This is a genomic window from Ruminococcus sp. RTP21484sp1_RTP21277st1_D2_RTP21277_210401, from assembly GCF_040924225.1.
GTDB classification, from domain to species: domain Bacteria; phylum Bacillota; class Clostridia; order Lachnospirales; family Lachnospiraceae; genus Blautia_A; species Blautia_A faecis.
Window position 1 is genome coordinate 1 of sequence record NZ_JBCOMJ010000023.1, and the last position, 83,900, is coordinate 83,900.

The window sequence follows — 83,900 nt, forward strand, 5'->3', positions numbered from 1 at the left end:
ACTCAACTGACGGAACAGCAGGTCTTACACCTTACGGTAAGACAATAAATGTAGTGACTTTCAAGTCACACAAAACAATTAGCATCGCTGTGCAATATTGTTCTTTCCACATTTTCACCTTTCCTTTTTAGAACGTGTGTTCTTTTCTATATAGGCATTATATATCGCTTTTAAATCTTTGTAAAGTAGCAGATATGTCGTTTTTATGGATTTTAACGCTATTATTGTTGATTTTTTATCTGTTATGGGTTATAGTATATATAGGGAATAAATACCTGCATATGGAGGTGTATGATGATAAAGAAAGATTTTGGATCCATTATTGCTAATAAAAGAAAAGACCGAAAACTGTCTCAACCACAACTGGCAGCTCTTCTGTGTGAAAGAGGCTTAGATGTAAAAGCTCATTCTATCAGTAAATGGGAAAAAAATGTAAACCTGCCAAATGTTTTACAATTTTTTGCCCTCTGTGAGATTCTTGAGATTTCCGATATAAATAGAACATTCCAGATTGGAACGGATGAGAAACTTTTCTCCAAATTAAATGACGAAGGACAAGCCAAAGTTCTTGACTACATGAACCTATTAATGAAAAGTGGGGAATACATTCGAGAAGAACCAATCATTTATCAATTTCCACGAAGAACTCTCAGTCTCTATGATCTCCCGGTTTCAGCTGGAACAGGACAATTCCTTGATTCCGACCGTTTTTCCGAAATTGAAGTTGGTGATGAAGTATCTTCCAGTGCTGACTTCGGTGTCCGGGTATGTGGTGACAGCATGGAGCCTCTCTATCTGGATGGACAGATCATCTGGATTCATAAACAAGAAACACTTGAAGAAGAAGAAATCGGTGTCTTCTTCCTTGATGGTGATGCTTATGTAAAGAAATATCATCAATCCGATTCCGGTATTCAGCTTATTTCTCTAAATAAAAAATATGCCCCTATCCAAGTCACTTCCGGATCCATCTTAAAAACTTTTGGAAAAGTAGTTGGCTAATTTTAAAAGGCTGATGGTTCAGAACGAGGACCTGGATTATTTCGGACTCTGCAGTTCATTGAATGCGACTCCGGAACTAATGAGCTTTAAATTATACAGCCTGACAAAACGAGGCCAGGCTTATCATATGCCGATGGAGATTCAGAGCAATTTCCTGGCGAAATAAAGTAAATAAAGATCCTGTTCTATATATCATAGTATGAACAGGATCTTTTTATAATGATTTATTTTCTATCTAAAATTTTATTAAACCGGCTAAAGACTCCATAGTTTGTGTGTTTGACTTACTGTTTATATCTATCTTCTCCTAAATATTTTTCTAGTCATTGCAATATAAAATTGCTTATACAGTCTCTCCCTTAAGAGTCCTGGTATTTTGGATAATATACAGAGCGACCGATATGACCATCATTATAGCGCACAAACCAATCAACAGATCTGATACCATCGGTGTAATGTGGAACCATATAATATGCACCGCTGCAGTTCCATATAGTAAAAAAGTTACTATCTTTCCATGCCAGTCTGCACCATGTACTTTTCCTGTCTTTCGTATCACAAGACATCCACTGACTACCATATACAGCTCCTTACCTGCCATTATTACGATTAAAAGAAGCACATGCGGAAAACGAGTAAACAGACAGATTAACATCGCTGCCTGTGTCAGCTTATCAGCCACCGGATCAAGTATTTTTCCTAAATTACTAATCCTATGGAATCTTCTTGCGATATATCCATCAGCAAGATCCGTAAGACCAGACAGCAATAAGATTTCACCAGCTAACAGAGGATTTTTCTTTACACAATAACTCCATATAATTACCGGAATCAGACAAAGCCGAAAAAAAGAAAGAAGATTAGGAACCGTAATAATTCTATTCAAATTTTCTTCCTGATTCACTTCACTCTGCATGTACGGTCATCTCACTTTCCTTTTTTTTAGACATAAACCAATAAAATATAACACAAAATGCTAAAGCAAACACAACACCAAAAACATTTTGAATCACTCTAAGACTAACCGCTCCTTGTAGTCCATAAGTCTCTGCAGCAATGGCTAAAGCACCAAATGTGTTAAATACTGCCTGCCAGCCATATTGTGCTGATAATCCTACACCGATTCCACCAAGAATTCCTATATATGCATAGATTGATGAAGGAAGCAGAAAATATAATACTGTAAAACATATAACACCTGCAATATTTCCGACAATCCTTTTACGGACTCTGTAGTGCATATCTTCCATAAACGGCAAAATCGCGGACATGGCCGCAATACCAGCCCACATTGCACGTGGCATATTACAAAGTTCTGCAATGCAAAGGACAATCGGTACGCATAAAATCTGACATATCTGCCATTTTGTTCTGGAAGAAGTGATATCAAATTCTTGTATCAGATCTTTCAGATTTCTTTTATAAGTTCTGTTTTTATGATTTCGATAAAATACAAAGCAGGTAAGTGCTGCACCTAAAGCCATTCCGACTAATCGCATCTGATAGCTTTTTCCCGTAACATCATAACCATATAGCAGCAGATACCCAAGAACCAATGTAGATTGATTAAACATGAATGGATTATGGCATCCGAACAGAATCAACACAGCCAGTGCCGCAATATTTAACAGCATTCCCAATACCGGTGAAAACTGATTTGCTAAATGCGGACATACAGTCATAATTACAAAGAACAAAGCCAAAAGCATCGTAGATTGTCCGGTGTGGATCCCCAGATCCGCATTTCTAAACACCATGAGACATAATAAGACTACTACACCTACAATGCTGTTCTCATTTCCAAATAGGATGCTGAAAATACTAACAAAGAAAAAACAAAATGCCAATGTAACAGCTATCTTCACCAGATATACCCACATATGATATAATTTTTCTTTTAGTGTTTCACTCTTTTTCAACAGGTTTTTAGAACCTGCCTGATTTAACTGCAACTCCTGATAAAATGTCATATAAATCCTCCCATCTTCTAATTTATCTTAAAACTATATAATCTCATCTTTCTGCTTTGGCAGCTCTATAACAAATCTGCATCCACCATATTCACGGTTTTCTGCTTTGATTGTTCCTCCGGCACTATCTACAATCCGTTTTACAAGTGCAAGACCTAGGCCATTTCCTTCTGCTTTATGAGATCCATCTACCTGATAGAACTTGTCAAATATTCTGGATTTTACATCATCCTCTATTCCTGGTCCTTCATCTTCCAGAATGAACTTAACAGAATCCTGTTCTTGTTTCAGAAACATCGTAATTGTCCCCTTTGAAGGGCTGAACTTAATCGCATTATCCAAAAGATTTATCCAGATATGCATAAAAAGTCCTTCATTCCCAGTATATTTAACTTCCTCCAATTCTACCTGAAAACCAATTTCTTTTTCTGTCCATTTTGTTTCCAATGAAAGAAATGCCTGGCGGATCTGTTCATCCAGACGATATTCTGTTTTTTTCATTGGTATATTCTGATTCTCTAACTTGGATAACAGCAAAATATTACCAACCAATCCGGAAAGTCTTTGGGTGTTAAATAAGATTTTTTCTACATATTCCTCTTGATCCGGAGACAGTTCTTCTCCCTGAAGCAGCATTGTATACCCTTCAATGGCATTAATCGGGGTCTTAAACTCATGAGAAACATTAGATACAAAATCCATCTGCAGCACCTCTGTTGCACGAAGTTCTTTTGTCATAACGTTAAAACTTTGATAAGATTCTCCAACTTCTGCTATACGGCTGTTCGTTTCCAAATGCTGTTCAAAATCTCCCTGGGAAACTTCCTTCATTGCTTTACTAAGTCTGGTAATTGGTTCCAGTAACTTTGCATTGATAAAGGAAGTGATCAGCCCTGCAATCAATGTATTGAAAATCAAAAGCCAGCCAAGCACAGGTATGCTACCAGGCAGATTAAAAAAATGATTCAAAAAAGCAAATAATAACGCAGATATGACTGTTGAAAATACGAGTGCCAGCCAGATTGCACCAGTCAGACAGGATCGGATCCGCAATCCTTTTTCTTTCTTTTGTTCCATTATTTTTTCACCACCTTGTATCCAATTCCACGCATTGTTACGATTTCAAAATCAGGGTTATCTTTCAAACGCTCCCTGATTCTTCCTATATGTACCTCTATCGTATGTGGGTCTGCCTCCGTCTCGTATCCCCATACTTCATCCATCAACTGTTGTTTTGTAAATATTCTGCCTGGCGAAGCTGCAAGCTTATATAAAAGCAGGAATTCTTTTTTAGGCAAAACAAGACTTTCCTTATCAGTTGTAACCGTCATTGCATCATAATCAAACTCTGTTGAACCGATCACAATTTTGTGTTCATTCAGTATCTGTGCACGGCGAAGCAGTGCTCCGACTCTTAAAACCATTTCATTCACATTTACCGGTTTTACCATATAATCGTCACTTCCCGAAAGAAATCCCTGGCGCATATCATCAAAGGAACCTTTCGCAGTGATCATAAGTACCGGTATCTGATATCCTGCTGAACGGAGTTCCGACACCAGTTCATAACCATCCATAACCGGCATCATAATATCAGAAATGATCAGATCAATATATTCCTTATCCAATACTTCTAATGCCTGTGCTCCATCCGATGCACTTTTGACTTGATATCCATTCTTCTCAAGCACTTTTTGGAATAGCTGGCTTAATTCTTTATCATCTTCTACAATCAATATTTGAAACACGTTTTCCTTCCTCCTTATTAAAACAGATACCTTGCCCATCCAAGCAGATGCTGTACCAAAAATATTTTTCTCTGACGTTTCTTTGTTAATTCGATTGGCTCTACATGATATGGATCACGATAGGTTCCATCTTCCAATACCTGGCGGGACACTCTTTCATATTCCATCATGCCCTCTTCCAACTGTTTATTAATATCTTTACTGCGAATTACAAGCATCAGTTCCGTATCCAGATATGCACTTCTCATGTCCATATTAAAGGAACCGATTACAGACAGATCATCGTCAATCAGAATACTTTTTCCGTGGTATGAATAACCGCCTTCATATTCCCAGATATTAATTCCTGTACTTAAGATTCTATTTCTGTTTTTCGCATAATCGGCAGCCCCAAATGGATTCCCATTATTCGCAACTGAATTTGTCATGATAGAAAAATCTGAAACGTTCTCTGCAATCTCCTCCCATGTATTATACATCATATCATTACAGATAATATATGGCGTGTGGATCTTCACACGATTTTTTGCATTTTTCATCAATTCTCCCAACTGATACCACACTACTGGTTCTTTGGAACCTGTGTGAATAGGATTTGACACTAATGCAATCTTTTCTGTCTCAAAAGTTTCGTCCGTGTAATCGGTATCGCAGATTCTTTCCTTATTCTCTTCAAAATATTTCTGATAGCCATTCTGCAGCTCTAAAACTGCGTTCTTTACAGATTTTCTATTTGCCAGTTTTTTATTGTCATGAAAATAGCCACTGTCTTCTTGTTCCCATATCGTTTCAAAATACTCTAACAACTGGTTAACTGAATTTTCTTTCTCAGGTTCATCGCAAACCACTAACACGTCTCTGTCATAGTTCTTATGTCCCGGAAAATCACCCAGGAAATAATTGTATGTATTTCTTCCCCCAAGAATATATCTCTTTCCATCTGCAATCAAATATTTATCATGCATTCTACCCATCATCTTCCATGGTTTCAACGGATTGGCCTTATTATACAGTTTAATTTCAACATTCTCATGGGAAGATAATCCATAGAAATACGGATTTCCTTCCATATCAATCCAGCTCTCCATTCCATCTACTAACAGACGAATATGTACCCCTCTGTCTGCCGCATCATGCAGTGCTCCTAAAATCAATTTTCCACTTTCATCGGATTGAAATGCAAAAGTAGAAAGAATAATTTCCTTTTTTGCATTCTTGATCAAACGCACTCTTTGTAAAAGCGCTTCTGGATTCTTTTCTATGATTACTGCCCGTTCTGTATTTTCACTGCATTCGTTCCATGACCCATTTTTTGTTTCTTTTTTGGTTGTATTGGACACTTCCGGCTGCTTTTTATATGCAACGCAGATTCCGAGCAATTCATAAAAAGCCACACATAAAAAAAATGCCAGTATAACAAGAAGGATTTTACATATTTTATGCTTTTTCATTGTACATCACCTGATTCCTTTTTATTTCATACTTATATAATACAAAGTGAATCTCAATTTAACCTCAACAAGGTTTGTTTTTTTCATCCATGCAAAATCTTCTTTGTACAACAGACTGTTAGATATAGCAAAAACGGCCTTTCAAAAACAGTTAACTTCTAAATCAACTGTTTTTTGAAAGGTCGTTTCATCAGATTCTTATAGCAATCCAGCAAATAATCTCATAAATAATTGTCCCAGTCGCAAATATGCACTTCGTCCGGTTTGATATTGGTCTGTCACATCACGACATTCTCCCATCGTTCTTATCAGATCATTTTTTATTTCCACAACTGCCTGACAATCTGCCATAAAACAGCCGTTTTCAAAATGGTGATATAAACTTCGATAATCCAGATTAATTGTTCCACAAGTTGCCATACAGTCATCTGCCACACTCATTTTTGCATGACAGAAACCAGGAGTCCACTCATAAACACGAACACCATGTTTAACTAATCCATGATAAAAAGAACGAGTTATATTATAAATGAATTTTTTATCAGGGATACCAGGCGTGATAATTCTTACGTCTACCCCTCGCTTAGCAGCCAGACATAACGCATGCGTCATTTCATCTGTTATGATTAGATATGGAGTCATAAACCAACAATATTTTTCAGCTTTATTTATCATACTGATATAAACTTCTTCTCCTACTTGTTCATTATCCATAGGGCTGTCTGCATAAGGTTGAACAAACCCAGTTTGCTGTGCCGCATAATCATAGTGGAAAAGGTATTTACTAAAATCAGAATCATTAGCAGCCTTATCACTTACTGCATTCCACATTTCCAAAAATGTCACCGTAAGCGACTGAACAGCATCTCCTTCTAAACGAATACCTGTATCTTTCCACTGTCCATACGGGTGTGTGTAATTAAAATATTCGTTTGCTAGATTATATCCACCTGTAAATCCGACTTTTCCATCAATAACTGTTATTTTTCTATGATCACGATTGTTCAAAAACAGATTTAAACCTGGCACAAACGGATTGAATACACGGCAATGAATTCCTATTGCCTCCATCTTTTTCACAAAATCTGTGTTAATAAAGCCTATAGAACCCATATCATCGTAGAATACTCTAACTTCCACACCTGCTTTTACTCGCTCTTCCAGAACATCTTGAATCTTATGCCATGCTTCAGCGTCTTCTATCGCATGATATTCCATAAAGATAAACTTCTGTGCTTTCTCCAAATCCTTAAGCTGTGCCTCTAATCCTTTCACTGCTTCATCAAAATACACAATATCCGTATTCTGATAGATTGGATACTGCGAATTTCTTTGTATGTAACTTGCTATATTTCCTGCTTTCGGAATTGTTTCTTTTATTCTGCTCAAACACTCTTGACTGTCCGGAAGCATTGGTAACAATTTGCTATCAATTTCTGCATATCGCTCACGCATTTTATGTGTGCCACCATTCAAACCAATCAACAAATACAGGCCTACACCCATAATTGGGAAAATTAGAATTAAGATGACCCAAGGCATTTTCATAGAGGATGTCTTATTTGATGCGTACAATCCCAAAACCAAGATCCCACTCAAAATCCTTGTAAATAAATTTATGATTTCTGCATATTCATTCAAGCGTGTTACGATAGTAATAATAAAAATCACTTCCAAAAGAATGCAGATTATGGAAAAACACAGCCGTTTTATCCCATTTTTTGTTTTTGCTTTGCCCTCTAAAGTATCTTGTTTCATATATATTCTACCTTCCTACTTGCTCAGTTTTCTCCCTAAATTTCGTGGAACATACCAATTTTGTCTTTTATTCTCTGCATTTCATTATCTGCTTCAATGATAGCTCTTGCAGAATGAAGTAATTCTTCACTTATCTCATCATAGCCAGGCATTTCTTCAATTCCTTTTTTATAGCGAAGTTGATGTTCCAATGTTGCCCAGAAATCCATACCATTGGTTCGAATCTGTAATTCTACACGCATAGGTGTTTTACCCTTAGCAAAAAATACTGGTATTTCAACAATCATATGATAGCTTCGATAACCATTCGATTTTGGATTTTTTATATAATCTTTTATTTCAATAACTTTAATATCATCCTGTTGGGTAATCAAATCTGATATCATATAAATATCGTCAATAAACGCACAAACTATTCGAACGCCTGCTACATCATTGAGATATGTCTGTATATTTTCTGTTGTAAATTCATATCCCATCTTCTGCAGTTTATCGTAAATACTATTGGGCTTCTTAATTCTTGTTTTTATAAAAGAAATAGGATTTCGATTGTTCTCAACTGAAAATTCATCATCCAAAACCTCAAGTTTAGTTTGTATCTCCCGAATAGCACAACGATACATCATCATTAAATTATAAAATTTTGTAGCATTATTTAAAAACTGTAGTGATTCCGGACTGTTCATCCTGAGTTTTTTTACTTCATCTTTTGTCATGGAACTTTCCTTTCTACCTCATCCCTGATTTCAAAACATTATTTATTTTGATAGTTGATTCGTTCTCCTTGAATTACTGGATAACAAATCATTTTATCACTATCCAGATTTTCTACATGCATATCTACTGCACTGATCTGATGGTTTTCATAAGTATTGTAATAATAAATACCTTTTGTAACATTACAACACGACGTATACAATGTGATTTCATATTTTCCATCCGCTACTTCGCAACATCCTCGTTGCTGATCCACAGATCCGAGAATGTGGAAGAATTGGCTAACGCTTTCTTCCTCTGATTCACCTGAAATTGCATTTACCTTTGTAAAAGCTACACGTACAAAGCGTGAGGAAGATGAGAGATCTCCCGGAAGACCTAATCCTCCCATACCTCTACTATATGCATCAAGAGCCAAATTTTCGCAGAAAGTATTTCTGGGCTGTTTAGGAGATAAATGCATATAATTATTTAGTTGAAACATCTGCTGTGGAAATGGCGGATTATTCGTAAGCACTCCTACTGGATTATCATAAATATGCAAACCATCTGACATAGATTCTACCGTAATTGACTCATTCTCATCAGAAATGATCCAGTGTAATTGTGCTAATGGCAATTGCTCGCTGAAAGGAGTATTAACAATATTAATTCGTTCAAGAAGCTCGCGAACTTCAACTAAAGAAGAACACTGACTTAAAATCCACGGAATAAATTCAAACTGTGCAATATTTTCCACATCTGGCTTAATCGCGGCATAAACAGCATTTCCGACAAAATTCAGTCCTGCCATTGCCACTCCTTTTTCATTCATAGCATCATAATACAAAGGATAATCCTCTGCAACATGAGCCATTCCAATAATTGCATAATGATTTTTCATATCGCCAACATGGCGAAAATTAAACGCATAATTACGTGGTGTAATTACTATCTGATCACCATAAGAGAATTCATAATCGAGGGTTCGTCCAAAGTAAAAATCTTTTGTCTTATAAGTTGCTGCTGTACACATGATCGTTTATCCTCCTAAATAGATTGAAATATGTCAATGAGTTTTTTTCTTGAACAATAGTATAGCACAATCTTTTATTTTGTTCCAACTTCATACATGATCATAACATGTAAACTTTAAACTATTTTCCTGGATTATTTCTCCATCAGTTTTTCAAACCAAGTATCCATAGCTAGGATGAATTGACCTACGTCTGGCAATTCTTGCAGCATTTCGTTTAGGGTTTTGTGCTTCACATATTTCTGCACATACACCCAACAGGCAAGGCTACTGGCTTCTGATACAATGTCAGCTATGGTTTTGCGCATAAGCTCTTCAAATTCAGCAATTTCTTCTTTCGGAACAACATCATATGTGGTGACAGTATGGAGCCTCTCTATCTGGATGGACAGATCATCTGGATTCATAAACAAGAAACTCTTGAAGAAGGAGAAATCGGTGTCTTTTTCCTCGATGGTGATGCTTATGTAAAGAAATATCATCAATCTGATTCCGGTATCCAACTTATTTCTCTAAATAAAAAATATGCTCCTATCCAAGTCACTTCCGGCTCCACCTTAAAAACTTTTGGAAAAGTAGTTGGCTAATTTTAAAAGGCTGATGCATTAACAGTAAACTTGCAGGGCGTCTTTTTTCACCATTTTGCATGGCTTATAGCGTTCACAAAACACATTCACAAAATCTTCGCAAAAATTAGCACTCACCTCTTGACAGTGCTAATAATGCGTGTTATATTACAAATAGAACAAAGGAAGAGAGATAAAAGAAAAGGTATTCCAGATGTTCGAAGAACTAGAAATGATAATACAGCAGACTGGATCGTGAAGATCTAGGGAGCTTTTGAAAGGAGATATGACTTATGTTAATGCCTAGTATTTTTGGAGAAAACTTATTTGATGATTTCTTTACACCATTCTATTATGATGACAAAGATGAGAAGAAAGCGGAAAAGAAGCTGTACGGAAGAAGAGCACAGAATCTCCTGAAGACAGATATTAAGGAAAAACCGGAAGGTTATGAACTGATTGTTGATGTTCCTGGCTTCAAGAAAGATGAAGTCAAAGTTGCATTGAAAGATGGTTACTTAACTGTCAGTGCAGCAAAAGGTCTGGATGAAGACGATGAAGATAAGAAGGGACACTACATCAGACGTGAACGTTACGCAGGAGCCTGCGAGCGAAGCTTTTATGTAGGCGAAGAAGTGACTCAGGAAGACATTAAAGGTGAATACAAACATGGTATCCTGAAACTGTTTGTTCCGAAGAAAGAAGCAAAACCAGTTTCCAATGATCCGAAATATATAACCATTGAATGATAATGATAACATCTGATTGATAAAAAGCTCGTGGTGTTGCCCGAAGATTTCGGGCAGTACCCTTTAAATATAATTGTAAGTAACAGTCGAAAGACTTGAATATAGATTTGTTTGTCATGAAAAGGAGAGATGACTTATGTTAATGCCTAGTATTTTTGGAGAAAACTTATTTGATGATGATTGGATGAATTTCCCGTTTAACGATGAGTTTTGGGGCAAGAAGAATCCGCTTTATGGTAAACATGCGCAGAACATGATGAAAACGGATATCCGTGAAACAGACGGTAGCTATGAACTGGATGTCGATCTTCCGGGATTTAAGAAAGACGAGATTCAGGTACAGCTGAAAGATGGTTATCTGGTACTTTCTGCTGCAAAGGGACTGGATAAAGATGAAAAAGATAAAGAAAGTAATTATATCAGGCGTGAACGCTATGCGGGCAGCATGTGCCGAAGCTTTTATGTAGGCGATGCAGTAAGCGAAGAAGACATTCATGCAAAATATGAAGATGGTATTCTGAAACTGTCCGTGCCAAAGAAAGCACCTGAGAAAATAGAAAAAGATGGTTATATTGCCATTGAAGGTTAAGGAAATCTCCTTATAGTCGGGGCTGTCGCATCAATGATTAGGAAATCATAGGTGCGGCAGCATCTTTTTGCCTTTTTTAAGGCGAAATATTCTCCCTTTCATTCTGTTTCTACAAGAAGGCGAACTTTAATAAACCTTTTCTGGAAAAAGGTTCGTTTTCAGGATTTACTTTTGACCTGTCAAAATCAGGCGGTTTGTTTGAGTGGAAATAAATGCCGCCCTGTCCTTCCTGCCTGAATCTTATGATGAAGCTTGTTTATGTTATACCCGATCGCCAGCAAGATACTCTGGGCGGTTACATTTGTTTTCCTTCGATATAAATATCGCCTGAATTCCATATACAAAAGTTCTTTTAATTCTATTACTATCTGTTCGTTCTCCATTTTCACCTAATCTCTTTCTTCCCAGTAATCATAAGCATCGTCATACCCCTCATCGTAATCTCCATCCCCAAATTCTTCTGCGAAATCATCTGCATTATCATATTCTTCGGCATCATACGGATCATAATTTTTTTCTGAAGATAAACATTTCTTTGATTTTTTGTATTTAATATCTGAGAGCTAAGAATAGCAGGGACAGGCAGTGTATATACACTGCCGGGCATTCGCCTCAAAAGCGGGACCCTCCCCACTTTTGGAATCTTCGCTTCGCTCGATTTTATGAAAACATAAAGGAGATTTTTATATGGCAAACAGAAAAAGAGATGTACAGATACTGCTCTGGGTTACTCCGGAGGAAAAGAAGATGATCCGCAAGAGGATGATTCTATCCAAGACCTCTAACATGAGCGTGTATCTGCGTAAGATGGCGATTGATGGCATGATTGTCAATACAGATACCACTTATTTGAAAGCAATGTATCAGGAAATGCACAAGATTGGTGTGAACATCAACCAGCTTGGTGAATATGATGGGACGATCTATGATCTGTGGAACAGAAAAGGTCTTCCAACAGTCACGGTAAATTATAGGAAACGAATCCCCAGAGAAATTTTTGACAGATGGTATGAGAACCAGAACGAATACCATAAGGTGGACGGTCCGGCTACGATTGAAGAGATCGAAGAAAAATTCATTCTTTTCAGGGAAGCGGCGGCAATGCTTAAAATGAGCAACGAGGAACTGCTTACACTTATCCGAAAGGGGAAATATAAAGATCTGTTGGAAATGAGGATGTTTGATAATAAAAGATGGATTTCCAGAAGAGGGTTTCAGGATTTTCTGAATCTGCATGACCAGTATAAAATCAGACAGGCGAAAAATGAATCTGGCAGTGGAATCAGAAAATTCCTTAGTCAGAAGCAGTATATATCGAAGGAAGAAGCAGCAAGAATTGCAGGAGTATCGAAAAGTACGGTTGCAAAATGGGCTTTGCAGGGTATGTTCCCATGCAGGGCGGCAGGATATGTTATGCGGATTGAGAGAATACCATTTCTCGAATGGGTGGATGAAAATAGAAAGGTGGTGTGATTTATGGCATTTATCAGGGAACGGGATGGAAAATTCAGCGTAGTATATAAAGTTAAAGATGATAAAGGCAGGGTGCACCAGAAATCAGAAACTTTCAGAAAGAAGAAAGATGCAGAAAAGCGCAAACATGAAATAGAATACCAGATGGATACTGGTACATTTAAAGTTGAAAAATGTACCACCATCGAGGAACTGCTGGCGGAGTATGTGAAATTATATGGAAGGGAAAAGTGGGCAGTCTCTACATACAGTGCGAATGTGGGGCTGATAAACAATTATATTCTGCCAGTCATTGGGCAGGCAAAGGTAAGTGATGTAAATAATCATTTCGTAGAGAAATATTATCGAGACCTAGGAAAAATGAAGGCGGTTCAGGGCGCTAATAATAAGAAAAACGAGGGAAATGTTACTCCGAATACTGTATTTGAGATACATAAGATACTTCGGAGCTGTTTTCGGCAGGCGGTAAAATGGGGGATCATGGAAAAAAATCCAGCCGTAGATGCGACACTTCCGAAGCGGACAAAGAAAAAACGTGAGATCTGGGATGCCGAAACTTTAATGCAGGCAATCGAAGCGTGTGATGAAAAATGGCTGGAGGCAGCATTTCACCTGGCATTTACTGCAACTCTTCGACTGGGAGAAATTCTGGCATTGACCTGGGATTGCGTAGAAATATCAGAGGAAGCCATCAATGAGAATCGGTGCTTTATCGTCATCAATAAGATAATTGAGCGTGTCAGTGTTGAGGCGCTGGAAGCACTTGAGCATAAGGATGTTATTACCGTATTTCCATCTAAAAAGAAGAATAACAGAACGGTACTCATTATGAAGACACCGAAAACAGAGACCAGTAACCGAAAAGTATATATTCCAAGCCATGTAGGAAAATGTCTGGTGGAGCTCAAAAAAGAACAGGATCAGACCAGGGAATTATTAGGGGGTGAATACAAAGATTATAATCTGGTGCTGGCAACTTCTTTTGGAATGCCGATCGGTGGAAGCCATCTTCGCGACAAAATGCAGGAGATCATAGAAAAAGAAGGTTTGCCAGATGTTGTTTTTCATAGTTTGCGTCATACATCCGTAACCTATAAGCTCAAACTGAGCGGCGGAGATATCAAGGCTGTTCAGGGAGATTCTGGACATGCACAGGCTGATATGGTAACGGAAGTATATGGACATATTCTGGATGAGGATCGAAAGAAGAATGCACAGATGATGGAAAGAGCATTTTATAATAAGGAAAACCTCAATCCGGATATGCATGGGCAGGCAGGAGCAGTACCGAATAACAGCATCAGTGTACCAGGTGGTATAGATGCAGAACTGTTGGCGAAGGTATTGGAAAATCCAGAGATGGTAGCATTGTTTACGTCGCTTGCAAAGACAATGAAGATATCATAATATAGAACAATAGATTAAGAACGAAATTGTGGGCAGATGTGTTTAGTCTGCCCTTTTGTATGTGATCAGTTCACCGACTTCAATATCTAAGTAGTGGCATAATTTACAGATCAGGCCGGCATCCAGTCGATGGAAATTGTTGTTGCAGTATCTGTTAAAGTTGGTTCTTGGTATATCTAAATCTTTGCATATCTGATTTTTGGAGATGCCTCTCTCTTTCAGAATGCGGTCAATATTCAATTCTAATCTTCCGTAATCCACAGGCTCATCTCCTTTACTTTTATAGGGCTATTATATATAATGAGGCTGTAAATAGTAATTCACTGAATAGTACCTCACTATTCAGTTATCCCTGGCAAAAAGAATAAACAGGGGTGCAGTATGATCATTCAAAAATTCTTACCTATATTTATCAGCGGTCTGCTGTTATGTGGCTGTGCATCAGGGGCAGTTAATTCTAGTTCTGAGATGGAAACGTTGTATACAGAAGTTTCAAAGGCAGAGACGGAAGACTTTGTTTCAACGATAGATAAGGAAAATTGTTTTTTATGCGGTTCCAATCGTCCGGGAATTTTTGATTATTATAAAAAGAGTGGATGCATTGCGTTGGTGTGCCTGAATACATGGAACATTGCAGATACCAATGTATATGAATATGATGATAATGGAAAGATCGTGGAAGAACCGAACGGTTTTAGCACAAATATCAATACACATGGAGAGAATGAATGCAGCTGGATGGTGGCAGGCGATCCAGTACGCCATACTGCAACAGCCACATTGACGTATGGAGATAACTCTGTCTTAGATCCTGAAAGATTGTCTGCACAGCTCTGCCAGGACTGTCTCAAAAAAGTTGCGGATGCACTTTGGCCTACCGGTTATGAAAATGACTGGACGTATCATTGTGATGTTTTCATGAACATGGAGACGGAGGATATTTACCCGATATCATCACCAATAATAAAATGTGGAATAGGCTGCAAGTTTACGAATCACTCCGTTGTCCCGCACAGAATAGTGGATAGCATCAATGTAAAGAATCGGATACACGTCGTCTAGCGGTCGATTCTGCCAGTCTTCAATCTGCGGAAGTATCTTATCTGTTACATCAGAAATAAAACTCTCAGATGTTTCAAAGCCATAGATATCTTCAATCGTTTCCGAAATTTGGCGTGTAGTCATTCCTTTGGCATACATGGAGATAATCTTCTGGTCAATGTCAGAAATATCCTTCTGACGCTTTTTGACAACCTGTGGTTCAAAGGTGGACTTTCGATCTTGTGGTACTTCGATTTCCATAGAACCATACCGACTGTTTACCTGCTTGCGTTTATAGCCGTTTCGATAATCGTCGTTGTCAGAACGCTCGGATTTCTCATATCCGAGATGGTCATCCATTTCTGCCTCCATCATTTCCTTGATGGTGCCACCAAGGAGATCTTTAAGAGCATCCTGGATATCTTCAGCAGTCTCAATATCGTATTCTTCGAGAAGCTGACGAATGATATTTCTTTTTCCATCAGTCATTTGTACTCTGTGTACAGGTTTCTTTTGTCTTGCCATAATAAAAGGCCCTCCTAATGATATTTATTTTATCATAGAAGGACCTTGTGATGGTTATTTTACAGAAAAAGTTTCACAGGCTCCTTTTCTTTTTCATGATACATAAATTTATACTTAAACCAGCGTAATCATCTACACCGATAATATTTCAAATAAATGACCACATATTACTCCAATGGCATATTCGATGATATCCCACAATTTCAATATCATACAGCTTACAGCAAGAACAAACACTGCTATTCCAAAATTTTGCCACTGTTGCAATGACAAAGCAATCACTGCGCACATTATGAAAATTGCATTAACCAGAACCGCTGCCAGATAATGTATTTTCGATAAGATACTGACTGTAAAAGATAAAGCAATCAAAATCACCATCACTGGCAATACAATCAATTTTGCAAATATTTTTAACATTTTATGCGTCCTCCTCTTTTCTGACTTATTTCCCAGATGCTGATCGAACAGCCAATTATTATTTATCATTTGCGGCATACTGCGGCAGATCATGGTTTACTTCTGCCTGATAATAGCCGCTGATGGTACTCGGTGCATTAAACAATGCCGCCAGCAGATATTTTTTGATATTATGTATTTTTGAGGTATTCTTTCTCATGCAGTCCATCGCATATTCCACATGGAACATATTCAGTTTCAAAAATTTGCTTCTGACCAATTCCGCCGGATACTCACTGGATGCAACAACGATGGACTTATTCTTACAAAGAACCGTTTCCAGAATCAGATCAAAGATACCTGTCAGCAGTTCTCTGTCATAAGGGTACCGCTCTAAGAGAATGTCCAGTTCAATATTCTCTTTGATTATTTCCGTGTATCCTTCCACATCGAATCCTATCCCATCATTTCCCGATATGATATGATTAGATTCAGTATTACTTAACTCAGTATTATTTATATTATTCTTATTAGTGTGTAATTTTTTCACTTCTGGATGTGTAATTTCTTCACTTCTGGACATGACATTTTTACACTTCAAGACATGTAAATTCTTCACTTCTGAAATTGCTGATTTTTCTCCAGAAATGTAATTATTACACTTCTGAGCATCCTGGATCATAAACTGTTTCAGATAGATCATGGTTGGTTTTCCCTGTCCCTGGCGCTTCTTTTCAATGAGTCCAATTCCAGATTCTATATCCAGTTCTTTCATTATGGAAATGGCTTTTTTATTACTGCATCCCATAGCATCCATGATATCCTCCAGCGAATAATATATGTAGGCACGTCCTTCTGTGTCAAACCACTGATTTTTCATTGATAATGACATACGATCCAGCATAAGACCATAGAGCACTTTTGCCTCAACAGATACTTTTTTGAAATACTCTTCCGTAAACAACAACTTCGGTATTTTATAAAATGAATACTGATCCGCTTCCCGTCCATAGAAATAGGACAGCTTTATTCTGTCTTCCATTCGTCTCTCCTTCTCATTCCAGAAGTGCCTTTTATACACTTCTGGAATCCTGTTCTCTTTATTGAATTTCTCTCTGTGCTTCACTCCACTGTTCCAGTAATTGTATGATTACTGTCTCCCGATCCTTTGCTGAATAGTTAGATGGAAAATATTTATCCAGCTTCTTTTCTGAGAATGATACTTTAGCTGCCGTGTTCTTCTTTGGAAGTGCATCGTTCATTATTGAAATAACGCTATACTGAGATGCCTTGGATAAATCCTGCTGATTCCGTAATGCTTCCACCTGCACCGGCTTTAAAAATCCATTGTCACGGTAATATTCATAGACCCATTTCTGAATCTGCTCATCCAGATAAGAGATGTCAACTCCCATTGTTAATGTAATTTTCTTACTATCCACCAAATCAAGTATTGTGGAAATAAGTTCTGTAAGACGTATATATTTTGTCACTTGACGTCCTGATATTCCTGCTTCCATTCCTATTTGATTTCTTGTTCTCTTGGAATTTTCATCCAACTTCGGGAACTCAGTTCCCAAAGTTAAATCTGCTCTTGCTCCCTGTCTTCTTATTGCATCCAATTTCATTTTAAAGGAAAAGGCTCGCTCACTCGGAAGTATCTCCTCCCTCTGAATATTGGCATCCACCATATTTATAATGGCTTCATCATCAGACATTTCCTTTACAATAGCAGGTATCTTTTGAAGTCCAGCAATTCCTGCCGCATGTAATCTGCGGTGACCAGATACCATTTCATAATCACCATTCTGATCCGGTCTTACAATTACTGGATTCAGAATGCCATTCTCCCGGATACTGTCTACCAGCATATCCATTCTTTCATCATCCAGAACCTTAAATGGATGATTCGGAAACGCATGGATTCTCACAATTTCTATTTCCTGAGTACCGGAAATCTCCGGCACTCCCAATAATTGATCTACTGACTGCAATTTGATTTTTCCAGCAACTCTGTTTGTCATTATCTATGCCTCCTTCAAAACTTCTTTGGTTAACCCCTTATAAGCACATGCTACTTTTCCCTTTGGATCATAGGAATAGATACTTTTTCCTTCCACGCTGACTTCCGCAGCTCTGACTGACATCGGAATTTCCGAACCAAATACCTTGATGGATGCAGAATATGTATCGTACACCATCAATGAAATATCCCTTGCATAATTTGTCCTGTAATCTACCATAGTCAGTAAAATTCCCTCAATTTGTAGTTTTGGATTCAGCTGTTTCTTCACCCTACCAATAGTCTTGATCAGCTGCTGTAATCCTTTGACCGGAAGATACGCTGCCTGTACCGGAATCAGCACTGAATCTGCACATGCCAATGCGTTGATTGTCATCATTCCCAGAGACGGCATACAGTCTATAAGGATGAAATCATAAAACTCTCGCAGCTTATCAACCAGTGATCTGAGAATCAGTTCCCTGCTCATAGCATTTACCAAAGAAACCTCGATAGCTGATAATTCAATGTTGGCCGGGATCAGATCCACACCCTCTCCATGATGAAGAATCGTTTTTTCCATATTCAGTTTTTCATCATTCACAACGTTCAGCATCAATGTAGCCAGCGAATACTCCATCTCATCCGGTTTCTCATATCCTAAGCTGATTGTAAGGCTTCCCTGTGGATCAGCATCGATCAGCAACACCTTTTTTCCTTCCTGTGCCAGTCCTATTCCCAGATTCACACATGATACCGTTTTACCAACTCCACCTTTTTGATTAGATACTGCAATTACTCTACACATATGTTTTTCCTCCCATTATTCAAATGTCATATTGATTTTTAATAGTGTCAGTATTTCTCTTTTCATCTGTTCAGCAGTGTAATAGGATGGAAAATACCTGTATAACTGCTCATTTTTGAAAACCACTCGGTCAATATCTTTCTGCTTAATCTCGCTTAAAAGCTCCTCTATTTTCTCCTGACTAAAATCCCCATCCTCCTGTAATTTTTTAATTCTGATTGCCTGAGACAGATTTGGTGTTCCCAATGTACTCTCCATTGCATCCAGCACAGTCTTCTGATTTTTTTCAGTTAATGATGCCAGTTCCACAGCTATCGTAAATCCCATCGTCTCATCATCCACTTTTTCAAGCAGCTCTGGAATCAGTCTGGTAAGTTTTAAATATCTCTGTACCTGCTTGGGACTGTCCCCACATTCTTCGCTTATGACCTCCACACTCTTTTTCCCGGTCAGATAGTCAACCTGGCTACATTTTCGTCTGCCGGCCTTTCTCTTGAGCACATCATATTTCATCTTATAAGCAAATGCTTTTTCGCTCGGTGAGATCCGCTCCCTCTGTAAATTGGCATCTACCATTGAAATAATGGCATCCTCTTCAAGCATGTATCTGATAATGACCGGAACCTTCGTATACTTCAGTTGCTGTGCTGCATACTTTCTTCTGTGACCTGAAATGATTTCATAAAATCCTTCCGGCCTCGGTCTCACAATCAGAGGATTGAGAATCCCATATTTCTTGATGGATTCCTGCAACTCTTTCATCTGACTGTCTGCCTGTACCTTGAATGGATGATTTTTAAAGTCCCTGAGCCGTTCAATCTCTATCTCAACGACTTTCTCATCTGGATCTCTTTGATCTTCTTTTCGTACTTCCATGTAATCCTCCTTTTCTCCTGGACAAAAAATGCCCAGACTAGACTTGTTACATCTAATCTGAGCATCTATCTTTCTCAGGTCTGAATCGTACAGACAAGAAAACCAAATTTACATCCATTGACAACCCTTTTTCTTCCCTACTCCATATGCCACACATCCGGGTGGAAAATCATAATTTTCAAATGGGTGGCAAAATCTTATTTTGGGTGGATGAAATCCTTCTGTTTTTTCAATTTCGGGTGGAAATTTCCACCCAAGATACAAAAAAAGCAGCAATGACTTTTTCAATCATTACTGCTTAAAATGAGCGTCTCCTATAGGAATCGAACCTACAATAGAGTCTTAGGAGGACCCCGTTATATCCATTTAACTAAGGAGACAAATGCCGTATTTCCGGGCTTTTTCGACCCTTTGGCTCCGGCTGCCATCATCTATAATTCTATCACTTCTGTGATGAACTATCTCTTTCTTATCTCTTCTGATTTTTCAGATTTCGCTTCCTTAAGTGACCCTCAAACGCTACCCTTTTTCTTCAAAAGGGTTCCGCCATGGTTCTACCTTAGGAGGCACTTGTTCTATCCATTAAACTAACAGGACAAATCTGTAGCTTCAATTGTACTATAATTACACACAAATTACAAGACTTTTCTTCTGTTCCGCCCTTACAATGGTTACTGTTCGTTAGAGCATGTTTGAAAAAAGCTTTCTACAAGATGTGCATCACGAAGCAGTTACCACTTCTGAAATATAAATTGATGCACTATACGGTTGGCATCTGTATACTTGTAAGAGCTTTGGCACAGTGCTAGAATAGTAAAAGTTGTATTTTTCAAATAGATTTTTAATTACCAGAAGGAGACCTCAGCCATGCAGCAGGAATTCATTACAGTAACCTTCAATCGCACGAAGATCGCGATCCGATGTGCAGACATTCTCTATGTGATCATGTCAGATGATCATTGCAGGATTCATATGTTTGATGGAAACGTGTATCGTTGCCGAATGACACTGAAAGAATTAAAGAAACAATTGAATGAAGAATTTATTGAGGTAAAACGTGGCTGTATGGTAGCTGTATCTGCAATCAGTGATATTGGAGACAGGATTTTGCTGTCTAATGGTGAGAAAATTTGCTATACAAAACGTAAAAAAAGGGTGCTCAGAGAAGAACTGCAGAAAAATCAGGAGCTTATAATTGCAAAAATCAGTAAAAAAAAGCTGCCGCTGACAGCAGAAGAATATCGCAAATATTATAAAATATGTGATGCTCTCCCTTTTGCATTCACGGATATAGAAATGGTATTCAATGAAGAAAAAAAGGCAGTGGACTGGATCTTCCGCTATGGGAATGAAGCGTTAGCTGCCCTGGAAAAGCAGCCCTTAGACAAGATGATCGGAAGTTCCTTTTCCAGTCTTTTTTCCAATATGGACGCAAAATGGCTTCATGTTTATGAACGTGCCACCTTGTATGGTGAAACACTGGAAATCATGGATTATAGTCCTGAAATAGATACGAATCTGAAAATTATATGTTTTCCTACATTTCCGGGACACTGTGGATGCATTTTGTTTAATGCAGACAAAATGAAATCTATAAGTGAAGAAAATCATCTGGTCAGATTGGTTGAAGTTTCCATGAAAAGTAATTCCTCTAAATAACAAATGTCGTTTTACCGCTTATTAGGTTGATTTACCGCAATAGAAATGTTATTTCTCTATAATTCGATTGTTCCCCTGATACATTCATGCTATATTTTTATTAGATATTGTTTTTTGCAAGCAATTAAGATTTACAGCAGAAAATATCTGAATTTTTTGCAGGACAAGGGGGAAACATATCATGAAAAAGAAAAAAGTGGTTACTTTGATTACCGCCGCATTGACACTTACCATGACTGTCTGTGGCAGTTCCAGCGCAATTGCCGCATCAGAATTAACAGCGGAAAGCAAACTAGCCACCCAGTATACCATTGATGCAAATCAGGAAGTTTATGCATTGCTGGATTTCGAGGATACTGAGGAGTTTGAAAATGCTACAAAGGGTCTTATAGCGTCTCCAGATACTCTGGATATTTATGATGAGAACGGAAAGCTTGTATGGAGTCAGGCGGCATATGCTTTTCTGGATCAGGATGCTCCGGATACAGCGAATCCAAGTCTTTGGAGAGATACACAGCTGAATCATATTTATGGTCTTTTTGAAGTAACCGATGGAATCTATCAGGTGCGTGGCTATGATATGTCAAATGTCACTTTCATAAAAGGTGATACGGGATGGATTGTAGTAGATCCACTGATGAGCATGGAATGTGCGGCAGCGGCTTTTTCCCTGGTGGAAGAGAATCTGGGCACTTTTCCTGTAAAGGCAGTGATTTACAGCCATTCCCATGTTGATCATTTCGGTGGAGTCAGGGGAATTATTTCAGAAGAAGATGTACAATCCGGTGATGTGCAGGTAATTGCACCGGAGGGCTTTGAGAAGCATGCTGTCAGCGAGAATATTTATGCAGGTACTGCCATGGGGCGCAGAGCAAGCTATCAGTATGGAACCATGCTTGAGGCCAGTGAAACAGGAGCTCTTGCCATTGGTATTGGAATGGGGCAGTCCAGGGGCAGTACAAGTTATATTTCTCCTACACTTGAAATCACAGAAACCGGTGAGAAGCATACTATTGATGGAGTGGAAATTGAATTTCAGCTTACTCCGGGTACCGAAGCACCGGCGGAGATGAACTTCTGGATTGGATCGAAAAATGCTTTGTGGATGGCTGAAAACTGTACAGGAACACTCCACAACCTGTATACACTCCGCGGAGCCCAGGTACGTGACGGAAACGCATGGGCAGAGTACATTATGGAATCTCTGGCACTTTATGGTGATCAGGCAGATGTAGTATTCCAGTCTCATAACTGGCCACATTGGGGAAAGGATATTATTCAGGAATATATGACCAATACTGCAGCTGTGTATAAGTTTATTAACGACCAGACATTGCTTTACATTAATGAAGGTTATACGGAGACAGAGATTGCTAATATGATCCAGCTTCCCAAGGAGTTGGAGAAAGTCTGGTATACCCGTCAGTATTATGGCACAGTTTCTCATAATTCGAAGGCAGTATATGAGAAATACATGGGGTGGTATGACGGTAATCCTGTCCATCTTGCTGAACTTACACCATCAGATTATGCACAAAAGCTGGTAGAATATTTCGATGACACAGATGCGGTTCTTGAAAAAGCAAAAGAAGATTTTGCAAAGGGAGAATATCAGTGGGTTGCCCAGATCACCAATACGCTGGTTTTTGCTGATCCGGAAAATATGGATGCACGTTATCTTTGTGCAGATGCATTAGAGCAATTGGGGTATCAGGCAGAATCCGGTCCATGGCGCAGTGCTTACCTTTGTGCGGCACAGGAGCTGCGAAATGGTACAAATACCGATGATGCAACGCGAGGCAATGGTAACGGTGATGTTATTTTACATATGACACCTGAAATGATTTTGGATTATCTGGGAATTCTTGTAGATACAACGAAGGTTCCGGATCTGACGTTTACAGCAAATCTTATATTGCCGGAAGGTAATTATGTACTCCGCGTGAAAAATGGCGTACTTCTTTATCAGAAAGATACACAGGATGCGGATGCTGATGTGACATGGACTACCAAACGTGCCGGACTGCTGTCTATTATTCAGAAAAACGCGGAGAATGTTGTAGCTTTGATCCAGCAGGAGGGTGATGAGACCTGCCTGACACGATTAATGGATGCAGTTACGGTTACCTCAGAGTATAAATATTTTAATATTATCGAGCCATAAAATTTTTATGCAGAAAAACAAGGTTTCGTAAATAACTATACCAATCGCGTAGGATGTGGATGCACTGGACACCTGGACGGCACCAGCCATTACAGAGATTGATCCGGCAAACGTGAATTAATATTTCCACATGATACATTTATCAAGTAAAAAAGGATCCCTCGCAAGGTAGAAGGCTAACAAGCCTCGACCTTGCCGGGATCCTTTCATTTACATTCCTTTCATTTTAAAATCAGCTTTCCCATTCTGTTTCACCTTATACAAAGCCATATCTGCGCTTTTACAAAGAGACATAACGTCTTCTCCCTGTTCCGGAAATGCAGCTCCGCCTGCGCTGGCTGAAAGCTCTACAACCTCTCCTGTAGGCAGTGTAAGCTGCGAAATCATCCTCTGAAACGTTTCCATATAAGTCCGCGCCATTTCCCCTGTAAGATTCTTCAGGTAAACCACAAATTCATCACCGCCATACCGGCCGATTATGCTATCCTCCGGGAAACAGCTTTTCATAGTTTTCGCAAAATGCTTCAGGCAGAAGTCTCCATTGTTATGACCGTAAGTATCATTATAAATTTTAAAATTATCTACATCAATAAAGATGAAGATGCCTGGCGTTTTTTTACGCAATTCTTCTTCCACGGCAATCTGAAAAGCCCTGCGGTTCAGAATTCCGGTAAGAGGATCTGTAGTAGACAATCCCATGTACATTTTCTTATCTTTTTTCTCCAACAGCACAAGGGTCAGCATGTACAGCATCGTGAAGCCTACCAGAATACTTCCGTATACTCCGCCCCAGACGGAAAACTGCTGGGTGATATCAGAAATATTCTTATTTGTCAATTCAACGATCACATACCAGCCTGGCATAACAGAAATACTTCTATAGGAAATTGTAGATTCCTCTCCTCTGATAATAGCGGAAAATCTCCCATCCTTCTTTCCGGAACGCATGTCCTTTATCCACTGGTTGTAGGAATAACCTGCATCATACTGGAAATACTTCTGCTGAAGCAAAAGATTGTTCCAACTGCCAGACGTGCCGGAATTGTCACTAACACAGGTAATAAAATTTTCTGAATCGGCCTTTAACAGATGAATGTTGATCTTGCCCTGAAGAAGCTCATACTCACCCAGCTGTCTGAGATTTTCGATCATAATCGACACATAAAGTGTATGAACCAGTGAAGTATCCCCTACTGGCACAAAAACAGTCATGGTCATATTTCCAGTTCTGCTGGACTGGTAAGGATCCGAGTTAAAAGACGTATCTGAAGCCAACGCCGCCTCATCCAGCTTCTTCTTTTTGATATCGGAAACAGCACAGCTGCTGCCATAGATTTTGCCATCCTTCATAATAAAACCAATATCGTCGAAAACCGTCTTGTCAAGATTTTTCTCCAGCTGTTCCAGGATTTCCTCCGGCTGGGCATTTTCCATAGACCGGATCATCTTTATATCTTCCTGTACATAGTTCTGAAGATATTCCATAGAATCATTCATTTTTTCCGCGTACAGGCCTGTAATCAGCTCCAAATGCTCTGTATTGAAATTCCGCGCAATTCTGCTCAGGTGAAAGTATGCCGCCACGATAATGACAAGGCAGACTGCCAGATACAAAGTCAGCAGGACTTTTCTTTTTCTTTTATTTTTCCTTCGATCTTTCATGAGACAGCATTCTCCATAAGGTAATCAGAATCAACCATAATGACTCCGGTATCAAAATACTTCTGCTCTGATTTTTCTCCCTTTATAAGAGAATTCAGGGAAAGCATTCCCAGATATCCCATCTGATCCTGTTTCTGCAGCACAGTCACTGCATGATACTCCGGATTCTGAAGCATCTGCTTCGTTTCGTCCGCCAGGTCAAAACCAACCAGCACCACATCTGTTCTTTCTTCTTCGAAAAGAGTATTTACGATGCCGACAGTAGATGTGTTATTGCAACCGAAAAAGCCCTTTATATCTGCATTTTCTCTCAATAATGCTGAGGCATCCGATTGTGCCTTTTTCGTACTGCCACCATTAACTCTTATATCCTGAACGATTTCCCACTGCTCCGGTGCATTGCCCGCCCAGAAATTCAGGAATCCGGAAACACGGTTTACCATTGCCTGGGAGGTATCCGATGACAACTGGATTCCCACTTCCAGAGGATCTGTCGGTGAATTTCCTGCATCATACAGCAGCTCCAGCATTTCTTTCGCTGCCATTTCTCCGGCATCTATATTATCTGTCATGTAACAGGCGTCAAATTCGCTGCTGTTAATAGAAGAATCAATAAGTACTACCGGAATATCCTTTTCCCGTACCTTTTGACAGCTGTCTGTCAGTGAATTGGAATCTGCCGGAGCCAGCAGGATTCCGTCAGCGCCTTGCTCCATAGCCTGGTTCATCAGATCAATCTGCCCGGAAATGTCAGTTTCGTTATCAATTCCACCAAGATAAACCGCTTCATCCAGCTTTTTTGCAGCTTCTGTTATACCATCGATTACTTTCTCCCAATAGGCACCATGATAATTTTTCAGAATAACATAGATTTGCTTATCGCTTTCCGGATTGGAAATACAGGTATAGTCCACCACTGCGGGCTGCTCTGCTGCCTCCTCCATGTTTGCCTTCGAACTCCCCGAGCAGCCTCCCAGCAGAACAGATGCCACTCCCACAAAAATCAACCGATATGCTTTCGTTCGTCTCATTTTTTCCCCAGTACTTATACTCCAAATTGTAACGCTTGCAGCGCAGATATTGAATAGTTACCAGATATTTTACATTTTTGCATATATTTTTTGTGTATATCTGATATATTATATGCCTGATGTATAAGGGCTGTCAATGTCTATTCTTCACGATTCCCAGTCTGCATCCTCCGTTTCTGATTTCTGTTATCTATAATCATAAAAAAGCACTCCCTTCCAAGTAATAGTATACTCAAAAGAGAATGCTCTCTACATTATTTTCACTATATTGTGCCTTGCCAGTTACTGGTCACTTGTAACATTCCGCGAGGTGTTTTTGTGAACGGAATGAACAATAGACCTTTCCCAAGTACATGTAAAAAGGCTTCTGCACGATGTACATCATAGTTTGTGGCATATCTCATCCCAACAACGCCTTCATAACCCCCGCATAGCACACCGACACATTTGTCAGATCTTCCACCTCCGCATACTCATCAATGGTATGCGCCAGATTTTCCCTTGCAGGTCCCATTCCAATAGTACGTATGCCAGCCTCTCCTGCATAATGGCTTCCATTTGTACAGAAATTATAGGTAGTTACTTCTGGAGAAAATCCCTCTTTTTCCAGTTCGGATTTTATTTTTTCCACCCACTCCTCTTCTGCGCCAAACAGCCAGCCTGGGAAAAAGCGTTCTCCCTGGATTTTTTCTCCGGTGTAGCATTCCTCTTTTCCCACTGCATAAGAAACCTTATAGGAAAACTGCGGATCCTTTTTCTTCAGCTCTTCCATTTTTTCAATGATTGGCTGAAGCACGCTTTCCTTGGTTTCACCTACCAGAAGTCTGCGGTCATAGGTTGCACGGCAGTATTCCGGAACAACGGAGGCTCCTGGATATGGGGAAGATTTTACATCTGTCAGCTCCAGGATTCCTTTTCCCAGTTTATCCTGGACAGGCGGTTCGATCTCGCGGATAGTCTGAATGGCCTCACACATTTTATATACTGCATTTACGCCCTTTTCCGGGTTTGCTGAATGTGCCGGGACACCAAAGGTCTCAACCACAATTTCCGCACGGCCACGCTGGCCTACCTTCAAATTCATTTCAGAAGCTTCACCAATTACCACATAATCCGGTTTCACTTTCTCACTTATTTTTCGCGCAGCAACACCTTCGAAGCATTCTTCATGCACAACACCGGCCACATATACATCTCCGGCAAAATTTTTCCCATTTTCCACCGCATATCTATGCGCAGCAACTGTAAATGCGGCTACCGCACCTTTCATATCAGCAGCTCCTCTTCCATAAAGCTTTCCATCTTCAACAACTGCATGAAATGGATCATGTTTCCAATCCTTTAAATTTCCAACTGGAACCGTGTCTATATGTCCATCAAACAGGACTTTCGAACCATGATTTTTTCCTTTAATATGACCGATCACATTTCCGTAGCAGTCAGTTTCTATCTCATCGAAAACACCGGTCTCTTTCATATACGCCTTTAAAGCTTCCGCCGCTTTATCCTCGTGTCCTGAATAGCTCTGACAGTTTATCAGACTTTTGGCCAGCTCAATTACTTTTTCGTCCCATTTTTCACTTATCATCTACAAATACCTGTGTTGCACCAAGATTAGTTCTCAGTCCCATTAAAATTGTTTTCAATTTTTTCATAGTTAATTTCCGCCTCGTAAAAAAATTGTTTTTAAGTCTGAAAAAGGCGCAGACACATTGAAGTGTTCTACGCCTTTGTAGTTTCGTTTGCTTTTTGATGGTTCTGCATTATAGGAGCTTTTTTCGAAGTTGTCAAGAGCTTTTTTATTAACTTTGAGATTGTGTTTTATAACTTAAATTAAATTAGTCTATAAATATGAATCTAAAGATTCGTCTAAAAATGCAGCTGCCCCTGCAGCCAAATCAGCCCCTTAAATCTGCGTCCCACAGCCGGTTCTCCTAGCAGATCCGCACAGTTTATACACACATCGAACTGGATATCATTGCACTCGATGGTCATCTGGCACAATTTCTCACCAGTGAGAATGTTCTTAAAATTCACAAAATCCACGATCTCGCCCATCACACTATACTGGTCACATTCAATTCCATGAGGCATAAAACAGGTATCCACAATTGTCAGCACATCATCTGTAACAATACGCTCAGAAATCATGGAATACATATCCATATCTTCCATTGTAAGGTCTTCCATGGCTTCTTCATCACCATTTCTGGCAGCCGCGATCAGATTATTGCGGTTTTTTGTCAGCTCTCGCTCTACTTTTACAGCTTCTTTATCTTTCTGAACCGGAAAAAGGATCTTCCCTTCTCTTGCCAGTCCTGTAATCGTCAGTGGCTGTCCTTCACGCACATTCCCCTTATACTTCTCCAGCATATATTCTGCAGGATTCTGAAGATAAAAGATCAAAGTCACTCCAAGGCGCATGTCATCACACGCCCCTGCGTAAGACTCTTTTTCTGCGTGTCTCTCCACGACTACACTCTCCTGAGAGGTGATTCCTGTGCCGCGAAAAAATGGAAATGAATATTCTACGTGAAACTCATTGTCTTCATCATACTGTCCACAGACTGTTATTCCACAGTCACAGCCATAATTCTTGGAATATTGTACAAAAACTCCATCCGGATGATTCTCCACTGCAATTTTCTCATCGTAAGTATTTATCACATCCTGAATGATTTCCTGCATTTCTTTACGTAACTTTACCTTTGAAAAGCCAACAGTTCTTAAATAACTATGCACATTATCACCTCCCTGTTAAGCAGTCTTATTGCAAATCAAACAATTTTTCAGATATTCAGATATTCTCCGGATCATCTGATATTTTACTTTTGATCTATTACTATTTTCAGATCATTTACTTTTAATATTACTATTTTCAGCTCAAAGTCCCATTTTGGGTATTTTTGTGCTATTTCATTTTTTAAGTCCAATTATTTGGACTTTTTCTCGATTTTTGTCATTCCACCCATGTATGGCTGAAGGGCAACTGGAATATTTACGCTTCCATCTGCATTCAGGTTGTTCTCAAGGAACGCGATCAGCATTCTTGGCGGAGCAACAACTGTGTTATTAAGAGTATGAGCAAGATATTTCTTGCCATCTTTTCCGTTTACACGGATTTTCAGACGACGTGCCTGTGCATCACCAAGGTTGGAGCAGCTTCCTACCTCAAAGTATTTCTTCTGTCTTGGAGACCATGCTTCAACATCCAGGGATTTTACTTTCAGGTCTGCCAGGTCACCAGAGCAGCATTCCAGTGTACGAACCGGAATATCCAGGGAACGAAACAGATCAACAGTGTTCTGCCACAGTTTGTCAAACCACATCTTGCTGTCCTCTGGATTGCAAACTACGATCATCTCCTGCTTCTCGAACTGATGGATACGGTAAACGCCTCTCTCTTCAAGTCCATGAGCACCTTTCTCTTTACGGAAGCATGGAGAATAACTTGTAAGAGTTTTTGGAAGCTCTTCTTCCGGAATGATCTGGTCAATAAATTTACCAATCATAGAATGCTCACTGGTTCCGATCAGGTACAGATCCTCACCTTCGATCTTGTACATCATGGCATCCATCTCAGCGAAGCTCATAACACCTGTAACAACGTTACTTCTGATCATGAACGGCGGTACACAGTATGTGAATCCTCTGTTAATCATGAAATCACGTGCATATGCAATAACAGCAGAATGAAGTCTTGCGATATCACCCATCAGATAATAGAAACCATTACCAGCAACACGTCTTGCGCTATCAAGGTCGATTCCGTCAAAAGCTTCCATGATTTCTGTATGATACGGAACTTCGAAATCCGGAACAACAGGCTCACCAAATTTCTCAATCTCAACGTTCTCGCTGTCATCTTTACCAATCGGTACAGATGGGTCAATGATATTCGGGATTACCATCATATCCTTCAGAAGCTCTTCCTCAACTTCTTTCTCTCTCTTGGAAAGTTCCTCAATACGCTCACCGGAAGCTGCAACCTGTTTCTTAACTTCCTCTGCTTCATCCTTCTTTCCCTGGCCCATAAGAGCACCAATCTGTTTGGAAATTTTATTTCTCTCTGCACGAAGAGCTTCTACTTCCTGTTTGATCTCGCGGTTTTCCTTATCCAACTCCAGAACCTTGTCAACCAGCTCCAGTTTGCTGTCCTGGAATTTATTGCGGATGTTCTGCTTTACGATTTCCGGGTTCTCTCTCACAAATTTAATGTCTAACATGTCTTCCTCCTGTACTGATACTTTATTTTTATGGCAAATATCTGTTTTATTTTTCCATATCTCTTTTTGTAGCGAGTATCTGTTTTATTTTTCTCTTTTTGTGGCAAGTATCTGTTTTGTTTTCGTTTTATAACAATATTGTCATTACTATTTATTTTTTATAACATTTTTGTCATTTTTTGCTGTTTTTTTATGACTTATATTCATTTTTTACCAACTGTTCGCAGCAATCAATTTACTCATCTTTTTCAATATTTTCCAAGCCAAAATTTACAGCTTTTCTAAGGGCTTCAAGTTCTTCCTGGCTCAACATTACATAGGACTCTCCCTTTACAATTTCTTTCAGATAAAGGAAGCAATTATCTCTGCTGTGTACTGCATTCAAAATTACTCCGGAATTATCCTGATCCAACAAAGCCAGTGCAAAACTAAGTTTTCCGCCTACATCATCGAACGCATCATACTTTTCAACGCCATATTTGCTGAACATAGATTCCAAATGATGTTTGATAAAGCTGATGTCGTGCTCATGATCCTCTTTTGCTTCATAAAGGCGGTCAATCTGAGCGAATTTTCGTACAAAAACTTTCTCAAGAGATTGTGCGTCACTGCCTTTCATGAACATTTTGTATTTACGTTCCAAACGGCTAAGCCTCATTTTGCTGCTGAATACATTCACCGCCAGAACGATGGTCAGAATCAGCAGTAAAATAATAATGATACCCGGGTCGATTCCCAGGCTGTCAAAAATACTGCTCATGCACTCTCCTTATCTTATTGATTCAAACAACTCAATGATTCTTTCCAGTTCATCTCTGGAATAATATTCAATTTCAATTTTACCTTTATTATTTTTCTTTCTGTGGATAAAAACCCGGGTTCCCATAATGCCCTTCATTTTCTCCTCGAGACTCTCGTAAATCGCATCTTCAGCTGTATTTACCGTCTTCTGAGTTTTCTTCGGTGGCTCCACAATATGTTTTACCAGTTTTTCAGTCTCTCGAACGCTTAATTTCTCATCAAAAACCTTCATTGCCACACTTGTCTGCTTATCCTTGTCTGTAATTGCAAGAATTGCACGAGCATGCCCAGCTGAAATCATCTCATCAATCAGCATCTGCTGAACTCTTTCATCCAATTTCAAAAGGCGAAGGGAATTAGTCACTGCAGTTCTGCTCTTAGAAACGCGTTCTGCAATATTATCCTGTTTCAGCTTAAATTCATCGATCAGGCGCTTATAGGCCATCGCTTCCTCTATTGGATTTAAGTCTTCCCGCTGAATATTTTCAATCAGGGAAATCTCAACTACCTGCTGATCATTAAATTCCTTAATGATTACCGGAACTTCTTTCAATCCGGCAAGTTTGGCTGCTCTCCATCTTCTCTCGCCTGCAATAATCTCATAGTAATCGCCTTTATCCGAAACCAGAAGTGGCTGTAAGATGCCAAACTGCTTAATTGATTCAGATAATTCCAGTAAAGCATCCTCATCAAACTGCTTGCGTGGCTGAGTTCTGTTTGGCTCTACCTTTGAAATCTTCACAAGCATTTCAGATTTCTTCGGTTCTTCAACTACTGTAGCTTGTGCTGTATCTTTTGTTTCTGCAGCACTCTTCACTACTGAAGCATTCAAAGAACCTTCTTCCTGCTGATGTAAGCTTTCATTTGTGGCAACTGGCTTTTGCTCTGGTTTTTTTTCAGCTGGCTTCACTGACTTCTCCGGGAAAAGAGCATCCAGACCTCTTCCAAGACCTTTCTTCTTAACTGCCATTACTCAACCTCCCTGTTTATCACTTCTTCCGCAAGAAGGCGATAAGCTTCTGCTCCTGTGGATCTCGGATCATAAAGAGTAATCGGCTGTCCGTAACTTGGAGCTTCTGCCAGTCTGACATTTCTCGGAATAATGGTCTTGTAAATATTCTGCTGAAGATTTTCCTTAACATTCTCTACTACCTGTAGCGATAAATTTGTACGGGCATCATACATAGTAAACACAACGCCCTCAATCTCAAGATCATTATTCAGCCTGTCCTTTACCAGATCAATAGTATGTATCAGCTGTGATAATCCTTCCAATGCATAGTACTCACACTGAATCGGAACCAAAACAGATGTCGCAGCAGTAAGTGCATTAATAGTAAGCATATTCAGAGATGGGGGACAATCAATAATAATATAATCATAATTATTCTTTATTTTGTCAGTAATCTCTTTCAATATGTATTCTTTATTATCAATACCAACAAGCTCAATCTCTGCGCCAGACAGATTTACATTTGATGGTATCAAATCTACATTTTCTACTACATCTTTGACAATCGTCTTCTCAACATCGGACTGTCCTACCAGAAGTTCATACAAGGTATCTTCTACTTCATTTTTATCAACACCTAATCCACTGGTAGTGTTTCCCTGAGGATCCATGTCAATTGTCAGAACCTTTTTTCCCTGTTCTGCCAGGCATGCAGAAAGATTAATGGCTGTGGTAGATTTGCCAACGCCGCCTTTCTGATTAGCAACCGCAATCGTTCTGCCCAATATCAACCCTCCCTTTCATATTATTTAGGTTACTGTTCACACAACATTTTTGTAAAAAGCAACATGTTTAATTGTAAAAAAGAAGCCTGCTTGCAGGATTCTCCACCTACGGCGGGGCACCTCGAGCGCCATCTAACTTTCTGCCACAGTGTAATCCTACCTGGTAGGGCTTTTTATGCAATAGAAAATTTTAACAGAATTTCTTATTACATAAAAATGTTTCACGTGAAACATTTTGCAAATTTTAATTGCACACAATAACCAAAGTTTATAGATTACACCACCATCCTACAGGTTCTGCAATCTTATCATATAACTATTGCTATTATAACACTTTTAAATTTATCTCGCCACATAATGTTTCACGTGAAACATAGAAAATGGCATTTCTTTTCATAAAAATATTGTCTATTTTTATCTTCTTATTAATTATAACCCTGATTGTGGGATTTTAAACATTTTTTGGAATGTATTTGTTGGAAGTCAACATATTAAAAAAATTATCATTAATTTCTATTGCTATTTAATTGGTTGGTCGTTATTCCGGACGCGATTTCACAATGTATATTCACCGCCGCGCGTCGCAACGTTCCGGCAAGCTAATGACTAACTGCGACTAAGACGCTCAGGAGAACCTTCGCGCCTAAGTCTCCGTAAGTCATGGATCTCGCCTCCACTAAAACCGCTCCTGAAATGCGCGGCTTGCGAATATACATTGCAAAATCGCTGGTTACTGGAAAGGGAAGAAAGAAACAGTAACGACAACAACGGGGGTGGGGTGAAGTAGTTGGTATCCCGCAACTTTATTGTTTTTTCTAATCTATCGTTGTCAAGAAAGTATCGGGAAACCAATCACTCCCCCTCCCCCTTCGTTAAAAGTTCTTACCAACCAGCAAGTCCCAGCCAGTACACAGCATTTGGGCAATGTGTATTACTCCAGCGAGCCATTTTAGGCGCGCTCTTAGCGTAAGCGAAATCCAGCGCTTAGGTCGACTAATGCGTGAGGGTTCTCCCGAACGCATTAGTCGCAGTTAGCGATTAGTTCGCTGCAGCGTTGCGCCGGCGAGTGAGTAATACACATTGTCCAAATGCGTCCGCATTGAAGAACTTTTAATCAATTAAATAGGAATAGGTTTGGTAAAGCCAATAAAATCGCGAAGTATCAACCATATCTAAACAGGTTATCAAAAGCAAATAATATGTCTTTTTTCGTGAAGCATGTTACTGGTCACGAAATGAGCAGCAATCAGTAGCTGTTCACCGGTAATGCTCCGCGAGGTGTTTTTTGTGAAAAAGTTCACAGAAAGCCCGAGAATTGCGGCGCGAAATCATGCAAAGCATGATTTCTGTACATCGCGAAGCGCGTTACTGTTCACTCCGTTCACAGTAACTCAATATTCTGTCAATTCCTATTTATACGTCAAAAAACATTGTAAAATCAACCTCTTTGGCGTATAATATACATACAAACCCAAAGGAGGTCCTCTATAAAATGAAAGACACTAAACATAAAATTCTGACTCTGGCTGCGTTGACTACGATTGCCGCTGGTGTCATCCATCTCACCAATAGAGTAATTGTTGCCTCTTCCCAGTTAAAAGAAATGCTTGATTTTTCCAATCACAACTATTATAATTGGCGTTTTGGAAAAATATATTATACCAAGAAAGGAAAAGGCTCTCCTCTTCTTCTTATTCATGATACAATGCCTGGAGCCAGTGGATATGAATGGTCTCGTGTTGAAGATCAGCTTGCTCAAGAGCACACCGTATATACCCTTGATCTATTAGGTTGCGGACGTTCGGAAAAAGCTGGAATTACATATACAAATTTTCTTTTCGTACAAATTATCTGCGATTTTATAAAAAATGTAATTAAAGAGAAAACCGACATCATTGCAAGTGGTTTCTCATGTTCATTTGTTACTACTGCCGCTGCTTACGATAAAGAAAGCATTAATAAAATCATGTTTATCAATCCAGTAAGCATGATTTCTCTTGCCCAAACTACCACAAAAAAGGATAAATTATTCAAATTCTTTATCGAACTGCCTATATTTGGAACCTTTATCTACCACATAATTGTTTCACGTGAAACAATTAATGATTTCTTCCTCGATAAGCTTTATTATAATCCATTCCATGTAGACAAAGATGTCCTGGATGCATATTATGAAGCTGCACACAAAGGTGGTTATTATGCAAAATGCCTATACTCCAGCCAAAGTGCCAAATATATGAATATCAACATTCGTCATGCTGTAGAATCAATCGATAATAGTATTTATATCGTAGAGGGCGAAGATGAACCAAATGGTGCCGGAATTGTAGAAGCTTATCAGAAAGTAAATCCCGCAATTGAGTCAGCAACTATTCCATGTTCCAAGCATTTTCCACATATTGAGAATGTAGAAGCGTTTCTTGAGCAGGTTGGTGCATTCTTTTAATTAAAATAAAAATATAGATATGTCTTCAAAGCAGAATAAAAACTTCGAGATTGTATAATATAATCCCGAAGTTTTTTGTTATTGTAATAATAATTTATTATACTTTTCCTGCTCTTTCTATATTTCCAGAGCATATTAAAAAAAGTTTTCTACAAGATGTACGTCACAATTTGTGGGGCTTTGATCAGGATGAGGGCGCCGTAGCGGGCTGTGGCAAGTGAATTCAGGAAAAATATACTGCAAAGTGGAGACGTGCAGATTGCAGGAATAATTTCCAAGCACAATCCAAAGCTTTTTCGCATCGTTTTATTGTTTTTTCAATTATGTGCTGTTCTATTTTATCTTTATACAATCTTTTTGTTTTAATCAGAATTGTTTAAAATTACATTTCAACATGATAATATATTTTTTAGAGATCTTTTGCGGTTTTATTTGCTCGTTTCACTATTTAAAGTACGATAAATAGGTCTCTATTCTGCTTTTGCATCTATAAGTGTTATTTATTGGACTTTGTTGTATATTTTAGTAAGTTTTTGTTTTATAAAAACTATTATTTTGCTTTATATTCACCGTAATATTACAGAAAGTAATAGCAAAGTTTCTGTTTTCGAACTTTTTATATGCCTGCTAATGTAAAACCATATGAATAGAAGTCAAAGATTTTCAAAATTTATTTCAAAAAAACAATGCATATAAAAATTTGAACAGATAAAATAGCTAACGTTAATTACATATTTCATACCATTTGAAATGTCAGCAGACCAGAGCGTGTTTAAAAAAGGTATTCCGCAAGATATATGTCACAATTTATGGGAAATTTTATCCGGATGAAGGCATCGTAACGTGCTACGACAACCGAATTCAGACAAAATATACCGCAAAATCAGGCGTGCAGATTGCAGGAATGATTTTTAAATGTGTATCACAATTCACAGGAACTTTAGCTTAAATTCAGTTGCTGTAGTGAAGCACAGCGACTGAATCTAAATGAATATATAACAAAGAAAGGCGTACAGATTACAGGAATGATTTTTCAAGCACTCTCTCGCACATTGTTTTTGAAATAACTATACCCCCCATTTTCCGCGGATTCGTTTACATAAATAAACCTTAGAGCCTGTTTGAAAAAGGCTTTCTGCAAAATGTTCGTCACAATTTGTAGGAGTTTTCACCCGGATGAGGACGCCGTAGCGGGCTACGGTAACCGAATTCGGGTGAAATATACTGCAAAGTGGGGCGCGCAGATTGCGGGACCGCTATTTCAAACACGATCTGACGTAGCCCACCACGCTTTTTTTCACCCATACCTTCAATTTCTCGCATCCCGCTTGATCAATATCGTTATTTACAAAACGATGTACGAGCGTATTCATATTCGGTAAAATTTTTATGCAGCAGGCAATTCAACAGTTTTTTTCCAAATATCAAAAAAGATCCTTGTCCTGTTCTTTTCACAGGCAAAGATCTTTTATCATATTTTTTCAGCTACTACTCTTCAGCATCCTCTGGAGGCTCTGTCATTTCTGTTTCAGTACTATCTCCTGAAGCTGCAGAAGCATTTGTTTCAGGGTCTGCTGTCTCAGCACTTTCGTTTTCCACTTTCTCACCAGTTACAGCTTCAAATGCCTGAAACAGTTCTTTTACTGTCATTTTATTTACCAGATATACTTTTTTGTTTATAACAGCGGCATAGTAATTTGTATCATAGGAATAATACTTCACTTCCATTTCATTGCCATCTATATCTGTAAATTTCACAGTCATTTCTGGATCTGCATTGGACTTAAATTCATCAGTCAGACGTTTCTGTGCTGTCATGTTGATCAGCTTATTGTAGAACGTTGTAAATGTTGTGCTGTCCAGATCTTTTCCATTTAGTGTATAAGATAAGGTTACACTGGCTGAATTTATGGTACTTGCAGCAGAAGAGCTGTCATCTGTATTTTCAGTATCTTCGTCGGTCGAATCACCTGATGAAGTGTTATCATCAGCAGCATTTCCCTCTACATCGTTGCCGTCGGCAGCATCACTGCTGGTACTATCTGTTGTATCTTCATCTTCCGTCTCATCATCCGATGTTTCTACGTTTTCATCCTCAGATGTTTCACGTGAAACATTTACGATATAATCTTCTCCTCCGTAGTTCACATCCAGAGTATCCAGATTATTTGCAGACAAATAGCTTACTGTCAAATCCCAGAAATCAGCATTTGTTTTTCCAAGGAAAGTATCAAGAGAATCCTCGGATATTGTATAAATTTCGTTGCTGTCATTTACCCGAACATATCTTCCACCATCTGAAGATTGATCTCCAACCTGAATTACAAGTTCTCTGTCAACCATTTCAGTTTCCGGTTCTGAATCTTCTTCTGAATCTTCAGAACTTTCTGCGGACTCAGTATCTGCTGTTTCCACCCCAGCCTCGTCATCTGATTCAGTTACATCTGTATCTTCTGTTTCAACATTGTCATCTGCTGTTTCATCTGTATTCTCATTTTCTACAACTTCTGAATCTTCTGTGTCTGCCACATCCACATTTTCATCCGAGCTTTCGCTTCCATCTGTCTCAGAATCCACATCTTCATCTGAGCTTTCGTTTCCATCTGTCTCAGAATCCACATCTTCATCTAAGCTTTCACTTCCATCTGTCTCAGAATCCGCCGTTTCATCACCCTGATTCTCATTCTCAGATGCCTCTGAGACCTCCTCATCGCCATTTTCAGCCTCGTTTTCATCATCAGTGGACTCTTTCTCAACTTCTTCCTGATAATCCACTGTAATCTCTGCATACGGCTTATCTAATCCGTACTGAGAGAGCTCATCTTCTGCGCAGTTATAATTTACATAACTTGCATAAGCCACACTGGATAATGTACTGGCTAAGGAAGTTGCCTTCGCGGAATCTGCTTTCTCAGTCTCTCCATCACCAGTAATATTCCAGAAATTATTTTCATCTTTCTCTACAACATAGGAAGAATCTTTTCCATCTACAGAAATTTTGCTGACCGTAGAGGAATCCACAGTTGGGAAAACGCCGCTTTTTGCAAAGTCGTACAAAGTTCCCTCAAAAGAAGAAAACGTGGAATTGCTTACTACATAAACTGTAGAAGAATCCTTGTTCAAGTCAATGTATTCCTGACTTGTGGAATCATTCTCCATTCCAAGCTGGATTACTGTCGTTCCCCCATCTTCTGTGGTAACCGTGATCGTGTTATCCGGCTGATCCAGTTCATATTCTGATGCATCCTCCACATTTTCCAGTGTTCTTTCCGCTTTTATAGAATTCAGGGAGCTGACTAGTGTATCGATTTTATCCTGATCTACCGGGAAACCAGTTTCATCACTTTTCACCCAGGAATCTCCATCTTTTTCAAAGGTAACTTCTTTTTTATCAATTACAAATTTTATTGATTTCACATCAGCAGACGCTATGGAAATAATTTCCGGATTTTCTTCCTCCGCACTTTCAGTATCCGCGGCCTCCTGCTTGGCTACGTAGGTTTTTACGCCTACGTATGCGCCGCTGAGGACAACTAAAACGCCCACTGCTGTAATAAGATTTACTGATTTTTTCTTCATCAGGCTTTTCTCCTCTTTAACCAAATCATAAATCCAATCAACAGGAATGCTCCAGGAATCAGACCAATGGTACAGATTTTCCAGAAGCTTGCATCATATGCTGTCAAAGTCAGATAAGATACTTCCAGACTCTTTGATGGGATAGAAACTGTTGTACTGCCTTCTGTGTCTACCAGAGAACTTAAAGAAGCCATCACAAGTTTCTCATTTCCACCGGAAACCATCTGATTGATCTGGCTCTGCAGCAGGTTTGATGTGGAATAATAAATAATATGAGTCTCTTTATCATCATCTACAGTCTCTGTAATGCTGACACCCAGGTCAAATGGGCCATCCACATCACCGTCTTCCTTTTCAAGAGAACCGCTGTTCAAATCTGTCTTTGAATATGCGCTGTCGGAAGTTGTAAGAAGGCTTTCAATATTCACAGTGTCTCTCACATCATCAGATTTCTGGATTCCCTGCGCATACGGCATCAGAATGTAATATCCGGAAGAAGCCACATCAGATGTAATATCTGTGCTGTTTACAGTTGGAACCAGGTAGTACGGCATCTGAGCGGCATAATGCTGTGCATTTCCTTCAAATACCAGGCCATCTACTCTGCTTACGCCGTAGTTTTCCAGCACTGCATCAAAGTTTTCCATTTTTTCTCCTGTGTAATCGGAGAAAATCATTGCTTTTCCACCATTTTCCAGATAATCGATCAATGCAGTCTTCTCATCCTCTGAGATATCTGTTGTAGGAGAATCAATCAGCAGACAGCTGGCATCCTCTGGAACACTTCCCTCTGTAAGCAGATTCAGGGATTTGATTTCCATGTTTGCTTTCTCAATATCTTCCTTGATCGTAGAATCAAGCTCCTGCTCTCCATGTCCCTCTAATGTATACAATACCGGCAGGTTTTCACTGGTTACATATGCAATGGCACTTGTGATCTGACCTTCGCCGTCGAAGCCTGTTGTCTGATAACTGTATGTGTTGTAATCCATTGTAGATTCGTAAATATTGTTATAATTTACAACCTTATTTCTGTCTCCGCATACAACAATTAAGCTATTAGAGGAAAGGTTGTCACTGGTGTATTCACTGACAAATTTAGGATTGACCACTGGATCTTTCTGTTCCACCTTAATATGATCAGATTCATCTGCATATCTTTGAAGCAGATTACTGATAGTCTCATCCTCACTTCCGCTCTGGGCGATCTGGTATATGGTTACATCCTTGTCCAGATCTTTCAGCATCGCTTTTGTCTCATCACCGATGGTGTAAAGTTTCTCGGAGCTGATATCCAGCTGCGTATACTTTGAAGGAAGATTTCCTACAATCATATTTATAACAATAATGATAGCAACGAAAACAACAATCATAACAGAACTGTAGCTTCCATTTTTCAAGTACTTTTTATTAATACTGTCTTTAAATTTTCGTTTTTCTTTTTTGTTATTATTGTTATTATTTTCGACGCTTTCGATATTAATTACGTTTTTGTCGTTATTGTCAATATTGTTATCATTTTTCTTCTTAAAAAACATTTTCCCCACCTCCTTAATTCCAACGTCTCTTCAAAATTGTCTGCATGGTAAGGAATATACAAATGGCAATGACAGACAGGAAATAAAGAACTCCAGTCACATCAAAAATACTGTTTGTAAAGTTTTCAAAGTGTGAACTTAAGTTAAACACTTCAAGAACCTTCTGGATTCCTCCTTCAAACACGCTGGATTTTACAACGTAAACGATTACCAGTGCCACTTCTCCAATCACGCAGACAGCACCTGAGATCACTGCATTTTTAATCATACTGTAGATCATAAGGCTAAGCGCTATGATCAGAATGCCAAATGTCACACATGTAGACATTGCCGTCTCTGAGAAAAAGGAAGAAATTCCATTCATCATATAAAAAGCAAATAAAAATACAAAGGTAAGAACTGCTGCAATTACCTGGCTCTCAGTGATTGCTGAGAAAAATACGCCGATCGCAATGTTTGCACTTCCCAGAAGGAAAAATCCAAGGAGTGCTGTGTACGCAGAGCCAAATGCAACGGTTCCGAACTTTGACATGATCAGCGGATAGGTTGCCAGAACTGCAATAGGGATTGCATAAATAGTCACAAGTGCAAGATATTTTCCCATTACGATGCCGGATACAGATACTGGAGAAGTAAGCAGAAGCTGGTCTGTTTTCTGCTTTCTTTCCTCAGCAAGTACACGCATGGTCAGGATCGGCACTGCAATCAGAAACACAAAGGTCATGGCATTTAAAGTATATTCAAATTTCGGATAAGCAGCTGAAAGCTGGTACGCTGAAAAGTAAATACCTGCGATCAGCAACACAAAAAACATAAACAGGTAGCCGACCATGGAGGTCAGGTAGCTTTTCAGCTCTCTTTTATAAATAGCAAGCATGGTTTACTCTTCCCCCTTTTCTTCCTCAGATGCGGCAAAACTATCCTGTTTATCACCAGACAGTCCATTATCTGACACATCATTGGATACTTCGCCCGATTCATCAAACTCTTTTTCTTCAAGTCCATTATCAGGGACAGTATCTTCGTTTTTCTCATTCAAATACTTCTTAGCATCTGCTGCCGTCTTAAAGAAAGATTTTCCGGATTTTTTTCCTGACGCATCTTTATCTTTTTTCTCGCTCTCTGTAAGTTCAAGGAAGATCTCCTCCAGAGAAACTTTCTTAGACTGCATTTCAAGGATCGGACAGCTGGCATTTACCATACTGTAGAACACTTTTTCACGCACATCCATATTCTCTTCTGTTCCCACTGTAATGGCGTATACGCCTTCCTCCGGGCTTTTCTTTACCGTAACCTCTTTTACCCCTTCTACGGCCTCCAGAGCGGCTCTGATAGTGTCTTTCTGACCTTTTACAAGCAGATTCAGGTTGTTTGAGCCTGCTGCCAGTTTTCCCAGATTCTCAGGGGTATCGCTGGCTACCAGTTTTCCATGGGAAATGATCAGCACGTAGTCGCAAACGGCGCTGACTTCGGACAAAATATGGGAGCTAAGGATAACGGTGTGTTTCTGTTTCAGGCCTTTGATCAGATCGCGGATTTCGTTGATCTGTTTTGGGTCAAGACCGACAGTCGGCTCATCCAGAATAATAACCTCCGGGTAACCAAGCACAGCCTGCGCAATACCAACCCTCTGTCTGTAACCTTTAGAAAGGTTCTTGATCAGACGATTTTTCATGTCAGTAATCTTTACCATGTCCATGATTTCTTCGATCATAGTGGCTTTTTTATCTTTAGGAATTTTCTTCAGATCTGCTACGAATTTCAGATATTCCAGAACGGTCATATCAAAATAAAGGGGCGGCATTTCGGGTAGATATCCGATGCATTTTTTTGCCTCCTCAGGTTCTTCCAGAATATCATGACCGTCTATGACTACTGTTCCCTCGGTAGATGCAATATAGCCGGTTATCATATTCATGGTTGTGGATTTTCCGGCGCCGTTGGGGCCCAGGAAACCATAAATCTTGCCTTTCTCTATTTCAAAAGAAAGGTGGTCTACAGCGGTGTGATCGCCGTAGCGTTTTACCAGATTTTTTACTTCAATCAAGTTTCTTACCTCCTTCAAGTTGCAGATGCATGGCTTATCCCATGCATCTATCTATGATTATTTTATGTGCAACCTGTGAGGAAATTTAGATAATTATGTGAGAAATATGTGATTATTTTGTGTTGGAAATGTGTCCCAAAATAAAATACATTCCGCAAAGTGGGGCGTGCAGATTGCGGGAATGATTTTTCAGACACGCTCTAAGGCACGGGGATGTGGAATAGAAAAAAATCAAAGACAGTTGCGAGGAAGCTGGAAATCCTATGCCAGAATATACGATTAAGTGTGAGGATATTATGGTTATGTTTAAGAGCTTGGTTAGTAGCTTGGTTAATCACACTAACCAAGCTACTAACCAAACTATTCCCAATGAAGACAATTCCTTTGAAAGTGATTGAGACAGAACCTATGTTATCTCAGAAAAAAATCGCCGATATTATCGGAGGGAAATATAGTACGGATTTCTTCCTCTTTCAGGACTAAAGTTATCTTAATATTAACACATATTCTACGCCAACGGCTCCTTCGCCGGCAAGCCAGCCTTCCTGGGGTACTTCTTGGCGGTCGGTTTCATCTTCTTGATCACAACGAAAGAACGATCCATATCCGTGTCCATAAGTGGAAATTTCACTACATCCTGAACTTTTCCACCAAGGATTTTCACAGCATTTTCTGCCTGCGCAAGCTCTTCATCAATCTTGCCGGATTTATAAGAAATAAAGCTGCCTCCTTCTTTTACGAAGGGGATACAATACTCGGAAAGGGTGCTTAAATTGGCTACTGCGCGGGAGACACAGAAGTCGTATTTTTCTCTGTGTTCCTTCTGTTTCGCGTAGTCTTCGGCTCTTCCGTGAAGCGCTGTTACGTCTTTTAAACCAAGCATTTCGATTACTTCATTAAGGAAATTCACCCTTTTATTCAAAGAATCCAGAAGGGTAATTTTAAGTTCCGGAAAAGCGATTTTCAGCGGGATTCCAGGGAAACCAGCGCCGGTTCCGATGTCGATCACGGACTTTCCCGTCAGCTTTTTCTGGTCAAAGCTGCCTACTTTTACGATAGATAAACTGTCAAGAAAATGCTTTAAAATTACCTCGTTGTACTCGGTAATTGCAGTTAAATTCATTACCTTATTTTTCTCTACAAGGTACTCATAATAAGTGATAAACTGCTTCTTCTGCTCCTGGGACAGAGCAATTCCAAGCTCTTCTAATCCTTTCTCAAAGAGTGTTAAATCGTATTCCATATATGTCTCCTTATACCTCAAACTACTTACTTTCTAGTTGCTTAATACACAGCGTTTTTGCAAGTAATATTTCTTGGCAGGTCATTTCAGGTGCGTTTTTAACGAAGATGAAATCCACTAGAGCGTGTTTGAAAAAGGCTTTCTGCAAGATGTGCGTCACAATTTGTGGGAGATTTCGCCCGGATGAGGGCGCTGCATCGGGCTACGGCAACCGAACTCGGGTGAAATATACCGCAAAGTGGAGCGTGCAGATTGCGGGAATGATTTTTCAAACAGGCTCTGGCATATGATTATTACTTGCGTAAGCGCAAAAATACGCCTTTATTAACGATTTTTCCCATACTGCTCCATATAAACCAGCAGCACCGAAATATCCGCCGGTGAAACACCGGAAATTCGGGATGCCTGTCCAATGGAAACAGGTCTGTAAAGTTCCAGTTTCTGCCGTGCCTCAATACGCAGGCTCTTTACTTTCTCATAGTCCAGATCCTCTGGAATTTTCTTGGCTTCCAGCTTCTTAAACTGCTCTACCTGCTTCATCTGGCGGCGGATATAGCCGTCGTATTTAATATTAATGTTTACCTGCTCCTGCACATCCCAGGCAAGTTCAGGGCGGTTCTTATCAATAGGAGCCACATCTGCATAAGAAAGCTCCGGTCTGCGGATCAGCTCTGCAAGACTGATTCCTGACTTAAGTGGTGTGCTTCCTTTGCTTTCCAGAAGGCTCTGAACTGCCTCTGTCATACCCACATTTGTATTCTCCACACGCTGGATTTCTTCCGCTATCAAGCGTTCTTTTTCCACTACTTTTGCATAGGTTTCGTCATCTACAAGACCTACCTCCCAGCCCTTTTTACGAAGTCTCAGATCCGCATTATCCTGACGGAGAAGTAGACGGTACTCGGCACGGCTGGTCATCATACGGTATGGCTCATGGTTCTCTTTTGTAACCAGATCATCAATGAGAACACCGATATAAGCCTCAGAACGATCCAGGATCAGCTGCTCTTTTCCCAGCACTTCCATGGCTGCATTGATACCAGCGATCAGTCCCTGGGCTGCCGCCTCCTCGTAACCTGAACTTCCATTAAACTGTCCGCCACTGAAAAGACCTTTAATTTTCTTAAACTCCAGCGTTGGATAAAGCTGTCTTGGGTTAATACAATCGTACTCAATAGCATAAGCATTCTTCACAATTTTTGCATGCTCAAGGCCTGGTACGCTGTGGTACATTTCCTCCTGCACATCTTCCGGCAAAGAGCTGGACATACCGCCAATGTACATCTCATTTGTGTACATTCCCTCTGGCTCAATAAACACCTGATGTCTTTTTTTATCTGCAAAACGAACTACTTTATCCTCAATAGAAGGGCAATAACGCGGACCAGTTCCTTCGATCATACCAGAGTACAGTGGGGAACGATCCAGGTTTGCACGGATGATATCATGGGTAGCCTCATTGGTATAAGTCAGCCAGCAGGATTTCTGCTCGATCTGCACATCCTCCGGATCTGTGGAAAAAGAAAATGGCACTACTCTCTCATCCCCAAACTGCTCTTCCATCTTGCTGTAGTCGATGGTATTTCCTGCAATTCGGGCAGGTGTTCCAGTCTTGAAACGGAACATTTCAATTCCCAATTCTTTCAGAGAATCAGTCAGATAATTGGCTGCCTGCAGTCCATTTGGACCTGTATAATTGCTTACATCACCGTAAATACAGCGTGCTTTCAGATAAGTTCCAGTACACAAAACTACCGCCTTACAATGGTAGACAGCGCCGGAATACGTCTTCACACCTGTGATCTTGCCATCCTCTACCAGAAGCTTGGTAACCTCTCCCTGGCGGATGGTCAGGTTCTCCTGATTCTCCAACGTCTTTCTCATTTCATTACTGTAAGCCTGCTTATCAGCCTGAGCACGAAGGGAATGCACTGCCGGACCCTTGGAACAGTTCAGCATCTTAGACTGAATAAAAGTCTTGTCAATATTTTTTCCCATCTCTCCACCAAGAGCATCCAACTCACGGACCAGATGTCCCTTTGAACTACCGCCTACATTTGGGTTACAAGGCATCAGCGCAATACTCTCTGCGCTTACCGTAAACATGATCGTACTCAATCCCAGTCTCGCCCCAGCCAACGCTGCCTCACAGCCAGCATGTCCGGCACCGACCACTACTATGTCATAATTCTCCTCTAAATGTTTCATTTTTATCTCCTCTATAACACACTCATTCATATATTATCGCGTCCCTCTACCACTACTTACCCATACAAAACTTACTAAATATCTCATTCACCAGATCTTCCCCAACTTCTTCCCCGGTAATTTTCCCCAAGCTTCCATAAGCAGCCATCAGATCAATGGAAAAGAAGTCTTCCGGCATGCCATCCTCAATACTCTGTTTTACCATTGCAAGGCTGTCTGCTGCCTCTTCCAATGCCTCTTTGTGACGGGCATTTGTAATATAAACCTCATCGTTAAAGGAGATTTTCCCGCTGAAAAACATACTCTTAATGGTATCCGCCAGCTGGGCAATTCCAGTCTCCTCTTTCGCAGAAATCGGAATGAGAGGATGGTTGATTTTCTCCTTTAATGCCTCCATACTCACAGCCGAAGCAAGATCTGTTTTATTGTACAGTACAATTGCTTTTCTGTCTTTCAGCATTTCAATGATTTCTTCATCATTTTCATCAAGCGGTGTAGAGCTGTCTACTACGTATAACACCAGATCTGCACCCTTTGCAACCTCCCGTGCCCTGGAAACACCGATTTTCTCCACCACATCCTCTGTCTCGCGAATGCCTGCCGTATCCACAATTTTCAGCGTAATTCCATGAAGGGTAATATACTCCTCCAGAATATCTCTTGTAGTACCCTCAATATCCGTTACAATGGCCTTATTTTCCCCTACAAGAAGGTTTAACAGGGAGGACTTACCTGCATTTGGCTTACCCACGATAACCGTCTCAATTCCTTCCCGGATGATCTTGCCATCTGTGGAAGTTTTCAACAACTCTTCAATGGATTTCTGCTCTTTTTCCACAATTCCATGTAATTTCTGTGGATATCCCTCCAGACTGATGTGCTCCGGATCATCCAGAGCAGACTCGATAAAAGCAATCTCGTAGATCAGGTCGCTTCGAATCTCCTTGATGGTCTTCTGTACAGAGCCTTTCAGCTGACTCATGGAGCTTTTCAACGCATATTCATTCTTCGCCTGGATCACATCCATAACTGCCTCTGCCTGGGAAAGATCCAGCCTGCCATTTAAGAAGGCTCTCTTGGTAAACTCTCCGGGACCAGCAATCTTGGCGCCGTTTTTCAAAACCGTTTCCAGAACCCGGTTCATGGCATAGACACCGCCGTGACAGTCAATCTCCACGGTATCTTCTCCTGTGAACGTTTTGGGGGCGCGCATAACCATGACCAGAACTTCATCCACCGCTTCTTCTCCATCATAAATATAACCATAATGAATGGTGTGGGTGGGCACTTCTTTAATTTTCTTTTTCCCGCCCTTGGAACGGTAAATGCGGGATATAACGTCCATGGCTTCCGGGCCGCTGATTCGGATGATTCCGATTCCCGAAGCACTCACAGCAGTAGATATCGCTGCAATCGTTGTATTCATGTGATTTCCTCCATGTGAATTACAATCCAAATTATAAACTTAACACATCTTATGATACCAGTGTCAAAAGGTCAAAAATCCGTTCGTGCTTGCACGATAAGGCGTTTGAACCTGGGACACGCCAAATATGAGAAAGCAGCGATTTACGTAGTAAATCAGCGGATTTCGAATATTTGGAGGATTGTGGGAACAGCGTAGCTGGATCGCAATCCTGGGTATCAAATGAGTGGCAAAAGACTTTTTGACACTCCTATCATCTTATTTTATTATACAAAAAAAGTTACCCCAGGGAAAGATATTAAAACAAAAGCATAACGCTTCAGTTCTTCCATCTTTCACCTGGAATAACCTCTTATTCATTCTGCAAATCTTTTATAACACATTCAGATGTTTTATGCAAGATTTACCATCTTTTTAATTTTACAACCACATGACGATACGGCTCTTCGCCTTCGCTGACAGTCTCCACATACTTATTACCCTGAAGCGCTGAGTGAATGATTCTTCTCTCATATGGGTTCATCGGCTCAAGTACAACTGGCTTTCTGGTTTTCTTAACCTTGTAGGCAATTCCTCTTGCAAGATTCTCCAGAGTCTCTTTACGACGTCTGCGGTAATCTTCTGTATCGAGCTTTACTCTGATATAGTTTGCTTTGCCCTTATTTACAACAAGGCTTGTAAGATACTGGAGGGAGTCAAGGGTCTGTCCTCTCTTACCGATGAGAATTCCCATATCCTCTCCTTCAAAAGCAACTTCCAGACAACCGTCATTTGTGTTGTATTTGGAAGTGATCTCCACTTCACCAAGATTCATAGATGCAAATACATCGCGAAGGAAAACAATTGCTCTCTCTTCCACTTCTTTGATCTCTACCGGATCTGTGATGATCTCAACAGGTTTGGACTGTTTCGGCTTCTCTTCTCTTGGCTCTTTCGGCATTTTTTCTTTTGCCGGTTTTTCTTTTACAGGACGCTCCTTAAAAGGTTTCTCCTTCGGCTGGCGCGGCTGTTTTTCTTTTGGCTCTTTAAAAGGCTTTGGCTCTTTCGCCTCTTTTACAGGTGCTTTTTCTTTCACCGGTTCACTCTTTGGTGCCGGTTTCTCAGCTTTTACAAAAGGTTTGGCAGGCTTTCTATTCTGCTCTTCCTTAATCGCATCCACTTTAACAGTATCAACGATTTCCTGTATCTCATCCTCTTCAGAAACTGTATTGATCTTGCGTGCTTTAATGATTGCCGGTTTGCTTCCGATGCCAAAAAATCCGGAACTACCTTCAGAAACCACTTCAATTTCCAGCTGATCACTGGAAACACCTAATTCGATGCACGCCTTGGTGATTGCTTCATTTTTCGTTTTTGCTGAAAACTGGATAAACTCCTCCATCTATGAAACCCTCCGTTCCCGACAACAATTACTTCTTCTTGTTTCTCTCGTCAAAATCCCTGACCATATTTGCTTTTGCTGTAATACTTCCAGGTTTTGCATTTCTTGCATTCTGGTAGGATTCCTCTACTTTTCTGGCTCTCTCTTCTGCGTTTGTGTTACTGGAACCTTTATCAATCTTGGTATTGATATTCTTAGTAGACTGGTTTGCCTGATTGGTGATCTTCTGCGGCGGAAGTCCTTCTTTCGTACGCTGTTTCTCCATCTTCTTCATGTTCTCGTTTACCAGATCATTGATATCCATCTTATCAAGATGACGATTGATAAACCACTGCTGAACACTTCTTACAACCGCACTTGCGATCCAGTAAATACCAAGACCTACCGGGAATGTGAAACAGAATACTGCTGACATAAGCGGCATAACCGTATTCATAGTCTTCATGGAAGCCTGCATCGTATCAACAGCTCCTTCAGCAGATGAAGTAGCCTGTGGCATAAGCTTATAGTTCAGTACCTGAGTCGCCCATGCAAGAATAGGAATCAGAAGTGCAGCGATTGCCAGTGCAATAGATGCTCCCTCAAAAGCAGCCTTAATGTAGTTCAGAGGCTGATCTGCAATGTTTAATCCACAGAAATTCTGCATTTTGGAAATTTCTGCAGACGTGGTGTTAATGGTATCTGCAAATCCCTTAAACTGATCCATTGATGCAAGATCTTTCCACTGAGATGGAGATAATGCATAAAGGAAATCGATGACAGAATTACTGGTCGCTTTTCCGTTATCCAGCGCCAGCTGTACACGAGTCATCTTATTGTCTGTGATAAAGCTCTGGATCAGGTCTGTGTAGCCACTTACGCTTGTGATCTGATCAACAAGGCCTGTGAAAACATTCTTTACACTGCCAACATAACCAGGAATTTTGTAAATAACCTGCCATAATGCCATCAGGACAGGAAACTGGATCAACAGCTGCACACAGCTGCCGGTAGGTGAAACACCGTATTTCTGATATACAAGCTGAGTTTCTTCCTGCATTTTCTGCACGGACGCCTGGTCTTTTTTATCTTTGTATTTCTTCTGTATCTTCTGAAGCTCAGGCTGCATAACAGAGCTTAACTTAGAAAACTTCTGCTGTTTAACCTGCAATGGTGTCATCAGTGCATAAATAATAATACTGAAGATAATGATACAAAGACCCAGGTTCTGAATACCCACCAGATCAAGAACTCTGTAAATCCCGTCCATGATCCAGCCCATAATAGAAGCAACCTGTCCAATAATCGGGACACTGCTCTTCGTTAATAAAATCATATCCAAGTTTGTTTCCTCCTAGGCTTTTTCGGTGTAACTATTCAATTGTCAAAGTTTGAGTTTTTGTGCTGAAAATCAGTTTAAAGTGTCATTTATTGTACACCATCTGTTTCAGTACAGTTTATGGCACAGGATCGTATCCTCCATGTGAAAAAGGATTGCAGCGCAAAATTCTCCACACTGCAAGAAGCCCGCCCTTTAACGCACCATATTTTTGAATTGCTTCTAAACCATATTGAGAACATGTGGGAATATAAGGACATTTTGTTCTCTTCATCGGCGATATATATTTCTGATAGAGACGAATCATATGAATCATGATATTCCTTGGACTAAATCTGCTCATGATAATTTCTCCTGCAAATCTGTTTCAATATTGCCGCTCCTTTACCGAACCAACAATACTGCCCAAATACCGTTTAATCTTCCACATGAAGCTCAGCCTCACGGCGGATCTTCATTCTGCCTGCAAGATGCATAAGCGCACTCTCAATCTCCTGATAGGACTTGTCCTTTGCATTTGGTCTTGCGACCACTACAATGTCCAGTCCCTGCCGGAAGGATCTTTCATTCAGGCGGTAGCTCTCTCGTATCAGTCTGGTGACTCTGTGGCGTACCACACTATTCCCAACTTTTTTACTTACAGATATTCCCAGACGATTCTCCATGTGCCTGTCATGGTTCTCAAGCACATACATCACCAGATACCGATTTGCCTGTGATGTTCCTTTTCGGTATACCCTTTGGAATTCGTTATTTTTCTTTAAGGAGTCTGAGTATTCCATCTGATTCTCCTTTATATGATATTGAAATAATTATTTCTGTATAGAAGAAAAGACCACAGTAACTGCGGTCTTAACGGTCTTAAGCAGATAACTGCTTTCTTCCTTTTAATCTTCTGGCAGCTAATACTTTACGTCCGCCTTTTGTGCTCATACGAGCTCTGAAGCCATGGACTTTCGCTCTAGATCTTTTTTTCGGCTGAAATGTCATTTTCATAGGTAAAGCACCTCCTTTATCTATATGGAATTTAAAATTATTAACCTAATCAGAACATCATTTCAATTATATTCATAAATGGCATTCTCGTCAAGTAAAAATTCTTGCTTTCCTAGAATTTTTTATATCCACAAAGTTTTCCACACTGTGCATAACCTGTCATTTTGAAAAGGTTTACGTAACATTATCCACATTTTGTGGATAACTTGTGGATAACCTGGGGATTATCAGCAAAAATATCCACTTTTGACTGTTGATTTTAACGCATATGTCACAAAAAACGGTATATTTCGAGGGGATTCGACAGTGGATAGAGTTATACACATAATTTTTCATTATTGAAACCCGTAAAACCATGTTATGGTAACCAGAATGGTTATCAACCTTTTTATCCACATTTATCCACACACAAAATGTTGATAACTTTCCAGTTTATTCACAAGATATCCCCCATTTTTTTTCTGGAATTTTTTTATTATCCACTGCAATTTTTTCAAATTGTGGATGTTTTGTGGACAATTCTGCACTTTTCCCCAGTTGTTTTTCCTATTTTCACGTCCAGTACAACATTTTCCCACCCACATCCCCACCCTTTTACGACAATCCACAGCAGTTCTGATTTTTTCTCCGAATGTGCATAATTTTCCACATAAATTTCCTATATAAATAAGATTTTGTCGTTGCGAAAAGACAGGATTTATTATAATATATATAAGGATATTTATGTCCGTTTATCAAAATACCAGTAAAATTCCGGTATATTTAGCCTGCCACACCCTAATTTCCTGTTTCCAGCTGGTATTTTGATAAACGGACATGTCGCCGACGGACGGCATCATTTAATATAAGAAACAATCAGATGTGTACGGGAGGAAAAAATGAGCACAGTAATAGAAAAATGGGATGAAATCCTGGGAATTGTGAAAAAGGAGCACGATCTTTCCGATGTTCGATTCGACACATGGCTGAAACCCCTGAAGGTTTATGATGTCAGTGGAAATGTAGTTACCATCGTCGCTTCCGACCAGGTGCGATTAAGCTACATTAATAAGAATTACAAACTGCCTCTGCAGGTTACCATAAGCGAAGTTACCGGAATGACCGACTGCGAAGTGAAATTTATCCTTCCAGAAGACGTCCCGGCGAAGAAATCCATTTCCGACGCTGCACCTGATCAGGACAACCGTTTTAAGGCCAGATGTGAAGAAGCAAATCTGAACCCCAAATATACATTCAATACTTTTATCGTGGGCAGCAACAACAAACTGGCTCAGGCTGCAGCCCTGGCAGTAGCGGAATCTCCGGGAAATACGTACAATCCGCTGTTTATCTATGGTGGTGCAGGACTTGGCAAGACCCATCTTATGCATTCCATCGCCCACTTTATTATTGAAAATGATGATAACAGTAAGGTTCTCTATGTTACCAGTGAGGAATTTACCAATGAGCTGATCGAGACCATCCGTAATGGAAATAACACCGCCATGAGCAAATTCCGCGAGAAATACCGTAACATTGATGTCCTTCTCATTGATGATATTCAGTTTATTATAGGAAAGGAATCCACGCAGGAGGAATTTTTCCACACCTTCAACAGCCTTTACAGTGCAAACAAACAGATTATCATATCTTCCGATAAACCGCCGAAGGATATGGAAATTCTGGATGAGCGTTTCCGTTCCAGATTCGAATGGGGACTGATCGTGGATATTACTCTGCCGGATTACGAAACCAGGATGGCCATTCTTCATAAAAAAGAAGACATGGACGGCTACAATGTAAGCGAAGATGTTATCAAATATATTGCAAATAATATCAAATCCAACATCCGTGAGCTGGAAGGTGCCTTCAATAAGGTAGTTGCTTATGCAAAACTGGAGAAAAAAGAGGTTACCCTTGAACTTGCCGAGCAGGCTCTGAAGGATATCGTCGCACCGAATGAAAATAAACAAATTACTGCAGACTACATTATTTCTATGGTAGCAGAGCATTTTAATGTAAGTACTGCCGATCTTTGTGGAAATAAAAGAAGTTCCAAGATCGTGATGCCAAGACAGGTGGCAATGTATCTTTGCCGTGAAATTCTGGCGATCCCGCTGAAAAATGTAGGACAGTATCTTGGAAATCGCGACCACACTACCGTTATGCACGGAGTAGAAAAGATCGAAAAGGAGCTCCAGAACAACGAACAGCTCCAGAACACCATTGATACATTAAAGAAAAAAATTAATCCACAAACTTAACACATTTTTTCCACATTTCATGTGTATAAGATGTTGACATTATGTGTATTAATGTGAATAACTTTTGGCGACAAAATCGCTTATGTGGTTTTACACAGGTTATTCACACTCTAAACCAATGCTTTTACACGAAGTTATCCATACCCGAAACCCTTTTATTCACTGGGCGGAAGTGAGTTTTTCACATATTCACACCCCCTACGGCGGATACGGCGGATATCTTCTTAAATATATTTAATGAAAAACCCATTTTCTCCAGAAAGGAAGTTATACACATTATGAAAATCATTTGCTCCAAAAGTAACTTATTGAAGAGCGTCAGCATTTCCTTAAAAGCTGTACCATCCAAAACAACTATGCCAATTCTGGAATGTATTCTGATTGATGCAACAACAAATCAGATCAAATTTACTACTAATGACATGGAACTGGGAATCGAAACCATTGTCGAAGGTACTATAGAAGAAAAAGGAATGGTTGCCCTGAATGCGAAAATCTTTTATGAGATCATCAGAAGACTTCCAGACAACGATGTTACCATTAAAACTGATGAAAAATTCGCTGCAACTATTACCTGTGAGAAAGCGAAATTCAATATTCCTGGAAAATCAGGGGAAGATTTTGCATATCTTCCTATGATTGAAAGAGATGAACCATTAACTATCTCTCAATATACATTAAAAAATATGATTTATCAGACAATATTCTCAATTGCAGTCAACGATAACAACAAATTAATGACTGGTGAGCTGTTTGAAATTAAGGATAATTGTCTGAAAATTGTCTCCCTGGATGGACACCGTATTGCAATCCGCAAAATGCCTTTGAAGAAAGACTATTCAGACCGCAAGGTTGTGGTTCCAGGTAAGACTCTTAACGAGATCAGTAAGATTTTATCCGGAGAAATGGATGACGTAGTCAGCATTTTCTTTACCAATAATCATATTTTATTTGAATTTGACCAGACTATGGTAGTTTCCCGTCTGATCGAAGGGGAATATTTCCGTATTGACCAGATGCTTTCCAGCGATTATGAGACCAAACTTTCCATTAACAAAAAAGAATTTCTGGATTGTATCGACCGTGCTACACTTCTTGTAAGAGAAGGAGATAAGAAACCGATCATTATCCACATTACAGATGGCAGCATGGAGCTGAAGATTGATTCTGCAATGGGTTCCATGAACGAGGATATTGATATTGAGAAAGAGGGAAAAGATATTCTGATCGGATTTAATCCCAAGTTCCTGATCGATGCACTGAAGGTTATTGATGATGAGACCATCGACATTTACCTGGTAAACCCGAAAGCACCTTGCTTTATCAGAGATGAGGAAGAAACTTACACGTATCTGATTCTTCCGGTTAACATAAATCAGAACCAGGCAAGATAATGACACTTGCCACAGAGAGAAACGTAACAGACAATTGGAAGAGTATGGAAGTGAACACGGACTGCCAATAATGGCTGGAGACAGTCTGGAAAACGAATTGCAGTCGTGATGCCAGAAGAGTGGAGGCAGAAAATTGGAAATCAGAATCAGAGATGAATTTATCAAACTTGGCCAGGCACTGAAACTTGCTGAACTTGTATCAGACGGTGTTGAGGCAAAATATGTGATCAACGACGGACTTGTAAAAGTAAATGGCGAAGTAGATACCAGAAGAGGCCGCAAGGTTTATGGCGGTGACGTTATTTCCTATAATGGCCAGGATGTGAAGGTTCTGTCCGGAAACGAGTAAAATGGCTTATATTGAATCCATAAAATTAAGCAATTTCAGAAATTACGAATCGCTGGAACTTTCTTTTGACAAAGGAACCAATATTTTTTATGGGGATAATGCCCAGGGAAAAACAAATATCCTGGAGTCTGTGTATCTGTGCGGAACCAGCAAATCCCATAAAGGAAGCAAAGACCGGGAGATTATCCGCTTTGAACAGGATGAAGCCCATATCCGCATGATGGTTGGAAAAGATTCCATGTCTTACAAGATCGACATGCATCTTCGGAAAAATAAGGCCAAGGGCGTGGCAATCAACGGGCTTCCCATAAAGAAGGCGAGAGAGCTTCTCGGTGTGGTGAATCTGGTTTTCTTTTCCCCGGAGGATCTGAATATTATCAAAAACGGTCCGGGAGAGCGACGAAGATTCATGGACGCGGAGCTTTGTCAGCTGGATAAACTATACCTCACAGATCTTGCCGGATACAATCATGTTCTGAACCAGAGAAATAAGCTGCTGAAGGATATGTATAAGCAGCCGGATCTTGGGGCGACTCTGGATGTATGGGATATGCAGCTGGTAAATTATGGCCGTAAGATCATTGGCAAAAGAAGAGAATTTGTGGAGTCCCTTAATGAGATCATTAAGGAAATTCACAGAAATCTTACCGGCGGTATTGAAAATATAGAAGTGATATATGAACCAAGCGTGGAGAGTGAGGCTTTGGAAGAGAGCCTTTTCCGCAACAGAGACCGGGATCTTCGGATGAAAATGACTTCGTCCGGTCCTCACAGGGATGACCTGATGGTGGCTGTAAACGGAATTGACATCCGCAAATATGGTTCGCAGGGGCAGCAGAGAACAGCAGCTCTTTCCCTGAAACTTTCGGAGATTTATCTGGTGGAGAAGATCATTCATGATAAACCGGTTCTGCTTCTGGACGATGTCCTTTCGGAGCTGGATAGCAGCCGTCAGAATTATCTTCTTGAGAGTATTCATGATATTCAGACCATGATCACCTGTACTGGTCTGGATGATTTTGTCAGTCATCAGTTTACGATCAATAAAGTGTTTCACGTTGTGGCGGGGCATGTGTATCAGCCGATGGGATGTCCTGCAGATAAATAAGCTTGCGAAGTAGTATGCGATATGCTAAACTGGCATTAACTATGGAAAGTTGGTGAAAAATTTGGACAAAGAGGAATTTCGGGTTAAACTTGAAGAGATTAACCATTTAGTAGAACAGAAGGACTATAAGGGAGCCATGAATGTTGTAGACAGCATTGACTGGCGCCGTGTGAAAAATGTTCGTACCCTTTGTGTGGTTGGTGAAATCTATGCTGCCAATAAACGCTATGAGGACAGCAAGGAAATTTTCCTGCTGGCTTATCACAGAGCCTCCATTGGTAAGAACATTCTTTATCGTCTTGTAGAAGTTTCCCTGAAGCTGGGACAGGTTTCCGAGGCAGTGGAATTTTATCAGGAGTACAGGGAAGTTGCGCCAAATGATAATACGCAGTACATCCTGAAATACAAGATCCTGAAAGTAAAAAAGGCTCCTCTTGCAGAGCAAATCAAGGTTCTGGAGGATTATAAGGAGAAAGAATTTACCGAAAAATGGTCTTACGAGCTTGCCAAACTGTACTATCAGGATGGTGACAAAGAGAAATGTCTGGAGCTTTGCAACGAGATCATTCTCTGGTTCAACGAGGGTAACTACGTGATGAAGGCTATGGACCTGAAACAGCGTATGGGTGCTCTTACCGGCGAGGAGAAAGAGCGGTATGAACAGCAGTTTGTACCGAAGCTTCTGAAACCTGAGGAAGCAGATACCATCAAGGAAGAAGAGAAAGCACCGGAAGCTGAGAACCAGGGAAGTGAATCTATTGAAAGTATTCAGATCAAGAATGAGGATCTGGATGGCGTAGAGAGTCTTCAGGATAAAATTTCCAAAGGACTTCGTGACATTTTTGGAAGCCGTAAGATGGATGAAATGGAAGACAGCATTGTTTCCACTGAGCAGACGAAAGAGGTTCAGGAAGAAATGCTTCGTGATCCGGCTTCTGAGAAAGAATATGAAAGTGTACCGGAGCTGGAGCCTGAAACTGGCAAGGTGAAAGTGGAGAATACCAAGGAGAATGTTGCTGAAGAATCTGTGAGTACAGCAGATGAGACTGCGGAGGAATCAGCAGAAGCAGTTTCCGAAGAGAATACAGAAGGTTTAGAGAATGCAGATTGTTCAGAGTCGGCAGAAGAGAAGAACGCATTTTCCACAGAAACAGAAACACCTGTTGAGAACCTGAAAATGCCTACACTGAATATTCCGGATTCTATGAAGAATATGGTACCGGAAGAGATTGAGGTTCCCAAGGCGCCTGTACAGAATAACCTTTTCAGTGATGAGGCTGATGCTGCGGAGAAAATGAAAGACGAGAAACCTGCATTTGATTTTTCAAATTTCAATCTGGAGGATACGATTCTTGCTGCTGCTTCTGCACAGGGAATTGAAATTCCGGATGAGAAGGTAGATGAAGAGAAAGTTCAGGAAGAAAATAAAGAAATTGTAGAAGCTGCCCAAGAAATATCTACGAAACCTCAGAATGCTGTAAAAGAAGAAAAGGCAGAGGATATTCCAGAAGAAGAGGAAGTTATCACTGAGGACGAGGAAGAAATCGAGCCAGAACCAGAGCAGAAAAAGCCGGTTGTAGAGCTTGAGGAAGAGGAATTCCTTTCCGAAGAGGATCTTCAGGCTGCTGAGGATGAGTTTATGAATGGCCCGGCAGGTCATAAGGAGAAAGAAGAGCCTTCTGATGATTCCATGTCTGAGGATGAATTTATTGCCAAACTTCTCAGAGAGAGCATTGGCGAAGAAGAGGATGAGGATATGCCTCCAGCTGCAGATGATGTGGTTGAAACGGAAGATGCAGAGGAAGAACCGGAAGATTCTGAGGACGAAAACTTTGATTTTGACGAGGATGAAGAGGAAGAAGAGTCTTCTGAATCTCTTTCCGAGGAAGAAGAACTGGAACAGTTTATTGATTCTATTCAGCCAAAGGATAAGAGAAATCCATCTGACATTGTGCCAAGAGAGAAATCACTTACCGATGATGAGAAGAAGCTGTTTACATATTTTGTAAAGGTTCCGGGAATGCGGGAACAGCTGATCAGTGCACTTTGCGATGTGCAGATGGCAGCGGCTGATAAGACCTCCAAGACTGGAAACGTGATCGTCATGGGTGGGAAAGAAACTGGTAAGACAAGACTGATCGCAAGTCTGATTCCGGCAATCTGTAAAGAGCTGAATCTGCCGGCTTCCAAGGTGGCTTATGTGTTTGCCGACCAGCTGAATGAGATGGATATTACGAAAGTGATTGGTAAACTTAGCGGTGGTTTCCTTGTCATTGAGAATGCTAATCAACTGACACAGGAAACAGTGGATATTCTGGATAAGGCTATGGAGTTCCGCACAGACGGACTTACTGTGATTATTGAGGATGAGAAGATCGGAATGCGTAAGCTGATTGCAAGATTCCCGAAATTTGCCAAGAAGTTTACATCCATGATCAACATTCCGGTATTTACCAATGATGAACTTGTAAACTTTGCAAGAGTTTACACCAAGGAAAATGGTTACAAGATCGACCAGATGGGAATGCTTGCATTGTATAATCTGATCGGTGTGAACCAGAAAGAAGACCAGCCTATGAACATTGGCGCAGTTAAGGAAATGCTTGACGCAGCAATGGCGAAATCCCAGGGCGGACTTCTGAAGTTTAATAAGAAAAAGAGAGTAGACCGTGATGGATTTACGGTTCTTTATGAGAAAGATTTTGCAAAATAAGTAATAGGGGAATTGCAGACAGCTGCCCAGATTGTGTGATTTGCAGATAATGATTAAATAATTTAAAAGAAAGAGGAAATTAATATGACCAGACCTTATTTAGGAAATCCGAAATATACCATTGAAGTTCTTCAAAAGTATAATTTTGCTTTCCAGAAAAGGTTTGGTCAGAATTTTCTTATCGATACCCATGTTCTGGAAAAAATAATCGAGGCTTCCAAGATCACCAAGGATGATTTTGTTCTGGAAATCGGACCGGGTATTGGAACCATGACCCAGTATCTGGCTGAGGTAGCCAGAGAAGTGGTGGCTGTAGAGATTGATAAGACATTGATCCCGATTCTGGAAAATGATACTTTGAAAGACTGGGATAATGTGACTGTGATCAACGAGGATATCCTGAAAGTTGATATTGCGGCGCTGGCACAGGAGAAAAATGGGGGCAAGCCTATCAAGGTGGTTGCCAATCTGCCTTATTATATTACCACACCAATCATCATGGGACTTTTTGAAAACCATGTTCCCATTTCTTCCATCACCATTATGGTACAGAAGGAAGTGGCAGACAGAATGCAGGTTGGTCCTGGAACAAAGGATTACGGTGCTTTGTCTCTGGCTGTTCAGTATTATGCCAGACCGCAGATCATTGCGAATGTTCCGCCGAACTGTTTTATGCCAAGACCGAAGGTGGGAAGTGCTGTTATCCAGCTTGTGAGATATGAAGAGCCGCCAGTGCAGGTGGACAATGAGAAGCTGATGTTCAGGCTGATCCGGGCATCTTTTAATCAGAGAAGAAAAACATTGGTAAATGGACTGAAGAACTCCCAGGAGCTTGATTTTTCAAAAGAGGAAATTGAGAAAGCTATGGCAGAGACCGGAATTCCGGTAAATGTGAGAGGCGAAGCGCTTACTTTAGCAGAATTTGCTGATCTTGCGAACGTATTTAATAAATTGAGATAGAAGGAACTGATTTACTGCATAAATTTCATACAAATAAAAATCACCCGGTGGCTAGACGGGTGATTTTTATTTTGTCTCAAATATATTTTTTAAAAGGAAGGAGAGTCAATCACTTTTGGGTGACTGACATATGAAAAAGAAATTTTATAAAAATAATGTTGGCTGTTATTATTTTTATGATGTTAGTATATCGGGAAAGTTTGAAAGAATCGTGTTTATCTTATGAAAAATTAGTGAACGAATTTGAAAAGATTTGTAACTTCCTGGAAAAATGGGCTGTTTTTGGAGATTAGTTATAAAAAGATTATAAAGTTTTTAGATACATTTTACAAATAAAAGGAAAAGGTGTAGTATAATGGGCTGGAATCTGGAGGAAGATTTATTTCCGGTATTGATTAAATTTCAGAAGAAAATTACTTGATATGAGGAAATCAGATCATAAATATGACCAGATTCCAGCAGTTTGTGAACAGAATATTAACTATTGCTGGTCAGACCATGAACAGCAGCTATTTAATTGTTACTGGAGAGATTTGAACAGATGACATTTAATCGTTACTGGGCAAGTCTTGAACAGCAACATTCAATCAGGAGGTAATTATCATGATAAAAATGAAAAAATCAGCAGCACTTATCCTTGCAGGAGTTCTTGCATGTTCCATGCCGATGCCGGTTATGGCATCCAGTGATACAGAAGTAGTAGAAAGTCTTCTGGACAGTGGAATTGATTTTCTTGCTTCTGACCCTGGAAAAGCAGTAGACATTATTATGTATGCCAAGGATCTTGTAGACCAGCAGAACATCACAGATGACCAGGTACGAAGTGCTGTAACTCAGGCAGCAGACCATTTTGGGGTATCTCTTTCTGATTCAGAGGTAGATTCCCTTGTTTCTGTAGTACGCAAGGTTCTGGATGCAAAAATTGACGAAGATGCTCTTAGAAGCGATGTAAATTCTGTATACAGTAAGCTGCAGGATATGGGTGTTACAAAGGATGATGCCAAAGGTCTTGTGTCGAAGTTAATCGAATTTGTAAAAGGATTATTCGAATGAGAAATGTAAAATGTGCAAAATGTATAACTTTACCAAATTAAAGTAAAGATGCAAATGTGGTAAAGTTATAAAAAAAGAGGAAAATGAAAGAAGAAATTGTGCAAATAAAACAAATGTTCATTATTCGTTAACAATTTGCATGTATTTTGTTCATAAGTATCTGATACTATATAATCAGTTCGAAAGAACATACACAGAAGACGTTGTAATGACACCATTACACATAAAATTTTTTCATAATAATCGCCCCGGCAGCTACTGCCGGGGCACTCCTCGTTTTAGAGCGTATTTGAAAAAGTATTCCTGCAATCTGCACGCTCTGGAGCGTGTTTGAAAAAGGTTTTTTGCAAGATGTGCGTCACAATTTTTGGGAAAATTTGTCTGAATATGCCGCTCTTTAAACGCCAGATATTACACTCTGACGCTTAAAGAGCGGTGTTTTTTCGAATGTACATTCCAAAATTTATTTGCAACGAATAAGCGGTGTGCTATAATGAAGCAAAAACAGGGGCAAAGGAGTCTAGGTCATGGCAGAGACAATGAAGGATTACGAAGCAGAACTTGAAGCTTCTTTTAAGAAAATTGAAGAAGGCGACATTCTCACAGGAACAGTTGTGAGTGTAGATGATAAAGAAATTATTGTAGATTTAAAATATTATGCAGAAGGTATTATCCCGGTAGAAGATTACAGTAGAGAGCCGGGCTTTAACGTTAAAGAAGAAGTACACCCTGGAGATGAAGTTTCCGCCACAGTCGTAAGAAAAGACGATGGAAACGGCAACATCCTTTTATCCAAAGTTGAAGCTACTGACGTCCTGGCTTGGGACAAATTAAAAGAGCTGAAAGCCTCCGGAGAGGTTCTTGATGTAGTGGTAAAAGGTGTAGTAAACGGCGGTGCAGTTGCTTATGTAGAAGGTGTGCGCGGCTTTATCCCGGCCTCCAAGCTGGCCTTGAATTACGTAGAAGACACCAACGAATATCTGAACAGACACATCCAGGTTCAGGTAATCGATGTCAATAAAGAGGACAAAAAACTGATTCTTTCTGCGAAAGAAATTTTAAGGGAAAAAGCAGAAGAGGAAAGAAAGAATAAAATTTCCAATATCCAGCCAGGCTTTGTAACAGAAGGAACTGTAGAGAGCCTTCAGCCATACGGCGCATTTGTAGATCTTGGGAACGGCGTATCCGGACTGGTACATATTTCCCAGATTTGCGAAAAGAGAATCCGTAAACCATCAGAAGTTCTTGCAGTTGGAGATAAGGTGAAAGTAAAAGTAACTGCAGTGAAAGATGGAAAACTGAGCCTGAGTATCAAAGAAGCAACTGATATGATGGCAAAAGAAGTGGAAGAAGAGAAAATAGAAATCCCACAGTCCGGAGAAGAGGCAACCACATCTCTGGGAGCTTTATTTGCAAATATTAAACTGAATTAATATAAAGTGCAGATTTGGACGATTAAGACAATCGCCCAAAATGAAAATCTTCTGTAGAGCGTGTTTGAAAAGTAGACCCGAAATAAAAAACTCTGTTTACAGATGAAAAGTGTGCAGAGGTCAGCTGAATTTTGGAAGGAAGAATGTGAATGAAGAATCAGAAAGTATTTGTAATGGGACATAAGAATCCGGATACGGATTCTATTTGTTCGGCAATTGCTTACGCAGATATCAAAAACAGAACCACCCAGACCAAGCGTTATATTCCAAGACGTGCCGGTCAGATCAATGAAGAGACCCAGTATGTACTGAATCGTTTTGGCGTACAGCCACCGGCTTATCTGGGAAATATCGGAACGCAGGTAAAAGATATGGATATCCGTCCAAAACCGGATGCAGACCGTACCATGTCCCTGAAAAATGCCTGGGATATGATGCAGAATAAAGGCATTGTGACCCTTCCCATCTGTAACAGCGAGGATGAGCTGGAGGGAATTGTAACAATCGGCGATATTGCTGATGTTTACATGGATACCAAGGACAGCTATCTTCTTTCAAATGCCAGAACTCAGTATAACAAGATCAGGGATACTCTTGACGGTGAAATTGTAGAAGGAAATGGTCACGGCTATTTTACCAAAGGGAAAATCCTTATTGGAACTGCTGATCCGGAGGTGATGAAGAACTATATCGAAGAAAATGATATGGTTATTCTTGGAAACCGTGAGGAAGATCAGTTAAAGGCAATAGAACTGAATGTAAGCTGCATTATTGTAGGAATGAGTATTCAGGTAAGTGAGAAGGTAATAAAGAAAGCTCAGGAGAGACAGATCATCATTATCTCTTCTCCATATGATACCTACACAATTGCCCGCATGATCAACCAGAGTATTCCGGTAAATTATGTGATGAAAAAAGATAATCTGGTAACTTTTAATACTGAAGATTTCACAGATGATATCCAGGATGTTATGATCAAGCACCGCCATCGTGCATTCCCTGTTATCAATAAGCGGGGAAAATGTGTGGGAACCATTTCCAGACGAAATTTCCTTGACATGCACAAGAAACAGGTAATTTTGGTAGATCATAATGAGAAAGACCAGGCTGTTGATAATATTGAGAAAGCAGAGATTCTGGAGATCATTGACCATCATAAGCTTGGTTCTCTGGAAACTATGAAGCCGATTAATTTCAGAAATGAGCCAGTTGGATGTACTGCGACAATCCTTTACCGGATTTATGACGAGCAGCGACTGGAGATTCCGCCTAAGATTGCAGGACTTCTCTGTGCAGCCATTATTTCCGATACCTTAATGTTCCGTTCCCCAACCTGCACCCAGCAGGACAAGATCGCAGCAAGTGCGCTTGCACTGATCGCGGACATTAAGATTGAAGATTTCGCAAGAGAAATGTTCAAGGCTGGAAGCAATCTGAAGGATAAAGCACCTGAAGAAATTTTCTATCAGGATTACAAGAAATTTATTGCAGAAGGAAATGTGGCTTTTGGTGTTGGACAGATCAGTTCCATGGACGAGGAAGAACTTCAGGAGATCAAAGTTCGCCTGAAACCATTTATGGTAAGCGAGTGCGGACGCCATGGAATTACCCGTGTTTACTTTATGTTAACCAATATTATGGACGAGTCCTCAGATGTAATTTATTACGGCGAGGGCAGCGAGGAAATGGGAAAAATCGCATTTCAGCAGGAACCGGAGGATAAGTGCTTCCACCTGAAAGGCGTGGTTTCCCGTAAGAAACAGATGATCCCGGCTATGATGGAAGCCGCACAGATCATGGCAAATGACTTTAACTGATAATAAAGATTTTCCCGACAAAGAGGCTGTTAAAAGCTACTGCTCACAAAGTGAAAAGTAACGCAGAAGGTTCTTTGCACGGGAAATTTTCACATAAAAGAGGAGCAAAAATATGGCAAAACAGACCTGGAAACCAGGCAATATGCTTTACCCGCTTCCTGCTGTGATGGTCAGCGTTACAGATGGCGAGGGTAATGATAATATAATAACAGTAGCGTGGGCTGGCACCGTGTGTACCAACCCGCCAATGGTAAGCATCTCCGTTCGTCCCACCAGATTTTCTTACGATATGATCTGCAAGACAAAGGAATTTGTTCTGAACCTTACCACAGAAGAGCTTGCATACGCCACCGATTATTGTGGCGTGCGGTCCGGCAGAGAGGTTGATAAATTTCAGGAGCTTCATCTTACCAAAGAAAAGGCGGATCAAGTGAAGGCACCAATGATCGGTGAAGCTCCTGTAAATATTGAATGTAAAGTTAAGAAAATTGAGAAGCTTGGTTCTCATCACATGTTCCTTGCGGAAGTAGTTGCAGTGCATGCGGACGAAGCCTATATGGATAAAAATAATAAATTTCAGCTGAATCAGTCAAAACTGATGGTATATTCCCATGGAGAATATCTGGGACTTGGAAAGAAACTGGGCACCTTTGGATATAGCGTAAAAAAAGGAAAAAAGCATAATCAGAAACTTAAAAATCACCCATTAAAAAACCGAACTCAGTAACAATTTTTCAACGAACTCAGTAACAATTTTTTAATGTGATTGCAATAATGGCTCTTATGTGTTATTATTTAAAGGAGTATCGAATGAAAATGAATAATATAACATTAATTGGAATGCCCGGTGCAGGTAAAAGCACACTGGGCGTTGTTCTTGCGAAAATACTTGGATACGAATTTTTAGATTCAGACCTTTTAATACAAAAAGAAGAAAAAAGACGTCTTTATCAGATCATTGATGAAGAAGGAGAAGAAGGTTTCAAGACCATTGAGAATCGCGTAAATGCGTCGATTGATACAGAGAATACTGTAATTGCTACTGGGGGAAGTGTGGTATATTGCAGTGAAGCCATGGAACACTTGAAATCAATTGGGAAGGTAGTTTACCTCAGCCTTTCTCTGGAGTCTCTTGAGAAACGGCTTGGAAATCTTAAGAAGCGGGGAGTTCTTCTGAAAGAAGGACAGACCTTGAAGAGTTTATATGAGGAGCGAGTTCCCTTATACGAGAAATATGCAGACATTGTGGTAGATGAAGAAGGGAAAGATTTGGAAGCAAGTCTGCAGGCACTTTTGGAAACACTACAGACAGGGGTTATTAAGTAACTGTAGATCGTTACTATTCGCGGAATGTGTTACGATGAACGAAGTGAACAGTAACTGTGAATCAGAGGAGGGCTGTCAGGTTATTGGAGAGAAATTGACAATAGCCTTTTTGGCTCGCGGAGTAAGAATAATAGAGGTGTATTATGGAACAGTATGTGATTAAAGGTGGAAATCCGCTTGTTGGTGAAGTAGAGATAGCAGGTGCAAAGAATGCAGCGCTGGCTATTTTATCAGCAGCCATTATGACGGATGAGACAATTCTCATCGAGAATCTGCCTGACGTCAGAGACATCAACGTTTTACTGGAGGCAATAGCTGGCATCGGAGCACAGGTTGACAGAATCAATAAGTCAACTGTTAAGATCAATGGTTCTACCATTGGTGATGTAAGTGTAGATTATGAGTATATTAAGAAGATCCGTGCATCTTACTATCTTCTTGGCGCATTACTTGGCAAATATAAAAGAGCAGAAGTTCCTCTTCCAGGTGGCTGCAATATCGGAAGCCGTCCGATTGACCAGCATCTGAAAGGTTTCAGAGCCCTTGGTGCGAAAGTTGATATTCTTCATGGAGCCATTGTTGCCGAGGCATCTAATCTTCATGGAAGCCATATTTTCCTGGATGTAGTTTCTGTAGGAGCAACCATCAATATTATGATGGCAGCATCTCTTGCACCAGGACGTACGATTATTGAGAATGCTGCCAGAGAGCCACATGTAGTAGATGTTGCCAACTTCCTGAACAGCATGGGAGCCAATATCAAAGGTGCTGGTACAGATGTGATCCGTATCAAGGGTGTTGAGAAGCTTCACCGCACAGAGTATTCCATCATTCCGGACCAGATCGAGGCAGGAACCTTTATGTTCGCTGCAGCAGCTACCGGTGGGGATGTCACAGTTAAGAATGTAATTCCAAAGCATCTCGAAGCTACTACAGCTAAGCTTGAGGAAATCGGATGTGAAGTTCAGGAGTTTGATGATGCCGTACGTGTACGTGCAGTGGGCAGACTTCATCGCACTCATGTGAAGACCCTTCCATATCCGGGATATCCGACTGATATGCAGCCGCAGATTGCGGTTACCCTTGCACTTGCAGAGGGAACCAGCATCGTAACTGAGAGTATTTTTGAGAATCGCTTCAAATATGCCGATGAGCTTTCCAGAATGGGAGCCTGTATTAAGGTTGAAGGCAATTCCGCAATTATTGATGGCGTGAATAAGCTTACTGGTGCAAGAGTAAGTGCACCGGATCTTCGTGCTGGGGCAGCTCTTGTTATTGCAGGACTGGCAGCAGAGGGAATCACCATTGTGGATGATATTGTTTACATCCAGCGTGGCTATGAGAACTTCGAAGAGAAGCTTCGCAGCCTTGGCGCAGAGATCGAGAGAGTTTCCAGTGAGAAGGATATTCAGAAATTCCGCCTGCGTGTAGGGTGAATTGTTAATTTCAGATTGCAGCCTGACAGCCTTGATCTGTTGAGTATCAGATTTAATCTGGTGAAAAATAGTCATAAGACGTTAAATGTCTATTGACAATTATAAGCAATCAGTATATTGTATTGCTTGCAACAGGAAAACTGAAGAATAGCCTTTTATTCAGAGTGGTGGAGATACATAGGATCTATGAAGCCACGGCAACCCCTCGAAAGAGAGGAAGGTGCCAACCTGAGCGAGTGATCGAACAATAAGAGGATTGTTTATATAAAAAGTCATTTATAAGACAGTCCGCTTGTCCGGGCTGTTCTTTTTTTCGCGGAAAACATACAATGCAGCGATAGATATTAGCTGTTTTGGAAATTTTCGCTCCATCGAAGAAAGGGAAAAACAAAAGAATGGAAAACAAAGAAAAAATCTTATTTACTTCCGAATCTGTAACTGAAGGTCATCCGGATAAAATCTGTGATGCCATTTCTGATGCCATCCTGGATGCTCTGATCGCACAGGATCCGATGAGCCGTGTAGCCTGCGAGACTGCAACTACAACAGGTCTTGTTCTGGTTATGGGTGAGATCACTTCCAAGGCAAATATCGATATCCAGTCAATCGTAAGAGAGACAATCCGCGAGATTGGTTATACTCGTGGAAAATTCGGATTCGATGCTGATACATGTGCAGTAATCACAGCACTTGATAAACAGTCTGCTGATATTGCAATGGGTGTTGATAAAGCACTTGAGCAGAAAGAGAATCAGATGGATGAGGACGAGCTTGACTCTATTGGAGCTGGCGACCAGGGAATCCAGTTTGGTTATGCTTCCAACGAGACAGAAGAATACATGCCATACGCAATCAACATGGCACACAAACTTTCCCGTCAGCTGACAAAAGTCCGTAAAGACGGCACTCTGAAATATTTAAGACCAGATGGAAAAACTCAGGTAACAGTTGAGTATGATAAGAATGGAAAACCAAGCCGTATTGATGCAGTAGTTTGCTCCACTCAGCATGACCCGGATGTTACACAGGAGCAGATCCATGCGGACATCAAGAAATATGTATTTGATGAGATCATCCCGGCAGACATGGTAGATGAGGATACGAAATACTTTATCAACCCGACCGGACGTTTCGTTATCGGTGGACCAAACGGCGACAGCGGTCTTACAGGACGTAAGATCATTGTTGATACTTATGGCGGAACAGGACGTCACGGCGGCGGTGCCTTCTCCGGAAAAGACTGCACAAAGGTTGACCGTTCTGCAGCTTATGCAGCACGTTATGTTGCAAAGAACATTGTTGCAGCAGGTCTTGCTGACAAGTGCGAGATCCAGCTTTCCTATGCAATTGGTGTTGCACATCCGACTTCTATTCATGTAGAAACATTTGGCACAGGTAAAGTATCTGATGCGAAACTGGTAGAGATCATCCGTGAGAACTTTGACCTTCGCCCGGCTGGAATCATCAAAATGCTTGATCTCCGCCGCCCAATCTACAAACAGACTTCTGCATACGGACACTTTGGCCGTACAGATGTAGATCTTCCGTGGGAGCATCTGGACAAGGTTGATGATCTGAAGAAATATCTTGCGTAAAATTTGGGTAAAAGAAAATGGCTTGTATTGAAGCCTGCTTGAAAATTCCATATTAAAGTTAGAGCCTGGAAGAGACTGGTATATAGCAGAAGAAGTCTTTTCCAGGTTTTTTATGTTGAAAAACTGAATATTATAGAGCTATTTTTTATAGAAAATTAAGAGATGAAATCAGAGCTTTATGCTATAATCTATATAAATCCGGTGAAGCAGCTTCATACGACAGGGAAGCTGTTGAAAATTTCCGTAAAAAGAAGAAAAAGGATAGAACTGTTATGAAGCTAAAAACAAGAATCATTCTGGGATTCACCATGATCATTCTTATGCCTCTGCTTCTGTTTGCCGCCACTTTGTATGGATTCAGCCAGTCACAGGCGCAGAAAGCACAGGCAGTGACTGAGAGCGATGGAACAGTATATGATATTTCCATAACAGACTCAGCCGACAGTCAGGGCAGGGTACATGTAATGGCCAAGGATTTGTTTATCAGTGCGTTTGTAATCCTGATCTCCGTTGCTTTGGTAGTTGGTCTTTGGGTATATCGCAGCATTGCCGTTCCATTGGTTAAATTAAAAAAAGCGACGCAGAATATAAAAGAGGGCAACCTGGATTTCGTTCTGGATGTAGAAGGAAAAGACGAATTTTCTGAGCTCTGTCAGGATTTCGAGGAAATGCGCCGCCGTCTGAAAGAATCTACAGAAGAAAAAAGCCTTATAGAAAAAGAGAACAGAGAGCTGATCAGCAACATTTCCCATGATCTGAAAACTCCGATCACAGCAGTGAAAGGATATGTAGAAGGAATCATGGATGGAGTGGCAGATACCCCTGAGAAAATGGATCGCTATGTCCGCACCATCTACAACAAGACAAATGAGATGGATCATCTGATCAACGAGCTGACTTTTTATTCCAAAATCGATACCAACCGCATTCCTTATACTTTCAACAAACTAAATGTGGAAGATTATTTTGAAGATTGTTCAGAGGAAGTTGGTCTGGAACTTGAGACCAGGGGAATTGAGCTGGTTTATGCCAACTATGTGGAAAAAGATGTTATGGTAATTGCCGATGGGGAGCAGATCCGCCGTGTTATCCATAACATTATCAGCAATGCTATCAAATATATGGACAAGCCTAAAGGAATCATTCAAATCCGAATCAAGGATGTGGGTGATTTTATCCAGATTGAGATTGAGGACAATGGAAAAGGTATTGGTCCGAAGGATCTGCCTTATATTTTCGACCGTTTTTACCGTACAGATGTTTCACGAAATTCTTCCAAAGGCGGAAGCGGAATCGGTCTTTCCATTGTAAAGAAAATTCTGGAGGACCATGGGGGAAAAGTATGGGCCACAAGCCGTCTTGGAATCGGCACGATCATGTATTTTGTACTTAGAAAATACCAGGAGGTACCAATGAAATGAGCAGAATTCTGATCATTGAAGATGAAGAAGCAATTGCAGAGCTTGAGAAAGACTATCTGGAGCTCTCAGGATTTGAAGTTATAATCTGCAACAGAGGCGATCTGGGGCTTAATATGGCACTGAAAGAAGATTTTGACCTGATTATTCTGGATCTGATGCTGCCGGAGATAGACGGGTTTGAAATCTGCCGCCAGGTAAGAGAAGCTAAGAATACTCCGATCATTATGGTTTCCGCGAAGAAAGATGATATTGACAAGATCCGCGGTCTTGGACTTGGGGCTGACGATTACATGACCAAGCCATTTAGCCCAAGCGAGCTTGTTGCCAGAGTAAAGGCACATATGGATCGCTATAACCGTCTGATCGGCTCCACCACGCAAAAGAACGATATTATTGAGATTCGTGGAATCAAGATAGACAAGACTGCCCGCCGCGTCTGGGTAAATGGCGAGGAGAAAACTTTTACCACCAAGGAATTTGATCTGCTCACATTCCTGGCCCAGAATCCAAACAGAGTTTTTACAAAGGAAGAGCTTTTCAGGGAAATCTGGGATATGGAATCGGTAGGTGATATTGCCACAGTTACGGTTCATATCAAGAAAATCCGTGAGAAAATTGAGTATAATAATGCCAAGCCGCAGTATATCGAGACCATCTGGGGCGTGGGATACAGATTTAAAGTGTGATAATTTCTGAGAAAATTGAGAGGTAAAATGAGAAGACTATATAAAGAATTGGAGAACTACGGCAAATCCGACTTTTATCCTTTCCATATGCCTGGTCACAAGCGGAATAAGGCGTGCATAGAGGGGGATTTTCCTATTGAACGTGATATTACAGAAATAGACGGATTCGACGATCTGCATCATTCTGAGGGAATTTTACTTGAAGCGCAGAATGCTTTATCCAGAATGTACGGCACAAGGAAAAGTTTTTTTAGTGTCAACGGAAGTACGGCAGGAATTCTTACTGCCATTTCCGCATCTGTGAAAAAGGGTGGACAGATTCTGGTGGCCAGAAACTGTCATAAGGCTGTTTACCACGCAATATACCTCCGGGAACTGGTTCCCACATATATTTATCCACAATCTGACAACGATTTGGGGATAAATGGTTCAATTTCTGTATCCCGTGTGGAAAGATATCTTGAGGAAAATCCTAAAATAGAAGCAGTATTTATTACATCGCCTACTTATGATGGCGTGGTTTCAGATGTGCGCCAGATTGCGGAGGCTGCCCACAAACATGGAATTCCGCTGATCGTGGATGAAGCCCACGGTGCTCATTTCAGATTCTCTGACTATTTTCCTGTTTCAGCAACAGATCTGGGAGCAGATGTGGTGATCCAGAGCTTTCACAAAACATTGCCGGCCATGACCCAGACTGCAGTGCTTCATCTGTGCAGTGAACGTGTAAGTGAGAAGCTGATCCGCAGATTTCTTGGAATTTATGAGACCAGCAGTCCGTCTTATATACTTATGTCCAGTCTGGATGCCTGTGTAGCGAAGCTGGAAAAAGACAGCGGACGATTATTTGATGAATTTACGGAAAATCTGGAAGCCGCCCGCAGACAGCTTGGTCAGCGCAGGTATATACGTCTGTTACAGACACCGGAAGAGACTGTGGAAGAAAAGGACGAACAGGGCACAACAGAAATATTTGATTATGACCGCTCTAAGCTGATTCTGTCCACATTGCACAGCAGTTTAAATGGTCCGGAACTTGCGGGAATCCTTCGAAGAAAATATCATTTGGAAGTTGAGATGACTACAGAGAATTATGTGCTTGCGCTGGCAGCAGTTGGAGACACCAGGGAAGGATTCCGGAGACTTTGCAAAGCTATAGAAGAAATCGACAGACAGGAAGCTGAACTGGCAGAGAAGAGCAGGAATATAACAGAGAAAATAGCTGTTGGAAATTCAGATTATGTACCGGAAGTGGAAAGGCAGAAGTGTGTTAAATGTAATTCTGAAGATTGTGAAAGATGTGAAAAAAAGGATACCCGCAGCGATGGCTTGCGAAATGAAAAATATGCCTGCAAGTGTGGTCCTATGAAGCAGCTTATGTCCATTTCCAGGGCAATGGATGCCCCATCCCAGCTTTGTCTTCTGGAAGAAAGTGCAGGGAAAATTGCCGCAGAATTTGTATATCTTTATCCGCCGGGAATTCCCATTATTGTTCCAGGCGAACAGATTACTGGACTTTTTACAAGGAATGTGAGAAGATATATGGAGCGGGGGCTGAATCTTCACGGTCTTTGCGGAGAAAATAACGAAACAATAAGCGTAGTAAAGGAGCAGGCAGAGGTGTAACCCCTGCCTGATACATTATGGGAAAAATATTTTACATTATGGGAAAAAGCGCATCTGGTAAGGATCATATATATGCCAGGCTGGCAGCACATGAGGGATTGGGACTTAAGAAGCTGGTTCTTTATACTACCCGCCCAATCCGTGCAGAGGAAGAGAATGGTAAACAGTACTATTTTGTGGATGATAAAAAGCTGGAAGAATTTCGAAGCAGCGGGAATCTGATCGAGGCCAGAGCTTATCACACAGTATATGGAATCTGGAACTATTTTACAGCTGATGACGGTCAGGTGGATTTGGAAAATGCTGACTATCTGGGAATCGGTACACTTGAATCTTATGTGAAAATGAGAGAATACTATGGAAAAGAGAATGTTTGCCCTGTTTATATCGAAGTGGAGGACGGAGAGCGTCTTGCAAGAGCATTGAAAAGAGAGCGTAGTCAGGAGATACCCCGCTATGAGGAAATGTGCAGAAGATTTCTTGCAGATCAGGAGGATTTTTCCGAAGAGAAAATTGCTGCTGCCGGGATTACGAGAAAATTCCAGAATGTTGATCTGGAAGAATGTGTAGAGGAAATTACTGAATATATCAGACAGGCATAATGTGCATCGCGAAGCGCGTTACTGGTCACGGAGTGAACAGTAACACATTTTTTGTTGATAAGTGAATAAATTCACAAAAAACTATAGCATGATTTTGTCGTACATGATAGAATTAAAGGGTAAATACATTTAGAGTGTATTTGTACAAAATAAGCTATGCAGGGGTGCTGACCGCAGTCTTTGACAATAGCGAAAATGATAGGGTGAGGTGATTCCGATGTTAGGGTTTAACGACATTATAGGACATGAAGAGATAATCAGACATTTGAAGAATGCCATACAGACAGAAAAAGTGTCCCATTCGTATATTTTTACAGGTGACCCTGGTTCTGGAAAGAAATTGCTGGCAGGAACCTATGCGATGACATTGCAGTGTGAAGAGGGCGGTACGGAGCCTTGTGGACATTGTGATTCCTGCAAGAAGGCGATCGGTAAGAATCACCCGGATATCATTATGGTGACCCATGAGAAGCCAAATGTGATTACAATTGACGAAATTAGGGAACAGATTATCAATGATGTGGATATTAAGCCATACTGCAGCCCATACAAGATTTATATTGTGGCAAATGCAGAGCTGATGAATCCCCAGGCGCAGAATGCTCTTCTGAAGACCATTGAAGAGCCGCCGGAATATGCAGTTATCATGCTTCTCACAAGCAATATTGATGCTTTGCTGCCGACCATTCGTTCCAGATGTGTACGTCTGGATCTGAAGGTTGTAGATGACGGTTTGGTAAAGAAGTACCTGATGGAGCATCTCCATATACCGGATTATCAGGCTGAGATCGATGCTTCCTATGCTCATGGCAGTATTGGCAGAGCGAAACAGGTAGCTACTTCCCAGGAGTTTGCAGATATGACCCAGAATGCACTCCGCATCCTGAAGAATGCAGACGGAATGGAAGTATATGAGCTTACAGAAGCAATCAAGGAGCTTTCCAATGACAAGCAGAACATCAGTGACTATCTGGATCTTTTCCAGTTCTGGTTCCGTGATGTACTGATGTTTAAGGCTACACGGGAAGTTGATAATCTTGTATTTAAGCAGGAAATAAATTATATAAGGGAACAGGCAAGCCAGCGTTCCTATGAGAACCTGGAGAAGATTCTGGATGCACTGGAGAAAACAAAAGTACGTCTTCGTGCCAATGTAAATACAGAACTTGCTCTTGAGCTTCTGTTCCTTACAATCAGGGAGAAATAGAATGGCAAAAGTAGTAGGCGTAAGATTTCGGAATGTAGGTAAGATCTATTACTTCAATCCGAAGAACTATAAAGTGAAACCGGGCGATCATGTAATTGTGGAGACTGCCCGCGGTGTTGAGTATGGAAAGGTGGTGCTTGCACCTAAGGATGTGGTGGATGACCAGGTGGTACATCCTTTGAAGGAAGTGCTTCGTGTGGCTACCAAAGACGATGATGAAAGAGAGAAGTATAACAGGAAGCGTGAGAGGGACGCTTTCAAGATCTGCCAGAAGAAGATTCGCGAGCATGGACTTGAGATGAAGCTGATTGACGCAGAGTATACTTTTGATAACAATAAAGTGTTGTTTTACTTTACAGCAGACGGCAGAATTGATTTTCGCCAGCTGGTAAAGGATCTTGCATCTATTTTTAAGACAAGAATTGAACTTCGCCAGATTGGTGTAAGAGATGAAACAAAAATTCTTGGAGGAATCGGTATCTGCGGCAGATGTCTCTGCTGTCATACTTATCTTTCCGAGTTTGCACCTGTATCCATCCGAATGGCCAAGGAACAGAATCTCTCTCTGAACCAGACGAAGATTTCAGGTGTATGCGGAAGACTGATGTGCTGTCTGAAGAATGAGCAGGAGACCTATGAGGAGCTGAATCGCAGACTTCCGGGAATCGGAGATACGGTAACTACTCCAGACGGAATCCAGGGCAATGTACAGAGTGTAAATGTACTCCGCCAGCTTGTAAAGGTAGTAGTAGAAATTGGTGATGAGAAAGAAATTCAGGAATTCCCTGTAGGCGAACTGAAATTCCGTTCCAGAAAAAAGAAAGTAAAAGTCTCTGAACAGGAATTAAAGGAACTGAAGGATCTTGAAGATAAAAAGGGAGATTCCAAATTAGATGATTAATGATCTTGTGAAGGAGAATGAGCGGGTGGATGATCTGCAGAATGGCTATTATATCATTCAGGATCCCCGGAAATTCTGCTTCGGTATGGACGCTGTTCTTTTATCTGGGTTTGCCAGAGTGAAGAAGGGAGAGAAGGTTCTCGATATGGGAACGGGAACTGGTATTATTCCGGTACTCCTTGCTTCCAAGACTGTGGGAGAGCATTTCACAGGTCTGGAAATCCAGGAAGAGTGTGCCGAAATGGCAGCAAGAAGTGTGAAATACAATAACCTGGAGGACAGGGTCAGTATCAGACAAGGTGATATTAAGGAGGCTGTCAGTATTTTCGGGGCAGCTTCTTTTCATGTTGTCACCTGCAATCCGCCCTATATGATCGGGCAGCATGGACTGACCAATCCGCATATGCCAAAGGCAATCGCCCGACATGAGATCCTTTGTACTCTTGAGGATGTGGTAAGCCAGGCTTCGAAGCTTCTTGGAGACAGAGGACGTTTTTACATGGTACACAGACCGTTCAGACTGACAGAAATTATGCAGGTTTTGACGAAATATAAGCTGGAGCCTAAGCGTATGCAGCTTGTTTATCCATACATTGACAGGGAGCCTAATATGGTGCTCATAGAAGCCCTGAAAGGCGGCAATTCCCGGATTACCGTGGAAAGACCGCTGATCGTATATGAAAAGCCGGGAGTTTATACGAAGGAAATTCTGGAAATGTACGATATGATTTAAAAAGATCGCAAATAAAAAATGAAAATATATGTCAGAGGTTGTTTGAAAAGCAGTTTTGCAAGATGAAATGCACATTTTGCGGAAGTTTTTTCGTTACTGTTCACGGATGACGTTTTGTTCAAACAGGCTCTGGTACAGATGATTGCAGAAGGGAGAAAAATATGAGTGGTAAATTATATCTATGTGCCACGCCAATCGGAAATCTGGAGGATATTACGCTTCGCGTGCTCCGTGTTCTGAAGGAAGTGGATCTGATCGCTGCGGAAGACACCCGCAACAGTATCAAGCTTCTCAATCATTTTGACATAAAAACTCCAATGACCAGTTACCATGAGTACAACAAAGTGGAGAAAGCCTACACCCTCATTGAGAAAATGCAGGAGGGTCTGAATGTGGCTCTGATCACAGATGCGGGAACACCTGGAATTTCTGACCCAGGGGAAGTATTGGCTGCTATGTGTTACGATGCCGGAATTGAAGTAACTTCGCTTCCAGGCCCGGCAGCATGCATCACGGCTCTTACCCTGTCCGGACTTTCCACCCGCAGATTTGCATTCGAGGCCTTTTTACCTCCGGATAAAAAAGAGAGGAAAGCCATTCTGGAAGAGTTGAAAAACGAAACCCGCACCATCATCCTTTATGAGGCACCCCATCACTTGGTTGGTACCCTGCAGGAATTGTACCAGGCTCTTGGAAACCGCAGAATGACTCTTTGCCGTGAGCTTACCAAGAAGTATGAAACGGCATCTCGGACAACAATCGAAGATCTGATTGCTTTTTACAAAGATCAGAAGCCCCTTGGAGAGTGTGTCCTGGTGATCGAGGGCAGAAGCCGAAAGGAAATGGAACAGGAGTCACAGGAATCCTGGAGAGACATCTCCATTGAGGAACATATGGCGATTTATGAGAATCAGGGGATCGCACGCAAAGAGGCAATGAAGATGGTTGCAAAGGATCGAGGTGTGACAAAAAGAGATATTTACCAGGCGCTTTTGCTGCAAAAATAGAGAAGAAACTGTTCTGGCAGGTGTTATTCCTGACAAGCAGACATATAGGGGGAGATAAGGCGTATTTTTGACGGATATCCGTTGAAAATACGCCGTTTTTTTTACATCTTGAAATGGCTTTTAACTGGCAAAAACGGGGATTTTGTGCTATAATAAATCTGTATTTTTATGCGCAAAAACAGGAATGAGATCTGGCAGCAGAAATGAGCCGTAAATTCCTGTAACTTTTTAATAGATCATAACAGGAGGAATATCATGGGCGAAACAAATACAGAATACGGAGCGGACCAAATCCAGATTCTGGAGGGTCTGGAAGCCGTACGTAAGAGACCTGGTATGTACATTGGAAGTACATCCAGCCGTGGTCTCCATCATCTTGTATACGAAATCGTGGACAATGCCGTAGATGAGGCACTGGCTGGTTACTGTACAGAAATAAATGTAGCGATCAATCCTGATAACTCCATCACAGTTGTAGACAATGGACGAGGCATTCCGGTAGGAATCAATCATAAAGCCGGCATTCCAGCTGTAGAGGTGGTATTTACCATTCTTCATGCCGGCGGTAAGTTTGGCGGTGGAGGATACAAGGTATCAGGAGGTCTTCACGGAGTAGGTGCATCCGTTGTTAATGCACTTTCTGAATGGCTTGAAGTATCAATCTGCAGAGATGGAAAGAGATATGAGCAGCGTTACGAGCGTGGTAAGACAATGTATCCGCTTAAGGAAGTTGGAGAATGTGGTGATTCTACCGGAACTACTGTTACTTTTCTCCCGGACAAGCAGATATTCGAGGAGACTGTATACGATTACGATATCCTGAAACAGCGTCTCCGTGAAATGGCTTTTCTTACCAAAGGTCTGAAGATCATTCTTACTGACAAGCGGGAAGGTATGGAAAGGGAGAAAACTTTCCACTATGAAGGTGGTATCCGTGAATTTGTAACTTATCTGAACAGAAGTAAAGAAGCTCTTTATCCGGAGATCATTTACTGCGAGGGTGAGAAGGACGGTGTGGCGGTTGAAGTTGCCATGCAGCACAATGATTCTTATACAGAGAATACTTACGGATTTGTAAACAATATTAATACTCCTGAAGGCGGTACCCATATTACTGGTTTCAGAAATGCCATTACAAACACATTTAACGATTACGCCAGAAAGAATAAGCTTCTCAAGGACAGCGAGCCAAACCTTTCCGGTGATGATATCCGAGAAGGCCTGACAGCCATTGTCAGCGTTAAAATTGGCAATCCGCAGTTTGAAGGCCAGACGAAGCAGAAACTTGGCAACAGTGAGGCCAGAGGAGCTGTAGACAGTGTTGTAAGCAAACAGCTGGAGATTTTTCTGGAACAGAATCCTGCTGTAGCCAAGGCAACTGTAGAGAAGTCTGTACTTGCCCAGAGAGCCAGAGAGGCAGCGCGTAAGGCCCGAGATCTTACCAGAAGGAAGTCTGCCCTTGACAGTATGTCCCTTCCAGGCAAGCTTGCCGATTGCTCGGACAAGAATCCGGAGAATTGCGAAATCTATATCGTAGAGGGTGATTCCGCGGGTGGCTCTGCGAAGACAGCTCGTAACCGTGCTACACAGGCTATCCTTCCTCTTCGTGGAAAAATACTGAACGTAGAGAAAGCCCGTCTGGACAAGATTTATGCAAACAAAGAGATCAAGGCTATGATCACAGCCTTTGGTACCGGTATTCATGATGATTTCGATATTTCCAAACTGAGATATCACAAGATCATCATTATGACTGATGCCGATGTTGACGGTGCCCACATTGCCACACTGCTTCTTACATTCCTGTACAGATTTATGCCGGAACTGATCAAGCAGGGCTATGTATATCTGGCACAGCCGCCGCTGTACAAGATCGAGAAGAACAAGAAGGTATGGTACGCTTATGATGACGATGAGCTGAACGCCATCCTTACAGAGATAGGACGAGACTCCAACAATAAGATCCAGCGTTACAAAGGTCTGGGAGAGATGGATGCAGAGCAGCTTTGGGAGACTACCATGGATCCGGAGAAGCGTATTCTTCTCCGCGTTACAATGGATGAGGCAGCTACCTCCGAAATTGACCTTGTATTTACCACACTTATGGGTGACAAGGTAGAACCAAGACGTGAATTTATCGAAGAGAATGCACGCTTTGTAAAGAATCTGGATATCTAGGGGAGATAGAACAATATGGATGACAAGATTTTTGACCAGGTCCATGATGTGGATCTGGAGAAAACCATGAAAGAATCTTACATCGAATATGCTATGAGCGTTATTGCTTCAAGAGCGCTTCCTGATGTAAGAGATGGTTTGAAACCGGTACAGCGTAGAGTGCTGTATTCTATGATCGAATTGAACAACGGTCCGGATAAGCCACATCGTAAATGTGCCCGTATCGTTGGTGATACCATGGGTAAGTATCATCCTCATGGTGACAGCTCTATTTACGGAGCACTTGTAAATATGGCACAGGACTGGTCTTTCCGCTATACTCTTGTTGACGGACATGGAAACTTCGGTTCTGTGGACGGCGACGGCGCAGCTGCCATGCGATACACTGAGGCCCGCCTGAGCAAAATTTCCATGGAGATGCTTGCTGACATTAATAAAGATACTGTAGACTTCCAGCCAAACTTTGATGAAACTGAGAGAGAGCCAAAGGTGCTTCCTTCCAGGTTCCCGAACCTGCTGGTCAATGGTACTACAGGTATTGCTGTTGGTATGGCTACCAATATTCCGCCTCACAATCTTCGTGAGGTTATTAATGCTGTTGTAAAAATTATTGACAATACCATCGAGGAGCAGAGAGAAACCACAATTGAAGAGCTTCTTGACGTTGTAAAAGGCCCGGATTTCCCTACAGGAGCCACTATTCTCGGAAGAAGGGGAATCGAGGAGGCATACCGCACAGGCCGCGGAAAGATCCGTGTACGTGCAGTATCAAATATTGAGACCTTACCAAATGGAAAATCACGTATTATCGTTACGGAGCTTCCCTATCTGGTAAATAAAGCCCGGCTGATCGAGAAGATCGCAGAGCTTGTCCGTGATAAAAAGATTGATGGAATTACTGACCTGAATGATCATTCCAGCCGTGAGGGAATGCGTATTTGTATTGACCTGCGTAAAGATGCCAATGCAAATGTTGTTCTGAATCAGCTGTACAAGCATACCCAGCTGCAAGATACTTTTGGCGTTATTATGCTTTGCGTGGTACCTCAGGGCGACAGCCTTGTACCAAAGGTACTGAATCTGAAAGAACTTCTGGAGCATTATCTGGCTCATCAGGAGGACGTTGTTACCAGAAGAACCAAATATGATCTGAATAAAGCACAGGAACGTGCCCACATTTTGGAAGGCTTGCTGAAAGCCCTGGATAATATCGACGAAGTTATCAGAATCATTCGTGCTGCCCGCAATGTTCAGATTGCGAAGCAGGAATTGATGGACAGATTTGAACTGACGGATGTGCAGGCTCAGGCTATTGTAGATATGCGTCTGAGAGCTCTCACCGGTTTGGAAAGAGAGAAGCTGGAAGCAGAATATGCAGAATTAGAAGAGAAGATCCGCAAATTCCTGGCAATTCTTGCAGACAGAAATCTCCTTCTTCGTGTTGTAAGGGAAGAAATCCTCGCAATCGCTGACAAATACGGCGATGAGAGAAGAACTGCCATCGGATATGATGTCTATGATCTTTCCACAGAAGATCTGATTCCAAGGGAAAATACGGTCATTACTATGACAAAACTTGGTTATATCAAGAGAATGACTGTAGATAATTTCCGCAGCCAGAACAGAGGTGGACGTGGAATCAAGGGAATGCAGACCATCGATGACGATTACATTGAAGAACTGCTTATGACTACTACTCACCATTATCTGATGTTCTTTACCAATACAGGACGTGTATACAGACTGAAAGCATACGAGATCCCTGAGGCAGGAAGAACTGCAAGAGGTACTGCAATTGTCAATCTTCTGCAGCTTATGCCAGGTGAGCGCATTACATCTGTTATTCCTATGCGTAAATTCGAAGAAGGCAAGTATCTGGTTATGGCAACTAAGGCTGGTCTTGTGAAGAAGACACCTATGGAAGAATATGCAAATGTACGTAAGACAGGTCTTGTGGCAATCACACTTCGTGATGATGATGAGCTTATTGAAGTTAAGGCTACAGACGATACAAAAGATATTATGCTTGTAACGAAAGACGGTATGTGCATCCGTTTCAAGGAGACTGATGTAAGAAGTACCGGAAGAAGCTCCATGGGTGTTCGTGGTATGAATCTTGATCCTGGAGATGAGGTTGTGGCAATGCAGCTGAATTCTCAGGGAGATTACCTGCTTGTAGTATCTGAAAATGGTATGGGCAAACGTACAGCTATGAGTGAATTTACCTGCCAGAACCGTGGAGGTAAGGGTGTGAAGTGTTACAAGATCACCGAGAAAACCGGTAATGTGATTGGTGCTAAAGCTGTCAATGAAGAAAACGAGATTATGATGATCACTACAGAAGGAATCATTATTCGTATTACCTGTGCCGGAATTTCTATTCTTGGAAGAATCACTTCCGGAGTGAAGCTGATCAATCTGGATGAGGGTGTAACAGTGGCAAGTCTTGCCAAGGTTCGCGAGAAAGCAGAGGGAAATACGGAGAACGGCAGCAGTGAGGAGCCGACTGAGGAGACTGAGGAAGTTTTTGAAGAAGAGGATTCACAGGATACAAATGATGCAGAATAAAGGAATCTGTGAAGTATGAAAAAAAGAACCAGAATTTTAATCCTGGGTATTGCCATGATGTTTATCATGGCAATGTCCGGATGCGGCGTAAATCATAAATCGCCGGAGGGAGTAGTGGAAGCCCTCATAAAGAATTATGTAAGCGGAAGTGAGAAGAAGGTGAAGCAGTGTTATTCTCAGGAAAAGGATACCAATGAACTTCTGCAGAATGAGATTGATGCTACTTTGAAATATTTTGCTGCTCATAATCCAACAAAAGTAAAGGTGGAACAGTGCGATATTCTTTCCGAAAACGGTGACTATACTTACGTGTACATTATTTACAATCTGGTATTGGAAAATGACCAGGAGTATCCATGCGTAGGAACCTATATGACGGAGAAAAAAGATGGTAAATACTATGTAATGTCACCTTCCGAGATCACAGATGATCTGCGGAATCAGGCTGCGGATGACTATGCCAAGTTTATGACTGCAGATTCTTATAAGACTTATACGAAAGCATACAATGTATTTATCAAAAAGAACCCGGGGTATGAGGAGAAAATTGCGAATAAGCTGGATGCAGAGTAGAAGGGAGGCTGCTGCAGGATGATTGAATCTTGCAGTGGCCCTTTTTCATATCGTGATCTGATATGGGATCGAAAAAATATTTTTATCTCATAGGGGAGTTTTGCATAGAGGAAAGGAGCTTGGAAATGAAAAGAATCATTGTAATGGTACTGAAGAATATTATATTCGTACCATATTATTGGATTATGCTGAACTGGTATGCTGCGCATGTGGATAAATACACAGAGGAACAGCGCTATGCCATGTTGAAAAAAATTGACCATGCAGCTAATCGTGGAGGAAATCTTCATATAGACGGTCATGGAGTAGAAAATATACCTTCGCAAAATGGATTTATGTTTTATCCGAATCATCAGGGATTATATGACGTGCTTGCCATAATGGAGGTCTGCCCGGTACCTTTTTCAGTAGTTGCAAAGAAGGAAGTTGGAAATGTACCGTTTTTGAAGCAGGTATTTTCATGTATGAAAGCATTTTTGATTGACAGGGAAGATATTAAACAATCTATGCAGGTGATCATTAATGTAACGAAAGAAGTAAAAGCAGGAAGAAATTATCTTATTTTTGCAGAAGGGACCAGAAGCAAAAATGGAAACCATCCTCAGGAATTTAAAGGCGGAAGTTTTAAGGCTGCTATGAAAGCAAAATGTCCGATTGTACCGGTTGCATTGATTGATTCTTATAAAGCATTTGATACCGGTTCTGCAAAAATGCTGAATGTTCAGGTGCATTTTCTGAAGCCCATGGAATATGAAGAATATAAAGATATGAAATCAACTGAGATTGCCGCAGAGGTAAAAAGAAGAATTGAAGAGACTATCCGGGCGAATGAAAATAGTAACTGTTCACTTCGTAACCAGTAACCGCTTCGCGATGCACAGAAATCATGCATTCGCATGATTTCGCACCGAAATTCGCATAAAAAATAAAAAAATAAAAAACTTAAAAAAGATGTTGACAAGAAGTGATCTTTTAAGTATAATAACAAATGCGCTACAAAAGATGCGCAACTCCACAATTTAACATTGGTTAAGTAGTTCGGAGACTGGAGAAGTACTCAAGAGGCCGAAGAGGTGCCCCTGCTAAGGGTATAGGTCGTTAACGCGGCGCGAGGGTTCAAATCCCTCCTTCTCCGTTTTTTAATTTTTTTGAATTTTAAATTTAAAAAAATTAAAAAAAGTGGTTGACAAAGCTTCCTACTTGTGATAAAGTAGACAAGTCGTCAACAAAGACAAAAAACTTCATCAAAAAAGTTTTGAAAAAAACTTAAAAAAGTTCTTGACAAACAAAATAAGATGAGGTAAAATAAACAAGCTGTCGCAAAGAAATGACAGCGAAACAACCTTGATAACTAAACAGTGAAACACATACGATTCTCGAAAATTCTTAACGAATCATCATTCAAATGAATGA

The 83,900-nt window shown here is 40.7% G+C and carries 75 protein-coding genes, 2 tRNA genes, 4 pseudogenes and 1 riboswitch; of the genes and pseudogenes, 41 read left to right on the top strand and 40 right to left on the bottom strand.

Features of this window, described 5'->3' with window-relative positions:
- The first annotated feature begins 291 nt into the window (after positions 1 to 291).
- Together AB5706_RS14915 and AB5706_RS14920 are read left to right on the top strand one after the other, a co-directional pair.
- Positions 292 to 1,002, top strand: a complete 711-nt coding sequence (locus AB5706_RS14915; protein WP_368366165.1) for a S24 family peptidase — start codon at positions 292 to 294, stop codon at positions 1,000 to 1,002.
- A complete protein-coding gene (locus AB5706_RS14920) occupies positions 995 to 1,168 on the top strand; it encodes a hypothetical protein (RefSeq protein ID WP_226815871.1) in 174 nt (57 codons plus the stop codon). The genes AB5706_RS14915 and AB5706_RS14920 overlap by 8 nt, the downstream gene beginning before the upstream one ends.
- 177 nt (positions 1,169 to 1,345) lie before the next feature.
- On the opposite strand, the gene AB5706_RS14925 is transcribed toward AB5706_RS14920, so the two are convergent.
- From AB5706_RS14925 to AB5706_RS14965, 9 genes are all read right to left on the bottom strand, one after another.
- On the bottom strand, positions 1,346 to 1,918 hold the full coding sequence (locus AB5706_RS14925; RefSeq protein ID WP_005335451.1) for a CDP-alcohol phosphatidyltransferase family protein: 573 nt from the start codon (positions 1,916 to 1,918) through the stop codon (positions 1,346 to 1,348).
- On the bottom strand, positions 1,908 to 2,972 hold the full coding sequence (locus AB5706_RS14930) for an FUSC family protein (RefSeq protein ID WP_368366166.1): 1,065 nt from the start codon (positions 2,970 to 2,972) through the stop codon (positions 1,908 to 1,910). Before AB5706_RS14930 ends, AB5706_RS14925 begins: the two co-directional genes overlap by 11 nt.
- Before the next feature lie 33 nt (positions 2,973 to 3,005).
- Positions 3,006 to 4,049 (bottom strand): HAMP domain-containing sensor histidine kinase, encoded by a 1,044-nt coding sequence (locus AB5706_RS14935; RefSeq protein ID WP_005347239.1) that lies wholly within the window; start codon positions 4,047 to 4,049, stop codon positions 3,006 to 3,008.
- Entirely contained in the window at positions 4,049 to 4,759 is a 711-nt protein-coding gene (locus tag AB5706_RS14940) for a response regulator transcription factor (protein ID WP_186837493.1), read from the bottom strand. Before AB5706_RS14940 ends, AB5706_RS14935 begins: the two co-directional genes overlap by 1 nt.
- Positions 4,738 to 6,171: a phospholipase D family protein gene (locus tag AB5706_RS14945; RefSeq protein ID WP_227616138.1), complete on the bottom strand. Its 1,434-nt coding sequence runs from the start codon at positions 6,169 to 6,171 to the stop codon at positions 4,738 to 4,740. The genes AB5706_RS14940 and AB5706_RS14945 overlap by 22 nt, the downstream gene beginning before the upstream one ends.
- Positions 6,172 to 6,369: 198 nt before the next feature.
- Positions 6,370 to 7,929 carry a cardiolipin synthase gene (cls, locus tag AB5706_RS14950; RefSeq protein ID WP_138344509.1) on the bottom strand — a complete coding sequence of 520 codons (1,560 nt, stop codon included), beginning with the start codon at positions 7,927 to 7,929 and terminating at the stop codon, positions 6,370 to 6,372.
- A 35-nt stretch (positions 7,930 to 7,964) separates the two neighbouring features.
- Entirely contained in the window at positions 7,965 to 8,645 is a 681-nt protein-coding gene (locus AB5706_RS14955) for a GTP pyrophosphokinase (protein WP_005347231.1), read from the bottom strand.
- Between the two features lie 38 nt (positions 8,646 to 8,683).
- Positions 8,684 to 9,661, bottom strand: coding sequence for a choloylglycine hydrolase (bsh, locus tag AB5706_RS14960; protein WP_118339757.1), 978 nt, complete (start codon positions 9,659 to 9,661; stop codon positions 8,684 to 8,686).
- Between the two features lie 134 nt (positions 9,662 to 9,795).
- The gene (locus tag AB5706_RS14965; protein WP_330567459.1) at positions 9,796 to 10,068 is read right to left on the bottom strand and encodes a hypothetical protein; all 273 of its coding nucleotides are present in this window, start codon (positions 10,066 to 10,068) and stop codon (positions 9,796 to 9,798) included.
- Between AB5706_RS14965 and AB5706_RS14970 the strand changes: the two genes are divergently transcribed.
- From AB5706_RS14970 to AB5706_RS14990, 5 genes are all read left to right on the top strand, one after another.
- A complete protein-coding gene (locus tag AB5706_RS14970) occupies positions 10,027 to 10,248 on the top strand; it encodes a S24 family peptidase (RefSeq protein WP_081019717.1) in 222 nt (73 codons plus the stop codon). The genes AB5706_RS14965 and AB5706_RS14970 overlap by 42 nt on opposite strands.
- A 272-nt stretch (positions 10,249 to 10,520) precedes the next feature.
- On the top strand, positions 10,521 to 10,976 hold the full coding sequence (locus AB5706_RS14975; protein ID WP_118254521.1) for an Hsp20/alpha crystallin family protein: 456 nt from the start codon (positions 10,521 to 10,523) through the stop codon (positions 10,974 to 10,976).
- A gap of 136 nt (positions 10,977 to 11,112) precedes the next feature.
- Entirely contained in the window at positions 11,113 to 11,565 is a 453-nt protein-coding gene (locus AB5706_RS14980) for an Hsp20/alpha crystallin family protein (RefSeq protein WP_368366167.1), read from the top strand.
- Positions 11,566 to 12,252: 687 nt separating this feature from the next.
- The gene (locus AB5706_RS14985) at positions 12,253 to 13,038 is read left to right on the top strand and encodes a helix-turn-helix domain-containing protein (protein WP_368366168.1); all 786 of its coding nucleotides are present in this window, start codon (positions 12,253 to 12,255) and stop codon (positions 13,036 to 13,038) included.
- Positions 13,039 to 13,041: 3 nt separating this feature from the next.
- The gene (locus tag AB5706_RS14990; protein ID WP_368366169.1) at positions 13,042 to 14,445 is read left to right on the top strand and encodes a tyrosine recombinase XerC; all 1,404 of its coding nucleotides are present in this window, start codon (positions 13,042 to 13,044) and stop codon (positions 14,443 to 14,445) included.
- A 42-nt stretch (positions 14,446 to 14,487) separates the two neighbouring features.
- Here the strand turns inward: AB5706_RS14990 and AB5706_RS14995 are convergent, their stop codons facing one another.
- Positions 14,488 to 14,706 carry a helix-turn-helix domain-containing protein gene (locus AB5706_RS14995; RefSeq protein WP_317439637.1) on the bottom strand — a complete coding sequence of 73 codons (219 nt, stop codon included), beginning with the start codon at positions 14,704 to 14,706 and terminating at the stop codon, positions 14,488 to 14,490.
- 120 nt (positions 14,707 to 14,826) lie between these two features.
- Between AB5706_RS14995 and AB5706_RS15000 the strand changes: the two genes are divergently transcribed.
- Entirely contained in the window at positions 14,827 to 15,507 is a 681-nt protein-coding gene (locus AB5706_RS15000) for a hypothetical protein (RefSeq protein WP_368366170.1), read from the top strand.
- On the opposite strand, the pseudogene AB5706_RS15005 reads toward AB5706_RS15000, so the two are convergent.
- The 7 genes and pseudogenes from AB5706_RS15005 to AB5706_RS15035 form a co-directional block, all read right to left on the bottom strand.
- Positions 15,421 to 16,011: pseudogene (locus AB5706_RS15005) on the bottom strand (IS256 family transposase); the annotation flags it as partial. The gene AB5706_RS15000 and the pseudogene AB5706_RS15005 overlap by 87 nt on opposite strands.
- A 132-nt stretch (positions 16,012 to 16,143) precedes the next feature.
- Positions 16,144 to 16,431, bottom strand: coding sequence for a hypothetical protein (locus AB5706_RS15010; RefSeq protein WP_173716635.1), 288 nt, complete (start codon positions 16,429 to 16,431; stop codon positions 16,144 to 16,146).
- 58 nt (positions 16,432 to 16,489) lie between these two features.
- Positions 16,490 to 17,452, bottom strand: coding sequence for a DUF6017 domain-containing protein (locus AB5706_RS15015; RefSeq protein WP_173716636.1), 963 nt, complete (start codon positions 17,450 to 17,452; stop codon positions 16,490 to 16,492).
- 58 nt (positions 17,453 to 17,510) lie between these two features.
- Complete coding sequence (locus AB5706_RS15020) at positions 17,511 to 18,434, bottom strand: ParB/RepB/Spo0J family partition protein (protein ID WP_173716637.1); 924 nt, start codon at positions 18,432 to 18,434, stop codon at positions 17,511 to 17,513.
- A gap of 3 nt (positions 18,435 to 18,437) precedes the next feature.
- The gene (locus tag AB5706_RS15025; RefSeq protein WP_368366171.1) at positions 18,438 to 19,220 is read right to left on the bottom strand and encodes a ParA family protein; all 783 of its coding nucleotides are present in this window, start codon (positions 19,218 to 19,220) and stop codon (positions 18,438 to 18,440) included.
- A gap of 15 nt (positions 19,221 to 19,235) precedes the next feature.
- On the bottom strand, positions 19,236 to 20,096 hold the full coding sequence (locus tag AB5706_RS15030; protein WP_173716639.1) for a ParB/RepB/Spo0J family partition protein: 861 nt from the start codon (positions 20,094 to 20,096) through the stop codon (positions 19,236 to 19,238).
- Positions 20,097 to 20,404: 308 nt separating this feature from the next.
- Positions 20,405 to 20,476 (bottom strand) — tRNA-Arg (locus AB5706_RS15035).
- A gap of 487 nt (positions 20,477 to 20,963) precedes the next feature.
- Here AB5706_RS15035 and AB5706_RS15040 point away from each other — a divergent pair.
- Complete coding sequence (locus tag AB5706_RS15040; RefSeq protein WP_173718474.1) at positions 20,964 to 21,755, top strand: LytTR family DNA-binding domain-containing protein; 792 nt, start codon at positions 20,964 to 20,966, stop codon at positions 21,753 to 21,755.
- A gap of 181 nt (positions 21,756 to 21,936) precedes the next feature.
- Complete coding sequence (locus AB5706_RS15045; protein WP_368366172.1) at positions 21,937 to 23,919, top strand: alkyl/aryl-sulfatase; 1,983 nt, start codon at positions 21,937 to 21,939, stop codon at positions 23,917 to 23,919.
- A gap of 210 nt (positions 23,920 to 24,129) precedes the next feature.
- Here AB5706_RS15045 and AB5706_RS15050 read toward each other — a convergent pair whose 3' ends face one another.
- The 8 genes from AB5706_RS15050 to AB5706_RS15085 all read right to left on the bottom strand — a co-directional run bounded on the left by AB5706_RS15050 (position 24,130) and on the right by AB5706_RS15085 (position 33,376).
- Positions 24,130 to 25,581 carry a sensor domain-containing diguanylate cyclase gene (locus tag AB5706_RS15050; RefSeq protein WP_368366173.1) on the bottom strand — a complete coding sequence of 484 codons (1,452 nt, stop codon included), beginning with the start codon at positions 25,579 to 25,581 and terminating at the stop codon, positions 24,130 to 24,132.
- Positions 25,578 to 26,612: an ABC transporter substrate-binding protein gene (locus AB5706_RS15055; RefSeq protein ID WP_368366174.1), complete on the bottom strand. Its 1,035-nt coding sequence runs from the start codon at positions 26,610 to 26,612 to the stop codon at positions 25,578 to 25,580. The genes AB5706_RS15050 and AB5706_RS15055 overlap by 4 nt, the downstream gene beginning before the upstream one ends.
- A gap of 400 nt (positions 26,613 to 27,012) precedes the next feature.
- On the bottom strand, positions 27,013 to 28,200 hold the full coding sequence (locus AB5706_RS15060) for a YgeY family selenium metabolism-linked hydrolase (protein WP_368366175.1): 1,188 nt from the start codon (positions 28,198 to 28,200) through the stop codon (positions 27,013 to 27,015).
- 281 nt (positions 28,201 to 28,481) lie between these two features.
- Complete coding sequence (locus AB5706_RS15065; protein ID WP_173716643.1) at positions 28,482 to 29,354, bottom strand: DUF3881 family protein; 873 nt, start codon at positions 29,352 to 29,354, stop codon at positions 28,482 to 28,484.
- Between the two features lie 191 nt (positions 29,355 to 29,545).
- Positions 29,546 to 30,838: a serine--tRNA ligase gene (gene serS / locus AB5706_RS15070; protein ID WP_148463062.1), complete on the bottom strand. Its 1,293-nt coding sequence runs from the start codon at positions 30,836 to 30,838 to the stop codon at positions 29,546 to 29,548.
- Between the two features lie 235 nt (positions 30,839 to 31,073).
- The gene (locus AB5706_RS15075) at positions 31,074 to 31,598 is read right to left on the bottom strand and encodes a DUF4446 family protein (protein WP_118580781.1); all 525 of its coding nucleotides are present in this window, start codon (positions 31,596 to 31,598) and stop codon (positions 31,074 to 31,076) included.
- Positions 31,599 to 31,607: 9 nt separating this feature from the next.
- Positions 31,608 to 32,609, bottom strand: coding sequence for a ParB/RepB/Spo0J family partition protein (locus AB5706_RS15080; RefSeq protein ID WP_173769915.1), 1,002 nt, complete (start codon positions 32,607 to 32,609; stop codon positions 31,608 to 31,610).
- Positions 32,609 to 33,376, bottom strand: coding sequence for a ParA family protein (locus tag AB5706_RS15085; protein ID WP_148463060.1), 768 nt, complete (start codon positions 33,374 to 33,376; stop codon positions 32,609 to 32,611). The genes AB5706_RS15080 and AB5706_RS15085 overlap by 1 nt, the downstream gene beginning before the upstream one ends.
- 1,492 nt (positions 33,377 to 34,868) lie before the next feature.
- Between AB5706_RS15085 and AB5706_RS15090 the strand changes: the two genes are divergently transcribed.
- Both AB5706_RS15090 and AB5706_RS15095 read left to right on the top strand, forming a co-directional pair.
- Positions 34,869 to 35,822 carry an alpha/beta fold hydrolase gene (locus tag AB5706_RS15090; protein ID WP_195409517.1) on the top strand — a complete coding sequence of 318 codons (954 nt, stop codon included), beginning with the start codon at positions 34,869 to 34,871 and terminating at the stop codon, positions 35,820 to 35,822.
- Between the two features lie 745 nt (positions 35,823 to 36,567).
- Positions 36,568 to 36,771 (top strand): DUF6783 domain-containing protein, encoded by a 204-nt coding sequence (locus tag AB5706_RS15095; protein WP_347708524.1) that lies wholly within the window; start codon positions 36,568 to 36,570, stop codon positions 36,769 to 36,771.
- A gap of 118 nt (positions 36,772 to 36,889) precedes the next feature.
- Here the strand turns inward: AB5706_RS15095 and AB5706_RS15100 are convergent.
- Positions 36,890 to 37,015: pseudogene (locus AB5706_RS15100) on the bottom strand (DUF6783 domain-containing protein); the annotation flags it as partial.
- Here AB5706_RS15100 and AB5706_RS15105 point away from each other — a divergent pair.
- Positions 36,956 to 37,204, top strand: a pseudogene (locus tag AB5706_RS15105) (DUF6783 domain-containing protein); the annotation flags it as partial. The pseudogenes AB5706_RS15100 and AB5706_RS15105 sit on opposite strands and share 60 nt — an antisense overlap.
- A gap of 106 nt (positions 37,205 to 37,310) precedes the next feature.
- Here AB5706_RS15105 and AB5706_RS15110 read toward each other — a convergent pair.
- The 4 genes from AB5706_RS15110 to AB5706_RS15125 are packed head-to-tail and all read right to left on the bottom strand — an operon-like array spanning position 37,311 to position 42,986.
- Positions 37,311 to 39,401 carry a DUF4340 domain-containing protein gene (locus tag AB5706_RS15110; RefSeq protein ID WP_368366176.1) on the bottom strand — a complete coding sequence of 697 codons (2,091 nt, stop codon included), beginning with the start codon at positions 39,399 to 39,401 and terminating at the stop codon, positions 37,311 to 37,313.
- Complete coding sequence (locus AB5706_RS15115) at positions 39,401 to 40,939, bottom strand: GldG family protein (RefSeq protein ID WP_368366177.1); 1,539 nt, start codon at positions 40,937 to 40,939, stop codon at positions 39,401 to 39,403. Before AB5706_RS15115 ends, AB5706_RS15110 begins: the two co-directional genes overlap by 1 nt.
- Before the next feature lie 13 nt (positions 40,940 to 40,952).
- A complete protein-coding gene (locus AB5706_RS15120) occupies positions 40,953 to 41,816 on the bottom strand; it encodes an ABC-2 transporter permease (protein WP_173736363.1) in 864 nt (287 codons plus the stop codon).
- 3 nt (positions 41,817 to 41,819) lie between these two features.
- A complete protein-coding gene (locus AB5706_RS15125; protein ID WP_173716649.1) occupies positions 41,820 to 42,986 on the bottom strand; it encodes an ABC transporter ATP-binding protein in 1,167 nt (388 codons plus the stop codon).
- Positions 42,987 to 43,116: 130 nt separating this feature from the next.
- Between AB5706_RS15125 and AB5706_RS15130 the strand changes: the two genes are divergently transcribed.
- The gene (locus tag AB5706_RS15130) at positions 43,117 to 43,269 is read left to right on the top strand and encodes a DUF6783 domain-containing protein (protein WP_472515487.1); all 153 of its coding nucleotides are present in this window, start codon (positions 43,117 to 43,119) and stop codon (positions 43,267 to 43,269) included.
- A gap of 225 nt (positions 43,270 to 43,494) precedes the next feature.
- Here the strand turns inward: AB5706_RS15130 and rsmG are convergent, their stop codons facing one another.
- A complete protein-coding gene (gene rsmG / locus AB5706_RS15135; protein WP_226815425.1) occupies positions 43,495 to 44,229 on the bottom strand; it encodes a 16S rRNA (guanine(527)-N(7))-methyltransferase RsmG in 735 nt (244 codons plus the stop codon).
- A 98-nt stretch (positions 44,230 to 44,327) separates the two neighbouring features.
- Positions 44,328 to 44,459, bottom strand: a complete 132-nt coding sequence (locus AB5706_RS15140) for a DUF6783 domain-containing protein (RefSeq protein ID WP_319017180.1) — start codon at positions 44,457 to 44,459, stop codon at positions 44,328 to 44,330.
- Here AB5706_RS15140 and AB5706_RS15145 point away from each other — a divergent pair.
- Positions 44,418 to 44,519: pseudogene (locus tag AB5706_RS15145) on the top strand (DUF6783 domain-containing protein); the annotation flags it as partial. The gene AB5706_RS15140 and the pseudogene AB5706_RS15145 sit on opposite strands and share 42 nt — an antisense overlap.
- A gap of 34 nt (positions 44,520 to 44,553) precedes the next feature.
- On the opposite strand, the gene mnmG reads toward AB5706_RS15145, so the two are convergent.
- From mnmG to rpmH, 7 genes are all read right to left on the bottom strand, one after another.
- Positions 44,554 to 46,437: a tRNA uridine-5-carboxymethylaminomethyl(34) synthesis enzyme MnmG gene (mnmG, locus tag AB5706_RS15150; RefSeq protein ID WP_368366178.1), complete on the bottom strand. Its 1,884-nt coding sequence runs from the start codon at positions 46,435 to 46,437 to the stop codon at positions 44,554 to 44,556.
- Between the two features lie 52 nt (positions 46,438 to 46,489).
- Positions 46,490 to 47,863 carry a tRNA uridine-5-carboxymethylaminomethyl(34) synthesis GTPase MnmE gene (gene mnmE, locus AB5706_RS15155; RefSeq protein WP_173770017.1) on the bottom strand — a complete coding sequence of 458 codons (1,374 nt, stop codon included), beginning with the start codon at positions 47,861 to 47,863 and terminating at the stop codon, positions 46,490 to 46,492.
- 403 nt (positions 47,864 to 48,266) lie between these two features.
- Positions 48,267 to 49,244, bottom strand: a complete 978-nt coding sequence (gene jag / locus AB5706_RS15160) for an RNA-binding cell elongation regulator Jag/EloR (protein ID WP_148463050.1) — start codon at positions 49,242 to 49,244, stop codon at positions 48,267 to 48,269.
- A gap of 28 nt (positions 49,245 to 49,272) precedes the next feature.
- A complete protein-coding gene (gene yidC, locus AB5706_RS15165) occupies positions 49,273 to 50,559 on the bottom strand; it encodes a membrane protein insertase YidC (RefSeq protein WP_118580883.1) in 1,287 nt (428 codons plus the stop codon).
- A gap of 121 nt (positions 50,560 to 50,680) precedes the next feature.
- Positions 50,681 to 50,878 (bottom strand): membrane protein insertion efficiency factor YidD, encoded by a 198-nt coding sequence (gene yidD, locus AB5706_RS15170; protein ID WP_272111253.1) that lies wholly within the window; start codon positions 50,876 to 50,878, stop codon positions 50,681 to 50,683.
- Positions 50,879 to 50,978: 100 nt separating this feature from the next.
- A complete protein-coding gene (rnpA, locus tag AB5706_RS15175; protein WP_148463049.1) occupies positions 50,979 to 51,344 on the bottom strand; it encodes a ribonuclease P protein component in 366 nt (121 codons plus the stop codon).
- 79 nt (positions 51,345 to 51,423) lie between these two features.
- Entirely contained in the window at positions 51,424 to 51,558 is a 135-nt protein-coding gene (gene rpmH, locus AB5706_RS15180) for a 50S ribosomal protein L34 (protein ID WP_005423866.1), read from the bottom strand.
- An 878-nt stretch (positions 51,559 to 52,436) separates the two neighbouring features.
- Here rpmH and dnaA point away from each other — a divergent pair.
- The 7 genes from dnaA to AB5706_RS15215 all read left to right on the top strand — a co-directional run bounded on the left by dnaA (position 52,437) and on the right by AB5706_RS15215 (position 61,378).
- The gene (dnaA, locus tag AB5706_RS15185; RefSeq protein WP_173716653.1) at positions 52,437 to 53,801 is read left to right on the top strand and encodes a chromosomal replication initiator protein DnaA; all 1,365 of its coding nucleotides are present in this window, start codon (positions 52,437 to 52,439) and stop codon (positions 53,799 to 53,801) included.
- A gap of 278 nt (positions 53,802 to 54,079) precedes the next feature.
- A complete protein-coding gene (gene dnaN / locus AB5706_RS15190) occupies positions 54,080 to 55,195 on the top strand; it encodes a DNA polymerase III subunit beta (protein ID WP_173771302.1) in 1,116 nt (371 codons plus the stop codon).
- A gap of 133 nt (positions 55,196 to 55,328) precedes the next feature.
- On the top strand, positions 55,329 to 55,544 hold the full coding sequence (locus tag AB5706_RS15195; protein WP_173716655.1) for an RNA-binding S4 domain-containing protein: 216 nt from the start codon (positions 55,329 to 55,331) through the stop codon (positions 55,542 to 55,544).
- A 1-nt stretch (position 55,545) separates the two neighbouring features.
- On the top strand, positions 55,546 to 56,652 hold the full coding sequence (recF, locus tag AB5706_RS15200) for a DNA replication/repair protein RecF (RefSeq protein ID WP_148463045.1): 1,107 nt from the start codon (positions 55,546 to 55,548) through the stop codon (positions 56,650 to 56,652).
- A gap of 52 nt (positions 56,653 to 56,704) precedes the next feature.
- Positions 56,705 to 59,365, top strand: coding sequence for a tetratricopeptide repeat protein (locus tag AB5706_RS15205; RefSeq protein WP_368366179.1), 2,661 nt, complete (start codon positions 56,705 to 56,707; stop codon positions 59,363 to 59,365).
- A gap of 84 nt (positions 59,366 to 59,449) precedes the next feature.
- Positions 59,450 to 60,325, top strand: a complete 876-nt coding sequence (gene rsmA, locus AB5706_RS15210) for a 16S rRNA (adenine(1518)-N(6)/adenine(1519)-N(6))-dimethyltransferase RsmA (protein WP_368366180.1) — start codon at positions 59,450 to 59,452, stop codon at positions 60,323 to 60,325.
- Positions 60,326 to 60,928: 603 nt separating this feature from the next.
- Positions 60,929 to 61,378: a DUF1002 domain-containing protein gene (locus AB5706_RS15215; RefSeq protein ID WP_118580844.1), complete on the top strand. Its 450-nt coding sequence runs from the start codon at positions 60,929 to 60,931 to the stop codon at positions 61,376 to 61,378.
- 255 nt (positions 61,379 to 61,633) lie between these two features.
- On the opposite strand, the gene AB5706_RS15220 is transcribed toward AB5706_RS15215, so the two are convergent.
- Positions 61,634 to 61,786, bottom strand: a complete 153-nt coding sequence (locus AB5706_RS15220; protein WP_368361766.1) for a DUF6783 domain-containing protein — start codon at positions 61,784 to 61,786, stop codon at positions 61,634 to 61,636.
- 119 nt (positions 61,787 to 61,905) lie between these two features.
- Between AB5706_RS15220 and AB5706_RS15225 the strand changes: the two genes are divergently transcribed.
- The 19 genes from AB5706_RS15225 to AB5706_RS15315 all read left to right on the top strand — a co-directional run bounded on the left by AB5706_RS15225 (position 61,906) and on the right by AB5706_RS15315 (position 83,622).
- A complete protein-coding gene (locus tag AB5706_RS15225) occupies positions 61,906 to 62,811 on the top strand; it encodes a S1 RNA-binding domain-containing protein (RefSeq protein ID WP_173771296.1) in 906 nt (301 codons plus the stop codon).
- 149 nt (positions 62,812 to 62,960) lie between these two features.
- Positions 62,961 to 64,628, top strand: a complete 1,668-nt coding sequence (locus tag AB5706_RS15230; RefSeq protein ID WP_148463040.1) for a putative manganese-dependent inorganic diphosphatase — start codon at positions 62,961 to 62,963, stop codon at positions 64,626 to 64,628.
- A 112-nt stretch (positions 64,629 to 64,740) separates the two neighbouring features.
- Positions 64,741 to 65,355, top strand: coding sequence for a flavin reductase family protein (locus AB5706_RS15235; protein WP_118580850.1), 615 nt, complete (start codon positions 64,741 to 64,743; stop codon positions 65,353 to 65,355).
- Between the two features lie 83 nt (positions 65,356 to 65,438).
- Complete coding sequence (locus AB5706_RS15240; RefSeq protein ID WP_330382776.1) at positions 65,439 to 65,954, top strand: shikimate kinase; 516 nt, start codon at positions 65,439 to 65,441, stop codon at positions 65,952 to 65,954.
- 143 nt (positions 65,955 to 66,097) lie between these two features.
- On the top strand, positions 66,098 to 67,390 hold the full coding sequence (locus AB5706_RS15245) for a UDP-N-acetylglucosamine 1-carboxyvinyltransferase (protein WP_118580853.1): 1,293 nt from the start codon (positions 66,098 to 66,100) through the stop codon (positions 67,388 to 67,390).
- Positions 67,391 to 67,542: 152 nt separating this feature from the next.
- A riboswitch (SAM riboswitch) is annotated at positions 67,543 to 67,644 on the top strand.
- A gap of 141 nt (positions 67,645 to 67,785) precedes the next feature.
- Positions 67,786 to 68,985 (top strand): methionine adenosyltransferase, encoded by a 1,200-nt coding sequence (metK, locus tag AB5706_RS15250; protein ID WP_173718499.1) that lies wholly within the window; start codon positions 67,786 to 67,788, stop codon positions 68,983 to 68,985.
- A 272-nt stretch (positions 68,986 to 69,257) separates the two neighbouring features.
- The gene (locus AB5706_RS15255; RefSeq protein WP_173770013.1) at positions 69,258 to 70,406 is read left to right on the top strand and encodes a sensor histidine kinase; all 1,149 of its coding nucleotides are present in this window, start codon (positions 69,258 to 69,260) and stop codon (positions 70,404 to 70,406) included.
- Positions 70,403 to 71,092, top strand: coding sequence for a response regulator transcription factor (locus AB5706_RS15260; protein WP_118580859.1), 690 nt, complete (start codon positions 70,403 to 70,405; stop codon positions 71,090 to 71,092). Before AB5706_RS15255 ends, AB5706_RS15260 begins: the two co-directional genes overlap by 4 nt.
- A gap of 27 nt (positions 71,093 to 71,119) precedes the next feature.
- Positions 71,120 to 72,718, top strand: coding sequence for an aminotransferase class I/II-fold pyridoxal phosphate-dependent enzyme (locus AB5706_RS15265; protein WP_368366181.1), 1,599 nt, complete (start codon positions 71,120 to 71,122; stop codon positions 72,716 to 72,718).
- Positions 72,719 to 72,735: 17 nt separating this feature from the next.
- A complete protein-coding gene (locus AB5706_RS15270) occupies positions 72,736 to 73,320 on the top strand; it encodes a nucleoside/nucleotide kinase family protein (RefSeq protein ID WP_173771294.1) in 585 nt (194 codons plus the stop codon).
- A 217-nt stretch (positions 73,321 to 73,537) separates the two neighbouring features.
- Positions 73,538 to 74,527: a DNA polymerase III subunit delta' gene (holB, locus tag AB5706_RS15275; RefSeq protein ID WP_118580865.1), complete on the top strand. Its 990-nt coding sequence runs from the start codon at positions 73,538 to 73,540 to the stop codon at positions 74,525 to 74,527.
- A 1-nt stretch (position 74,528) separates the two neighbouring features.
- Positions 74,529 to 75,428, top strand: coding sequence for a PSP1 domain-containing protein (locus AB5706_RS15280; protein ID WP_173771292.1), 900 nt, complete (start codon positions 74,529 to 74,531; stop codon positions 75,426 to 75,428).
- The gene (locus tag AB5706_RS15285; protein WP_173716662.1) at positions 75,421 to 76,161 is read left to right on the top strand and encodes a tRNA1(Val) (adenine(37)-N6)-methyltransferase; all 741 of its coding nucleotides are present in this window, start codon (positions 75,421 to 75,423) and stop codon (positions 76,159 to 76,161) included. The genes AB5706_RS15280 and AB5706_RS15285 overlap by 8 nt, the downstream gene beginning before the upstream one ends.
- 161 nt (positions 76,162 to 76,322) lie before the next feature.
- Positions 76,323 to 77,168, top strand: a complete 846-nt coding sequence (rsmI, locus tag AB5706_RS15290) for a 16S rRNA (cytidine(1402)-2'-O)-methyltransferase (protein ID WP_173771288.1) — start codon at positions 76,323 to 76,325, stop codon at positions 77,166 to 77,168.
- 255 nt (positions 77,169 to 77,423) lie between these two features.
- Positions 77,424 to 79,346: a DNA topoisomerase (ATP-hydrolyzing) subunit B gene (gene gyrB, locus AB5706_RS15295; protein ID WP_148463034.1), complete on the top strand. Its 1,923-nt coding sequence runs from the start codon at positions 77,424 to 77,426 to the stop codon at positions 79,344 to 79,346.
- Positions 79,347 to 79,361: 15 nt separating this feature from the next.
- Positions 79,362 to 81,914, top strand: a complete 2,553-nt coding sequence (gyrA, locus tag AB5706_RS15300) for a DNA gyrase subunit A (RefSeq protein WP_173716663.1) — start codon at positions 79,362 to 79,364, stop codon at positions 81,912 to 81,914.
- Positions 81,915 to 81,929: 15 nt separating this feature from the next.
- Positions 81,930 to 82,487: a hypothetical protein gene (locus AB5706_RS15305; RefSeq protein WP_173716664.1), complete on the top strand. Its 558-nt coding sequence runs from the start codon at positions 81,930 to 81,932 to the stop codon at positions 82,485 to 82,487.
- A 125-nt stretch (positions 82,488 to 82,612) separates the two neighbouring features.
- On the top strand, positions 82,613 to 83,350 hold the full coding sequence (locus AB5706_RS15310) for a lysophospholipid acyltransferase family protein (protein ID WP_148463031.1): 738 nt from the start codon (positions 82,613 to 82,615) through the stop codon (positions 83,348 to 83,350).
- A gap of 184 nt (positions 83,351 to 83,534) precedes the next feature.
- Positions 83,535 to 83,622, top strand: a tRNA-Ser gene (locus AB5706_RS15315).
- Positions 83,623 to 83,900: the final 278 nt, after the last annotated feature.

Coding starts and splice junctions, on each gene's coding strand:
- AB5706_RS14915 (WP_368366165.1), top strand. CDS start 292: ATGATGATAAAGAAAGATTTTGGATCCATTATTGCTAATAAAAGAAAA.
- AB5706_RS14925 (WP_005335451.1), bottom strand. CDS start 1,918: ATGCAGAGTGAAGTGAATCAGGAAGAAAATTTGAATAGAATTATTACG.
- AB5706_RS14930 (WP_368366166.1), bottom strand. CDS start 2,972: ATGACATTTTATCAGGAGTTGCAGTTAAATCAGGCAGGTTCTAAAAAC.
- AB5706_RS14935 (WP_005347239.1), bottom strand. CDS start 4,049: ATGGAACAAAAGAAAGAAAAAGGATTGCGGATCCGATCCTGTCTGACT.
- AB5706_RS14940 (WP_186837493.1), bottom strand. CDS start 4,759: ATGGGCAAGGTATCTGTTTTAATAAGGAGGAAGGAAAACGTGTTTCAA.
- AB5706_RS14945 (WP_227616138.1), bottom strand. CDS start 6,171: ATGAAAAAGCATAAAATATGTAAAATCCTTCTTGTTATACTGGCATTT.
- cls (WP_138344509.1), bottom strand. CDS start 7,929: ATGAAACAAGATACTTTAGAGGGCAAAGCAAAAACAAAAAATGGGATA.
- AB5706_RS14955 (WP_005347231.1), bottom strand. CDS start 8,645: ATGACAAAAGATGAAGTAAAAAAACTCAGGATGAACAGTCCGGAATCA.
- bsh (WP_118339757.1), bottom strand. CDS start 9,661: ATGTGTACAGCAGCAACTTATAAGACAAAAGATTTTTACTTTGGACGA.
- AB5706_RS14970 (WP_081019717.1), top strand. CDS start 10,027: ATGGAGCCTCTCTATCTGGATGGACAGATCATCTGGATTCATAAACAA.
- AB5706_RS14965 (WP_330567459.1), bottom strand. CDS start 10,068: ATGAATCCAGATGATCTGTCCATCCAGATAGAGAGGCTCCATACTGTC.
- AB5706_RS14975 (WP_118254521.1), top strand. CDS start 10,521: ATGTTAATGCCTAGTATTTTTGGAGAAAACTTATTTGATGATTTCTTT.
- AB5706_RS14980 (WP_368366167.1), top strand. CDS start 11,113: ATGTTAATGCCTAGTATTTTTGGAGAAAACTTATTTGATGATGATTGG.
- AB5706_RS14985 (WP_368366168.1), top strand. CDS start 12,253: ATGGCAAACAGAAAAAGAGATGTACAGATACTGCTCTGGGTTACTCCG.
- AB5706_RS14990 (WP_368366169.1), top strand. CDS start 13,042: ATGGCATTTATCAGGGAACGGGATGGAAAATTCAGCGTAGTATATAAA.
- AB5706_RS15000 (WP_368366170.1), top strand. CDS start 14,827: ATGATCATTCAAAAATTCTTACCTATATTTATCAGCGGTCTGCTGTTA.
- AB5706_RS15010 (WP_173716635.1), bottom strand. CDS start 16,431: ATGTTAAAAATATTTGCAAAATTGATTGTATTGCCAGTGATGGTGATT.
- AB5706_RS15015 (WP_173716636.1), bottom strand. CDS start 17,452: ATGGAAGACAGAATAAAGCTGTCCTATTTCTATGGACGGGAAGCGGAT.
- AB5706_RS15020 (WP_173716637.1), bottom strand. CDS start 18,434: ATGACAAACAGAGTTGCTGGAAAAATCAAATTGCAGTCAGTAGATCAA.
- AB5706_RS15025 (WP_368366171.1), bottom strand. CDS start 19,220: ATGTGTAGAGTAATTGCAGTATCTAATCAAAAAGGTGGAGTTGGTAAA.
- AB5706_RS15030 (WP_173716639.1), bottom strand. CDS start 20,096: ATGGAAGTACGAAAAGAAGATCAAAGAGATCCAGATGAGAAAGTCGTT.
- AB5706_RS15040 (WP_173718474.1), top strand. CDS start 20,964: ATGCAGCAGGAATTCATTACAGTAACCTTCAATCGCACGAAGATCGCG.
- AB5706_RS15045 (WP_368366172.1), top strand. CDS start 21,937: ATGAAAAAGAAAAAAGTGGTTACTTTGATTACCGCCGCATTGACACTT.
- AB5706_RS15050 (WP_368366173.1), bottom strand. CDS start 25,581: ATGAAAGATCGAAGGAAAAATAAAAGAAAAAGAAAAGTCCTGCTGACT.
- AB5706_RS15055 (WP_368366174.1), bottom strand. CDS start 26,612: ATGAGACGAACGAAAGCATATCGGTTGATTTTTGTGGGAGTGGCATCT.
- AB5706_RS15060 (WP_368366175.1), bottom strand. CDS start 28,200: ATGATAAGTGAAAAATGGGACGAAAAAGTAATTGAGCTGGCCAAAAGT.
- serS (WP_148463062.1), bottom strand. CDS start 30,838: ATGTTAGACATTAAATTTGTGAGAGAGAACCCGGAAATCGTAAAGCAG.
- AB5706_RS15075 (WP_118580781.1), bottom strand. CDS start 31,598: ATGAGCAGTATTTTTGACAGCCTGGGAATCGACCCGGGTATCATTATT.
- AB5706_RS15080 (WP_173769915.1), bottom strand. CDS start 32,609: ATGGCAGTTAAGAAGAAAGGTCTTGGAAGAGGTCTGGATGCTCTTTTC.
- AB5706_RS15090 (WP_195409517.1), top strand. CDS start 34,869: ATGAAAGACACTAAACATAAAATTCTGACTCTGGCTGCGTTGACTACG.
- AB5706_RS15110 (WP_368366176.1), bottom strand. CDS start 39,401: ATGAAGAAAAAATCAGTAAATCTTATTACAGCAGTGGGCGTTTTAGTT.
- AB5706_RS15115 (WP_368366177.1), bottom strand. CDS start 40,939: ATGTTTTTTAAGAAGAAAAATGATAACAATATTGACAATAACGACAAA.
- AB5706_RS15120 (WP_173736363.1), bottom strand. CDS start 41,816: ATGCTTGCTATTTATAAAAGAGAGCTGAAAAGCTACCTGACCTCCATG.
- rsmG (WP_226815425.1), bottom strand. CDS start 44,229: ATGGAATACGATTTAACACTCTTTGAGAAAGGATTAGAAGAGCTTGGA.
- mnmG (WP_368366178.1), bottom strand. CDS start 46,437: ATGAAACATTTAGAGGAGAATTATGACATAGTAGTGGTCGGTGCCGGA.
- mnmE (WP_173770017.1), bottom strand. CDS start 47,863: ATGAATACAACGATTGCAGCGATATCTACTGCTGTGAGTGCTTCGGGA.
- jag (WP_148463050.1), bottom strand. CDS start 49,244: ATGGAGGAGTTTATCCAGTTTTCAGCAAAAACGAAAAATGAAGCAATC.
- yidC (WP_118580883.1), bottom strand. CDS start 50,559: ATGATTTTATTAACGAAGAGCAGTGTCCCGATTATTGGACAGGTTGCT.
- yidD (WP_272111253.1), bottom strand. CDS start 50,878: ATGATTCATATGATTCGTCTCTATCAGAAATATATATCGCCGATGAAG.
- rnpA (WP_148463049.1), bottom strand. CDS start 51,344: ATGGAATACTCAGACTCCTTAAAGAAAAATAACGAATTCCAAAGGGTA.
- rpmH (WP_005423866.1), bottom strand. CDS start 51,558: ATGAAAATGACATTTCAGCCGAAAAAAAGATCTAGAGCGAAAGTCCAT.
- dnaA (WP_173716653.1), top strand. CDS start 52,437: ATGAGCACAGTAATAGAAAAATGGGATGAAATCCTGGGAATTGTGAAA.
- dnaN (WP_173771302.1), top strand. CDS start 54,080: ATGAAAATCATTTGCTCCAAAAGTAACTTATTGAAGAGCGTCAGCATT.
- recF (WP_148463045.1), top strand. CDS start 55,546: ATGGCTTATATTGAATCCATAAAATTAAGCAATTTCAGAAATTACGAA.
- rsmA (WP_368366180.1), top strand. CDS start 59,450: ATGACCAGACCTTATTTAGGAAATCCGAAATATACCATTGAAGTTCTT.
- AB5706_RS15215 (WP_118580844.1), top strand. CDS start 60,929: ATGATAAAAATGAAAAAATCAGCAGCACTTATCCTTGCAGGAGTTCTT.
- AB5706_RS15225 (WP_173771296.1), top strand. CDS start 61,906: ATGGCAGAGACAATGAAGGATTACGAAGCAGAACTTGAAGCTTCTTTT.
- AB5706_RS15230 (WP_148463040.1), top strand. CDS start 62,961: ATGAAGAATCAGAAAGTATTTGTAATGGGACATAAGAATCCGGATACG.
- AB5706_RS15235 (WP_118580850.1), top strand. CDS start 64,741: ATGGCAAAACAGACCTGGAAACCAGGCAATATGCTTTACCCGCTTCCT.
- AB5706_RS15240 (WP_330382776.1), top strand. CDS start 65,439: ATGAAAATGAATAATATAACATTAATTGGAATGCCCGGTGCAGGTAAA.
- AB5706_RS15245 (WP_118580853.1), top strand. CDS start 66,098: ATGGAACAGTATGTGATTAAAGGTGGAAATCCGCTTGTTGGTGAAGTA.
- metK (WP_173718499.1), top strand. CDS start 67,786: ATGGAAAACAAAGAAAAAATCTTATTTACTTCCGAATCTGTAACTGAA.
- AB5706_RS15255 (WP_173770013.1), top strand. CDS start 69,258: ATGAAGCTAAAAACAAGAATCATTCTGGGATTCACCATGATCATTCTT.
- AB5706_RS15260 (WP_118580859.1), top strand. CDS start 70,403: ATGAGCAGAATTCTGATCATTGAAGATGAAGAAGCAATTGCAGAGCTT.
- AB5706_RS15265 (WP_368366181.1), top strand. CDS start 71,120: ATGAGAAGACTATATAAAGAATTGGAGAACTACGGCAAATCCGACTTT.
- AB5706_RS15270 (WP_173771294.1), top strand. CDS start 72,736: ATGGGAAAAATATTTTACATTATGGGAAAAAGCGCATCTGGTAAGGAT.
- holB (WP_118580865.1), top strand. CDS start 73,538: ATGTTAGGGTTTAACGACATTATAGGACATGAAGAGATAATCAGACAT.
- AB5706_RS15280 (WP_173771292.1), top strand. CDS start 74,529: ATGGCAAAAGTAGTAGGCGTAAGATTTCGGAATGTAGGTAAGATCTAT.
- AB5706_RS15285 (WP_173716662.1), top strand. CDS start 75,421: ATGATTAATGATCTTGTGAAGGAGAATGAGCGGGTGGATGATCTGCAG.
- rsmI (WP_173771288.1), top strand. CDS start 76,323: ATGAGTGGTAAATTATATCTATGTGCCACGCCAATCGGAAATCTGGAG.
- gyrB (WP_148463034.1), top strand. CDS start 77,424: ATGGGCGAAACAAATACAGAATACGGAGCGGACCAAATCCAGATTCTG.
- gyrA (WP_173716663.1), top strand. CDS start 79,362: ATGGATGACAAGATTTTTGACCAGGTCCATGATGTGGATCTGGAGAAA.
- AB5706_RS15305 (WP_173716664.1), top strand. CDS start 81,930: ATGAAAAAAAGAACCAGAATTTTAATCCTGGGTATTGCCATGATGTTT.
- AB5706_RS15310 (WP_148463031.1), top strand. CDS start 82,613: ATGAAAAGAATCATTGTAATGGTACTGAAGAATATTATATTCGTACCA.